The 114,507-nt window shown below is 59.0% G+C and carries 105 protein-coding genes and 4 pseudogenes (2 of these 109 cut by a window edge); 69 read left to right on the forward strand and 40 right to left on the reverse strand.

Annotated features, from left to right (window positions below; genetic code table 11):
• The 6 genes in view from PCPL58_RS14835 to PCPL58_RS14865 are tightly spaced (at most 24 nt apart) and all read left to right on the forward strand, a layout consistent with a single transcriptional unit that may run on beyond the window.
• Window positions 1–394 carry the final stretch of a lysine N(6)-hydroxylase/L-ornithine N(5)-oxygenase family protein gene (locus PCPL58_RS14835; RefSeq protein WP_065349770.1) on the forward strand. The gene continues 926 nt to the left of window position 1, outside the view, so 394 of the gene's 1,320 nt are visible here — the last part of the coding sequence; its start codon lies off the left edge, out of view; the stop codon is at window positions 392–394.
• Between the two features lie 5 nt (window positions 395–399).
• Window positions 400–2,583, forward strand: coding sequence for a 2,3-diaminopropionate biosynthesis protein SbnB (sbnB, locus tag PCPL58_RS29590; protein WP_083188395.1), 2,184 nt, complete (start codon window positions 400–402; stop codon window positions 2,581–2,583).
• Window positions 2,583–4,331, forward strand: coding sequence for an FAD/NAD(P)-binding protein (locus PCPL58_RS14850; RefSeq protein WP_065349771.1), 1,749 nt, complete (start codon window positions 2,583–2,585; stop codon window positions 4,329–4,331). Before sbnB ends, PCPL58_RS14850 begins: the two co-directional genes overlap by 1 nt.
• A gap of 15 nt (window positions 4,332–4,346) precedes the next feature.
• Window positions 4,347–4,991: a LysE family transporter gene (locus PCPL58_RS14855; RefSeq protein ID WP_065349772.1), complete on the forward strand. Its 645-nt coding sequence runs from the start codon at window positions 4,347–4,349 to the stop codon at window positions 4,989–4,991.
• 24 nt (window positions 4,992–5,015) lie between these two features.
• A complete protein-coding gene (locus tag PCPL58_RS14860) occupies window positions 5,016–6,170 on the forward strand; it encodes an iron-containing alcohol dehydrogenase (protein WP_065349773.1) in 1,155 nt (384 codons plus the stop codon).
• Entirely contained in the window at window positions 6,167–7,363 is a 1,197-nt protein-coding gene (locus PCPL58_RS14865; RefSeq protein ID WP_065349774.1) for a serine hydrolase domain-containing protein, read from the forward strand. Before PCPL58_RS14860 ends, PCPL58_RS14865 begins: the two co-directional genes overlap by 4 nt.
• On the opposite strand, the gene ftrA is transcribed toward PCPL58_RS14865, so the two are convergent.
• Entirely contained in the window at window positions 7,323–8,276 is a 954-nt protein-coding gene (ftrA, locus tag PCPL58_RS14870; RefSeq protein ID WP_003370777.1) for a transcriptional regulator FtrA, read from the reverse strand. The two genes, PCPL58_RS14865 and ftrA, sit on opposite strands and share 41 nt — an antisense overlap.
• Before the next feature lie 142 nt (window positions 8,277–8,418).
• Here ftrA and PCPL58_RS14875 point away from each other — a divergent pair, with 142 nt between their 5' ends.
• The 4 genes from PCPL58_RS14875 (at window position 8,419) to treS (ending at window position 12,347) form a co-directional block, all read left to right on the forward strand.
• Window positions 8,419–9,024: a DJ-1/PfpI family protein gene (locus PCPL58_RS14875; RefSeq protein WP_003435425.1), complete on the forward strand. Its 606-nt coding sequence runs from the start codon at window positions 8,419–8,421 to the stop codon at window positions 9,022–9,024.
• Between the two features lie 229 nt (window positions 9,025–9,253).
• Window positions 9,254–9,553 carry a helix-turn-helix domain-containing protein gene (locus PCPL58_RS14880; protein WP_065349775.1) on the forward strand — a complete coding sequence of 100 codons (300 nt, stop codon included), beginning with the start codon at window positions 9,254–9,256 and terminating at the stop codon, window positions 9,551–9,553.
• Complete coding sequence (locus PCPL58_RS14885; RefSeq protein ID WP_231989862.1) at window positions 9,550–10,119, forward strand: substrate-binding domain-containing protein; 570 nt, start codon at window positions 9,550–9,552, stop codon at window positions 10,117–10,119. The genes PCPL58_RS14880 and PCPL58_RS14885 overlap by 4 nt, the downstream gene beginning before the upstream one ends.
• A 164-nt stretch (window positions 10,120–10,283) precedes the next feature.
• Window positions 10,284–12,347 carry a maltose alpha-D-glucosyltransferase gene (gene treS, locus PCPL58_RS14890; RefSeq protein ID WP_065349776.1) on the forward strand — a complete coding sequence of 688 codons (2,064 nt, stop codon included), beginning with the start codon at window positions 10,284–10,286 and terminating at the stop codon, window positions 12,345–12,347.
• Between the two features lie 38 nt (window positions 12,348–12,385).
• Here the strand turns inward: treS and PCPL58_RS14895 are convergent.
• A pseudogene (locus PCPL58_RS14895) lies at window positions 12,386–14,148 on the reverse strand (sigma 54-interacting transcriptional regulator).
• 267 nt (window positions 14,149–14,415) lie between these two features.
• Here PCPL58_RS14895 and PCPL58_RS14900 point away from each other — a divergent pair.
• The 3 genes and pseudogenes from PCPL58_RS14900 to PCPL58_RS14910 all read left to right on the forward strand — a co-directional run bounded on the left by PCPL58_RS14900 (window position 14,416) and on the right by PCPL58_RS14910 (window position 17,783).
• Window positions 14,416–15,897: a benzaldehyde dehydrogenase gene (locus PCPL58_RS14900; RefSeq protein WP_065349777.1), complete on the forward strand. Its 1,482-nt coding sequence runs from the start codon at window positions 14,416–14,418 to the stop codon at window positions 15,895–15,897.
• 86 nt (window positions 15,898–15,983) lie between these two features.
• Window positions 15,984–16,750, forward strand: a pseudogene (locus PCPL58_RS14905) (coniferyl-alcohol dehydrogenase).
• 85 nt (window positions 16,751–16,835) lie between these two features.
• Window positions 16,836–17,783, forward strand: a pseudogene (locus PCPL58_RS14910) (SphA family protein).
• Between the two features lie 512 nt (window positions 17,784–18,295).
• Here PCPL58_RS14910 and mhpT read toward each other — a convergent pair.
• A pseudogene (gene mhpT / locus PCPL58_RS14915) lies at window positions 18,296–19,512 on the reverse strand (3-(3-hydroxy-phenyl)propionate transporter MhpT).
• 327 nt (window positions 19,513–19,839) lie between these two features.
• Between mhpT and PCPL58_RS14920 the strand changes: the two are divergent.
• Window positions 19,840–21,162, forward strand: coding sequence for an OprD family porin (locus PCPL58_RS14920; protein WP_065349778.1), 1,323 nt, complete (start codon window positions 19,840–19,842; stop codon window positions 21,160–21,162).
• 41 nt (window positions 21,163–21,203) lie between these two features.
• Here the strand turns inward: PCPL58_RS14920 and PCPL58_RS14925 are convergent, their stop codons facing one another.
• A complete protein-coding gene (locus tag PCPL58_RS14925) occupies window positions 21,204–21,692 on the reverse strand; it encodes a MarR family winged helix-turn-helix transcriptional regulator (RefSeq protein ID WP_003370802.1) in 489 nt (162 codons plus the stop codon).
• A gap of 211 nt (window positions 21,693–21,903) precedes the next feature.
• On the opposite strand from PCPL58_RS14925, the gene PCPL58_RS14930 reads away from it, so the two are divergent.
• The 5 genes from PCPL58_RS14930 to PCPL58_RS14950 all read left to right on the forward strand — a co-directional run bounded on the left by PCPL58_RS14930 (window position 21,904) and on the right by PCPL58_RS14950 (window position 28,025).
• Complete coding sequence (locus PCPL58_RS14930) at window positions 21,904–22,734, forward strand: p-hydroxycinnamoyl CoA hydratase/lyase (protein ID WP_003401024.1); 831 nt, start codon at window positions 21,904–21,906, stop codon at window positions 22,732–22,734.
• A gap of 65 nt (window positions 22,735–22,799) precedes the next feature.
• Window positions 22,800–24,248, forward strand: a complete 1,449-nt coding sequence (locus PCPL58_RS14935; RefSeq protein WP_065349779.1) for an aldehyde dehydrogenase — start codon at window positions 22,800–22,802, stop codon at window positions 24,246–24,248.
• Between the two features lie 169 nt (window positions 24,249–24,417).
• Entirely contained in the window at window positions 24,418–26,304 is a 1,887-nt protein-coding gene (locus PCPL58_RS14940) for a feruloyl-CoA synthase (RefSeq protein WP_065349780.1), read from the forward strand.
• Window positions 26,301–27,551, forward strand: a complete 1,251-nt coding sequence (locus tag PCPL58_RS14945; RefSeq protein ID WP_065349781.1) for a thiolase family protein — start codon at window positions 26,301–26,303, stop codon at window positions 27,549–27,551. Before PCPL58_RS14940 ends, PCPL58_RS14945 begins: the two co-directional genes overlap by 4 nt.
• A gap of 132 nt (window positions 27,552–27,683) precedes the next feature.
• The gene (locus PCPL58_RS14950; protein WP_003370812.1) at window positions 27,684–28,025 is read left to right on the forward strand and encodes a hypothetical protein; all 342 of its coding nucleotides are present in this window, start codon (window positions 27,684–27,686) and stop codon (window positions 28,023–28,025) included.
• A gap of 19 nt (window positions 28,026–28,044) precedes the next feature.
• Here PCPL58_RS14950 and PCPL58_RS14955 read toward each other — a convergent pair whose 3' ends face one another.
• A complete protein-coding gene (locus PCPL58_RS14955; RefSeq protein WP_065349782.1) occupies window positions 28,045–28,449 on the reverse strand; it encodes a RidA family protein in 405 nt (134 codons plus the stop codon).
• Between the two features lie 156 nt (window positions 28,450–28,605).
• Between PCPL58_RS14955 and PCPL58_RS14960 the strand changes: the two genes are divergently transcribed.
• Window positions 28,606–29,541 carry a LysR family transcriptional regulator gene (locus tag PCPL58_RS14960; RefSeq protein WP_065349783.1) on the forward strand — a complete coding sequence of 312 codons (936 nt, stop codon included), beginning with the start codon at window positions 28,606–28,608 and terminating at the stop codon, window positions 29,539–29,541.
• Window positions 29,542–29,553: 12 nt separating this feature from the next.
• On the opposite strand, the gene PCPL58_RS14965 is transcribed toward PCPL58_RS14960, so the two are convergent.
• On the reverse strand, window positions 29,554–30,471 hold the full coding sequence (locus PCPL58_RS14965; protein ID WP_003346362.1) for a LysR family transcriptional regulator: 918 nt from the start codon (window positions 30,469–30,471) through the stop codon (window positions 29,554–29,556).
• 156 nt (window positions 30,472–30,627) lie between these two features.
• Here PCPL58_RS14965 and PCPL58_RS14970 point away from each other — a divergent pair, with 156 nt between their 5' ends.
• From PCPL58_RS14970 to PCPL58_RS14980, 3 genes are all read left to right on the forward strand, one after another.
• Window positions 30,628–31,383, forward strand: coding sequence for a 5-oxoprolinase subunit PxpA (locus PCPL58_RS14970; protein ID WP_003370817.1), 756 nt, complete (start codon window positions 30,628–30,630; stop codon window positions 31,381–31,383).
• Between the two features lie 86 nt (window positions 31,384–31,469).
• The gene (locus tag PCPL58_RS14975; protein WP_065349784.1) at window positions 31,470–32,342 is read left to right on the forward strand and encodes a 5-oxoprolinase subunit B family protein; all 873 of its coding nucleotides are present in this window, start codon (window positions 31,470–31,472) and stop codon (window positions 32,340–32,342) included.
• Window positions 32,339–33,313, forward strand: coding sequence for a 5-oxoprolinase subunit C family protein (locus PCPL58_RS14980; protein WP_003435392.1), 975 nt, complete (start codon window positions 32,339–32,341; stop codon window positions 33,311–33,313). The genes PCPL58_RS14975 and PCPL58_RS14980 overlap by 4 nt, the downstream gene beginning before the upstream one ends.
• Before the next feature lie 5 nt (window positions 33,314–33,318).
• Here PCPL58_RS14980 and PCPL58_RS14985 read toward each other — a convergent pair whose 3' ends face one another.
• Entirely contained in the window at window positions 33,319–33,900 is a 582-nt protein-coding gene (locus tag PCPL58_RS14985) for a TetR/AcrR family transcriptional regulator (RefSeq protein WP_046719366.1), read from the reverse strand.
• Window positions 33,901–34,178: 278 nt separating this feature from the next.
• On the opposite strand from PCPL58_RS14985, the gene PCPL58_RS14990 reads away from it, so the two are divergent.
• Together PCPL58_RS14990 and PCPL58_RS14995 are read left to right on the forward strand one after the other, a co-directional pair.
• Window positions 34,179–35,363, forward strand: a complete 1,185-nt coding sequence (locus PCPL58_RS14990; RefSeq protein WP_065349785.1) for an L-dopachrome tautomerase-related protein — start codon at window positions 34,179–34,181, stop codon at window positions 35,361–35,363.
• Between the two features lie 26 nt (window positions 35,364–35,389).
• Complete coding sequence (locus PCPL58_RS14995; RefSeq protein WP_003370828.1) at window positions 35,390–35,698, forward strand: putative quinol monooxygenase; 309 nt, start codon at window positions 35,390–35,392, stop codon at window positions 35,696–35,698.
• A gap of 65 nt (window positions 35,699–35,763) precedes the next feature.
• Here the strand turns inward: PCPL58_RS14995 and PCPL58_RS15000 are convergent, their stop codons facing one another.
• From PCPL58_RS15000 to PCPL58_RS15010, 3 genes are all read right to left on the reverse strand, one after another.
• Complete coding sequence (locus PCPL58_RS15000; RefSeq protein WP_065349786.1) at window positions 35,764–37,095, reverse strand: OprD family porin; 1,332 nt, start codon at window positions 37,093–37,095, stop codon at window positions 35,764–35,766.
• A 65-nt stretch (window positions 37,096–37,160) separates the two neighbouring features.
• Window positions 37,161–38,783 (reverse strand): MFS transporter, encoded by a 1,623-nt coding sequence (locus PCPL58_RS15005; protein WP_065351056.1) that lies wholly within the window; start codon window positions 38,781–38,783, stop codon window positions 37,161–37,163.
• Complete coding sequence (locus PCPL58_RS15010; protein WP_065349787.1) at window positions 38,755–39,963, reverse strand: aspartate transaminase; 1,209 nt, start codon at window positions 39,961–39,963, stop codon at window positions 38,755–38,757. Before PCPL58_RS15010 ends, PCPL58_RS15005 begins: the two co-directional genes overlap by 29 nt.
• A 276-nt stretch (window positions 39,964–40,239) precedes the next feature.
• Between PCPL58_RS15010 and nac the strand changes: the two genes are divergently transcribed.
• The 13 genes from nac (at window position 40,240) to PCPL58_RS15075 (ending at window position 51,851) form a co-directional block, all read left to right on the forward strand.
• Window positions 40,240–41,151 carry a nitrogen assimilation transcriptional regulator NAC gene (nac, locus tag PCPL58_RS15015; RefSeq protein WP_065349788.1) on the forward strand — a complete coding sequence of 304 codons (912 nt, stop codon included), beginning with the start codon at window positions 40,240–40,242 and terminating at the stop codon, window positions 41,149–41,151.
• A 115-nt stretch (window positions 41,152–41,266) separates the two neighbouring features.
• On the forward strand, window positions 41,267–41,713 hold the full coding sequence (locus PCPL58_RS15020) for an acetyl-CoA carboxylase biotin carboxyl carrier protein (protein ID WP_065349789.1): 447 nt from the start codon (window positions 41,267–41,269) through the stop codon (window positions 41,711–41,713).
• Between the two features lie 55 nt (window positions 41,714–41,768).
• Window positions 41,769–43,121 (forward strand): acetyl-CoA carboxylase biotin carboxylase subunit, encoded by a 1,353-nt coding sequence (gene accC / locus PCPL58_RS15025; RefSeq protein WP_003370840.1) that lies wholly within the window; start codon window positions 41,769–41,771, stop codon window positions 43,119–43,121.
• Entirely contained in the window at window positions 43,118–43,789 is a 672-nt protein-coding gene (pxpB, locus tag PCPL58_RS15030; RefSeq protein ID WP_060707825.1) for a 5-oxoprolinase subunit PxpB, read from the forward strand. Before accC ends, pxpB begins: the two co-directional genes overlap by 4 nt.
• Entirely contained in the window at window positions 43,786–44,757 is a 972-nt protein-coding gene (locus PCPL58_RS15035; RefSeq protein ID WP_065349790.1) for a 5-oxoprolinase subunit C family protein, read from the forward strand. Before pxpB ends, PCPL58_RS15035 begins: the two co-directional genes overlap by 4 nt.
• Window positions 44,757–45,179, forward strand: coding sequence for a biotin/lipoyl-containing protein (locus PCPL58_RS15040; RefSeq protein WP_065349791.1), 423 nt, complete (start codon window positions 44,757–44,759; stop codon window positions 45,177–45,179). Before PCPL58_RS15035 ends, PCPL58_RS15040 begins: the two co-directional genes overlap by 1 nt.
• Entirely contained in the window at window positions 45,169–45,939 is a 771-nt protein-coding gene (locus PCPL58_RS15045) for a LamB/YcsF family protein (protein ID WP_065349792.1), read from the forward strand. Before PCPL58_RS15040 ends, PCPL58_RS15045 begins: the two co-directional genes overlap by 11 nt.
• A 127-nt stretch (window positions 45,940–46,066) precedes the next feature.
• Complete coding sequence (locus PCPL58_RS15050; RefSeq protein ID WP_003370854.1) at window positions 46,067–46,819, forward strand: SDR family oxidoreductase; 753 nt, start codon at window positions 46,067–46,069, stop codon at window positions 46,817–46,819.
• Between the two features lie 117 nt (window positions 46,820–46,936).
• Window positions 46,937–47,638 carry an amino acid ABC transporter permease gene (locus PCPL58_RS15055; RefSeq protein WP_003370856.1) on the forward strand — a complete coding sequence of 234 codons (702 nt, stop codon included), beginning with the start codon at window positions 46,937–46,939 and terminating at the stop codon, window positions 47,636–47,638.
• Between the two features lie 6 nt (window positions 47,639–47,644).
• Window positions 47,645–48,385, forward strand: coding sequence for an amino acid ABC transporter permease (locus PCPL58_RS15060; protein WP_003435366.1), 741 nt, complete (start codon window positions 47,645–47,647; stop codon window positions 48,383–48,385).
• Window positions 48,386–48,404: 19 nt separating this feature from the next.
• Window positions 48,405–49,133 (forward strand): amino acid ABC transporter ATP-binding protein, encoded by a 729-nt coding sequence (locus PCPL58_RS15065; RefSeq protein WP_172831865.1) that lies wholly within the window; start codon window positions 48,405–48,407, stop codon window positions 49,131–49,133.
• Between the two features lie 52 nt (window positions 49,134–49,185).
• On the forward strand, window positions 49,186–50,019 hold the full coding sequence (locus tag PCPL58_RS15070) for an ABC transporter substrate-binding protein (RefSeq protein ID WP_058396896.1): 834 nt from the start codon (window positions 49,186–49,188) through the stop codon (window positions 50,017–50,019).
• A 167-nt stretch (window positions 50,020–50,186) separates the two neighbouring features.
• Window positions 50,187–51,851, forward strand: coding sequence for a PqiB family protein (locus PCPL58_RS15075; protein ID WP_065351057.1), 1,665 nt, complete (start codon window positions 50,187–50,189; stop codon window positions 51,849–51,851).
• A 16-nt stretch (window positions 51,852–51,867) separates the two neighbouring features.
• Here the strand turns inward: PCPL58_RS15075 and PCPL58_RS15080 are convergent, their stop codons facing one another.
• Together PCPL58_RS15080 and PCPL58_RS15085 are read right to left on the reverse strand one after the other, a co-directional pair.
• Window positions 51,868–53,142 (reverse strand): glucarate dehydratase family protein, encoded by a 1,275-nt coding sequence (locus PCPL58_RS15080; RefSeq protein WP_046719380.1) that lies wholly within the window; start codon window positions 53,140–53,142, stop codon window positions 51,868–51,870.
• Between the two features lie 18 nt (window positions 53,143–53,160).
• The gene (locus tag PCPL58_RS15085; protein ID WP_065349793.1) at window positions 53,161–54,501 is read right to left on the reverse strand and encodes an MFS transporter; all 1,341 of its coding nucleotides are present in this window, start codon (window positions 54,499–54,501) and stop codon (window positions 53,161–53,163) included.
• A gap of 139 nt (window positions 54,502–54,640) precedes the next feature.
• Here PCPL58_RS15085 and PCPL58_RS15090 point away from each other — a divergent pair, with 139 nt between their 5' ends.
• A complete protein-coding gene (locus PCPL58_RS15090; RefSeq protein ID WP_065349794.1) occupies window positions 54,641–55,540 on the forward strand; it encodes a LysR family transcriptional regulator in 900 nt (299 codons plus the stop codon).
• Window positions 55,541–55,678: 138 nt separating this feature from the next.
• On the forward strand, window positions 55,679–56,362 hold the full coding sequence (locus PCPL58_RS15095) for a hypothetical protein (RefSeq protein ID WP_060707820.1): 684 nt from the start codon (window positions 55,679–55,681) through the stop codon (window positions 56,360–56,362).
• Between the two features lie 52 nt (window positions 56,363–56,414).
• On the opposite strand, the gene PCPL58_RS15100 is transcribed toward PCPL58_RS15095, so the two are convergent.
• Window positions 56,415–57,407: a nucleoside hydrolase gene (locus tag PCPL58_RS15100; protein ID WP_065349795.1), complete on the reverse strand. Its 993-nt coding sequence runs from the start codon at window positions 57,405–57,407 to the stop codon at window positions 56,415–56,417.
• Window positions 57,408–57,658: 251 nt separating this feature from the next.
• Here PCPL58_RS15100 and PCPL58_RS15105 point away from each other — a divergent pair, with 251 nt between their 5' ends.
• Complete coding sequence (locus PCPL58_RS15105) at window positions 57,659–59,629, forward strand: putative bifunctional diguanylate cyclase/phosphodiesterase (RefSeq protein WP_003435351.1); 1,971 nt, start codon at window positions 57,659–57,661, stop codon at window positions 59,627–59,629.
• A 75-nt stretch (window positions 59,630–59,704) separates the two neighbouring features.
• Window positions 59,705–60,415 (forward strand): GntR family transcriptional regulator, encoded by a 711-nt coding sequence (locus PCPL58_RS15110; RefSeq protein WP_065349796.1) that lies wholly within the window; start codon window positions 59,705–59,707, stop codon window positions 60,413–60,415.
• Here PCPL58_RS15110 and PCPL58_RS15115 read toward each other — a convergent pair whose 3' ends face one another.
• The 3 genes from PCPL58_RS15115 to PCPL58_RS15125 all read right to left on the reverse strand — a co-directional run bounded on the left by PCPL58_RS15115 (window position 60,416) and on the right by PCPL58_RS15125 (window position 63,537).
• Window positions 60,416–61,366: a PDR/VanB family oxidoreductase gene (locus PCPL58_RS15115; RefSeq protein ID WP_065349797.1), complete on the reverse strand. Its 951-nt coding sequence runs from the start codon at window positions 61,364–61,366 to the stop codon at window positions 60,416–60,418.
• 73 nt (window positions 61,367–61,439) lie between these two features.
• Entirely contained in the window at window positions 61,440–62,504 is a 1,065-nt protein-coding gene (locus PCPL58_RS15120; protein ID WP_003370890.1) for an aromatic ring-hydroxylating oxygenase subunit alpha, read from the reverse strand.
• Between the two features lie 145 nt (window positions 62,505–62,649).
• Window positions 62,650–63,537 (reverse strand): LysR family transcriptional regulator, encoded by an 888-nt coding sequence (locus PCPL58_RS15125; RefSeq protein ID WP_065349798.1) that lies wholly within the window; start codon window positions 63,535–63,537, stop codon window positions 62,650–62,652.
• 130 nt (window positions 63,538–63,667) lie between these two features.
• Between PCPL58_RS15125 and PCPL58_RS15130 the strand changes: the two genes are divergently transcribed.
• Together PCPL58_RS15130 and PCPL58_RS15135 are read left to right on the forward strand one after the other, a co-directional pair.
• Window positions 63,668–64,417, forward strand: coding sequence for a gamma-glutamyl-gamma-aminobutyrate hydrolase family protein (locus PCPL58_RS15130; RefSeq protein WP_065349799.1), 750 nt, complete (start codon window positions 63,668–63,670; stop codon window positions 64,415–64,417).
• A 127-nt stretch (window positions 64,418–64,544) separates the two neighbouring features.
• On the forward strand, window positions 64,545–65,093 hold the full coding sequence (locus tag PCPL58_RS15135) for a cupin domain-containing protein (protein WP_003344936.1): 549 nt from the start codon (window positions 64,545–64,547) through the stop codon (window positions 65,091–65,093).
• 27 nt (window positions 65,094–65,120) lie between these two features.
• Here the strand turns inward: PCPL58_RS15135 and PCPL58_RS15140 are convergent, their stop codons facing one another.
• Entirely contained in the window at window positions 65,121–67,283 is a 2,163-nt protein-coding gene (locus tag PCPL58_RS15140; RefSeq protein WP_232002941.1) for a TonB-dependent receptor family protein, read from the reverse strand.
• 266 nt (window positions 67,284–67,549) lie between these two features.
• Here PCPL58_RS15140 and PCPL58_RS15145 point away from each other — a divergent pair, with 266 nt between their 5' ends.
• The 3 genes from PCPL58_RS15145 (at window position 67,550) to PCPL58_RS15155 (ending at window position 72,327) form a co-directional block, all read left to right on the forward strand.
• Window positions 67,550–69,154 (forward strand): hybrid sensor histidine kinase/response regulator, encoded by a 1,605-nt coding sequence (locus tag PCPL58_RS15145; protein ID WP_044308042.1) that lies wholly within the window; start codon window positions 67,550–67,552, stop codon window positions 69,152–69,154.
• A gap of 431 nt (window positions 69,155–69,585) precedes the next feature.
• A complete protein-coding gene (locus PCPL58_RS15150; RefSeq protein ID WP_003435335.1) occupies window positions 69,586–70,605 on the forward strand; it encodes a hypothetical protein in 1,020 nt (339 codons plus the stop codon).
• A 234-nt stretch (window positions 70,606–70,839) separates the two neighbouring features.
• Window positions 70,840–72,327 carry an ArnT family glycosyltransferase gene (locus PCPL58_RS15155; RefSeq protein WP_065349800.1) on the forward strand — a complete coding sequence of 496 codons (1,488 nt, stop codon included), beginning with the start codon at window positions 70,840–70,842 and terminating at the stop codon, window positions 72,325–72,327.
• A 33-nt stretch (window positions 72,328–72,360) separates the two neighbouring features.
• On the opposite strand, the gene PCPL58_RS15160 is transcribed toward PCPL58_RS15155, so the two are convergent.
• Genes PCPL58_RS15160 through arnB form a run of 8 tightly spaced genes read right to left on the reverse strand, consistent with a single transcriptional unit; the run spans window position 72,361 to window position 81,184 of the window.
• Complete coding sequence (locus PCPL58_RS15160; RefSeq protein ID WP_003435331.1) at window positions 72,361–73,755, reverse strand: UDP-glucose dehydrogenase family protein; 1,395 nt, start codon at window positions 73,753–73,755, stop codon at window positions 72,361–72,363.
• A complete protein-coding gene (gene arnF / locus PCPL58_RS15165) occupies window positions 73,733–74,137 on the reverse strand; it encodes a 4-amino-4-deoxy-L-arabinose-phosphoundecaprenol flippase subunit ArnF (protein ID WP_003370934.1) in 405 nt (134 codons plus the stop codon). The genes PCPL58_RS15160 and arnF overlap by 23 nt, the downstream gene beginning before the upstream one ends.
• A gap of 26 nt (window positions 74,138–74,163) precedes the next feature.
• Entirely contained in the window at window positions 74,164–74,508 is a 345-nt protein-coding gene (arnE, locus tag PCPL58_RS15170; protein ID WP_003370936.1) for a 4-amino-4-deoxy-L-arabinose-phosphoundecaprenol flippase subunit ArnE, read from the reverse strand.
• Window positions 74,505–76,154, reverse strand: coding sequence for a lipid IV(A) 4-amino-4-deoxy-L-arabinosyltransferase (gene arnT / locus PCPL58_RS15175; protein WP_065349801.1), 1,650 nt, complete (start codon window positions 76,152–76,154; stop codon window positions 74,505–74,507). Before arnT ends, arnE begins: the two co-directional genes overlap by 4 nt.
• Window positions 76,154–77,035, reverse strand: a complete 882-nt coding sequence (gene arnD, locus PCPL58_RS15180; RefSeq protein ID WP_065351059.1) for a 4-deoxy-4-formamido-L-arabinose-phosphoundecaprenol deformylase — start codon at window positions 77,033–77,035, stop codon at window positions 76,154–76,156. Before arnD ends, arnT begins: the two co-directional genes overlap by 1 nt.
• A complete protein-coding gene (gene arnA, locus PCPL58_RS15185; protein WP_065349802.1) occupies window positions 77,035–79,029 on the reverse strand; it encodes a bifunctional UDP-4-amino-4-deoxy-L-arabinose formyltransferase/UDP-glucuronic acid oxidase ArnA in 1,995 nt (664 codons plus the stop codon). The genes arnD and arnA overlap by 1 nt, the downstream gene beginning before the upstream one ends.
• Window positions 79,026–80,039, reverse strand: a complete 1,014-nt coding sequence (gene arnC, locus PCPL58_RS15190; RefSeq protein ID WP_065349803.1) for an undecaprenyl-phosphate 4-deoxy-4-formamido-L-arabinose transferase — start codon at window positions 80,037–80,039, stop codon at window positions 79,026–79,028. The genes arnA and arnC overlap by 4 nt, the downstream gene beginning before the upstream one ends.
• Complete coding sequence (gene arnB, locus PCPL58_RS15195; RefSeq protein WP_065349804.1) at window positions 80,036–81,184, reverse strand: UDP-4-amino-4-deoxy-L-arabinose aminotransferase; 1,149 nt, start codon at window positions 81,182–81,184, stop codon at window positions 80,036–80,038. Before arnB ends, arnC begins: the two co-directional genes overlap by 4 nt.
• A gap of 975 nt (window positions 81,185–82,159) precedes the next feature.
• Between arnB and PCPL58_RS15200 the strand changes: the two genes are divergently transcribed.
• Window positions 82,160–82,570, forward strand: coding sequence for a DUF2946 family protein (locus PCPL58_RS15200; protein WP_065349805.1), 411 nt, complete (start codon window positions 82,160–82,162; stop codon window positions 82,568–82,570).
• Between the two features lie 108 nt (window positions 82,571–82,678).
• Window positions 82,679–84,073, forward strand: a complete 1,395-nt coding sequence (locus tag PCPL58_RS15205) for a PepSY-associated TM helix domain-containing protein (RefSeq protein ID WP_065349806.1) — start codon at window positions 82,679–82,681, stop codon at window positions 84,071–84,073.
• A 95-nt stretch (window positions 84,074–84,168) separates the two neighbouring features.
• Here PCPL58_RS15205 and PCPL58_RS15210 read toward each other — a convergent pair whose 3' ends face one another.
• The 10 genes from PCPL58_RS15210 to PCPL58_RS15255 form a co-directional block, all read right to left on the reverse strand.
• Window positions 84,169–85,764, reverse strand: coding sequence for a gamma-glutamyltransferase family protein (locus PCPL58_RS15210; RefSeq protein ID WP_060707811.1), 1,596 nt, complete (start codon window positions 85,762–85,764; stop codon window positions 84,169–84,171).
• 31 nt (window positions 85,765–85,795) lie between these two features.
• Window positions 85,796–86,668 (reverse strand): ABC transporter permease, encoded by an 873-nt coding sequence (locus tag PCPL58_RS15215; RefSeq protein WP_003370958.1) that lies wholly within the window; start codon window positions 86,666–86,668, stop codon window positions 85,796–85,798.
• On the reverse strand, window positions 86,668–87,612 hold the full coding sequence (locus PCPL58_RS15220; RefSeq protein ID WP_044308053.1) for an ABC transporter permease: 945 nt from the start codon (window positions 87,610–87,612) through the stop codon (window positions 86,668–86,670). Before PCPL58_RS15220 ends, PCPL58_RS15215 begins: the two co-directional genes overlap by 1 nt.
• A 28-nt stretch (window positions 87,613–87,640) precedes the next feature.
• Complete coding sequence (locus tag PCPL58_RS15225) at window positions 87,641–89,143, reverse strand: ABC transporter substrate-binding protein (protein ID WP_065349807.1); 1,503 nt, start codon at window positions 89,141–89,143, stop codon at window positions 87,641–87,643.
• Window positions 89,140–90,273 carry an ABC transporter ATP-binding protein gene (locus PCPL58_RS15230; protein WP_065349808.1) on the reverse strand — a complete coding sequence of 378 codons (1,134 nt, stop codon included), beginning with the start codon at window positions 90,271–90,273 and terminating at the stop codon, window positions 89,140–89,142. Before PCPL58_RS15230 ends, PCPL58_RS15225 begins: the two co-directional genes overlap by 4 nt.
• Window positions 90,270–91,286, reverse strand: coding sequence for an ABC transporter ATP-binding protein (locus tag PCPL58_RS15235; protein ID WP_065349809.1), 1,017 nt, complete (start codon window positions 91,284–91,286; stop codon window positions 90,270–90,272). Before PCPL58_RS15235 ends, PCPL58_RS15230 begins: the two co-directional genes overlap by 4 nt.
• The gene (locus PCPL58_RS15240) at window positions 91,283–92,020 is read right to left on the reverse strand and encodes a FadR/GntR family transcriptional regulator (protein WP_065349810.1); all 738 of its coding nucleotides are present in this window, start codon (window positions 92,018–92,020) and stop codon (window positions 91,283–91,285) included. Before PCPL58_RS15240 ends, PCPL58_RS15235 begins: the two co-directional genes overlap by 4 nt.
• Before the next feature lie 331 nt (window positions 92,021–92,351).
• The gene (locus tag PCPL58_RS15245) at window positions 92,352–92,672 is read right to left on the reverse strand and encodes an AtuA-related protein (protein WP_065349811.1); all 321 of its coding nucleotides are present in this window, start codon (window positions 92,670–92,672) and stop codon (window positions 92,352–92,354) included.
• Complete coding sequence (locus PCPL58_RS15250) at window positions 92,669–94,033, reverse strand: acyclic terpene utilization AtuA family protein (protein ID WP_054080927.1); 1,365 nt, start codon at window positions 94,031–94,033, stop codon at window positions 92,669–92,671. Before PCPL58_RS15250 ends, PCPL58_RS15245 begins: the two co-directional genes overlap by 4 nt.
• On the reverse strand, window positions 94,034–95,326 hold the full coding sequence (locus PCPL58_RS15255; RefSeq protein ID WP_003314918.1) for a CitMHS family transporter: 1,293 nt from the start codon (window positions 95,324–95,326) through the stop codon (window positions 94,034–94,036).
• A 131-nt stretch (window positions 95,327–95,457) separates the two neighbouring features.
• Here PCPL58_RS15255 and PCPL58_RS15260 point away from each other — a divergent pair, with 131 nt between their 5' ends.
• The 3 genes from PCPL58_RS15260 (at window position 95,458) to PCPL58_RS15270 (ending at window position 97,519) form a co-directional block, all read left to right on the forward strand.
• Window positions 95,458–96,357, forward strand: a complete 900-nt coding sequence (locus PCPL58_RS15260) for a LysR family transcriptional regulator (RefSeq protein ID WP_065351060.1) — start codon at window positions 95,458–95,460, stop codon at window positions 96,355–96,357.
• Between the two features lie 90 nt (window positions 96,358–96,447).
• Window positions 96,448–96,918 (forward strand): arsenate reductase ArsC, encoded by a 471-nt coding sequence (locus PCPL58_RS15265; protein ID WP_065349812.1) that lies wholly within the window; start codon window positions 96,448–96,450, stop codon window positions 96,916–96,918.
• A 73-nt stretch (window positions 96,919–96,991) separates the two neighbouring features.
• Window positions 96,992–97,519: an NUDIX hydrolase gene (locus tag PCPL58_RS15270; RefSeq protein ID WP_065349813.1), complete on the forward strand. Its 528-nt coding sequence runs from the start codon at window positions 96,992–96,994 to the stop codon at window positions 97,517–97,519.
• A 204-nt stretch (window positions 97,520–97,723) separates the two neighbouring features.
• Here PCPL58_RS15270 and PCPL58_RS15275 read toward each other — a convergent pair whose 3' ends face one another.
• Window positions 97,724–98,560, reverse strand: a complete 837-nt coding sequence (locus PCPL58_RS15275) for a PhzF family phenazine biosynthesis protein (RefSeq protein ID WP_065349814.1) — start codon at window positions 98,558–98,560, stop codon at window positions 97,724–97,726.
• 964 nt (window positions 98,561–99,524) lie between these two features.
• On the opposite strand from PCPL58_RS15275, the gene PCPL58_RS32660 reads away from it, so the two are divergent.
• The 7 genes from PCPL58_RS32660 (at window position 99,525) to PCPL58_RS30920 (ending at window position 105,040) form a co-directional block, all read left to right on the forward strand.
• Entirely contained in the window at window positions 99,525–99,725 is a 201-nt protein-coding gene (locus PCPL58_RS32660) for a phage/plasmid replication domain-containing protein (RefSeq protein ID WP_083188402.1), read from the forward strand.
• Window positions 99,726–99,811: 86 nt separating this feature from the next.
• The gene (locus tag PCPL58_RS30910) at window positions 99,812–100,102 is read left to right on the forward strand and encodes a hypothetical protein (RefSeq protein ID WP_157893905.1); all 291 of its coding nucleotides are present in this window, start codon (window positions 99,812–99,814) and stop codon (window positions 100,100–100,102) included.
• 92 nt (window positions 100,103–100,194) lie between these two features.
• Window positions 100,195–101,694 carry an IS21-like element ISPsy20 family transposase gene (gene istA / locus PCPL58_RS15290; protein ID WP_104685638.1) on the forward strand — a complete coding sequence of 500 codons (1,500 nt, stop codon included), beginning with the start codon at window positions 100,195–100,197 and terminating at the stop codon, window positions 101,692–101,694.
• Window positions 101,687–102,409, forward strand: coding sequence for a P-loop NTPase family protein (gene istB, locus PCPL58_RS15295; RefSeq protein ID WP_462687373.1), 723 nt, complete (start codon window positions 101,687–101,689; stop codon window positions 102,407–102,409). Before istA (PCPL58_RS15290) ends, istB (PCPL58_RS15295) begins: the two co-directional genes overlap by 8 nt.
• Before the next feature lie 68 nt (window positions 102,410–102,477).
• Complete coding sequence (gene istA / locus PCPL58_RS15300; protein ID WP_002551322.1) at window positions 102,478–103,500, forward strand: IS21-like element ISPsy4 family transposase; 1,023 nt, start codon at window positions 102,478–102,480, stop codon at window positions 103,498–103,500.
• Window positions 103,497–104,306, forward strand: coding sequence for an IS21-like element ISPsy4 family helper ATPase IstB (istB, locus tag PCPL58_RS15305; RefSeq protein ID WP_005741073.1), 810 nt, complete (start codon window positions 103,497–103,499; stop codon window positions 104,304–104,306). Before istA (PCPL58_RS15300) ends, istB (PCPL58_RS15305) begins: the two co-directional genes overlap by 4 nt.
• A 233-nt stretch (window positions 104,307–104,539) precedes the next feature.
• A complete protein-coding gene (locus tag PCPL58_RS30920) occupies window positions 104,540–105,040 on the forward strand; it encodes a P-loop NTPase family protein (protein ID WP_157893906.1) in 501 nt (166 codons plus the stop codon).
• Window positions 105,041–105,373: 333 nt separating this feature from the next.
• On the opposite strand, the gene PCPL58_RS15315 is transcribed toward PCPL58_RS30920, so the two are convergent.
• The gene (locus PCPL58_RS15315) at window positions 105,374–105,559 is read right to left on the reverse strand and encodes a hypothetical protein (protein ID WP_003314989.1); all 186 of its coding nucleotides are present in this window, start codon (window positions 105,557–105,559) and stop codon (window positions 105,374–105,376) included.
• Window positions 105,560–105,640: 81 nt separating this feature from the next.
• Window positions 105,641–105,850 carry a hypothetical protein gene (locus tag PCPL58_RS15320; protein ID WP_020313137.1) on the reverse strand — a complete coding sequence of 70 codons (210 nt, stop codon included), beginning with the start codon at window positions 105,848–105,850 and terminating at the stop codon, window positions 105,641–105,643.
• 113 nt (window positions 105,851–105,963) lie between these two features.
• Here PCPL58_RS15320 and PCPL58_RS15325 point away from each other — a divergent pair, with 113 nt between their 5' ends.
• The 7 genes from PCPL58_RS15325 to PCPL58_RS15350 all read left to right on the forward strand — a co-directional run bounded on the left by PCPL58_RS15325 (window position 105,964) and on the right by PCPL58_RS15350 (window position 111,533).
• A complete protein-coding gene (locus PCPL58_RS15325; protein WP_065349818.1) occupies window positions 105,964–107,091 on the forward strand; it encodes a phage/plasmid replication domain-containing protein in 1,128 nt (375 codons plus the stop codon).
• Window positions 107,088–107,324: a hypothetical protein gene (locus PCPL58_RS29605; RefSeq protein WP_083188403.1), complete on the forward strand. Its 237-nt coding sequence runs from the start codon at window positions 107,088–107,090 to the stop codon at window positions 107,322–107,324. The genes PCPL58_RS15325 and PCPL58_RS29605 overlap by 4 nt, the downstream gene beginning before the upstream one ends.
• Before the next feature lie 357 nt (window positions 107,325–107,681).
• A complete protein-coding gene (locus tag PCPL58_RS29610; RefSeq protein ID WP_080164647.1) occupies window positions 107,682–107,975 on the forward strand; it encodes a propanediol utilization protein in 294 nt (97 codons plus the stop codon).
• Between the two features lie 262 nt (window positions 107,976–108,237).
• Complete coding sequence (locus PCPL58_RS15330) at window positions 108,238–108,477, forward strand: major capsid protein (RefSeq protein WP_041924561.1); 240 nt, start codon at window positions 108,238–108,240, stop codon at window positions 108,475–108,477.
• A 114-nt stretch (window positions 108,478–108,591) separates the two neighbouring features.
• The gene (locus PCPL58_RS31740; RefSeq protein WP_157893907.1) at window positions 108,592–109,848 is read left to right on the forward strand and encodes a hypothetical protein; all 1,257 of its coding nucleotides are present in this window, start codon (window positions 108,592–108,594) and stop codon (window positions 109,846–109,848) included.
• Window positions 109,849–109,855: 7 nt separating this feature from the next.
• Window positions 109,856–110,215, forward strand: a complete 360-nt coding sequence (locus PCPL58_RS15345) for a DUF2523 family protein (protein ID WP_065349820.1) — start codon at window positions 109,856–109,858, stop codon at window positions 110,213–110,215.
• Between the two features lies 1 nt (window position 110,216).
• On the forward strand, window positions 110,217–111,533 hold the full coding sequence (locus tag PCPL58_RS15350; RefSeq protein WP_065349821.1) for a zonular occludens toxin domain-containing protein: 1,317 nt from the start codon (window positions 110,217–110,219) through the stop codon (window positions 111,531–111,533).
• A 537-nt stretch (window positions 111,534–112,070) separates the two neighbouring features.
• On the opposite strand, the gene PCPL58_RS15355 is transcribed toward PCPL58_RS15350, so the two are convergent.
• Both PCPL58_RS15355 and PCPL58_RS15360 read right to left on the reverse strand, forming a co-directional pair.
• Window positions 112,071–112,268 carry a hypothetical protein gene (locus tag PCPL58_RS15355; protein ID WP_054069057.1) on the reverse strand — a complete coding sequence of 66 codons (198 nt, stop codon included), beginning with the start codon at window positions 112,266–112,268 and terminating at the stop codon, window positions 112,071–112,073.
• 81 nt (window positions 112,269–112,349) lie between these two features.
• Window positions 112,350–112,559, reverse strand: a complete 210-nt coding sequence (locus PCPL58_RS15360; RefSeq protein WP_020313137.1) for a hypothetical protein — start codon at window positions 112,557–112,559, stop codon at window positions 112,350–112,352.
• Between the two features lie 113 nt (window positions 112,560–112,672).
• Here PCPL58_RS15360 and PCPL58_RS15365 point away from each other — a divergent pair, with 113 nt between their 5' ends.
• The 3 genes from PCPL58_RS15365 to PCPL58_RS29625 form a co-directional block, all read left to right on the forward strand.
• Window positions 112,673–113,800: a phage/plasmid replication domain-containing protein gene (locus tag PCPL58_RS15365; protein WP_065349818.1), complete on the forward strand. Its 1,128-nt coding sequence runs from the start codon at window positions 112,673–112,675 to the stop codon at window positions 113,798–113,800.
• Window positions 113,797–114,033, forward strand: coding sequence for a hypothetical protein (locus tag PCPL58_RS29620; RefSeq protein WP_083188403.1), 237 nt, complete (start codon window positions 113,797–113,799; stop codon window positions 114,031–114,033). Before PCPL58_RS15365 ends, PCPL58_RS29620 begins: the two co-directional genes overlap by 4 nt.
• A gap of 357 nt (window positions 114,034–114,390) precedes the next feature.
• Window positions 114,391–114,507, forward strand: the 5' end (the start) of a protein-coding gene (locus PCPL58_RS29625; protein ID WP_080164647.1) for a propanediol utilization protein. The gene runs 177 nt beyond the window's last position; only the first 117 of its 294 coding nucleotides appear in the window; it begins with the start codon at window positions 114,391–114,393; the stop codon falls past the right edge of the window.

Raw genomic sequence — 114,507 nt, forward strand, 5'->3', positions numbered from 1 at the left:
CTACAGCGTGATCAGCGCCATCGAGCCCGTCGCCGAGGGCTACCGGGTCGAGCTGACCGACACGTTCAGCCAGCGCACTCAGGTGCTGGAGGTCGACGCCGTGGTGCTCGGTACCGGGTATCAGCACTACCTGATACCGCCTTTGTTGAGTGGTTTGCAGCCATGGCTGCAGGCCGATGTCGACGGGGGGCTGCTCATCGATCGGGATTATCGGGTCGCCACTCAAGGCGAGTGTGACGTGAATATCTGGGTCAACGGTCTTTCCGAACGCAGTCACGGAATCAGTGACAGTCAGTCGTTTTCACTGATGGCGTTGCGCGCCGAGCGTATCGCCACGGCCCTTCAGGAGGTTGTAGCACCGGCCGCCGAACCCTTGCTGGCACAGTGGAAGTGAAGCCCATGTACAACTCTCTTTGCGAAATCGTTCACGATCAGACCTTCCTCAAGGTGACTGGCCTGGGGGCCGATTTTTTCCTGAAAATGGAATCACTCAACCCGGCAGGCTCGATCAAGCTCAAGACTGCCGTGGGGTTGATCAATGACCTTCAGGCGCGAGGGCTGCTGGGCCCGGACACGATTCTGATCGAGTCCTCATCGGGCAATCTCGGGGTGGCGCTGGCGATGATCTGCGCTGAACGGGGCATCCCGTTTACCTGCGTGGTCGACCCCAACAGTTCCAGCCACAACATCCGCATGATGCGCAGTTACGGCGCCGAGGTCATCCAGGTCGAAATCCCGGACGCCAACGGCGGCTTTCTCGGGACGCGCATCGAGCTGATTCGTGAAAAAGTGGCCAGCGACCCTCGCTATGTCTGGCTCAATCAATACGAGAATGCGGCCAACCCGCGTGCCCATGCGCGAACCACAGCGCGTTCGATCAGCCAGCATTTCGGCCATGTGGATTATGTGTTCGTCGGTGCCGGGACCACTGGCACGCTGATGGGCTGTGTCCAGCATTTTCAGCGGCATCACCCGACCACCAGAATCATTGCAGTCGACAGCGTCGGTTCGGTGACCTTTGGCACTCCGGCCAGCCGTCGCTTCATACCGGGACTGGGCACCAGCCAGCATCCGCCAATCTTCAAGGCTGATGGTATTTACGCGCTGGAAATGGTCCCGGAATCCCGTACCGTCGCCATGTGCAGAATCCTGGCGCGCAGCAAGGGCCTGCTGGTCGGCGGGTCCACCGCAACGGTGATCGCTGCGGTGCATGCCTGGCGCGAGCGCATCGAGCCCGGTTCAGTGGTCGTGGCGTTGTCGCCGGACTGGGGCGAGCGCTACCTGGATACTCTTTACGATGATCAGTGGGTCGAGCAGCGTTTTGGCCATGAAGTGCTGAGCATGACCTTGGCGGATCTTTCCTCATCAGAGGCTGCAACATCTCCGGGAAGCGTGAAAACGCCTTCGCGAGCAAGCTCGCTCCCACAGAATAGGTGTGTAAAGGTCGTGCGCGCGCACGCAACGCCTTGTGGGACCGAGTTTGCTCGCGAAGACGGCGGTTCAGTCGCAGCGCCTTCGGGTGCAAGCGCGCTTGCGCAGGAGCAGAGTTCAACCTTCTGGCTGGCCGCCGAGCGGATGAAGCGGTCGGCTTTCCATGTGGTCGACGGTGAGGTGGTTGCACGCCTGCTGGCGGCAGACCCGCTGGCCTGTATCGATGACGTTCAGACGGCGTATCTGGCCCATGAGGCTGGCCAGACCATCAATCCCGACAGTTACTTTCTGCGCTTTGCGCAGGCACCGGCCAATCGCATCATTGCCTTGCCCGCCAGCCTGTCGGGCGAGCAGCCGGTCAGTGGCATCAAATGGATTTCCAGCTTTCCGGGCAATATCGACACGGGCCTGCAGCGCGCCTCGGCAGTGCTGATCCTCAACGATCCACTGACCGGCTATGCCTTTGCCTGTCTGGAAGCCTCGCGCATCAGCGCCATGCGCACGGCAGCCTCGGCGGTGCTTGGGGCACGCTGGATGAACCGCCAGCAGCGTCATGTCGGACGAATGTCGTTCATCGGTGCCGGTTTCATTGCCCGCACCATCCTCGACATGTTCGTCAGCGATGGCTGGACGATGGAGGCCGTCAGCGTCTTCGATCAGCACCATGACTCGGCGCTGGCGCTGGTCGGGCATGCTGCCAGTCGCCATGGACTGCACAGCGAGCCGAGCGACCTGGTGACGTGCCTGCAAGCCGATGTGGTGGTGTTCGCCACTACCGCGCCAAGCCCTTATGTACTGGAGCCGGTGTTTCAGGCGGGGCAACTGGTGCTGAACATCTCGTTGCGCGATCTGGGTCCGGAGGTCATTGCCCAGGCCAACAACATCCTCGATGACGTCGAACACTGCCTCAAGGCTCAGACCTCGCCTGACCTTGCCGTGCAGCAGTATCAGCATCGCTCGTTCATTACCGGGACGCTGGCACAGCTGATGAACGGGCAAGTGGAGCTGAGTCCGGACAAGGCTTCGATCTTTTCGCCGTTCGGGCTCGGCGTGCTGGACCTCGCCGTGGGGCAGCGGGTGTATCGCCAGGCGGTGGCCGAGGGCAGCGCTTTGCCGGTGCCGCAGTTCTTCTTTGAATCGGCGCGCTGGTGATGGCCATGCACACGCATACCGTCGCCATTATCGGCATGGGCTCACGCGGGTTGAGCATTCTGGAGCAGTTGATCGGCATGAGTCGCCAAGACGCGCAGCAACCGCTGCGTATCGAGGTGTTCGATCCGCAGCCGCCGGGCAGCGGGCTGCACCTTGCGCAGCAGCCGGATTACATGATGCTCAACACCATGGCTGGTCAATTGTCAGCGTTTTCTTCGGCATTCCCGGCGTGCGAACCGCCAGGCCCGACCTTTTTGCAATGGTGCAGCCGTGAGGATGTACGCCTGGACGCGCGCGGTCATGTCAGCCTGGACGGGCAGGGCAGAGCGGTGGTATTTGGCGACTTCGTGCCGCGTGCATTGCTCGGGCGCTATTTGCAGGACAGTTACCGTTTCCTGCTGCAACGCTGCCCGGCGCATGTGCAGGTGCGTCACCACGCCGAGCAGGTGCTGAGCGGCCAGCCAAGGTCGCAAACGCCGGGTTTCCGGCTGCGCACCGGCAGCCTGGTAATGGACGTCGACGGCGTATTCCTCACCAGCGGACACGCGCCTGAAAACCCCGCGCAGCAGGACGTCGGCGATTGCGTGGTCATCGAAGGCCTGGGACTCACGGCCATGGACACGCTGGCCCATCTGACTGAGGGGCGCGGCGGGCGCTACGTGCGCGATGGTGGCTTTGCCGGCTGGCGTTACCTGCCGTCCGGACGCGAGCCCAGGGTGCTGATGTATTCGCGTAGCGGATTGCCGTTTCATGCCAGGCCGCAATGGCATGCCTGCCGTCACGCACCGTTGCCAAGGCTGTTTTTTACGGCCGATGCCATAGCCCGTTTGCGCGAGCAGAGGGAAGGCGGGCGGCTCGACTTTCGCGCCGATGTGCTGCCCCTGATCAAGGATGAGATGCGTGCCGTGTTTTATCAGGCCAGGGTCCGGATGGAGGCGCCTGGGCGATTGGACTCTATTCAGCGCCTGCTGCGCGAGTCAATCACCAGATCGGCAGTGTTTGCCCGTCTGGCAGAGCAATGGGGTGCATTCGATCCTGAGCACTGGCTGAGCACTCAGCCCTGGTCTGGCGCCGAAGACTCGTATGGACCGTGGCTTGTCGACTGGATCAAACGTGACCTGGCCCTGAGTCGGCTGGGCACCGCGCACAGCCCGATCTGTCAGGCGCTGGAGGTCTGGCGCGATTATCGCGACCTGTTGCGTCTGGTCGCTGATCGCAACGGCCTGACTGAATCCTCGACGCGGGAGTTCTATGGCGTATGGGCGGGGCTGAGCAATCGTCTGGTCGGTGGGCCGCAGAAGGAACGCCATGAGGACCTGCTGGCACTGATCGAAGCCGGGGTCGTGACGCTCTTGCCGCCGATGAGTGACGTGCAGGAGCCGCATAACTGCTTGTCTGCCCGCGTTGCCCACAGCGGCGTGTCGGGCAGTCGTCAGGGGTTGATCAACGATCTGCGCGAGCGCGGGCTGATTCGCGCCGCCCATGCCTGGCCTGCCGATGGCATCGACACCGACGCAGCGGGCCGCGCAATCGGTCGCGACGGTGAGGTGCAGCAGCGGCTATGGGTTCTCGGGCCCGCCGTGGAAGGCTGCACGTTCTACAACCACTACATACCGACACCTGACCCGTGCTGTCGCGCGCTGATCGAGGCGCGCCGGGCGGTCGAGTCCTGCCTGGATACGCTGACAAACACAACTTCAAGTAGCATCACATTTCAGTTGAACAAAGCCATTCAAGCCATTAATTAAAAAGGAATTATTGCCATGTACGAAATCACTTTGCTGACCGCTCTCGCTGGCGCGTTCATCGTGCTGATCATCAGCCCCGGTCCGAATTTTCTGGTGATCACCCAACTCTCGTTCAGCCAGTCGCGGCAGCAGGGTATCTGTACCGGGCTGGGCGTGGCCTCGGGCAGCATTCTCTGGGCCTTGCTGGCCGCCACCGGGTTGGGGCTGGTATTTCAACAGTTGCCATGGCTGCAACCGACCCTGCAATTGCTCGGCGGTGCCTACCTCACCTGGCTCGGCAGCAAAAGCCTGCGCAGTGCCGGCAGCCAGCCCAAACCCAGGGACATCGCTGCGCTGGGCATTGGCAGTCTGAGCCGTGCCTATCGGTTCGGTCTGCTGACCAACCTGACCAATCCCAAGGCACTGGCGTTCTACACCAGCGTGTTCACCACCGTGACCACGCCAGGCATGCCGATGTGGGTGCGTACTGCGGGTGTGTCGATCATCGCGGTACTGGCGATTTCCTGGTTCGTGCTGCTCGCCACGCTGTTTTCGATACCTGCGGTACAGGCGCGCTATCAGCGCATGAAGAAGGCCATCGACATCGTCACCGGCCTGTTCATGATCGCTTTCGGCCTGCGCCTGCTGATCGGTTTGCTGCCTGCTGGCTTCATCCACTGAAAACATCTGTAAAGGAATACCTGAATGCATCGCAACGACTGGCACTACCCGACTTCCATCCGCGCAGGCGCAGGACGCGTCAACGAACTGGCCGACGCCTGCAGGGTGACCGGCATACAACGTCCGCTGCTGATCACCGACAGCTTTCTGGGCAGCACCGACATGATCGCCAGCGCCGTAGGGGACTGCCGTAGTCAGTTGGGCCACTGCGGCCTGTTTGACCGGGTCAAGGGCAACCCGACCGGCACCAACGTCGCCGAGGGGCTGCACGCTTACAGAACCGGTGGCTACGACGGTGTGATTGCGTTTGGCGGCGGCTCGGCGCTGGACGCTGCCAAGGCGGTCGCGCTGATGTCGGGCCAGACCCGCCCGTTATGGGATTTCGAAGACATCAACGACAACCACCTGCGCGCCGATCCGAATGGCATTGCGCCGCTGATTGCGCTGCCGACGACGGCCGGGACCGGCTCTGAAGTCGGGCGTGCGTCAGTGATTACCGATGAACAGGCGCAGGTCAAACGCATCATCCTGCACATTCGCATGATGCCGCGCATCGCGATTCTGGATGCCACGCTGACACTCGACCTGCCCAGGCACCTGACCGCCGCCACCGGCGCCGATGCCTTGACCCACTGCATGGAGTCCTGGTGTTCGCCGGCCTGGCACCCGATGGCCGAAGCGGTTTCGGTCAAGGGCATGCAGATGATCAAGGCGTTTCTACCGCGTGTCGTCGCCGACGGGCAGGACCTTGAGGCGCGGCAGCAGATGCTGGTGGCCTCCAGCCTTGGCGCCGCTGCATTTCAGCGCGGTCTGGGCGGCGTACACGCGATCGCCCAGAGCCTTGGGGCGCTCTACGATCAGCATCACGGCTTGCTCAACGCAATCCTGCTGCCCTATGTGCTGGAGGCCAATCGTTCGGTGCTGCAGACGCAAATGGACGATCTGGCGGTTTACCTGCGGTTGCCGTCGCCCGGCTTCTCCGGGGTGATGGACTGGCTGCTGACGCTGCGCGAGCAGATTGGCATTCCACATACGCTGAGCGAGATCGGCATCGATGATCGCGAAGCCGAGCGCGTCGGGCGGATGGCTTTCGTCGATGGCTGCTCGCACACCAACCCGATTCGCCATTCGGCGCAGGTCTACGCGCAGATTTTCAGCCGCGCTGTGAGGGGCGAGTGAATCATGGCCGCCCTGACGAGGCGGGCATACAGCGTCTTGACCAGGTCTGGCGGGGATTCGTCGAGCCGGGCCGGATCGTCGGCGGGGTGCTGTTGCTGGCTCGCCAGGGCCGTCTGGAATACGCCAGTGCACGCGGTTGGGCGGATCGCGAGCAGCAGATTCCGGTCACCCGCCACACGCGTTTTCGCCTGGCCTCACTGACCAAGCTGTTGACCTCGGTTGCGGTGTTGCGGCTCTGCGAACGGGGTGTGTTGGATCTGCAGGCTTCGGTGACTCATTGGCTGCCAGCCTTTCGACCGCATCTGGCCAATGGCCGCGAACCGTCCATCACGCTGCAGCACCTGCTGTCGCACACATCGGGTTTGAGCTACGGCTTTGAGCAGGCGCCCGAGAATGCCTATCAGCGGGCCGGGGTGTCGGACGGGCTGGACCGGGTCCCGTTCGACCTGCAGGAAAACCTGACGCGTTTGGCGCGTGTGCACTTGCTGTTCGAGCCCGGCAGCGCCTGGGGATATTCGCTGGCCACTGATGTGCTGGGTGCAGTGGTCGAACAGGCCACTGGCCTGAAGTTGTCAGAAGCCATCGATAAATGGGTCACCGTACCGTTGCGCATGCACGCGACCTCATTCAGGCACCTGCCGGAACATCCGCTGGCCAGCGCTTACAAGGACGGGCTCAGCGGCCCGCAGCGTATCGCCGACGAGGATGAGGTGCTGCTCGCCAGCGGCAAGGCGCGGCTGTCCGCAGCTCGCGCCTTTGACACCGGTGCGTATGAGTCGGGCGGTGCGGGAATGCTGGGCACGGCTGATGACTATCTTCGGCTGCTCGAATGCCTGCGTCTCGGCGGCGCGCCGCTATTGAGTGAAGCCAGTACCGCACGCTTGCTGGGCAATGCGATTGGCCAGACGAGCATCGCCAGCCGCGGACCCGGCTGGAGGTTCGGGTTGGGGCCGATGATTCTCACCGACCCAGTGCTCGCCGGGCAGCGGCAGGGCGCAGGGACCTGGTCATGGTGCGGCCTGTATGGCAGCCATTACTGGGTCGATCCGCATGCTGCGCTGAGCATGGTGGTCCTGACCAATACAGCGGTTGGCGGCGCGTGGGGCGAATTTGCCGACGCGATCGTCGATGCGCTTTACCCCGAGCCTGCGGTCAGGCCCGGGCGAATTGTTTGCGGTAGCTGCTCGGGCTGATGCCCACCAGATTGCGGAAGTGCCGGCGAAACGACTCTTCGGAGCCGAAGCCGGCGCGGTCCACCACTTCGTTCAGGCGTAATTTCGACGATTCCAGCAGTTCCTTGGCGTAGGCAATGCGCTCACCGAGCAACCAGTCGTAAGGCGTCAGCCCGGTGCTTTCCATGAAGCTGCGGTGCAAGGTACGGGTACTGAGCGCCGCCCTGGAGGCCATCTCCTTGATGGTATGCGGGCGCTGCAAGTCGCTGCGAATCCAGTCCATCAGGTTGGAAATCGGCCCGTCGCTGGCCGATACCAGTTGCCGGGATGCGTATTGCGATTGTCCGCCTTCGCGATGAGGCGGGATGACCATGCGCTGCGCGACCATGTTGGCGACGCGCGAGCCGTGATCGTTGCGCACCAGGTGCAACATCATGTCCAGCCCGGCGGCCGAGCCTGCTGCGGTGACGATGCTGCCCTGATCCACGTAGAGTTCGTTGGGCTGAATGGTCAGGCCAGGGTACATGGTGGCCAGCAGGTCGGTGTAGCGCCAGTGGGTCGTCACCTTGTGCCCGTCGAGCAGACCCGCCGCCGCCAGGACGAAGGCCCCGGTACAGATCGAGCAGATTCGCGCGCCGCGTGCATGAGCCGCCTGGAGCTGTTCGATGAGCCGTTGCGGAACCGCGGATTCCACCCCGCGCCAGCCCGGCACGATGATGGTGTCGGCGTTTTCCAGCAGCACCTCGCCGGGTGTCGGCACGATAGTGATGCCCCCGGCAGCGGTGATCGGTCCGTCGTCGACCGGGAAGGTCGCGAACTCGTACCAACTGACGCCCAACTCGGGTCTTTTCAGCGCAAAGACTTCCACCGTGCAGCCAAATTCGAAGGTGCACAGCTGGTTATAGATGAGTGCGACAACGAGATGATTTTTCATGGCGCGATGTTACCGGATATTGGCATTTCAGCCAGTAGTTTGGCGTGATGCTACTGAGTAATCTGCTCTGTGTCACCGCTGAAACCCGCTTAACCCTCACTATGATGCAAGTGGTCTGCCATGCAGGCCCTGGAGCCAACTCGTGCCACTCAATATCGGTATCTACGTTTATGACGACGTCGAGGTTCTCGACTTCGCTGGCCCCTATGAAGTGTTCACCACCGCAACCCGCATGCACGCTCGCAACAGCCGTGATGACCGGCAGTTGTTCAACGTATTCACCATCGGCCGCAGCACCGCGCCGGTGCGTGCCCGCGCCGGCCTCAAGGTCGATCCGGATTTCTCGATCAACGACCATCCGGCCGTCGACTGCCTGATCGTTCCGGGTGGCGTCGTGACCGCCGAACTGGAAAAACCCGACGTGATTCACTGGATCAGCGATCAGTCGGAGCCTGGCCGCGTGGTCGCTGCCGTGTGCACCGGCGCCTTCCTGCTGGCCAGGACCGGCAAGCTGGCCGGCAAGCAAGTGACCACGCATTGGGAAGACATCGACGACCTCAAGGAAATGTTCCCGTCGGTGGACGTGCTCAGCACGCTGCGCTGGGTCGATGAGGGCTCGTTCGTGACATCGGCAGGTATTTCTGCCGGTATCGACATGAGCCTGCACTTGGTCGAGCGCCTGCACAGCCGTGAACTGGCCGAACGCACGGCGCTGCAAATGGATTTCGACTGGACCGAGAACGACTGAGTCATCCAGTCGCGCTGCGGATACCCCTGAAGAGGCTATGTGCCCGAAATGTGCATAGCCAGCGCTTCAACGCGATAGCCAGCGTTCGCTTTACCCCCGCTTGAGACATTCATTCGAATGGCCGATAACCCGGCCAGATCGGTGTTTCGGCGGGGGTTTCCTGTATTCCCGAGCCTTTGGCTCAGCGGCAGGGCCGCACCCACCTTTGCAAAACCAGAGTGCAGGACACATGAAAACCCACTTCTTCAAAGTCGTTCAAACCGTTGCACAGCACGGTTCGTTCTCGGAGGCCGCCGCCATTCTGGGCTGCAGCCAGTCGAACATCAGCTATGCCATCAAGGAGGTCGAAGATTTTTTCGAAAAACGCCTGTTCATTCGCAGCCGCACAGGCTGCATGCTCACCCCTGAAGGCAAGGTCATCAGCCAGACCCTGGGAAATATCATGGCCACGCTCGAACAACTAAAAAAAATGGGGTCAGTGGTAGCGTCACCATTCATTATCACTCGCACATCCGCGAGACCGGCCTGAGTGCCTCGCTGGACTTTCTCGCCCATCATTACCCCGATATCCATCTGAACGTGCTGCACCGCAGCGAACAGAATCCGTCGCTGGACGCATTGATAAAGGGCGTGGCCGATATCCTCATCCTGCCGGCTACTGTGCTGGACGAGCATTATCTCGAACACCATTGCTGGTCGGACCATTACGTACTGGTAGCGGCGCGAAGCAAGCAGGGCGCGGCGCAGTGTTTCGCCGAACTTGCGCAGGTGTCGCGCTATGTGGCCTGGCGGCATCCTGGGGTGGAGCGCCTGCACCAGCAACTGGCATCGGCACAGCTACGGCTCAGCCAACGCGGCGAGCTCAGTTGCCTGGACACGCTGCTGGACCTGGTCGCCAAGCGCCATTGCATCTCGATTGTGCCCAGCGCGCTGTTGAGCGGGCGGCTTCGCGAGCTGGAATCTATCCCGCTGCCGCTGACCGTGAGGCGCCAGATCAGCGTCGTGGCGCGGCCTGCTTCATTGTTGTCCAACGCCGCCAATGCCGTGGTTCAGGCACTCAAGAAACCACCGGCCTCGAACACTCGGCCTGATTGACGGAGGTGTCGCAAAACGTTGTCACAGTGCCCTTAACGAGCGTTTGACCGCGACATGAATGCAACGAATCGGGCCGGCAAGGCTCATATCCGTAAGCAATACATTCAGGACGCTCCGCATGCGGGGCGTCTCAGGTCGCCGATTCGAGAGGAAGACTGAACGCTATGACGATACCGGACAAGCAATACGTGGACTGGCTGGTCGAGCAATCGATGCTTAACGCCGCAAGACAGCGCGCCAAGACCTATTCGGGGCAGGGCAGGCTCTGGCAGCGTCCTTTCGCCCTTGCGCGTCCCAGAGACGCCTCCGCTATCGCCTCGGTCTGGTTTACCGCCTACCCGGCCTCCATCGTCACCCGTGAAGGTGGCTCGGTGCTTGAAGCACTGGGTGATGAAACGCTGTGGCATGCACTGTCGGAAATCGGCATTCAGGGCATTCATAACGGCCCGCTCAAGCTCTCCGGCGGACTGAAGGGGCGTGAGCGCACGCCGAGCATCGATGGCAACTTCGACCGCATCAGTTTCGGCATCGACCCGGACCTGGGTACCGAAGCACAACTGTTGAGCCTGTCGCGCATTGCCGCAGCGCACAACGCGGTGATCATTGATGACATCATTCCGTCGCACACCGGCAAGGGCGCAGACTTCCGCCTGGCCGAGATGGCGTACGAGGATTATCCCGGTTTGTTCCACATGGTCGAGATCCGTGAGGAAGACTGGCAGCTGTTGCCTGAAGTGCCAGCCGGCCGCGATGCGGTCAACCTGATGCCCGATGTGGTGGATCAGCTGCGCGACAAGCACTACATCGTCGGCCAGCTGCAACGGGTGATCTTCTTCGAGCCTGGGGTCAAGGAAACCGACTGGAGCGCCACCGACGTGGTACACGGCGTCGACGGCAAGGCCCGCCGCTGGGTCTACCTGCATTACTTCAAGGACGGCCAGCCCTCCTTGAACTGGCTGGACCCCAGCTTTGCCGCGCAGCAGATGATCATCGGTGACGCGCTGCATGCCATCGATGTCATGGGCGCCCGGGTGTTACGTCTGGACGCCAACGGCTTCCTTGGCGTCGAACGTCGCGCCGAAGGCACCGCCTGGTCGGAAAGCCATCCGCTGTCGATCACCGGCAACCAGCTTCTAGCTGGTGCGATCCGCAAGGCGGGCGGCTTCAGCTTCCAGGAGCTGAACCTGACCATGGATGACATTGCCTCCATGGGGCAGGGGGGCGCGGATCTGTCCTACGACTTCATTACCCGGCCGGCCTATCAGCACGCGCTGCTGACCGGCACCACCGAATTCCTGCGTCTGATGCTGCGTCAGGTGCATGCCTATGGCATCGATCCGGCATCGTTGATCCATGCCCTGCAGAACCACGACGAGCTGACCCTGGAACTGGTGCACTTCTGGACGCTGCACGCTCACGACACCTTCCATTACCAGGGCCAGACGTTCCCGGGCAACATCCTGCGCGAGCACATCCGTGAGGAAATGTACGAGAAACTGTCCGGCGAACATGCGCCATACAACCTCAAGTTCGTCACCAACGGCGTCTCTTGCACCACAGCGAGCATCATCACTGCTGCGCTGGGCATTCGTGACCTGAGCACCATTACCGATGCCGACATTCAGCAGATCCAGCACATTCACCTGCTGCTGGTGATGTACAACGCCATGCAGCCGGGCGTATTTGCCCTGTCGGGCTGGGACCTTGTCGGTGCGTTGACGCTGCCGGCCGAGCAGGTCGACCACCTAATGCAGGATGGCGACACGCGCTGGGTTCATCGCGGCGCCTACGATCTGGTCGATCTGGACCCCGAAGCCGAGTTTTCTGCGGGTGACATGCCGCGTCCCAAGACGCTTTACGGCAGCCTGGTCAGTCAGCTTCAGCGACCTGATTCGTTTGCCTCGCAGCTCAAGAAGATTCTTGCTGTGCGCCGTGCCTATGACATCGCCGCAAGTCGTCAGATTCTGATTCCGGATGTCGAGCATCCAGGGCTGCTGGTCATGGTCCATGAACTGCCGGCTGGCAAGGGCACGCAGATCACTGCGCTCAATTTCAGCGCCGAGACGATCGTCGAAACGCTGCAACTGCCCGGTATTGCGCCAGGTCCGGTGGTCGACATCATCAACGAGCGTGTCGAAGGCGATTTGACCGAGCAGGGCGAGTTCACTATCACCCTGGACGCCTACGAAGGGCTGGCCCTGCGTGTGGTCAGCGCCTTGCCACTGTAAGGTGTAACGCGCTGCGCGTTACCGCTGAGTCAGGCTGTTCAGGGCTGACGCTTTTTCAGGCGGTAGGCAAACTGGGCGCGACTCAGGCCCAGTAAGCGCGAGGCGGCCGCCAGGTTGCCTTCGCTCTTGTCCAGCGCCTCCTGGATCAGGCGCTGTTCAAGGTCGTCGATGGAGAACGCCTGATCCGACTGATGAAGGGAGTCCAGCAGGGAGGTAGCAGGTGCCTGCTGTGCGCTCGCAGCCGATGCCTGACGCAGCGCGCCATGGTGATTCAGCGAATAGGCGTCCCGTGGTAACGACTCGTTGCGGAAAATATGCACCAGATCGATGGCCTGGCCTTCATCGCTGGCGATCAGGCCGCGCTCGATCAGATTCTGCAATTCGCGCACGTTCCCGGCAAAGTCATAGCCCAGCAGGGTTTTCAATGCGCGCATGGTCAATCCGGCCGGCGTCCTGCCGTACTCCTGACAGAAGCGCTTGAGAAAGAAGTTGATCAGCAGCGGGATGTCATCGCGGCGCTCGCGCAATGGCGGCAGGGTGATCGGGTAAACGTTGAGGCGATAGAACAGGTCTTCGCGGAAATCGCCATCGGCCACCGCCTTGCGCAGGTCGACGTTGGTCGCCGCCACCACTCGCACGTTGACCTTGATACCGTGCACACCCCCGACGCGCTCGATCTCCCGCTCCTGCAAGGCGCGCAGCAGCTTGCTTTGCCCGGCAAGGCTCAGGGAGGTGATCTCATCCAGGAACAGCGTGCCACCGTTGGCGCGTTCGAAACGCCCGGCTCTGGAGTGCGTGGCCCCGGTATAAGCCCCTCGCTCCACGCCGAACAGCTCGGCCTCGATGAGGTTGTCGGGATGGCTGCGCAATTGAGTGCCACAAACGGGCCTTCGCGGTTGCGGCTGAGCTGGTGCAACTGGCGGGCGAACATCTCCTTGCCGACCCCGGACTCGCCGCTGATCAAGACGGTTGCCGGGGTCATCGCCACCCGTTGCAGCGCCTGCGTGGCCGCATTGAAGGCAGCGCTTGCGCCGACCAGCGGCTGGTTGCTGCCGGTCGGCGGGCTTGCTTCATAGCTCGCCGCAGGCACCGGTGCGCTGTGCACGGGTGCAGGGGGTTTGACTGCTCTCAGGTAGCTCAGGTCGCGTTCGACATCGCCCCATTGTTCCGAGGTCTTGCCGACCACGCGGCAGCTCGCATGCCCCATGCCACGGCATTCCACTTCGCGGAAAACCACCATCTGTCCGAACAGGCCGCTGACAAAACCGATGGCGTAGCCGATTTCGGTCCAGCACACCGGATCCTGGCCGATGCCGTACGCCGCGACATGCTCATCGGCTTCGCAGGAGTGATGCCAGAGAAACTCGCCCTCGTAAAACCCCGACTCGGCGTCGAATTTGAAGTGCACCGGCTCGACCTTGGTCATGCCTTCCAGGGTATGCAAGTGCGTACCGGCACGAAACGCCGACGAAGCGTCAGCCATTGGCCAGCGTTCGCGAATCAATCGGGCGTCACGTGCGCCAGACAGATACCCGGCTCGGGTGAACATCCCGCGCGCCTGCTCTTGGCCCAGACGTTCGATGATTTCGCGGCGCAGGGTGCCGAACGATGAGGTGTGCAGCAGCAACATCCGCTGGTCGTTGAGCCAGATGCGCCCATCGTCAGGCGAGAAGAACAGGCAACTGGTCAACTCCTCTGGGGTTGGCGAGTCACCTGAATGCATCTGACTGCTGTCGCCGCGAGGCGCGAAATGTTCGGTGGGAACGCTGTGATCGGGCAACTCACAGTGGGGATTATCCATTGTTGTACCTCGGCCGGGTGATGGTCGAAATGATCAAATCATGGCTTGATTAATAAACATAACTTCATCAAATGAACAAGCGGGTCCGCGTAGAGTTTCCGCCTGAGGGGGCTCGACGCTTCAGCGTGGTCGTCGAAAACCCTTGTTCTAAAGCGGTTGAGTGATGACATGATGGTCGGATGACAATCCCGGCACAGGCTTTGCTCTGACGTACGTACGGCGCATGCTTCCCGTGACAAATACAACCATAAAAGCCGGAGTCTTAATATGTCAGCGTCTGATGGCACCCCTCTGTTGCAACGCGCGATTGAAGCCGAATGTGTTTTCAATGGCGACTGGATTCCTTCCTCGTCTCCCTCATTGCCCGTCATCGAGCCTGCGACCGGCGAGCTGTTGATGAACACAGCCATGGCCGATGCTGCGGACATCGCGGTTGCCTGCCGTGAGGCCGCGCTGGCTCAACCTGCCTGGGCGGCGCTGGGGCCGCGTGAAAAGGCCGACATATTTCTTCTCGCCGCCGATCACGCGGTTTGTGCGTTCGATGAACTGGCGCTGTATGTCGCCCGCGAGACCGGCGGCAGCTTGCAAAAGGGCCAGCACGAAGTGAACGAGACCATCGTGTTGTTGCGTCAGGCGGCGGGCATGCTGTCGCAGGCTCATGGTCATGGCCTGATGCTGCCCAGTCAGGCCGGTCGTCTGTCCTACGCGCGGCGTGTCGCGCACGGTGTGGTGGGAGTGATTTCGCCATTCAATTTTCCCCTGGTGCTTTCCCTGCGCTCGGTCGCTCCGGCGCTTGCTGCCGGCAATGCCGTGGTGCTCAAGCCCGATCCGCAGACACCCATCAGCGGCGGTTTCCTGATCGCCCGGCTGTTCGAGGAAGCCGGTCTGCCCAAAGGGCTGCTGCACGTGCTGCCGGGTTCTGCCGATGCTGGCGAAGCGCTGTGCCGCGACACCAATGTGCAGATGATCACCTTCACCGGCTCGACCGGGGCCGGACGCAAGGTTGCCGAAGCGGCGGGCCGCAACCTGAAGAAAGTGTCGCTGGAGCTGGGCGGCAAGAATCCGCTGGTGATTCTCGAAGACGCCGACCTTGATCTGGCCGCCAGCAATGCGGCGTTCGGTGCCTGGCTGCACCAGGGGCAGATCTGCATGGCCACCGGGTTGATCCTGGTGCACGAATCCATCGCTGCCGAGCTGACCCGCAAGCTGGCGGACAAGGCGCGGGCGCTGACGGTGGGTAATGCGGCACGCGGTGAGGCTGCTCTGGGGCCGCTGATCAACAAACGGCAGTTGCAGCACGTGCATCAGGTGGTCAGTGACAGCCTGCAGGCCGGTGCGCGACTGGAAACCGGTGGCGAGTATGAAGGCCTGTTCTATCGGCCGACGGTGCTCAGCGGCGTGAAACCCGGTATGCGCGCATTCGAGGAAGAGATTTTTGGCCCGGTGGCGGTTGTGGTCAGCTTTTCCACGGACGAGGAAGCCATCGAACTGGCCAACCGTTCCGAGTATGGCCTGGCAGCTGCGGTGATCTCCCCGGACATCGGCCGCGCGACGGCGATTGGCGACCAGCTCAGGTGCGGCATGTTGCACATCAACGATCAGACGGTGGCCGATGAGTGTGTCAATTCGTTCGGCGGGCGCGGTGCGTCGGGCAACGGCAGCAGCGCTGGCAGCCCCTCGGACTGGGATGAATACAGCCAATGGCAGTGGGTCACGGTGAAGAACCAGGCGCCGGCCTACCCATTCTGAGTCTGACTGACATTCCATGCTTCATTGCAACAGGTGATGTGATTCAACGGCAAGACGTGATCCAACAACAATAAGAGCGCGTGACTATGAACCTGACTAACAAAACACTGATCGTGACTGGTGTGTCATCCGGCATCGGCGCTGAGCTGGCACGTGTGGCACGCTTCCAGGGTGCCCGAGTGATCGGCATCGATCGTCATGAACCGCAATTGACCGTAGACAGTTTTTTCCAGGCGGACCTGGCCGATCCAAAGAATATAGATGCGTTGATCGAGCGCTTGCCCAAGCAGATCGACGGCCTGTGCAACATCGCCGGTGTACCTGGCACAGCGCCCGTTCAGGCGGTCGCCCAGGTCAATTACCTCGGGCTGCGCCACCTGACCCAACGCCTGCTGCCGCGCATTTCACCGGGCGGCAGTATCGTCAACATAGCGTCGATACTCGGCTCGCAGTGGCCGGAAAGGCTGGAGCTGCACAAGGCCCTGGCTGCCACCGAAAGCTACAGCGAAGGGCGGAGTGGCTGGCGGCCAATCCGGTCGCCCATGAAACCTGCTACCAGTATTTCAAGGAAGCGCTGATCGTCTGGAGCTTCAAGCAGTCGCAGGAATGGTTTCGCGATCATTCGGTGCGCGTCAACTGCGTGGCACCGGGGCCAGTGTTTACGCCGATTCTGGGAGATTTTGTCAGCATGGTTGGCCAGGAGCGGGTTACCCGTGATGGCCTGCACATGAAACGTCCTGCGCTGGCCGATGAGGTGGCCGAGGTGATTGCGTTTCTGTGCTCCGACGCCTCGCGCTGGATCAACGGCGTCAACTTGCCCATAGATGGAGGGTTGGCCGCTTCCTACGTGTAATGGCTGCACATGTTGCAACCCCGGCGACGCGTTCGTGGCGTCGGGGGCACTTGAAAACAACAACAATAAGTACAGGAATCACAAGATGCCCAAGTCTGTCTTGCGTGCCGTTGCGACCGTATCATTCATCGCCTTGTCCTCGACTGCATACGCCTATGACTTGCCCGGCCTCAATCTGGGCAACACCAGCTTCTACGACGGATCCCCGGCGCCTGCGGGTCCGGGCTGGTATCTGGAGGAGTATCTGAACTATGCCAAGGCCAATCGTTTCAATGACGTGAATGGCGACAAACTGCAACTTCCCAAACAGGATGTGGATGTATTGGCGGTGACCACGCAGATCATCTACGTCGGTCAGCCAATGGCCAATGGTGCCATGCCGGGTATTACCGCAATCAACACGTCGCTGGCACATGTCGACGTGGATGACGGCCTGGGCAACACCGCCCTGAGTTCGCGTGCCGGTTTCGGTGATTTGGTCATCGGTCCGTTTCTGCAACTGCCGACGATCACCCGTGCCGATGGCAGCCCGCTGCTGACCCAGCGTGTCGAGGCGGACATTGCGATTCCGGTCGGCGCTTATGATCGCAATCGCTCAATCAACCCGGGCAGTAATTTCTGGTCGTTCAACCCGTACTACGCCGCGACTTACTGGTTCTCGCCGAAATGGTCGGCCAGCGGGCGTTTCATGTATTTGTGGAACGGCAAGAATGATGACCCGCAAGCCGGATTCGGCAATGCTTCCGACACGCAGGCAGGGCAGGCTCTGCATGCCAACCTGACTCTGTAATACGCAGTCAACGAGCAACTTTCGCTGGGGCTCAACGGTTACTGGCTCAAGCAGTTCACCGACACTCAGGTGGACGGCCATGATGTCAGTGGTCGGAAGGAAAAGGTCTGGGCTATCGGCCCGGGCCTGCTGTATGCCTTCAACAAGGAGAACGTGCTGACGGTCAATAGCTACTTCGAACAGGGCGCGGAAAACCGCACCGAAGGCAACAAGCTGGTGCTGAATTTTCTGCACAAGCTTTAAGGCATTGGAATGTTTTGACTATCGTTCCTCACGCTCCGCATGGGAATGCAGTTCGTGACGCTCTGCGTCACACAAGGGTTCTGCGATGTCAGGTGGATTGAGGTTCGGCTCAGGTCACCTTTTCGCCCCTCGGCGAGTTGCTGATCCGGGGGTAGCCTGGCAGGACGCCAGGCTAGCCGCACCGGGCCATGGATGGCCCGTTGCGGCGACGCCCGGATCAGTGTCAGGGCGAAGGAACCCGACGAAGTCGGGCCGGAAACAGGAGCGAGGGGCTTTGGTTACTTTGGCCCCATCTCAGCGCCAGGACTCAGCCGTCACTAACGTCGCACTCTGCGTCGACAGTGCCATCGCGATCAAAAAAGCAGCCTGAGATCTAAAACAAATCTCACTTAACCCCCAGAACGATGTGACACGGATTGCTCATTGTTATACATAAATCCGCTTTTGATTCTGGCCGGAGGCCGTGGGAGTGGACCGGGCGACACTTCGCTTGTTCGCGAAGAGGGCCTTGATCAGCTCGACCCTGCAGCCTTGAGCTCGCGCTGCTCGATGGCGACTGACCTGGACAGCACTGTAATCGCCGCCAGTGCGGCAATCACCAGGCCTGGCGAGGTGGCCAGCAGTACGCCGGCGGTTCCAGCGCCAGCGCCCAGCAGTTGTCCGGCCGCCAGTGGGCCGGCAACCGAACCGAGACGGCCGATGGCTACTGCAGCACCCACACCGGTGGCGCGTACCGAGGTCGGGTAGGACGGCGGGGCCAGCGCATACAGCACCAACTGCGCGGCGATGACAAACACCCCGGCCGCAAACCCTGCAATGGCCATCGGTACGATACCGACCGACCCACGCCTGCCAGCGCTGCTAGCAAGCCGGAATAGACGAACAGCACGACCTTGATGCCATTGCAGCGATCAAGCAACAACCCGCCCAACAGCGAGCCCAGTGCGCCGCCGATATTGAACAACATCTGCACCATGCCCGCCTGCGGTTTGCTGAAGCCCTGACCGATCAGCAGTGAAGGCAGCCAGTTGAGCAGCATGTACATCACGGTCAGGGTGAAGAAGTAGCCGAGCCACAACGCCAGCGTGGTGCGAGCCCGGCCTTCGCCGAACAACGCAGTGGCGCTTGAATGCCGAACGCTGTCAGCACTGGTCTGCTGTTTGAAAGCGCTGGACTCGGGCAGCAACAGGATCATCAGCGGAGCCACCAACAGCGGCACCAGACCACCGATGATGAACGTGGTTTGCCAGTGCTCGCTGGTGAACATGGCGACGACCGCCGCCAGGGCACCGCCCAGTGGAACACCTGCGTACATGACGCTGATAGCCAGGCCGCGGTGACGTTCGCTTGCAGCTTCTGCACACAGGGCAATCAGGTTGGGCAACGCCGCCCCCAGACCCAGGCCCGTCATGAAGCGCACCAGCAACAGGCCGGAAAAGCTTTCGACATACGCAGTGCTCAGCGAAAAGACCCCGAACAGCAGCACTGCGCTCACCAGAATCTTCTTGCGGCCGATGCGATCGGCAATCCACCCGCCAAAGAACGCCCCAGGCAGCAGCCCGATGATCCCGGCGCTGAACACCCAGCCCATCATTTTTGGATCAAGGGCGAAGGTCTGGCGCAACCCGGCGGCCGCCGTTCCGGCAGCCTGCAGGTCGAAACCCTCGATGAGCGCAACGATAAAACACAAGACAATGGTCAGCGTCGATCGACGTAATGGACTGTTCATGGCAAGCCTCATTGTTGTTTTTGTTGTGGAGAAAAGCCTGTTCCCGAGCGCCAATCGAGGCGTTGTGACAGGTCGTTATCAAGGTAACAAAAATAACTAAAAAGTGAATCTGACTGGAAGAGTGATAAAAAGAAGTGTTTAGTCTTTCAAAAACATTGAGTTAGCAGCGGAATATCAACAAGCTGATAAAGTAGTTAATAATATTAATGTTCGATTATCGGTCATTTTGGATTGACGCGGCGGTGGAATCTTTCAATTCTCTACTCACGGGCCCGCAGTTAGCGCCGGACCGACTCCAAAAACAACAACAATAAGTGGACACCGAACATGTCAAAGCTCGCTCATGATCCAGCAAGCGCTGTGTCAGCTCCCTTTTTACGTGGAAAACGTTGTGGCCTTGCACTGGGCCTGCTGGGTATCAGTGCCATTCCCGACCCTGCACAGGCGCAGGGCTTTCTGGATGACAGCCATGGCACCCTGACGCTGCGCAACTATTATATGGACCGCGATTACAAGGATGATGGCGCCAAGACTGCGACTCGGGAGTGGGCGCAGGGCTTCATCATGAATGCGGAGTCCGGCTTTACCCAAGGGCCGGTGGGTTTCGGTCTCGATGCGCGAGCGCTGGTCGGGGTGAAACTGGATTCCTCGCCAGACCGCAGCGGCACCGAGCTGTTGCCGGTGTCCGCCAGCGATGGCCGGGCGGCTGACGAGTATTCGCGGCTGGCCCTGACCGGCAAGCTGAAATTTCACGAAACCACGGTCAAGACCGGCGACGTGTCGATTTTCCTGCCGTTCGCTTTCGCCAGCCCCTCGCGACTGTTGCCGCAGACCTTTCGTGGCATCACGCTGACCTCCAAGGACATCGATGACCTGACCCTCAATGCGGGCTACATCGACCGGGTCAACAAACGTGACTCCAGCAACTACCAGCCCATCAGCCTCGCTTCACCGAACCGCCGTTTCAATGGGGCGGCAACCTCGTCGCACATGGCTTACGCCGGAGGCGATTATCAGGTCAACAAGGACCTGAGCCTACGGGCGTACCACGCCGAGGTAGACGATCTCTACACCCAGAACACCCTGGCCCTGTTGCACAAGCTGGCGATTGGCGACGGCGTGCTGACCACCGATCTGCGCAGCTTTTTCAGCCGCGATACCGGCAGTGCAAAGGCCGGCGAAGTAGACAACCAGAACCTTTCCGCGTTGCTTGGCTACAAGTGGGGAGGGCACAGCGTGAGCCTTGGCTACATGCATTCCAGTGGCGACACGGCGACGCCTTATGTCTCGGGCACCGAACCGATGGGGTTGAGCGAGATGACCATGAGCTCGGACTTCCTCAACGCCAAGGAGCGCACCTGGCAAGCCATCTACGACTATGACTTCACGGCCGTCGGGCTGGTCGGGCTGCGCAGTCGTCTGCGTTACGTGCGCGGCGACAACATCGAGCTGGCCGCTTTCAATGCCGATGATCGCAAGGAGCGTGAGTTTCAGATGGAACTGGGCTACGTCGTGCAAAGCGGTCCGCTGAAGAACGTCGGGCTGCTGGCGCGCAAGTCGATCTATCGCAACGACTTCCCGGCGGGTGCAGCCTTTCGTGACGAGAACCAGACACGCTTTATCGTGCAATACAGCTTGCCGCTCTGGTAATCATCGCGCATCGACGGCAGGGAAGCCGTCTATGAGCGCTTTCACGATTGATACACCTTTTTCAGCAACCTGAGCAGGTCCTGACGTTCCTTTTTATCCAGCGCGGCGGTGGATTCCAGGTCGCTGTCCACGGCGATCTGTTTCAGTTCGCGCAGCAGTGTTTCGCCGCTTTTGCTGAGAAAGATGCCGTATGAGCGCTTGTCCGGCTTGCAACGCACCCGGACGGCCAGCGCACGCTCTTCGAGCTTGTTCAGTAATGGAACGACCTGCGGCGGTTCGATCGCCAGCGCCTTGGCCAGGTCTGCCTGCATAAGACCCGGGTTCTGCTCGATGATCGCCAGCGCCGAGAACTGCGCCGGGCGCAGGTCGTGTGCGGAAAGACGTCCGATCAGGTTCTGGAACAGCTTGAGTTGTGCGCGGCGCATGGCATAACCGATCAGATCATCCAGCGCAGAATCCGTTGGCAAACGTGCCTCGGCAGCCTGTACGGGAGCCTGGCAAACGTCGGCGATGTCAGATGGCTTGGCCATTGAAAATGCGGTCCTTATGGTTTGATGGGTCAATCAGCCGGTCAGTTTGCCGAGGTTGGCGAACGATAGCTATGGGGCATACGTGACTGTGACCAGCCTGTTCGGGCGGAGTGCCGAGATTTTGATTAATTTGAATAACAGTTAATTGACATAACTATATTTGCGGTTTAGCTTTGAGTCATCTTCAAGCCAAGAACAAGAGAGCATCGCCATGAGCAAATATGAAGGCCGCTGGTCAACCATCAAGGTCGAGATCGAGCAAGGTATCGCGTGGGTCATCCTCAATCGGCCGGAAAAACGCAACGCCATGAGCCCGACCCTGAACCGCGAAATGATCGATGTGCTGGAAACCCTGGAGCAGGATCCCGATGCGGGCGTTCTGGTGCTGACCGGTGCCGGCGAGGCGTGGACCGCTGGCATGGACCTCAAGGAGTATTTCCGCGAGGTGGATGCCGGGCCGGAAATTCTTCAGGAAAAAATCCGTCGCGAAGCCTCCCAGTGGCAGTGGAAGATGTTGCGCATGTACGCCAAGCCAACCATCGCGATGGTCAACGGCTGGTGCTTCGGCGGTGGTTTCAGCCCGCTGGTGGCCTGTGATCTGGCGATCTGCGCCGATGAAGCGACCTTCGGCCTGTCGGAAATCAACTGGGGCATTCCGCCCGGCAACCTGGTGAGCAAGGCCATGGCCGACACTGTGGGCCACCGCCAGTCGCTGTACTACATCATGACCGGCAAAACCTTCAACGGTCAGAAAGCCGCTGAAATGGGCCTCGTCAATGAAAGCGTACCGCTGGCACAACTGCGTCAGGTGACCATCGATCTGGCCAATAATCTGCTGGAAAAGAATCCGGTGGTACTGCGCGCCGCCAAGCACGGCTTCAAACGCTGCCGCGAACTGACCTGGGAGCAGAACGAAGACTATCTGTACGCCAAGCTGGACCAGTCACGTCTGCTGGACAAGGAAGGCGGGCGCGAGCAGGGCATGAAGCAGTTCCTCGATGACAAGAGCATCAAGCCTGGTCTGGAAGCGTACAAGCGCTAGTCTGATATCCAGACGTTTCGAGCCAAGTCTGTAGTTCCTGATAAAGACAATAAAGAGGAATCACCATGCTGGACGTGCCCCTGCTGATCGGCGGACAGTCGTGCCCCGCGCGTGACGGACGTACATTTGAACGCTGCAACCCGGTGACTGGCGAGGTGGTTTCGCGGGTAGCGGCGGCGACTCTGGAAGATGCCGATGCGGCAGTCGCAGCCGCTCAGGCTGCGTTCCCCGCATGGGCGGCGATGGTGCCCGGCGAGCGTCGGGCGAGTCTGCTCGAGGCTGCTACGCAGTTGCAGGCCCGCAGCGGCGAATTCATCGCTGCTGCCGGCGAAACCGGAGCAATGGCCAACTGGTACGGCTTCAACGTACAGCTGGCCGCCAACATGCTGCGCGAAGCGGCATCCATGACGACGCAGATCACCGGCGATGTCATTCCTTCCAATGTTCCCGGCAATTTTGCCATGGCGCTGCGCCAGCCCTGCGGTGTGGTCCTCGGTATCGCGCCGTGGAATGCGCCGGTGATTCTCGCCACACGGGCCATCGCCATGCCACTCGCCTGCGGCAACACCGTGGTGCTCAAGGCCTCGGAGCTCAGTCCCGCCGTGCATCGGCTGATCGGCCAGGTGCTGCAGGATGCCGGGTTGGGTGACGGCGTGGTGAACGTGATCAGTAACGCGCCGGCCGATGCGCCGGCGATTGTCGAGCGCCTGATTGCCAACCCGGCAGTGCGGCGGGTCAATTTCACCGGTTCCACTCATGTAGGCCGCATCGTCGGTGAGCTGTCGGCGCGGTATCTGAAACCGGCACTGTTGGAATTGGGTGGCAAGGCACCGTTTCTGGTGCTTGACGACGCGGATCTAGACGCGGCAGTAGAGGCCGCCGCCTTTGGCGCCTACTTCAATCAGGGCCAGATCTGCATGTCCACCGAACGGCTGATCGTCGACCACAAGGTCGCCGATGCCTTCGTTGCCAAGCTGACGGCCAAGATCAAAACGTTGCGCGCCGGTAATCCGGATGACAGCGAATCAGTTCTCGGGTCGCTGGTCGACGTGGGTGCCGGGACGCGCATCAAGGGCCTGATTGACGACGCTGTGGCGCTTGGCGCAACGCTGGTGGCGGGCGGGCAACTGCAGGGCAGCATTCTGCAACCGACGCTGCTCGACGGCGTGACAGATGCCATGCGCCTGTACCGCGAAGAGTCCTTCGGCCCGGTGGCCGTGGTGCTGCGCGGCGACGGTGACGAGGCGCTGTTGCGGCTGGCCAACGATTCGGATTTCGGTCTCTCGGCGGCGATTTTCAGTCGTGACACCAGCCGCGCCCTGGCGCTTGCGCAACGGGTGGAGTCCGGGATCTGCCATATCAACGGACCCACCGTGCACGACGAGGCGCAAATGCCCTTCGGTGGGGTGAAGTCCAGCGGCTATGGCAGTTTCGGCGGCAAGGCTTCGATCGAGCACTTTACCCAGTTGCGCTGGGTGACGCTGCAAAACGGGCCCAGGCACTATCCGATCTGAGCCATCCGATTCGAACGCTTCCAGGCTGGCGGCAGCGGTCTTTTGTACAAGACTGTGTCGCCGGTAAGTCAGGCATAACAATAACAAGGCTGCAGCCTGGTGCTGCAACGCTCGGCCCGGACCGCTGCATGGCGTTTGGTGCCTGCGTACCTTGATGGAGAGAACGCACGTGAGTTCCGATATCAGATCATCAACGCTGCAGAGTGAAGATAATCCACCGCGCTACCGTCAGGTCTCCATCGGCCACCCGCCCATCGAGGTGCGGGAAGAGCAGGGCGTTCTGCACATGCGAGCCCTGGAACCTCTGGCGCGGTTACCCGACCGGCTGCTCGACCGACTGGTGCACTGGGCGCGGTTGCGTCCACAACAGACCTTCATTGCCGCGCGCGACAGCCGGGGCGGCTGGCGCAAGGTCAGTTATGCCGAGATGCTGACTGACGTGCGCGCTATCGCACAGAGCCTGCTGGCGTACGGCCTTTCCGCCGATCGGCCGCTGGCGTTGCTGTCAGGTAACGACATCGAGCACTTGCAGCTTGCTCTGGGGGCCATGTACGCCGGCATTCCGTACTGCCCGGTATCACCGGCGTATTCGGTCATGTCTCAGGATTTCGCCAAGTTACGCCACGTCTGCGACGTATTGCAGCCAGGATTGGTATTTGTCAGCGATGCCGCGCCGTTTCAGCGTGCCATCGATGCGATCATTCCTGCGGAAACGCCCGTCATCACTGTACGCGGACAGCTCAATGGCAGGCCTCAGCTGAGCTTCTCCAGCCTGCTCGAAGAGCCGGGTGGCAGCGAGGCCGAGGCCGCGTTCCTGGCCAGCGGCCCCAACACCATCGCCAAGTTTCTGTTTACTTCGGGCTCGACCAAACTGCCCAAGGCGGTGGTGACTACCCAGCGCATGCTGTGTGCCAATCAACAGATGCTGTTGCAGACGTTCCCGGTGTTCGGCGAAGAGCCGCCCGTGCTGGTCGACTGGCTGCCCTGGAACCACACCTTCGGCGGCAGTCACAACATCGGTATTGTGCTGTACAACGGTGGCACGTTCTATCTGGACAACGGCAAGCCAACCGCGCAAGGCTTCGCCGAGACGCTGCGCAACCTCAAGGAAATTTCGCCTACCGCTTACCTGACTGTGCCCAAGGGCTGGGAAGAGCTGGTCAACGCACTGCAGCAGGATGCCGAGCTGCGCGAGCGATTCTTCTCGCGCATCAAGCTGTTCTTCTTCGCCGCTGCCGGCCTGTCGCAAAGCATCTGGGATCGTCTTGACCGGGTGGCCGAGCAGCATTGCGGCGAGCGGATTCGCATGATGGCCGGACTGGGTATGACCGAGGCCGCGCCGTCCTGCACGTTCACCACCGGGCCCTTGTCGATGGCTGGATATATCGGCCTGCCCGCACCGGGATGCGAAGTGTGCCTGGTGCCGGTGGATGGCAAGCTCGAAGGACGTTTTCGTGGCCCGCACATCATGCCGGGCTATTGGCGCTCGCCGCAGCAGACGGCCGAAGTGTTCGACGAGAACGGCTTCTATTGCTCCGGCGATGCGATCAAGCTTGCCGATCCTGCGGCCCCGGAGCTGGGCCTAATGTTCGACGGGCGACTGGCCGAGGATTTCAAGCTGTCGTCGGGCGTGTTCGTCAGTGTCGGCCCGATGCGCAACCGCGCGGTGCTGGAAGGCTCGCCGTACGTGCAGGATGTGGTCATCACCGCGCCTGACCGCGAATGCCTTGGGGCGCTGGTGTTTCCCAGGGTGCACGAGTGCCGGCAACTGGCCGGGCTGGATGCACAGGCCAGCGATGCGCAGGTCCTGGCCAGTGCGCCGGTGCGTGAGTGGTTCGCCGGCTGGCTGGCGCGCCTGAACCAGGGCGCGAACGGCAACGCCAGCCGGCTGGAGTGGATCGTGCTGCTTGATGAGCCCGCGTCTATCGATCGCGGCGAAATCACCGACAAGGGGTCGATCAACCAGCGCGCCGTCCTGCAGTGGCGCGCAGACAAGGTCGAAGCGCTGTACCGTGATCAGGACCCCGACAAGCTCAGTGCCGAGCCCAAGGCATGAGTGGCGTCGGGCAGTATTCGGCATTCAGCGACGTGGCCATCGTCGATGCCGTGCGCACACCCTGGGTGGATCTGGGCGGTGCTCTGGCGCCTGTTTCGCCCATCGATCTGGGTATCAAGGTCGGCCGCGAGGTCCTGGCGCGGGCCGTCATTCAGGCGGATCAGGTCGACAGCGTACTGGCCGGCTCGATGGCGCAGGCCAGTTTCGATGCGTACCTGCTGCCCCGGCACATCGGCCTGTACAGCGGCGTCGCGCAGAGCGTTCCGGCGTTGGGTGTGCAACGCATCTGCGCGACCGGTTTCGAACTGTTGCGCCAGGCCGCCTTGCACGTGGGCGAAGGTGGGCAGATGGCGCTGTGCGTCGCCGCCGAGTCCATGTCGCGCAACCCGATCGCGGCCTATACCCACCGCAATGGCTTCTCGCTCGGTGCCGCCGTGCAGTTCAAGGATTTTCTCTGGGAAGCGCTGTATGACCCGGCACCGGCGATGGACATGATCTCCACCGCAGACAACCTCGCCAAGCGTCATGGGTTGAGTCGTGAGGCGGTAGACAGCTATGCCTTGCTCAGCCATGAGCGGGCGCTGCAATCGCAGATTTCCGGCAAATGGACCGAGGAAATTGTCCCGGTCAGCCGCGAGCGCTTTGCGCTGGAAGGCTATCAGCCGCGTGGCATCGAGTTGCCGCGTGGGGTTGAAGTGGTCACGCAGGACAGCCATCCGCGTGCGACCCATCTGGCAGCGCTATCGCGTTTGCGCGCCATTCACGCGAACGGTGTGCAGACCGCAGGCAATAGCTGTGCGGTGGTCGATGGCGCGGCGGCGGCCCTGGTGGGGCGTGCTTCACAGTCAACGAGACCGGTGTTGGCGCATCTGCTGGCCAGCGCGGTGACGGGTGTCGCGCCAGAGTTCATGGGTATCGGCCCCGCACCTGCGATCCGCTTGTTGTTACAGCGCAGCGGGCTGGCGCTGAGCGATATCGGTCGGCTGGAAATCAATGAAGCGCAGGCCGCTCAGGTCCTGGCAGTGGCACAAACGCTGGAGCTGGACCACGAGCGGCTCAACTGCCTGGGTGGATCACTGGGCCTGGGTCACCCATTGGCTGCCACCGGGCTGCGTCTGGTCATGACTCTGGCCCGGCAACTGCGCGACGCAGGCCTGCGTTACGGTATCGCGGCAGCCTGCGTCGGCGGCGGGCAAGGCATGGCGCTGCTGATCGAGAATCCCCACTGTGCGTCCAGCCGTGTCTAGCCAGGCAAATACCCGCAAATGCGACATTTTCCTGCTTTAAACGCTACGCCTTACGCAGGTCATCCTTTAGCGCTTGACCGAATCGTGGCGAACGGTGAATCTCGCACCTCTCGACCCCACGGAACCCCGTCTATGCGTGCCCTCGCTGAGCTTTCTTTCGATTTCGTCTGGCATTTGATGTTCACGGATGACAAGCAGCTCGACCAGGATCTGGCGGTGCGCTCGCTGGAAAATCTTTCCGATTGTTTTTCGTCGATGTCCGACGAAGAGAAAAGGGCGTTCATCGCGGTGGCCCACGAACGCAAGGCGCGCCTTTTCGCAGTGCCCGATGCCGACGGCTACTCGCCGATACGTCTGGCCACCGAAGAGCAGGCGCAGTTTCTCGATCATGTCGTTTCCGGGCAGTTCTTCCAGCAGTTCGAAGAGCCCCTGGCGGCGGATGCAAGCGACCGTGTGGTGCCGATTCGCCGCTGAGCGGACCCACGCTGCCCGGTTATTGCTCGACGGCTTCCGGCAGCCTGGCGATGACCTTGATTTCAAAATCGAAGCCATACAGCCAGGTCACGCCGACGCCTGTCAGGGTCGGGTGCGGCGCTTCGCCCCAAAACTCGGGAATTAGCTTCCATATCCGCTCGAACCTTGTCTGGGGATCGACAATGAACACCGTCACGTCGACCACATTGTCGAACGTGCAACCGGCCGCCAGCAGGATGGCATTCAGGTTGGTGAACGCCAGGCGCACCTGTTTTTCCAGATCAGGTTCGGGTGAGCCGTCTTCGCGACTGCCGACTTGTCCGGACACGAACAGAAAACCATTGGAGCGTATGGCGGGCGAATAGCGATTGCGCTCGTAAAGCGCCTGGCGGCCAGCCGGGAAAACGACGTCACGTTGGGTCATGGGGATCTCCATCAGAACTTGAGTACGAAGGCTGAAGTCAGCGTTGAAGCCACAGTAGGGACTTGCGTCAGCGCGATAAACGAGCAACCGTACTCAGCACTGTTTGGGAAACCCAAACAATCGACAGGCTGATGGGACAAGACAGGCGGGGCGAGGATGGACCGTTTCGACGCAATGCAAGCGTTTGCTCGCGTGGTGGAAACCGGCAGTTTCACCAAGGCTGCCAGCACGCTGCACATGAGCAAGACCAGCGTGACGCAACTGGTACAACAACTGGAGGCACGCTTGCGGGTCAAGCTGCTCAACCGCACCACGCGGCGGGTCAACGTGACTGCCGACGGTGCGGTATTTTACGAGCGCGTGGTCAGGCTGCTGGCCGATATGGATGACGCCGAGACCAGCCTGTCCAGTGCAACATCGCTGCCCAGAGGGCGTTTGCGCGTGGACGTACCCAGCCCGCTGGCCAGCATGCTGCTGATGCCCGCCTTGCCAGGGTTTCATGCGCGTTATCCGGACATTCAGATCGATATGGGCGTCAGCGACCGTATGGTCGACCTGATCGGCGAGAACGTCGACTGCGTGGTGCGGGGAGGTGAAATAGCCGATCAGTCGCTGATGGCGAGGCGGGTGGGCGACCTGCAACTGGGCGTTTACGCTGCGCCGGACTATCTGCAGCGCATGGGCACGCCTGTTCATCCGCAAGAGCTTGAAGACTCGGCCCATCGCATCGTCGGCTATCTGTGGGCGCGCACCGGCAAGGCGCTGCCCTACGCCATGCACCGCGCCGGGGAAAAGGTCCATGTGCAGGGGCGCTATACGCTGGCGGTGGATGATGGCAATGCCTACGTTGCCGCAGGGCTGGCCGGAATGGGCATTCTCTGGCTGCCGGACTACATGGCCAGGTTATATCGGGAGCGCGGAGCCCTTGTCCCGCTGTTCGAAGACTGGCAGCTGGACAGCATGCCGATGTACGTGGCTTTCCCGCCGAACCGTCACATCAGCATCAAGGTCCGCGTGTTTATCGACTGGATCACCGAGCTGATGGCCGAGCATGCGCCCGTCACTCGGCCACCGACACGCCCTGCGCAATAGCGTGCCGCGGGTTCAACGCCGTGCCGACAGTTGCTGCGGGGCCAGAAATGCGTCATGAAAATAGTTGCGGAAGGCCTGCATGGCCGGGCTCAATTCACGTTCGCGGTGCCAGGCCAGGCCGACGCTCATGGGCGTTACTGTGTCGGTGACGGTGATCGTTTCGATACGCTTGCCTTCCAGCGACCAGGGGCGATGCACCAGATCGGAAAGGATCGCCACGCCGCTGCCGTTGGCGACCATGCTGCGTACTGCTTCCACCGAGCTGGTGCGGATTCTGACGTTGGGCTGCTGCCCGGCCAGTTCCCAGTAGCGCATGGCGCTTTGTTCGGCTTCGTCGACGGTCAACAGGATATAGGGCTCCTGCGCGACGTCGGCGAGGCTGACAGAGGCGCGTTGACACAGCGGGTGATGGCTGGACAGCCACAGGCGGCGCTCGGAGTTGAACAACGTTTCCGAGATGATATCCGGGTGAGTGATGTTGGCCGTCAGCACCACCGCCATGTCGAAGCGACCTTGTAGCAGGCCTTGTTCGATGGCTTGTCTTTCCTGCTCATGCACCTCGATGGCGACGTCCGGGTGCCAGTGTTCCAGGCGCTGCAAATGATGCGGCAGGAAGTAGCCGATGACCGTGTAGCTGGCGGCCAGACGCAATACGCCGCTGGCGCGGATATCGGGCAGCGGACTATTCAGCGCATCATCGACGCTGCGCAGAATGACGTAAGCCCTGTTAAGAAAATGACGGCCTGCTTCAGTCAGGCTCATGCCTTGCGCCGAGCGCTGAAACAGCAGGGTGCCGAGCATGCTCTCCAGCTCCTTGATCGCCGTGGTGACCGCCGACTGGGAAATGTTCAGGTGAATGGCCGCCTGCGAGATTTGCCCGATCTCGGCAGTTGCCACGAAATAACGGACCTGGCGCAAGGTCAGGGACATAAGCACTCCAGACAGACGTTCGATGTAGCGGGGTATCTGTTTTTCAGAAGATTGCGTATCTGTTAATAGATCTACCCAAGGGGTGCGGGTGAATTTAACGTGCTTTGCATGAAGCCGGATAGCCCCTTGTCCGGACAGCCCACAGGAGCAACAGCCATGCAGGTGGATTTCAACTCGGACATGGGTGAAAGCTTTGGCGCGTGGACCATTGGTGACGGCGTCGATACTGAATTGATGACCTTTATCAGCTCGGCCAATATTGCGACCGGTTTTCACGCGGGCGACCCTGGCACCATGCGCCGCACGATCGAGCAGGCGAAACGTCTGGGCGTTGCCATCGGCGCACACCCGGGGTTCCGTGATCTGGTCGGCTTTGGCCGCCGGCATATCAACTCGACGCCCCAGGAACTGGTCGACGACATGCTCTACCAACTGGGCGCCCTGCGCGAGCTGGCGCGGGTTCAGGGTGTGGCCTTGCAGCATTTCAAACCCCACGGAGCCTTGTACATGCACTTGGCCAGGGACGAAGCCGCAGCCCGCCTGCTGGTGGAAAACCTGCAGCGCCTGGAGCCCGATTTGCTGCTTTACTGCATGCCCGGTTCGGTGATCTGCAAGATCGCCGAGGAGCTGGGCCAGCCGGTGATCCGCGAGTTCTACGCCGATCGCGATTACGACCTCAGCGGCTCCATCGTTTTCACCCGTCACGTACGGGCCCTGGACCCGACCGAAGTCGCAGCCCGCGTGGTGCGCGCTTGCCTGCAAGGTCTGGTGCGTACTGTCGAAGGTGAGGACCTGAGCATCGAATTCGATTCGATCTGTCTGCACAGCGATACGCCCGGCGCGCTGGACCTTGCAGAAGCGACACGCCTGGCGCTGGACGCTGCAGGCGTCAAGGTGCGTGCACCGCGTTGAGTCAACGGCATCGTGCGCGTAGACGCACGAGCTGTGTTACTGATTTTTGCCTGCCGTTCTACAACGATTTCAAGAAAGGAACAGACATGGCTGATCCGATTCGCTACAGCTTTGGCGCTGATGAACATCTGTTCGCCGAAGTCAGTGACAGTATGTCGCTGGAAGCATTTTTCACGGGGCTTGCGGTGACCCGTGCGGTCGAGCGTCTGGCGCTCGATGGTGTGCTGGACGTGTGTCTGGCCAACGCGTCATTCCAGATTCGTTTTGACCCGGACCGTATCGCACCGCATGCCTTGCTCGAGGCGGTAAGGTCGGCCGAGGCCGGTGCAGTCGCCGAACGTACCCTGCAGACCCGGATCATCGAGATCCCGGTGCTGTACAACGATCCGTGGACCCACGAAACCCTGATGCGCTTTCGTGACCGCCATCAGGACCCCGGTTCCACCGACCTGGAATACGCAGCACGCATCAATAATCTGGCGGATGTCGATGCCTTCATCGCGGCGCACAGCGGCGCGCCGTGGTTCGTTTCGATGGTCGGTTTTGTCGCCGGTCTGCCGTTCATGTTCCAGATGGTGGAACGCGAACGCCAGCTGCAAGTGCCCAAATACCTGCGTCCGCGCACTGATACCCCCAAGCTCACACTCGGTCACGGCGGCTGCTTCGGCTGTATCTATTCGGTACGCGGGGCGGGCGGTTATCAGATGTTTGGCGTCACTCCGGCGCCGATCTATGACCCGCAGCAGGGGTTGGCCTATCTGAAAGAGCACATGGTGTTTTTCCGGCCTGGCGACATCGTCCAGTTCAAACCGCTTGACCGGCAAGCCTATGACGAGGCTGTCGCAGAGGTGGAAGCCGGACGCTTCGATCTGCGCATCCGCCCGGTCGAGTTTTCACTGGATGCCTTTCTCGCCGATCAGGTGGGCTATCCCAAGTCGTTGCAGGAGGTGCTGGCATGATCAAGGTGCTCAAACCCGGTCTGGCCACCTCGGTTCAGGACCTCGGCCGCGAGGGCTATTACCACCTGGGCATACCGCCCTCCGGTGCGCTCGACCAGTACGCCCTCAGCGCCGCCAATCAGCTGGTCGGCAATCCGCCCGGCGCGGCGGGGCTTGAATGCACACTGCTGGGGCCGGAACTGGAGTTCCAGTGCGACACGTTGGCCGCGGTCTGCGGCGCGCACATGGCGGCGCGCCTCGACGGCGTGGAAATGCACCACGACACCGCCTTTGCGGTGAAGGCCGGGCAAGTGCTGCGCTTCGACTTCCCGAAGGACGGCGCGCGTACCTATCTGGCCGTCGCGGGCGGTATTGATGTGCCACTGGTACTGGGCAGCCGTTCGACTTACACGCTGGGTGCGCTTGGCGGTTTTCAGGGGCGCCGACTGGCCGCTGATGACCTGCTGCCGATAGGCACGCCCAGCGGCAAGGGACGTGCCGGGGCCAGCCTGCCGATGGCCTTGCGCCAGTCTCTGGGCGGGGAAGTGTATCTGCGGGTCGTGCCGGGCCTGTATTACGAGCGTCTGACCGAATTTGCCGCCACCAGTTTTTTCTCCGAGCCCTGGAGCGTAGGGTCGGAAGCCGACCGCATCGGTTATCGCTTCAAGGGGGGCAGGGCGCTGACCTTCCAGCCCAGGGAGCAGCCCTTCGGCGCCGGTTCCGATCCGTCCAATATCGTCGACAGCTGCTACCCGATCGGTTCAATTCAGGTGCCTGCCGGGCTGGAGCCGATTGTCTTGCACCGTGATGCCGTATCGGGCGGGGGCTACGCGATGATCGGCACGGTGATCAGCGCGGACCTGGATCTGATCGGTCAGATGCAACCCAATCAGACCGCCCGATTCGTGGCTGTAACGCTGGAGGAAGCGCTGGTGGCGCGCAAGTCATACAAGAAGAAGCTGGCGTGCCTGAGCAAACTGTTTCCTTCCTGAGACGGTCAGTCGGTTTGCCCGGACTCCAGGTGTGCCCGCATCTTCGCGCGGCACACCTCGAGTATTTCGTCCGCCAGCGGCGAGTCATCCGGGCAGCTGCGTGATAGCAGCAGCGCCCCCAGCGCATGGGCAAAGCGGTCGATGGTGTTTGCCCGCGCCTGTTTCCATTCTTCGCCGCCGGGTGCTGCCTGGTCGGGAGCAAGCGCTGCCAGCAGGCTCTCGATGCCGTCGGCGAAGGTTGCTTTGACCGGGTCCGACTGGCGCGCTGCATCGCCGCTCAGCGCGGCCATGGGGCAGCCCGTGCCAAGGTTGTCACGGTGCTCTCGGGACAGGTAATAATCGATGAACTGCGCTGGATCGATGCCGGTCGATTGCGCCACGGTCTGCGAGATGGCGCACGCCGCCGACTCGGCCATCAGGTCGGACTTTGAACCGAAATGCTTATAGAACCCGCCGTGGGTAAAGCCTGCCGCAGCCATCAGGTCGGCGACCCCGACACCGTCATAGCCATGCTCGCGAAACTGCACGGAGGCCGTCTCGACGATATGTGCCCGGTTGGCCTGGGCCTGGGCCTTGGTGACTCTCATAGGGGTCGCCTCTTTGCCTGTCTGATTGTGGCTTTCTGGGCCAGGAAGAGCGTGAATATAGCATTGATGCTGACCGTCATCAAAACCGCTGATCGTCAGGATGCTGACTGCAGGGAATGGCTGGCAAGCAACATGGATCTTCGCCTTCGCGTTGAAAGTGTTAGCGTGTTACCCGCGTTTTTCTTTGTAACAAGAAAGCTCAGACTAATCGCCAACCTGTTTATGGCACAAAAAGCCCCCAATGCTGATGGGCCGCTGGCCCTTCAGGAGAGAGCACCATGCATCGAACGAAAATTTCCGCCGCAATTGCCATCATTTCCGCAGCCACACTCGCCACTTCGCTGGCCTACGGCGCGACCGCCATTCCATTGCCTGCCAGTGCGCCTGCCGACAAACCGATCGGCAAGCTCGAACAGGTGCATGCCTTTTACGATGCGATGCCCACCGGTGTGACAGTCACTGAAACCGGGCGAATTTTCGTCAACTTCCCTCGTTGGGGTGACAAGGTGCCGTTTACGGTGGGTGAGATTCGTGACGGCAAAGTGGTTGCCTACCCTGATCTGGCGGTCAACAAGGAGAACCCCAAAGACCCTGGTGATGGGCTGATCAGCGTGCAGAGTGTGGTCGCCGACGGCAAGGGCCGTGTCTGGCTTCTGGACACGGCCGCACCGGGTTTTGCGTCTCCGCGTCCAGGCGGCGCCAAACTGGTTGCGGTGGACCTGGCCACCAACCGAATCGTCAAGCGCCTGGTGTTTCCGGATAACGTCATCTTGCCCGGCACTTATGTCAACGACATGCGCTTTGACTTGCGCAAGGGATCGGAGGGCACGGTCTATGTAACGGATTCATCCTTGAGCGGGCCGGGTGCGATCATTGTCATGGATATTGCCAGCGGTCACGCCGTGCGGCGCCTGAACGGGGCGCAGTCAACATCTGTCGATCCGGCTTTCGTACCCGTCGTCGAGGGCGTGGCCGTGCTGGGCGATGGCCCGAACGGAACGCGCAAACCGGTCGGCGTCGCTTCGGATGGCATTGCGTTGTCGGCAGACGGCAAGACACTGTATTTCTCGCCGTTGTCCAGCCGTCATCTGTATGCCGTGGCCACCGATCTGTTGAATGACAGCAAGGTCAGTGAGCAGCAGTTGGCAGCGGCGGTGCAGGACCTCGGTGAAAAAGGCGCTTCGGATGGCCTGGAGGCTGATGCCAAAGGCGCCGTATACGCAGGCGACTACGAGCATAATTCGATTCGCAAGCGCCTGCCGGACGGCACCTGGCAAACAGTGGCACACGATCCGCGCATGCTCTGGCCTGACACCTTGTCGATCGGCCCGGATGGCTATCTGTACTTCATCGTCAACCAGTTGCACCGCCAGGCCAACTTCAACGCCGGCCACGACAAGCGCGAAAAACCCTACATCCTGCTGCGTTTGAAAATAGACGCTGCGCCCGCACCGACCCATTGATCGAATTGAATACCGGAGCATCGATAATGAACACATCTGCAAAGCCAATGGCCTTGATGGCTGTCCTGAAAGCCAGTGCTGGCAAAGAGGCGGCCCTGAAACACGCATTATCGGCACTGGTGGAACCGACCCGGGCGGAGCCGGGCAATATCGAGTACACGCTGTTCGAGGCGCGTGATGAGCGCGGCACGTTCTACATGCGTGAATGCTTCAAGGATCAGGCAGCACTGGACGCCCATGTCGCCACGTCGCACTACCAGCAGTTCGCGGCGGTCAGCGGCGAGTTGCTGGCAGAGCCGCCGCGGTTGATATTTCTTGATCAGGTATCGAGCTGAGTGTCCAAAAGGGCCCAGTCAGTCCGGGCCCTTTCGCGGTTACTCAGCACACCGTATTGAGCACCTTAGAAAATATTGATCGGGTAACTGACGATCACCCTATGCTCATCGGAATCGCGCTGGCTGGCGAATTCGGTGCGCAGTTGCGCGTGGCGCAGCGCGATGCTGAGGTTCTTTGCCGGACCGGATTGCACCACATAACTTAGAGTGACGTTGCGTTCCCATTCCTTCTTGTCGCCGTCGGATGTCTGGATGTTCGAACCGCTTTCATACATGGCCAGGAAGTTCAGCCCGGGAACGCCGAGCTTGGCGAAGTCATAGCCGTAACGGACCTGCCAGGTGCGTTCTCCGGCGCGCTGGAACTTGCCGATCATGGATTCGGTCATGAAGTAAGCGGTTGATCCATCGCCCTGATTCAACCATACCGCGTCGCTGTCGCCGGTCACCGCCTGGTAACCCGCAGCAAAGGTGTGGCCATTGATCAGGTAGGTGAACTGGGCGCTGGACAGGCGGCTGTCGACTTCACCCTTGGTGACGCCGTTGCCGTAATAGCCAACTGTGTAGTACGCCGCGTCGTGACCGTTGGCGCCGTCCGAGCGGTTGTCGAAATGGCGCAGGTCGGTGCGCAGGATGCCCGGACCCAGCTGCATGTCGTATTTCAGGCCCAGGAAGTTCTGCTTGTAGAAGTTTTCCAGGTTGCCGTAGTAGTACTGCAAGGTCAGGTCTTTTGTCGGTTTGTAATCGACGCCTGCATAGTAGAACTTGTTGACGAACTCGCCGGTCAGCGGGTTGTTTGCACCCGGAATCGACATGGCCATCTGATTGGTCGAACCACGGCCCATGACATGTTCCAGCTGGCCTGCGGTGAAGGTGAAGTCCTTCAGGTCGCCAGACTGAATCTGCCCGCCACGAAAAGTCTGTTGCAACATGCGGTCAGTGGACATCACCACCGGCAGCATGGGCACCAGCGTGCCGTATTTCAGTTCGGTCTTGGAGACGCGTGCCTTGAGCGTCGCGCCCAGGCTGCTGAACTCATCGACCGCGCGGCCATCGCTGTCCGTGGGGAAGATATTGCCGTTGAACGCCGTGCTTTGCGGGTTGTAGTGACGGCCTTTGCCCGAGTCCAGACGGATGCCCAACTGGCCGAGTGCGTCGACACCGAAGCCCACTGTGCCCGGCGTGTAGCCCGACTGGTAGTTGAGCATGAAGCCCTGGCCCCACTCCTGGGTGTAGTTCGGGTCGGCGGCGCCGCTGCGGTTGTCTGCGTTACTGAAGAAGTTACGCGCAAGAATACTGGCCTTGCTGTCCTCCAGAAAACCTTCGGCGTAGCTCTGCTGAGCGATCAGCAGTCCACAAAAGCCCGCAACGAAAGGGGCGGCGCGATTGATACGCTCCATCGGATTCATCCTCATACTGTAATTAAGTGTTTTTGAGAGGCAGAGTCAGGCGGCAGTCAGGTTTCTTATTGTTTTTCAGGAACAGGTGTTGCAGATGAATCCGTTGCAGACGTTGCTGCATGGGATACCTGATGAAGGGTGACGCGAGGCAGGCAGTGCAGAACCAGCAACGCGAGCACGCCCAGCCCGGCGCATGTCAGCAGCCCCGTGCCCACCGCCTGGGCGAGGGCGGTGCGCGCTATCAGCAGCGCCGCATCGACATTGGCAGGCGTGTGCTGCAGCAGAACCTGAGGGTCGGCCAGGCGCGGTAAGGCCGACGCCTGACCTGCTGCGTTCAGCGCACTTTGCAGATTGGCGACATACAGCACCTTGACCAGCACGCCCATGGCCGCTGTGCCCAGCAAACCGCCGACCAGTCGCAAGGACTGCGTCAGCGCCGTGGCAATGCCGAGAAATTGCCGCTCGGCGAGCGTCTGGGTGAACACGGTGAGGTTGAGCAGAATGAAGCCCAGCCCCAGCCCCGCCAGCAGAATCAGCCCCAATAAGGTCGTGAAGCCGGCGTGCAGTCCGACCAGTGCCAAGGCGATGCAGGCAACCGACAGGGCAATGAATCCGCCAATAGGTAACCAGTTGGGGTTTGTCAGACGCGTGACGATACGACTGTTGACGATTGCGCCCAGGGTGATGCTCAGCGCCAGTGGGGTAAGCAGTAACCCTGCGTCTTTTGGCGAGTAGCCGTAGCTGCCCTGCAACAGCAGCGGCAGGTAGAACAGAAGGGTGAACATGATGGCGCCGGCCAACAGCGACATGATGAACAGCAGGCGGATGCTGCGGTTGGCGAACAGCCCGGCGGGCAGCAAGGCAAAGGCACAGCGGCGCTCGTGGAACCACAGGCCGAGCATGGCGGCGAGGGTCACGGCGCCACATGTCAGGCTGACGGACAGAGAACGCTGGCCCAGCCATTCGACGAACAGTTGCAGGCTGCCCAGCGTCAGGACGATCAATAAAGCCCCGAGCCAGTCGAGCCTGATCGCACCGTCAGAATGGGGTCGATAGCCTTGCGGGCGATACCACGGCAAAAAGCGCCAGGCAAAAAACAAGGCAATCACGCCCAGGGGCAGGTTCAACCAAAACACTGAACGCCAGCCAAACTCGCCGGACAGATAACCGCCCAACCCCGGGCCGATGGCATTGACCACGCTGAACATGGCGCTCAGCAACACCTGCCAGCGCAACCGCTGGCGGGTGTCGGGAAACAGCTCGGGCACACAGGCAAAGGCAGTACCGATCAACATACCGCCGCCCACACCTTGCAAGGTTCGCCCGATCACCAGTACCAACATGCTGTCTGCCAGTGCGCAGAGCAGCGAGGCCAGCGTGAAGATGACTGTTGCGGCCAGCACGAACGGTTTGCGCCCGTAAAAATCGCCCAGCCGGCCAAAGATCGGGATGGTCACGATAGAGGCCAGCAGGTAGCCGGTGGCGACCCAGGCGTACAACTCGAAACCGTTGAGCTCGGCGACGATGCTTGGCAGTGCGTTGACGATGACGGTCTGATCCAGCGCGGAAAGGCCCAGTACCAGTGATATGCCGAGCATGGCCAACAAGGCCTGTTTGAAGGTCAGGGCCGGATGGCTCGGCGTCGTCATGTCGAGGTGCTCAGCGCAACGCAGCGACAGCAGTCGCAATGCGCGCGCAGCCGTCTTCAAGGGTTTCCAGGGCAGTCGCCGTAGACATCCGGAAAAACGGTGCCAGGCCATAGGCGGTGCCTGCGACAACGGCAACGCCCTGACTTTCCAGCAGGTACAGAACCACGTCCGTATCGGCTTCCAGTACCGAACCTGACGGTGTGGTTTTGCCGATCAGCGCGCCGCAATTGACGTACAGGTAGAACGCGCCTTCGGGCTTGATGCAGCTCAGGCCGTCAATCGCGTTGATCAGCTCCAGGCAACGATCGCGGCGCTGTCTGTAGACCTTGACGCTGTCGCCGACAAAAGACTGGTCGCCGGTCAGGGCGGCCACCGCAGCGGCCTGGCTCACCGAGCAGGCGTTGCTGGTGGACTGTGATTGCAGGGTCGCCATCGCGTTGATGATATCGCCGGGGCCTGCTGCGTAGCCGATGCGCCAGCCGGTCATGGCGTAGGTTTTTGACACGCCGTTGATGATCAGCACGCGTTCGCGCAGCGCTGGCTCGACAGTGAGCAGGTGGCTGAGCGGAGCGTCGTCGTAGCGAATGTGCTCGTAAATGTCGTCGGTCATGACCAGCACGTCCGGGTAGTCGAGCAGTACGTCGGCCAGCGCGCGCCATTCGGATGCGCTGTAGGTAGCACCGGTCGGGTTGCTCGGCGAATTGAGCAGCAGCCAGCGGGTGCGCGTCGTGATCGCGTTGCGCAGCTGCGCGGCAGTCAGCTTGAACTGGTTTTCCTCCGGGCAGGCCAGGGTCACTGGACGACCGTCGCAGGCCAGGACCATGTCCGGGTAAGACACCCAGTAAGGCGCGGGGATCAGCACTTCATCGTCGACACTCAATGTCGCCGCGAATGCATTGAAAATCGCGGCCTTGGCACCGCTGGTCACCACGATCTGGCCGGGCGCGTAAGCAAGGCCGTTTTCACGCTGCAGTTTGGCGGCGATTGCCTCGCGCAGCGCCGTGGTGCCAGCGTTGAGCGTGTAGCGTGTTTCACCGTTCTCGATGGCGGCACAGGCGGCCTGACGAATGTGTGCCGGTGTGTCGAAGTCCGGCTCGCCAACCACCAGATTGATGATCGATTTGCCTGCGCGCCGCAGTTCATTGGCCCGATCGGCAGCAGCGCTGCTTGGCGACGGTTTGATGCGGAGCACGCGGGCAGCGATGCGAGATGCGGTCACGTTGGCATTCCTCGTTGATGGCCTTGACGGGGAATACGTTACGAGCCAGAGCAGCGAGCGCCATAAGACCATTTCGTTCTGGGTTGATAGGCAGCGCTTATGACCGCAGATGAACCGGCGTCGCACCAAAAGCGGGCGTGCAATGGTTGCAGGGGGATCAGCGCCTGACGAGCCCGTTCAGCGGGAGCTGACATAGCAATTGCTTATGCCTGGTTTTTCCAGAGCTGGCCTGGGTCTTGCTGAAGCCCGTGTGTCGTGACTCTGGAGTGCAGCACCTTGAACCTTCGCCGTTTGAAATATTTCGTGAAAATTGTCGATATCGGCAGCCTGACTCAGGCCGCCGATGTGCTGCACATCGCACAACCTGCGCTGAGTCAGCAGTTGGTGACGCTGGAGGCCGAGTTGCAGCAACAGTTGTTGATCCGCACCAAGCGCGGCGTCACCCCGACCGAGGCGGGCAAGGTGCTGTACGGGCATGCTCAGGTGATCCTGCGCCAGTGCGAGCAGGCACAGAGTGACGTCAACGCCAGTGGTCTGGCGTTATCGGGGCCGGTGTCGGTAGGGCTGGCACCCGGCACTGCCGCTTCGACCCTGTCGCTGCCATTGCTCAAACGCGTACGCGAGCGTCATCCGGGCATTCTGCTGTACCTCAATGAGAACTTTGGCACCACCCTCAGTGAGTTGATCATGAACGGGCGTATGGACATGGCCGTTCTTTATGGCGGACGCGAGGTACATGGCTTGAGTTTTGTGCCCTTGATACGCGAGCAGCTGTACCTGGTGAGTGCCGAAGAGGCGCTTCAGGGGCGCGAGGAAATTCCGCTCAGGGAACTGGCCGATATCGACCTGCTGTTGCCGCGCACCTACAACACTGTCCGTCGTCTGGTGGACGAGGCATTTGTGCGTATCGAGCACAGTGCCCGGGTGGTGGCAGAAGTCGAATCTTCGACGACGCTGGCCGCGGCAGTCGCCGATCGATTCGGCTCGACCATTCTTCCCGAATCTGCAGCGCGGGTGCTGGCAGACACGCATGCGGTCAACCTGAGCCGCATTGTCGAACCCGAGATCGAAGCCCCTCTCGCGCTGCGCCTGTCCGGGCACTTGCCGCTGTCGGTGCCGGCCCAGGCGGTCAAGGCGATCCTTCTGGAACTGGTCGCCGAAATGCGCGGCAACCGCCGCGCGCAGTGATCTCGACGTCATAAGGGGCGCTTATCACCCCACAGTCAAACCGTCTTGGCGGTCAAAAACCTGCCTCGTTACATTGCCCTCAGCCACATTTCATTTGCCAGGCAAGGGCTCTTGCATGAATCCGGAACGTATCAAAGCACTTATCGACCTGATGGCCGAATCGGACCTGAGCGAACTCAGCCTGTGTGAAGGCGACGCGCAGCTGCGTTTGCTGCGCGAGCCCGCTCAGGTCGCCAACCGCGTCAATCCGGCTGTTGCGACAGTGCAGACGACGCCCGCAGCGCGCACTGTTGCTCCGACTCAGACAAGTACGACGACCGCCGTACAACAGACAAAGGCGTGCGCCTCGCTGTACGGGGTGTTGCACCTGACCCCGGCACCCGACCAGCCGCCTTTTGTCGAGATCGGTACGTCCGTCGAGGTGGGGCAGACCCTGGCCGTGGTCGAGGCCATGAAGATGTTTCATCCGGTGAAGGCTGAGGCGGCAGGGGTGGTGACTGCCATTCTGGTTGCCAATGGCGAAGAGGTTCAGGCCGGTCAGGCGCTGTTCAGCATTGCGTGATGGTCTTGAGCTGCCTTGCAGGCCGTCTTGCGGGTTCACCGATCAGGGGTTTTTGATGTTCGATAAAGTATTGATCGCCAATCGCGGCGAAATCGCCCTGCGCATCCAGCGCGCCTGCAAGGGCCTGGGCCTGCGCACGGTAGCGGTGTATTCCGAAGCGGATCGCGATGCCGGTTACGTACAGCAGGCTGACGAAGCGCTGTGCATCGGTCCCGCCGCAGCGGCGCAGAGCTATCTGAATCAGGCGGCCGTGCTCTATGCCGCGCAACTGACCGGTGCTCAGGCGATCCATCCCGGTTATGGCTTTCTGTCTGAAAATGCCATGTTCGCCGAACGTATCGAGCAGGCTGGCCTGACCTTCATCGGCCCCAGTGCTGCGTGCATTCGGGTCATGGGCGACAAGGTCGCTGCCAAGCGGGCGATGCGCGAAGCCGGCGTGCCGTGCGTACCCGGTCCGGATACCAGCATGCCGGCCGACCCGCAGAGCATTCTGCAGATCGCTCGCGACATCGGTTACCCGGTCATCGTCAAGGCCGCAGGCGGCGGCGGAGGGCGCGGCATGCGTGTGGTTCAGGAAGAGTCTCGTCTGCTCGATGCGATTGCGCTGACCCGCGAAGAAGCCCGACACGCGTTCGGCAATCCCGAGTTGTATATCGAGAAGTTTCTGGGCCAGCCGCGCCATGTCGAGATTCAGGTGTTGTGCGATGCCTATGGCAATGCTGTCTGGCTCGGCTCACGGGATTGCTCGATGCAGCGCCGCCACCAGAAGGTGCTTGAAGAGGCGCCTGCACCCGGCATCGACGCAGCATTGATGGCCAGGGTGGGCGAGCGTTGCGCACAGGCTTGCCGCCAGATCGGCTATCAGGGCGTCGGCACGTTCGAGTTCCTCTTCGAAAAGGACGAGTTCTATTTCATCGAGATGAACACCCGCCTGCAGGTCGAGCACCCGGTAACGGAAATGACCTCCGGCATCGACATTGTCCAGCAGCAGATCCGCATGGCGATGGGCGAGCGCCTGAGCTTCAGTCAGGCCGACGTAACGGTGTCGGGCCATTCGCTGGAGTGCCGGATCAACGCCGAGGACCCGCGCAGCTTCATGCCAACGCCGGGCCAGGTCACCCGCTGGCAGATCCCCGGTGGTTTCGGCGTGCGGGTCGATTCGCATGTCAGCCACGGCTACCGCGTTCCGCCTTATTACGATTCGATGGTGGCCAAGGTCATCACTCATGGTGCCAGTCGCGATGAGGCGTTGGCACGCATGCGTCTGGCACTCAGCGAAATGCACGTCGAGGGCATCTCTACCAACATCGCGCTGCATCGCGACATTCTGCAGGACCCGGTGTTCTGCAAGGGTGGCATGGACATTCATCACCTGGAGCGCTGGTTGCAGACAAGGAGCCACCCATGAGTCTCGTGCAGGCGCCGAATGCGCCAAGAATCACCTTGCTGGGAACCACCGCGTTGCTGTTTGAAGCACCCGGCGAGCTCGACCTGGCACCGCAGCAACGCATATGGGCACTGGCCCGTCTGAGCAAGGACTGGCCGCAGGTACGCGAGGCGGTGCCGGGGATGAACAACCTGATGCTGACCTTCGCGGCGCCACCGCGGGACCTGGCCGGTCTTAAAACCCGTTTGCTGGAGACCTGGGAGCAGTGCCAGCCGCTGCCGTTGCAGGGCCGGATCATTGAATTGCCGGTGGTATACGGCGGTGACGGCGGCCCGCACATGGCTGATGTCATCGCCCATACCGGGCTGGATATCGAAACCATCGCCAATCTGCACTGTGAGCCGCTGTACCCGGTGTACGCCCTGGGCAGCCATCCGGGTTATTGCTACCTGGGCGGCATGGATCAGCGCTTGGCAACGCCGCGGCGCAAGGTGCCGGTACTCGATATCGGGGCCGGGTCGGTCTCCATCGGTGGCGTTCAGACGGGTATTTCCGCCTCGGCCGGCCCCAGTGGCTGGAACACAATAGGACGCACGGAAATGGTGTTTTTCGATGCGGGTCAGCAGCCTCCGGCGCTGTTGCAACCCGGCGATCAACTGCGCTTGCGTATCGAGAGGATCATCCGATGATCGAAGTTATCAGCGCTACCGCACTGGCGACCGTTCAGGATCTGGGGCGGCACGGCAGCCTCGGCTACGGCGTCGGCACGTCTGGCGCGATGGACACGCTGTCACTGCGGCTCGGCAACCTGTTGCTGGGCAACGATGAAGACGCCGCGGGGATTGAAATTCCGCTGTTCCCGTTCGAAGTGCGCTTTGTCGATGACTGCACCTTCGCGATCACCGGCGCCGCCTGCGCTGCGTCGCTCGATGGTGAGCGGCTGCCAGGCAATTGGGTCGCTCAGGCACGCAAGAATCAGGTGTTGCGGCTCAATTACCCGACGATGGGCAGCCGCGTGTATCTGTGTCTGGCCGGCGGCGTCGACGTGCCGTTGGTGCTGGGCTCGCGCAGCACGCAATTGCGCGGCGCTTTTGGTGGCTGGCAGGGCCGTGCGTTGCAGCAGGGTGATGTGATTCCTGCGGGCGCTGCCAACGAACTGCGTGCCAGTGATTTCGGGGTGCAATCGTCGGTGGCGGCCTTGCCGTTGTTGCTTGACGGGCTGCCGGCCATCCGCGTGCTGCCGGCTGCCGAATTCGACTGTTTCAGTGCCGAGGCGCAAGCAACGTTTTTTGCCGGTGAGTGGAAAATCACCACGCAGAGCAACCGTTATGGCTACCGCATGGAGGGCACGCCCTTGCTTGCGCGCGAGACGCTGGAAATCCGCTCTCATGGCATCGTGCCTGGCGTGATTCAGGTGCCCCACGGCGGACAGCCGATCGTGCAGATGCGTGATGCCCAGCCCAGTGGCGGTTATCCCAAGTTTGCCACAGTCATCGAGGCCGATCTGTGGCGTCTTGGCCAGGCGCCGATCGGCAGCAAGGTCCGTTTTGTGCAGTGCAGCTACGACGAAGCGGTCGACGCGCTGGACACCAATCACGCTTTCATCGAAGACGCCCGGCGCGTGCTCGCGCTGCGCAGCCTGCAAGGACATCGCTGATGAACATCAAAGAGATTCGCCAGCTGGCAGCGTGTATTCGGGACGCCGGCATTACTGTGCTGGAGTTGAGGCGGCCGGGGTTCGAGCTGTTGATCCGCCGCGGCGAGCCTTTACAGGCCTGCGCTGTGCCCTCTGCGCCACAGGTCGCCGTTGAACCGTCGGCGCTGACTGCCCATGTGGTGAGTGCCGACAACCCCGGCGTGTTTGTATCGAGTCATCCCGATGAACGCAGCAGCTACGTAAAACCCGGCGATGCAGTGGCTGCGGGACAGTTGCTGGGGCTGTTGCGTATCGGCCTGCTGTATCTGCCGGTGCGCAGCGACCAGGCAGGGCGCGTACTGCGCTTTCTGGCCGCCGAAAACGAGCGCGTCGGTTATGGCCAGCCGCTGATTGAACTGGAGGAACTTGATCATGCGCATTGATCTGAATGCTGATCTGGGTGAGGGCTTCGGGCCCTGGACCATGGGCGAAGACGAGGTCTTGATGCCATTGATCTCCTCGGCCAACGTGGCGTGCGGCTTTCATGCCGGGGATCCGCTGATCATGGACAGCACAGTGCGCCGCGCCAAGGCGCTGGGCATTGATCTCGGTGCGCATGTCGGCTTTCCGGATCTGCAGGGGGTCGGCCGCCGCAGAATGAACATCGAGCTCAAGGAGTTGTGCGCAATTGTGGTGTATCAACTCGGCGCTCTGGCGGGCCTTGCAGCCGCTGCCGGTTACCGCGTCACGCACATGAGTTTTCACGGGGCGCTGGGCAATATGGCTGCGGCCGATGCCGAACTGGCCGGGCCTTTGGTAAGGGCTGTTGCAGGTTTTGACCCGCAGCTGATCATCAGCTCATCCAGCAGCGCGGCCATCGAGCAGGCCGCCGAGGCGTGCAACCTGAGGGTGGCAACGACCTTTCTGGCTGATCGCACCTATGACGAAAACTGCCTGCTGGTGCCGCGAGGTACGCCCGGTGCGGTGATCAAAGACCCGGAGCAGGTCAGGGCCAGGGTTGCGCAACTGTTGCAGGACGGCTCGGTAACGACCCTGAGCGGCAAGCGTGTGGCGGTCAACGCCCAGTCGATTCTGTTGCATGGCGACACGCCGGGGGCGGTGGAACTTGCGCGCAGCATTCGCCGGAGCATCGAAGAGCAGGGCGGTGTCATCACCCCGGTTTCACAGCTGCTCGGGTCATAAGCGCAGCTTATTGCCACACAACCATTGTGTCTTGGTCGCTGCCCATGACGCTCGTTAAAGTCCAGTACAAGGCGATCAGCATTAACAGCCAAGCGGCTGATCGACGCTTATTCAAGGAAACCCTGACATGCCTTTTTCCGATTATAAAACTGCGCTGGTCACCGGCGCTTCTTCCGGCATTGGCGAGGCCGTCGTCGAGCGGCTGTGTGCCGAAGGTTTGCAGGTCCATGCGCTGGCGCGCAGTGCAGACAAGCTGGCGGCACTGGCGCAGCGCACCGGTTGTATCGCGCACGCTATCGACGTGACTGATCTGGCTGGCCTGACGGCCTTGTTTCAGGCCCATCATTTCGATGTCGTGGTCAACAATGCCGGCGTCGACCGGCCCGGCTCGCTGCTCAAAGCGGACGCTGAAGGGATCGATCTGCTGGTCGATGTGAACCTGCGCGCAGTATTGCAGATTGCCAGGCTCTCGTTGCCGGGGATGGTCGAGCGTGATTGCGGGCACATCATCAACATCAGTTCGATCGCTGCTGCCTACAACTTCGGTGGCAACTCGACGTACCACGCGACCAAGGCTGCGGTAAGCATGCTGTCCCGTCAGTTGCGCATCGATGCCTTCGGCAAGCGCGTGCGGGTCACCGAAATCTGCCCGGGGCGCGTGGCGACGGATATCTTCGCTCACGTGCATGGCGACTCCGAGGAAGTGCGCAAGCGTTTCATCGAGGGCTATGAGCTGCCGGTGGCCAAGGACATTGCCGATGCGATCGCCTATGTGATTGCCGCGCCCATCGCGGTCAACATCGGGCATATGGAAATCACCCCGACGCTGCAGGTGCCCGGCGGTCTGTCGACTGCGCGTCCGCAGGACTACGAAGGCTGAGGCTGAGTCTGCAAGGGCTGTCCCCATCACGAGAGCGGCATCAGCCGCCATGTCATACCCGCGCCAGACCCGCTGGCGCCTTGCTTCTGCCCTGGCTGAATGTCTATGGGAACAACCATGACGAGTAAATTCGATCTTTCAGCGATCCTGCAGGGCGAGTACGCCGAGCTGATCGTCAAGGGCATAGAAACGACCCTGCAACTGGCATTCGTTGCCTGGTGTCTGGCCATGGCGGTAGCCCTGCTGCTGGTGTCGATTCGCCTGACCGGCAACAAGTACGCCGAGCGCCTGGTGGCGGGTTATGTGTCCTATCACCGCAATGTGCCGACGCTGGTGCAACTGATGCTCTGGTATTTCGGCATTCCCACGCTGCTGTCCGAAAACACACAGATCTGGCTGGCCAACTACAGCACCGAGTACCTGTTTTCGGTCATCGCCCTGGGCCTTTGCCAGGCGGCGTATTTCAGTGAAGACATTCGCAGCGGGTTACGCGCGATTCCGGCCGGGCAAGTCGAGGCGTCGCGCGCGCTGGGCCTGGGTTATGTGCGCTCGATGCGTTACGTGATCCTGCCGCAAGGGGTTCGCAACTGCCTGCCGTCGCTGATCAATCACACGGTCCTGCTGTTCAAGAACACCAGTCTGGTCATGGCCATCGGCGTGGTGGAGCTGACTTATGCCACCCGCGAAGTCGAGAACTACACCTTCCGCACCTTCGAAGCGTATCTGGTCGCAACCGTGGTCTACCTGGCCATTTCATTGATGCTGATGGGCCTGGGTGCTGTACTGGCCCGGCAATTCAGCAAAGCCATGGCGAGGTAGGCGGCGATGTTCGATGTCTTCACGATTGTTCGCGATAACTGGACCTTGCTGCTGGTCGGTCAATACCCCCACGGTCCGATGGGCGGCCTGATTTCGACGCTGATGCTGGCGGCGCTGGCCCTGTTGCTGGCCTTTCCTCTGGGGCTGCTGTTGTCGCTGGCGCGGGTTTCGCCGTGGCGCTGGCTGCGCTACCCGGCGACGGTCTGGGTCTACGTGATGCGCGGCATTCCGCTGCTGATGGTGATTTTCTGGACCTACTTTCTGGTCCCCTTGCTGATCGGCCATAACATCACCGGTTTCACCACCATGCTCTGCACGCTGGTGGTCTATCAGAGCGCCTACCTGTGCGAAATCATCCGCGGCGCTATTCAGGCGCTGCCGACCGGTCAATACGAAGCCTCCCGCGCACTGGGCATGGGCTACCTGCGCACCACGGTCTGGGTGATCCTGCCGCAGGCGCTGTACAACGCCTTGCCGAGTCTGATCAGCCAGTTCATTTCGATCATCAAGGAAACGTCGCTGGGCTACGTGATCAACGTCCAGGAAGTGACCTTTGCCGCCAATCAGATCAATAACCAACTGCTGACCAAGCCGTTTCAGGTGTTCTTCATCCTGGCGATCACTTACTACGTGCTGTGCTACGGCCTGACCCGTCTCGCCGCCGTGGTGGAGCAGCGGATTGCCCGCAAACGTGAAGGCGATGTATCGCCTGTGCCCGTTCCCCGGCCTTTGACTACCGATAATTGAGGGTTGCCCAATGCATCCGATGATCATGTTTTCCAGGATCAATAAATGGTATGGCGAGTACCAGGCCCTGACCGATATCACCGCCGAGGTGCAGCGCGGCGAAGTGGTCGTGCTGTGCGGGCCCTCAGGCTCGGGCAAGTCGACACTGATCCGCACCGTCAATCGTCTTGAGGACGTGCAAGAAGGCCAGATCCTGTTTGACGGCCGTGACGTGAACGGCACCGACGCCAACGTCAATCGGCTGCGCAGCCGCGTGGGTTTCGTGTTCCAGAGCTTCAATCTGTTTCCGCACTTGTCGGTGCTCGACAACATCATCCTGACCCCGACCAAGGTCCGTGGCTTGAAGAGCAGTGAAGCGCGCGCCCGCGCCATGGAGTTGCTGGATCGGGTGGGGCTGGCACACAAGGCCGGTGCCTACCCCGCACAGTTGTCCGGTGGCCAGCAGCAGCGTGTGGCGATTGCTCGCGCGCTGGCGATGGAGCCGCCCGTCATGCTGTTTGACGAGCCCACCAGCGCTCTTGACCCGGAAATGGTCGGCGAGGTGCTCGGCGTCATGAAAGGCCTGGCCAAAGAGGGCATGACCATGATGTGCGTCACCCACGAGATGAATTTTGCCCGGGAAGTGGCCGACACCATCTGGTTCATGGATGCGGGGCAGATCCTCGAAAAATCCAGCCCTGAGGTGTTCTTTCAGCAACCGACCCATCCGCGTGCCCAGCGCTTCATTGCCGACCTGCGCAGCCATTGAGCGCAGGCACTGATTTCAGCGAATCACTCAATTCATTTTCAGGAGTCTCACCATGCGTATCAAGTCTGTACTGGCTGCACTGGCGTTGTCGCCGCTGGCTGTTTCGGTGGTCCATGCTGATCAGCTCAGCGATGTGATGAGCAAGAAAAGCCTGAGCTGTGGCGTGTATGCCGACGTTCCGCCGTTCTCGGCACCGGACCCTCAAACCCGCGAACTGGTGGGCATGGACGTCGATCTTTGCAAAGCCCTGGCCAAACACATGGGCGTGGAGCTGGAACTCAAGCCACTGTCGGTCGAAGCACGTATCCCGGAAGTCAAAATGGGCCGCGTGGATGTGATTTTCGCCAATCTGGCTTACACCAAGAGCCGTGCCGACCAGATCCAGTTCAGCGACCCTTACTACATCGCCAAGGAAACACTGGTAGTCCGTGCCGCGAATGCCGATCAACCGAAATCGTTCTTCAAGGGCAAACGCATCAGTTCGACCAAAGGCTCTACCTCCGAGCAGTCGATCCGTCTGGCTGACGCGACGCCAGTGACCTTCCAGGACACCGGCTCTGCCTACATGGCACTGCAACAGAACAAGGTGGTGGGTCTGGTGACCAACACCATGACCGCAATCAAGCTGGTAGGGCAGGCCAAGGCCGGCGGCGTGGAATTGGCCATTGCCAAGGAACCGATGGCGCTTGAGCCCATCGGTGCCGGCATGCGCCAGGGCGAACCGGCCTTTCTGGCGAAGGTCAACGAATCGCTGCGCGCAATGGAAGCCGCAGGTGAGATCGACGCGATCTGGGCGCACTGGATCGGCCCGAATACCGAATACAAGATGGTTCGCGAAGACAAGGTACAAAGCCTCAGCGAATTGAAATTCGACCCGCTGCCTTGAGCAAGGGCATGAAGCCGACCAAACGGTCGGCTTCATGCCGCACGGCACCATCGCATCTTGATCAGATCTTGATATTTCCTTGATGGTTTATTAATAGCCGAGGTTCAGAGTCCGACCGACAGTATCAATCGTCGGCATGACCCCGCGTGGGCGTCTCAGAGGACAAAATGTCTGATCGCTCAGGTTCGGTTTCTCCATCGGCAGTCGCTGCTTTCATCACCCGAAAGAGACGTTTCGGCGTATCCCCTGTATGGCTGGTTCCGCTGCTCGCTGCCTTGATAGGCCTGTCGCTGCTGATCAGCAGCACACTGTCGAAAGGCCCGAGAATCTTCGTCACCTTCCAGAGCGCCGAGGGGCTTGAACCTCACAAGACGAGGGTCAAGGTCAGGAATGTGGTGATCGGCGAGGTATCGGCCGTGGCCTTGAACACGGACCGTACAGGCGTTGTGGCGACGGTGGACCTCGATGCCAGCGCCCGTGCTTTCACTGCCGAGGACTCCCTGTTCTGGGTGGTGCGCCCGCGTATAGGCGTCACCGGTGTATCGGGCTTGAATACCGTGCTTTCCGAGCCATTTATCGCGGCGGACAGCGGTACGTCCGGGCATACGAAAAAACACTTTGTCGGTCAGGAAGCTCCGCCACCCATTACCTACGGCGCAAAAGGCACGCGTTTTACCCTGCACGCCGCAGACATGGGCTCACTGGAGGTCGGGTCTCCTTTGTACTACCGACGCATTCAGGTCGGACAGATAGCGGCCTGCCATTTATCCGCAGACGGCAAGGGCGTGGATGCGGAAATTTTCATCAATGCGCCCAATGACAGTTTCGTGACCACCGACACGCGTTTCTGGAATGCCAGCGGCATTGGCATGACGGTGGATGCCGATGGTCTGAAAATAAAGACTGAATCGGTCTCGACGCTACTGGCGGGAGGGGTGGCCTTCGTCGAGCCGGATTACCGCACGAATGCGCCCCGGGCCGCGGAGCATGCACGCTTCATGCTGTTTGACGATCAGCAGAAGGCGCTGTCGCCGCCCGACGGCGAACCGGGTTACATCCGTATGATATTCAGCCAGTCGCTGCGGGGGCTGGAGGTCAATTCGCCGGTCGAGTTCATGGGCATAACGCTGGGGCGAGTCGTCTCGGTAGACCTGGACTACGACGCCGCCAGCAAGTCGTTCACCAGCATCGTAGGGGCGCAGATATACCCCGACCGCCTGGGTATGGCCAATGAAAAAATCGTGAAGACGTTAGGCGTTACCGATGATGCACGTACGGCACAGTTGATAGCCGACTTCGTCAAACGAGGCCTGCGTGCGCAGCCTCGCAGCGAGAGTCTGCTGACCGGACAACTGTATATTTCCCTGGGTTTTATCGCCAACGCTGCGCCGGTGCCGTTCGATATCAGTGCGCAGCCGTTGATAATCCCGACCGTGCCGGGGGAGCTTGAAAAGATGCAGGAGCAGGTACAGCAGATCATCGACAAGTTCAGCAACGTGCCGGTGCAGGAGATCGCCGGCAACTTCAATGGCAGCCTTGGCGAGGCGCAAAAGACGTTCAGGCTTTTCAACGCGCAGGTGATGCCTGAACTCCACGGCGTTCTGCTGCAATCCCGAAGCACACTGGACATTGCCGGTGCAGCACTCGCCGAGGACTCGCCTGTGCATCAACAGATCGACCGGACAATCGACGACGTTCAGCGCATGGCCCGCTCGGTAAGGGTCCTGACCGATTACCTGAGCCGCAACCCCGAAGCCTTGATCCGTGGCCGCACCCGGCAGGATCGACCGGGTGTCTACCAGAGGACCGCGCCTGCTCAGCAGGCCGATTAAGCCGAGCCGGACGGCTTCAGTACCTCGGTTTGACCGCCTTCCAGTCCGGCTTGTACTTTTGCATCTGCTTCACGTCATCGCGCTGCCGAATGCCACAGCTGTGATACTGGTCGTTGAGCTTGCCGAGCTGGTCATGGTCCAGTTCCAGCCCCAGGCCGGGCGCGCGGGTGATGCTGACGCAGCCGTCGACAATCGGCAGTTTGCCGCCCTTGATGACTTCCTCGTCCGGCTCCTGCCACGGGTAGTGCGTGTCGCAGGCGTAGTCCAGATTAGGCACCGACGCTGCGACGTGGGCCATGGCCATAAGGCTGATACCCAGATGCGAGTTGGAGTGCATCGACACGCCGAGGCCAAAGGTGTCACACATCTTCGCCAGTGCCTGAGTGTCGCGCAGGCCGCCCCAGTAATGGTGGTCAGCGAGTACGATTTGCACGCTGTCGAGGGCCACGCTGCGGCGGAACTCGTCGAAATCGGTTACCACCATGTTGGTTGCCAGCGGCAGACCGGTGCGTTTATGCAGCTCGGACATGCCGTCGAGGCCCGGCGTCGGGTCTTCGTAATATTGCAGATCATCGCCCAGCAGTTCTGCCATGCGAATCGAGGTCTCCAGTGACCAGTTGCCGTTGGGGTCGATGCGCAGCGGATAACCGGGGAAAGCCTTTTTCAGCGCCTTGATGCACGACACCTCGTGTTCCGGCGGCAGTGCTCCGGCCTTGAGCTTGATGCTTTTGAAACCGTAGGCTTCGATCATGCGCCGGGCCTGAGCAACGATCTGCTCTTCGCTGAGCGCTTCACCCCAGCTGTCGGGCGCGTAAGGCGCATCGGCATGCTGCGCGTATTTGAAAAACAGGTAGGCGCTGAAGGGTATCTGGTCACGAATGGCACCGCCGAGCAGGTCCACCAATGGCAGGTTCATGGAACGCGCCTGCAGGTCCAGAAACGCCACTTCGAACGCAGAATAAGCATTGCTGACCGCCTTGCTCGCGTGTGAGCCCGGCGCCAGTTCGGCACCGGCCAGGCTGGCAGGCTTATGCGCTGCCACGGTCGCCTGAACGATGCTGCGCAGCTGATTGAGGTTGAACGGGTCGAGCCCGATCAACTGGTTCTGCACGTGTTGCTGAATCGCCAGTGCCGGGGCATCCCCGTAGCTTTCACCGAGACCGATGTAGCCGTTGTCGCTTTCTACCTCAATGATCGAGCGCAGGGCAAAGGGTTCGTGAATACCACTGGCGTTGAGCAGTGGCGGGTCGCGAAAGGCGATAGGGGTCACGGTCACACGTATGATTTTCAAAGGGCGGTCTCCCGGAGGTCAGGGTTTGAGGCTGGAAGGGGTGCCAGTAACGGCAGGGCTGAGCGCTGCAGGCCGCTCAGCCCTTGACGGGCGGCCGCGATCACCTCGTGGCGTGGTGCGGGCGAAGAAGATCACCACGGCAGCCAGCAGCGATGTCGCTGCCAGTCCATACAGACCGCCTTGAATCGAACCGGTGGTCTGTTCCAGAAAGCCGAACGTGGTGGGCGCAACGAAACCGCCCAGGTTGCCGATTGAGTTGATCAGCGCAATGACCGCAGCGGCAATGCGTGCATCCAGATAGCCCTGAGGGATTGGCCAGAACAGCGCAGACGCGGCCTTGAAACCGATGGCCGCGAAGCAGATGGCGACAAAGGCGAACACTGGACCGCCGACGGTGGACATGAACATGCCGGCGGCGATGACCAGGGCGACTGCCACCCAGGCCTGCTGGTGCTTGAAGCGTGCAGCCAGTGCTGCAAAACCGTACATGGCCACGATGGAGATGATCCACGGGATCGAATTGAACAGCCCGACCTCGAAATCGCTGAAGCTGCCCATCTTGCGGATCATGCTCGGCAGCCAGAAGGTGGCGCCGTAGATGGTCAGCGCCACGGAAAAGTAGATGAAGCAGAACAGCAGGATCTGCCGGTCCGCCAGCAGGCGCAATACCGAGGGTCTGACGGTTTGTGCTGCTTCGCGCAGCCGTTGCTCTTCGGCAATGGCGGTGCTGAGCGCGGTTTTTTCTTCGTCACTGAGCCAGCGGGCTTCGTGAGGATGTGATTGCAGCCAGAACCAGACGAAACCGCAGAGCACGATCGACGCGAAGCCTTCGATCAGGAACATCCATTGCCAGCCATGCAGGTTCAGGCCCTCGATGCCGAGCAGGGCGCCGGACACCGGTCCGGAGATGACCGACGCTATCGCCGAGCCGCTGAGAAACAGCGCCATGGCTTTGCCGCGGTCGCTGGAAGGCAGCCACTGGGTGAAGTAATAGATGATGCCGGGGAAGAAACCGGCTTCGGCGGCGCCGAGAATGAAGCGCAGCACGTAGAAGCTGGTTTCACCTTGAACGAATGCCATGGCCATTGCAGCCGCGCCCCAGGTAAACATGATGCGGGTCAGCCAGGCGCGGGCGCCGTAGCGCTGCAAGAGCATGTTGGAGGGGACTTCGAACAGTGCGTAACCGACAAAGAACAATCCGGCGCCCAGCCCATAAGCCGCTGCGCCGATACCCAGATCGGTTTCCAGATGGCTGCGTACAAAACCGATGTTGACCCGGTCGATGTAATTGACGATGAACATCACCACGAACAGCGGCAGCACGTGGCGTTTTACCTTGGCGGCCGCACGGGCAAGCACCGTGGCGTCCGTAGTACCAGGGACGGTATTCAAGAGGCGACTCCCATTCATTGTTATTTTGGGGATGAGTCGATCATGAGGGCGTGTATTATTCCCGTCCAATCCAGTTAGTGACTTGATTGATACCGGGAGTGGATCAATGTTCGAGCTTTCTCAACTGCGTTGCTTCACCACGGTGGCAACAGAGCTGAATTTTCGCCGTGCCGCCGAACGGCTGAACATGACGCAGCCGCCGTTGAGTCGGCAGATTCAGATACTGGAGCATAATCTGGGCGTCGAGCTGTTCACCCGCAGCACCCGCAGTGTGGCCCTGACTGCCGCGGGCAGGGCTTTTTTCATCGAGGCGCAGACCTTGCTGGAGCGCGCGCAGCAGGCGGCCATTTCCGCGCGACGCTTTGCCGAAGGTGACATCGGCTCGGTGACCATCAGTTTCGTCGGCAGCGCCGTGTACGAGTTTCTGCCCAGGGTGATCGCCGAAGCGCGCCTCAAGCAGCCGCAGGTGAAGATTTCCCTGACTGAAATGAACACCTATCAGCAGCACGAAGCACTCAGGGCGCGGCGCATTGACCTCGGTATCGTGCGAGCGCCACTGTTTCAGCCGGGGTACGAGAGCGAATGCCTGGTATGCGAGCCTTTTGTGCTGGCCGTGCCGAGCAATCATCGATTGGCGCATGCGGACTCGGTCGCGGTGGCCGATCTGGATGGCGCACCGTTCCTGATGTATTCGCATTCGGCGTACCCACCGTTCAACGAACTGCTGACCGGTATGTTTCGCTCCGCACGAGTTGCACCGGAGTATGTCCAATGGCTTGGATCGTCACTGACTATTCTGGCGCTGGTCAACGCTGGCATGGGGCTGGCACTGGTACCGCGTTGTGCGACCAGTGTGGTGTTCAAGGACGTCGTGTTTCGTGACATTGACCTGGGCGAAGGCGTGCAGAGCGAGTTGCACCTGGTCTGGCGCACCGACAATGACAACCCGGCGTGCCGGATGCTGCTCGAAGCCATTCGTGCGGCCGTCAGGGCGGATGAAAATTGAAGCGAAAAACCTTGTAACGTAGTGGTATCAACTATCATTCATTCAGTCGATAGTCATCATCAAGCAAGGCAAGTTCTGTTTTTCCGGCAAAGGAGGAGGATGGCGCCATAGCCACCTGCTCCAAAGGGAGACGACGCGATGAGAATGTTCAATCTGTTGACGTTTGCTGCCGTGTTCAGCACCAGCATTATGTTCACTGCCCCCGTCAATGCTGCCGTCTCTCCGGTCTCCGAACAGTCCTGCCATTTCATGCCCGTCGCCGACAGCGCTGCCAGCCTGCAACACACTCAGTCGGTGGGCGTGCTGTACAGCGAAAATACCCTCAGCAACCTTCAGTATTTGAACAACTACCATTCGGTGGCACTCAGGAGCGGCAGCAATGGCGCACTCGATGCGCGTATCCGCAACGCATTCATCAACAGCTCGGACCCTGCGCTGGCGACCGACTGGCTGGTGGGCTCATTGAAGAAAGAGTTCGCCTCGGTAACCGTTTACAACAACCTCGATGCGCTGATGCAGGCCCGCCCGGACGTAGTGGTCATGCTCGACACTTACAACCGCCTGGTGAGCAAGCGCAACAGTCAGGTCGAAGCGCGTTTCATGGCGCGCTTCTATGACAACAACCTGCAATACATCGGCAAGGCCGAAGGTGAAGTGGTTCGGGAAATGACCTCGGTCTGGGTGCAAGGCAAGGCCGCTCCGGAGATCGCTGCACAAATCGATCAGCAGCGTGATTTGCAGGTGAATGCCTTGAAACAGTTCGACGCCTCGCTCAAGGCTCTGGTCATGCAGGCCGACCGGGCTCAGGTAGCGGCGAACTGATGGAGTGACTGCGCCAGGCTGAGAAGGCGCGGCGCAGCATTTCACACTGGCCTCAGCTATTGATGACCTGGGCAAAGTTGTTGCTGAACGCGACCTGCGAGACACCCAGCACTGATGCAATCATTCGTGAGCCGCTGCCTTGCAGCTGTATCTGACCACAATGGTTGTCCTGCGGCGTCAACTCGGTGTTGACCGACAGAAACTGCTCATCGATTTTTGTCGCTGCAATACCACCTGCCATCAGCATGGTCGCCAGCGGATCGAAGATCGGCACGGGAAGCCCTTCGGCGTGTGTTCCGGATTTGTGTTCGAGCACTTGTTTGACCAGCGTGGCGACAGGGTCGGTGGCGGTGATCAATTGCCAGTAGCTGGCGTCGAGGATGATCTGGTTGCAGACCTCCAGCGGCACCAGCATCAACGGCAGGCTTGACTGGAAAACAGTGTTGGCGGCGACAGGGTCGACGAACACATTCCATTCTGCATAGTGGTTGCTGCTGTAGGCCTCTCCCTGATCCCATGCCTTTTTCGCTTTGTTCAATGCCGCGACGTTGCCGTCGACGTAAACCGCGCCGGCCATGGCGACGATCTGCTTGAGCATTTTGAAGTCGGCTGACTGGCTGCTCAACGAAAGCATCTTCGCGATGTTGGTAAAGCCCCCCAGCGACAGCACTGTGATGGGGTCCTGGCTGTTTTTTACCGTCTGATACATGAACTCCCAGGCGGGCAGGCTCGACAGTTCCGGCAGCGTGGCAGGGTTCAGTGTCCCGAGCAGGCCCATGATGTCGTTCATGTCGTTTTTGAAGGGTTGCGGAAAGCGGTTGTCGTACTCAAGTGGCTGATCGGTACCCTTTGCCACGACGGTGCCGAGTCGATTGCCGATCCCCAGCAAATGCTGCGCGATGATCACGCCCCAGCCGAGGTCTGTTTCGCCGCATCCGGTCACTGTAATGCCGAGGATGTCGATGTCCTGTCGTTTCATCAGGTAGGCGATCGACAGTACGTCATCCCAGCCCATGTCCGTATCGATAATGACTTTCCTGTTCACGGTAATGCTCCTTGCCTGTAGGGGACGATTGAAAAGAAGGTGTGCAAGCGCCGCTGACTTATGCGAAGGCACGCGGAAAAAAGGTTGCCAACAGGTTATTTCAATTAAACCGATGCACGGCTCGGTTTTACCGTAAAGAATTAATCACATCCGCCGAGAGCCTGACAAGTGAGCCGACAATTAGCTGTCCGGTTCGCATGATGAGCAGCAAGCCACGTGTGCTTTGACTGTGGTAACAGAGAAGCCTTGCGATGCTGAAAAAACTACCGGGTGCCTTGCGTGCCCTGATGTCTGTGCCTGCTGATAACCCCAGGTTGTTGCAGGCCCAATACGTTGCGTTGTCCCGGCAACTGCCTTTGATGTACTTTGTGCTGCTGGTCAATACCTGGGCGTTGGCGTTCACCCACTGGCGAACCGCTCCGGTGTGGCTGACGCTGCTGGTCCCGGCGCTGCTTACGGTTATCTGTGCCGTCCGTGCACGCAAATGGTTGCGCACGGTAAACCGGCCGCCACCCGCTCCGGCGATCATTCTGGCCACGCTGCGTGGCACACATGGCCTGGCAGGCGTGATAGCGGCCGGGTTTGCCGCCTGGTCGCTGTCGCTTTACCCCTACGGCGATGCCTACTCCCAGGCGCATGTCGCGTTTTTCATGGGTATTACGGTGATCGTCTGCATCTTCTGCATGATGCACTTGCGGCCTGCAGCGCTGACCACCGCCCTGGTCGTCAACACCGCCTTCGTCATTTTCTTCGCCTCGACGTACAACGTTACCTTTATCGCCACAGCGGTGAATATCGTGCTGGTGTCGATCGGCATGCTGATCATTCTTCATTACCAGTACCGCGATTTCACCAGCCTGGTGAATGTGCAGGTAAAGACCGAGCAACTGAGTAACGAGAATCTGCTGCTGGCCAATCAGGACAGCCTGACGGGCCTGCCCAATCGTCGCCAGTTCTTCCAGACTCTGGATGCCGCGATGACCGAGGCAATGGCGCAGCGCAGCGGCCTGGCAGTGGGGGTATTGGACCTGGACGGGTTCAAGCCGGTCAATGACCTCTATGGTCACCGCATCGGCGACCGTTTGCTGATGCTGGTGGCTGAACGCCTGACCAGCGCCTCGAGTGACAAGGTGCATGTGTCGCGACTGGGCGGTGACGAGTTCGCGCTGGTGATCAAGGGTGACATGGACAGTGACGCGTTGCTGGCGTTTGGCAAACACCTGTGTGACCTCATGCACGAAAGCTTCGAACTGTCGGACATGCCGATCCAGATTGGCGCGACACTGGGCCTGGCGACGTACCCGGCCACGGCGGATAATGCGACCCAGCTGTTCGAGTTTGCCGATTACGCGCTGTATCAGGGCAAGAACCATAACCCCGGAACCACCTGCCTGTTCTCCGCCAGCCACCGTGAGCAATTGCATGCCGACGGCGTTACCGAACAGGCCTTGCGGCGCGCCAATCTGGAAACCGAGTTCCACGTATCGTTTCAGCCGATCATTGAGAGCTGCACGCGCGAAACGGTGGCTTTCGAGGCACTGGCGCGCTGGAACAGTCCGGAGCTGGGGTCTGTTTCGCCGGCGCATTTCATTCCGATCGCCGAGCGCATCGGCATGATCAACAAGCTCACCGTGCCCTTGTTGACCCAGGCGCTTGGTATGGCCCTGTCGTGGCCCGCGCCTATCAGGCTGTCGTTCAATCTGTCCGCGCACGACTGTGCGACCTGGGAAAGTGTCAGCAGAATTGTCGAGATCATCGAACACAGCGGCTTCGATGCGTCGCGGCTCGATCTGGAAATTACCGAAACGGCGGTCATGCAGGATATTGCTCAGGTGCAGCAGGCCATTACCCAGTTCCGCAAGCTGGGTTGCGGTATCTCGCTGGATGACTTCGGCACCGGATTCTCAAGCCTCAGTCAGTTGCACGCGCTGGCGCTGACCAAGCTGAAGATCGACCGCAGTTTTGTCACCGGCGTGCACCACAACCCGGCCAGTTACAAGATCGTCAAATCGCTGGTTGCCTTGAGTCTGGACATGTCTCTGGGCTGCGTGATCGAAGGCGTCGAAACACAGGATGAGCTGAATGCACTGACCACCCTGGGTTGTACGATGGTGCAGGGCTACTTCTACAGCCCGCCGATCAGTTTTGCAGAAACGCTGGCCTGGATTGAAATACCCGATGAAGAGCGCACCTTCGGTTACGCCGCATCGTGCCCCCTCTGATCGATTGCATGTGGGCGATTCTCTCGGGCGTGCGTGGGGTAAGATGCGTTTTTTGATCCCCACGGAAGCCTTTTGATGAGCAAACCCGGGCAGACCGTCCTTGTTGCGTTGCGCAAGATGATTGCATCAGGCGAGCTGGCTGCCGGCGAGCGTCTGATGGAGGTGCCGACTGCCGAGCTGTTCGGCGTTTCGCGCATGCCGGTGCGCATGGCGTTCCGGACGCTGGAGCAGGAGGGGCTGCTGGTGCCCTTTGGCGGGCGTGGTTTTCAGGTGCGCTCGATCAGCCCGATGGAAATCGCCGGCGCGGTGGATGTCCGAGGTGTCCTTGAGGGGCTTGCCGCGCGGCAGATGGCCGAGCGCGGCCTGACCCAGGAGGCGCGTGACGAGCTGGAGGCCTGTCTGGTACAGGGTGACGCGCTGTTCGAAAAGGGCCATGTCACTGAAGATGACCTTGAGGTCTATCACGACATGAACATGCGCCTGCATCGCGTGATCGTCGAGGGTAGCGGCAATCGCGCCATTGCCGATGCACTGTCACGCAACGACCATCTGCCTTTTGCCTCGGTAACCGCGCTGGCCGTGGATCGCGACAACCTGATTCGCGAATACCGGCGGTTCAATTTCGCCCATATGCAGCATCACGCCGTCGTGGATGCGCTGGTGAATGGGCAGGGCGCTCGCGCCGAGGCCATCATGCGCGAGCATGCCAATGCCACCTTGCGCTATGCAGAAATCTTCGGCACCGGGCAGAAAGAGCGCATGAAGGTCATTCAGCGCCCGGACTGATCAGATGTCGAGCACCAGCACGGGCGTCTTGGAACGTGAGCAGCAGGGCGTGAACTGATCGTTGAGCGCCTGCTCGTCTTCGGTCAGAAACAGATCGCGATGATCCGGAATGCCTTTCAACACCCGCGTCAGGCAGGTGCCACAGACACCTTGTTCACACGACAGCGGAATATCGATACCGTGGCTTTCGAGCACCTGAGCGACCGTTTTATTGGCCGGAATGGCAATGACCTGGCCGGTACTGGCGATCTCGATTGAAAAACTGCCATCGTTGCTGGTGTCGACCGGCTCTGCGGAGAAGTACTCGCGGTGCAGGGTGTCCTCGGGCCAGCCAGCGGCCCGCGCGCTGTCGAGGATGTATTGCATGAAACCGCCCGGCCCGCACACGTACAGGTGGGTATCGGGCTGTGGGCGGGCGAGTACTTTGCCAGCCTCCAGCGCAGTGTCCGGCTGTTCATCGAAGTGCAGCGTGATGCGCTCGGCAAATGCCGAATGCTTCAGGCGCTCGATAAAGGCGCCGCGCTCGGCGGAACGCACGCAGTAATGCAGCTCGAAATCGGCAGCCTCCAGCGCAAGTTGTTCAGCCATGCAGAGAATGGGTGTGATGCCAATACCGCCGGCGAACAGCAGCGTGCGCCGGCTGTTTTCAGCCAGCGGGAACAGGTTGCGCGGTTCACTGATGCGCAACTGTGCGCCAGTCTGAATCTGTTGATGCAGGCTACGCGAGCCACCACGCGAAGCCGGGTCGTTGAGGACGCCGATCAGGTAGCGGTGACGCTCGTTCGGGGCATTGCACAGCGAGTACTGACGAATCAGCCCGTCAGGCAGGTGTACGTCAATGTGCGCGCCTGCGGTGAACGGCGGCAACAGCGCTCCGTCTGCCCGCACCAGTTCAAAGCTGCAGATGTCCAGCGCTTCATCGTTGCGTGATAACACCGTCACGTCGATCATGTCAGGTCCTCGGGTGACCGCGGCACGGGTCACTTCTGATTGTTTTCTTGGTGTTTCGACGGGCAATGGCCGGTCATTTCGTCGCCATCACGGGAATCTGCTCGCCGCGACCGGCCTGCTCGGCAGCGATCAGGCGCTCCAGGATCTTGCGTGACTGCACGCCACCGGCGTCGATATTGAGCTTGAGCAGGCTGCGATGCGGGTGCGTGAGCAGGTTCTGTTGCTGGCGTTCAAGCATTTCCAGGTCTTCGGTGAAGATCTTGCCCTGGCCTTCACGGATGCTGGCGGTCAGCTCTGCATCAGCGGGATTGAAGTTGCGCGCCATGCCCCAGAAGTACCAGATGGAGGTGTCGGTCTCGGGGGTGATGAAGTCGACGACGATGCTCGACGCCTTGAACTCTTTGGGCGCGTGATAGCCGCCTTTGCCTGCATGGGCTACGCCAACTTCGATCAGCACATGGCTGGGCGGCGTGAAGCGGCAGATCTGCCAGCGATCGACCGGCACGTCATCGGCCAGGTTGTTGCCACGCAGTGCCATCTGCCAGAACGGCGGCGGCATGATGTTTTCCATGTGCCGGGCGGTAACCACTTCCTCGCCTTCGACCGTTGTGACGGGCGCTGCCTCGTCGATTTCCTTCTGGCCGATGCTTGACGCATGCACATAGGTTTCGTGGGTGAGGTCCATCAGGTTGTCGATCATCAGGCGGTAATCGCACTGGATATGAAACAGCCCGCCGCCGTAGGCCCAGTCGTCGCTGACTGCCCATTCCAGATGGTGGATGAGTGCCGGGTCGGCCTTTTCCCGGTCACCGGGCCAGACCCAGATGAAGCCGTAGCGCTCGACCGCTGCGAAGGTCTTGTTGCAAGGGAAGCCGCGAACACGCTGGCCGGGCATTGAAACAGTCTTGCCGTCGCCGCCCATGACCAGTCCGTGGTAACCACACACCAGTTGGCCGTTCTCAACATAACCCAGCGAGAGCGGGGCGCCGCGATGCGGGCAGAAGTCTTCGACGGCAATGACCTGCTGGTCCTGGTCGCGATAGAACACCATCTTTTCGTTGCAGATCTGCCGTCCCAGAGGCTTGTCGGCGACTTCATCCGCTGTACAGGCGACGTACCACGCATTTTTCGGGTGCATGATGGTTCTCCACGGTTCGATTATTGATCTTATGGATCCACAGAATGAATCATGTTGTTTCCTCGCGATTATTAATGCCACAGGATCGAGATTAATCCAATGATTAATTTAGTTAACTATTATTTAATGGATCCACAGAGATTGATCAGCCGGGGCTGGATACCAGCAGCGCCGCTCGCAGGCGCGGCGCGAGTGCTTCCAGCAGGGTCTGCACAGAACGCAGGGCGCGGCAGTCGGGGCGGGTCAGCAGCCACAGGTCAGTGCGGCGGCCTTCCAGAGGACCGCTCAGGCGTTCGACCGCACCCAGGCCCTCGACCGTGAAACCGGTCAGCGCCGCCACGCCCAGGCCGGCAGCGACCAACTGCGAGACAGCCGACATGTTGCTGCAGCGGTAGCTCGGTAATACCCCTGGAAACGCCTGTTTGCGCCAGATCACCGAGGTGTGGTCGGGCATCGAGTCGTCCGGGCTGATCCAGGGGATCGAGGCAGGGTTTTGCGTCAGGGCCTCGCGGTATTCGGGGCGACCGCAGACAAAGTAGTCGGCACTGCCCAGGCAGCGCCCGATCAGGTGCTCGGGAGGCGTATTGGTCAGGCGCAGGGCGATGTCGGCATCGCGACGGCTGAGGTTGGCAAAGGCGTTGGAGGTGGCCAGCTCCAGCGTAAGGGCAGGGTACTGCGGCATGAAGTCCGCCAGCGCGGGCAACAGCAGGCTGTGCAGTACCGCATCGGTACAGGTCAGACGTACCGTGCCGCTGACGACTTGCTCGCCCTGCTGCAAAGCGATGCGCGCAGCGGCAAGCGCCTGTTCGGCACGCTCGGCCTGTTCGGCCATGGCCTGAGCGGTATCGGTCGGTACGTACCCGCGCCGGTTCTTTTCAAACAGCGCGGCACCAAGGGCGGCTTCCAGACGACGGATCGAGCGAAACACGGTCGATACATCAACCTGCAATAGGTCGGCGGCACGGGCGAGGGTGCGGCCGCGAATCAGGGCGAGCACCAATGAAAGGTCGGCGTGGGTGATTTCATATTGCATTGGTGCATTGTTCCTTTGCCTGAATGCGTATGTTTGTTGCGCGGATGACTATCCTAGACTGGTTTCATTCCCGCTGGATAGCGTCCGGTAATCGGCGCTGACCACTCAGATTTCACTCAGGATTCAACCTATGTCGCGACCTCCCTTGATTGGTGTCACCGCCTGCCGTCAGCAGTTGGGCAAGTACTCTTCTCACACCGCAGGCGACAAGTACGTCGAGGCCGCAGCCTTCGCGGGCATGCCGGTAATCCTGCCTGCGCTCGAGGTGCCCACCGAGCCTGCGCAGCTGCTTGCGTCACTGGATGGCCTGTTGTTTACCGGCTCGCCGTCCAACGTCGAGCCGCGTCACTACAATGGGCCGGCGAGCGTGGGGGGCACCGCCCATGACGTCTTCCGGGATCGCACAACTTTGCCATTGCTCAGGGCTGCCATCGCTAAGGGGGTGCCGGTGTTGTGCATTTGCCGCGGCTTTCAGGAGCTGAATGTCGCGCTGGGCGGCAGCCTGCATCAGCGGGTCCAGGAGCTGCCCGGCTATCTGGATCATCGCGAGCCGCAAAGCGAGGTGCTGGCGGTGCAGTACGCGCCAAAGCATGCCGTGCAGGTACAGCCTGGCGGTTTGCTCGACTCGCTGGGGCTGGCACCGGGGTTCGAGGTCAACAGCCTTCACAGTCAGGGTATCGATCGCATGGCGTCGGACCTGCGCGCGGAAGCATTGGCCCCCGACGGTCTGGTCGAAGCGGTGTCCATGCCTGGTGCGCCAGGCTTTGTGCTGGGTGTGCAGTGGCACCCGGAATGGGCGTTCATGGACAACCCCGTGTCGCTCAGCCTGTTCAAGGCCTTTCGCGAGGCCTGCCAGAGGTATGCGCGCAGCAGTCGCTAGAGCGATGAGCTGCTGAGTGTTGTGGGCAAACGTGATTTAATATCCGGCTTGATGGCTTCGGGTGATGGACGATCCATTGCACCGGGGCGCTGCCTCATTCACCGGATATCTTTCACATAAGGCCACTATGGATACGGGAGCACGACTCAAACTGGTGCGTGAAAGCTACAAGCTGTCACAGCGTGAGCTCGCCAGACGCAGTGGTGTGACCAATGCCACGATTTCCCTCATCGAACAAAATCGTGTCAGTCCTTCCATCAGCTCGCTGAAAAAGCTGCTTGAAGGGATTCCCATGACGCTGGCGGATTTCTTCACGTTCGATCAGCCTCCGGGTCAGGATCAGTACGTGTTTCGAGCCGGTGATCAACCCGATCTTGGGCGCAACGGTGCCCGCCTGCTGCTGGTCGGCGCGACGTTGCCAAGCCGGCAGATGCGCTTTCTGCGTGAGCAGTACGCGCCGGGCGCCGACTCGGGCGATGAACCCATCGTCCACAGCGAAGGTGAGGAGTGCGGTCTGGTGACGCGCGGCACCGTGGAGCTGACCATCGATGGGCAGGTCAACATTCTCGGTCCGGGTGACGGCTATTACTTCCCGACCACCTTGCCGCATCGCTTCCGCAACATCGGCCAGGACGAAGCGGAGATCATCAGCGCCAACACCCCGGCCAACTTCTAGGTGCCGATAGCCAACGATGCCTTGCGCCTAACGAAGGCTCCAGGAAATACCGGCATAAATCCCCATCCCGTCGGCGGGTGTCGAGCGTGCGATGTCTTTGCCGTTGCCGTCATAGCCGGGTGTCACGGTGCTGGCGTAACGCTGGTTAGTCAGATTGCGCAGGTCCAGCCAGGTCTGCCAGTCTTCGCCGGGTGACGCGTAGCCCAGTGTGGCGCCCAGTAAGGTGTACTGATCGGCGTAAAACGAGTTGGCGTAATCGACCGCGATCCTCGACGCGTGCTCAGTGTTGAGTGCTACGTAAACGCCGACAGGATGGCTGTAGCGCAGCTCGGCCTGATAGTAATGCCGGGGGATACCCGGCAGCGCGTTGTCGCCGAAGCGGTCGTCGTTACGGTAGTGAAAGTCGCTGAACGTGTAGGCCTGGCGTAAATCGACCTTGCCCGCAGCGCCTCCCCGCCACAGCGGGCTGTCCAGGCTGAGTTCGATACCGGTATGGATGGTCGGGCTGGCGTTGGACTCGGCAATGACTTGCGAGCCTGTCGCGCTGGCTGCCTGGGTTTCGACACTGAGCAGTTCATGTCTGACCTGCGAGTAATACCACCCTGCGGTCCAGCCGCCTGCTGCGCTATTACCCTTGCCGCCGAGCTCCAGCGTAGTCGCGGTCTGATTTTCAAGTTTGACGCCAATACTCTGCAGGCCGGTCGCCGCACCGCTGCCTGCTGGGAAAAAACGGTTGGAACCCCAGATCATTGACCAGGCGTGCGGCGGCTCGACCGAGCGACTCAGATTGCCGTAAAGCTGCAATTGCGGCGTGAAGTCGTAGCGCAGGCCCAGCCGGGTGGCATAGTCCCAGGCATGAGTGCTGACGGCCTGTTGGGTTGCGGGGTAGGTGACCTCTGTTTCGCGACGGGTATAGAGGGCGGCAACGCCCGTTGTCAGCCACAGGTCCGGTACCAGTTCCAGATCATTGCTCAGGTGCAGCACGCTGTCCGAGCCCAGGTAGCTGTAATCCCGGGTTCTGGTCCCTGGCACATAGCCTGCGGTGTTGCCGGCAGGCACGCGGACGAATTCCGATGCGCCGTTGTCAGGCAGCCCCTTGGTGGTTCGCAGTCCCAGCGTGGTCGTGCTCTGATGGCCAGACACGGTGTCCTGGCGTATGTAATTGAGCGTGCCGCTGATATCGGTGTAAGCGACTTTCAGGCGATTGGTGCCCTCGCGCAGGTCCATGGGGTAATCGTGATAGACCAGACCCGTTTCGAGGCGTGAGCTTTCATCCAGATAAACAGTGGTCTTGTTGCCGAGCCAGGTGCTGCCGGGTTGCAGGCGTTTTGAGTCGCGCGTACGGTTGAGCGCATTGGCCGTCTGTGGATCATGGCGGATCTGCTCGCGGGTCAGTCTGCCCGGCGAGTCGTTGTCGGTTTCCCGGTAACGAAAGAAGAAGCGGGTTTCCAGATTCGGGCTGAACCGGTAACCGACGTTAGCTGCGATACCCTGGCTACCGCCGGCACTCTGGTCCTGGAAGCCGTTGTAGCTTGAGTCGGTCACGCTGACGTAATAGTCCAGATCGCCCAACACCTGTCCCGAGCTGATCTGCCGTTTCGAGTAACCGTGGCTTCCTGCTTCGTAGCGCAACTGCAGCCTGGGCTCGTCATAACCGGTGTGGGTGACATAGTTGACCGCGCCACCCAGCGCCAGCGAGCCCAGTTCAAAGCCATTGGCACCGCGTCGTACTTCTACGTGGCTAAGCCATAACGGCTCCTTGAGTTCGTAGGGCGTACCGCCGGGGCCGGTCAGCGGCAAGCCGTCGAGCATTTCGAACAGCCCGGAGGCATGCGCGCCAGGCGCCCGGTTCAGGCCCGAACCACGAATCGAGATTTTTGCCCCCTCACTGTTGGCGGCCTTGGCGTAGATGCCGGGCTGGTACTTGAACACGTCTTCATTGTTGGCGACCCGTCCTTGCTCGACGGTGTTCATATCGACAATGTTAGTACCGCCCGGAACTTCCCGTAACGCGTCGCGCGCGATTTGCGCCGGGCTGTCGATACGTGAGCCGTCCACTTCGATGTTGGACAGGCTGACAACATCAGCCTCGGCGACACAGGTAAAAGCAAGAGCCGTACTGAAACCGAACAGTTGCAGGGTCAGGTTCAAGGGGGAAAGCAGAAACGGTGGGTGGTACTGCAAGTGCATACGCCTTGTGGTTCACGGCCAGCGTCAACTGCCAGCCCTGCGTGCTCTGGAAAAGGGACAGGTGTTCGATGCCTGATGTGTGACTGGCGTCACTAAACCGGTGAGTGAACAGTCGATGCCGGGCGATATTTTCAGGCTGTTCAATGTACTAACTGAATATAATTTGCTTTTTGTCTGCTCAGCGAGAACCCTTTCAGGCTTCGCCAGTCCTAGCCATTAGAGAGAGCATTCGCACTAGCCCAATAAACAGTCGTGGAGTTTCTGGAGTGTCGGAAAATAAAGCCCGAGTCGACAATGCGGCGACGGGAGATATCAAGCATCAGGGAAAAGATATCTTTTTCGCAGCGGTAGAAACGACACGGATGCCGATGATCGTGACGGACCCCAATCGCCCCGACAACCCCATCATTTTTGCCAACCGTGCATTTCTGGAAATGACCGGTTATGCGTCAGAAGAAATCATCGGTAGCAACTGCCGGTTTCTTCAAGGGCCGGACACTGATCGGGCGGTGGTGAAATCCATTCGCGATGCAATCGACGAACGCGTCGATATCTCCACTGAGATTCTCAACTACCGTAAGGACGGTTCAACGTTCTGGAATGCCCTGTTTATTTCTCCGGTGTATAACGACGCGGGTGACCTGATCTATTTCTTTGCGTCGCAGCTGGACATCAGCCGCCGTCGAGATGCCGAAGAGGCATTGCGTCAGGCACAGAAGATGGAGGCCTTGGGGCAGCTTACCGGTGGCATCGCGCACGACTTCAATAACCTGCTGCAAGTGATGGGCGGTTATATCGACTTGATCGGCAGTGCGGCAGAGAAACCCTCCATTGACGTGCAGCGTGTCCAGCGCAGTGTTCATCACGCCAAGTCTGCTGTTGAACGCGCCAGCACATTGACCAAGCAATTGCTGGCATTTGCCCGCAAACAGAAGCTGCAGGGGCGAGTCCTCAATCTCAATGGCCTGGTCTCCACGACAGAGCCGTTGATCGAGCGTACTTTTGGACCGGAAGTGGTGATCGAAACCGATCTGGATCCGGCACTGAAAAACTGCCGCATTGATCCCACCCAGGCAGAAGTTGCCTTGCTGAACATTTTCATCAACGCCCGGGACGCGCTGATTGGCAGGCCCAACCCCAAGATATTCATCGAAACCCGCAATCTGGTCGTCGATGAGCTGGCCAATATGTCCTATGACGGTCTGTTGCCGGGGCGTTATGTTTCTATTGCGGTGACGGACAATGGCATCGGCATGCCCGCGAGTATCCGTGATCGGGTAATGGACCCGTTTTTTACCACCAAGGAAGAAGGCAAGGGTTCCGGGCTTGGTCTTTCGATGGTCTACGGCTTTGCCAAACAGTCGGGCGGCGCGGCGCGTATTTATACCGAAGAAGGTGTCGGTACTACGCTGCGCTTGTATTTCCCGGTAGACGAGGCGGTACTGAGTAAAAACGATCCGCCGAAAGCTTCGGAAAGGCGCATTGGCAGCTCCGAGCGGATTCTGATCGTGGAAGACCGTCCTGACGTGGCCGAACTGGCGAAGATGGTGCTGGATGATTACGGCTATGTGTCGGAAATCGTCCTCAACGCCCGTGAGGCACTGAAGCGCTTCGAGGCCGGCAGCACGTATGACCTGTTGTTCACCGACCTGATCATGCCGGGCGGCATGAACGGGGTAATGCTCGCGCGGGAAGTCAGGCGCAGGTACCCCAAGGTCAAGGTGCTGCTGACCACCGGCTACGCTGAGAGCTCGATCGAGCGAACCGACATTGGCGGCTCAGAGTTTGAGGTGGTGTCCAAGCCCTGTATGCCGCAGGACCTCGCCAGGAAGGTCAGGCAGGTTCTTGACGGGCCTAACGGTATCGCCTGACGGCACTGGCAATGCACCTGCGAAGGCCTGACTGTTCTCAGTCGGGCCTTCATGCTTTTTGGCGCACAGTGCACGGCGCTGTCTTTATTACGATACCTGCGCGCATTCCTGCAGAGTTGCGTATATCCAGTGAGTATCGACAGTTAAAAGTTGGCAACAGGTTAATTCTCGTCTGTTATTAGCAGGCGTCAGACAACTTCAACAATTAGAGCAAACAGCCTAATGAAACGGTACGTGTGTAAAGCGCTTGGAGCATCGGGCGACGGTTACGTTCCGTTGCTGTGCGTCATTAACAATACTGTTCTATTGTGCTGTGTACAGCCTGAAAAAAAGTCTATAAAAGTTTTAAACTTCTTGAACGTCGCCTGGGTCATTGATGGGTACGTCACACATTTGTGCGTTCACTGCCAATGACTCAAAGGACTATGACTATGATTCGCGACGACCGTATCGCCCCAGGTGCCCCTGTGTACCACGAAACTCATGCAGCGGCTCCGCTGCTTAAACGAATCTCCTGGAGTGCGATTCTGGCCGGTGTTGTTCTGGCCATGGTTGTGTCGCTGTTGCTGAACCTGCTGGGTACGGCAATCGGAAGTGCCAGTATCGATCCCATGCAGGAAGCCAATCCACTGTCCGGTATGGGTACGGGCGCAGGCATCTGGGTCGTTGTAAGCTCGGTGATCTCGCTGTTCGTCGGCGGCTGGGCCGCGGGACGTCTCGCGCAGCGCGAAGGCGCGTTTCATGGCCTGCTGGTGTGGGCGACTGTATCGCTTATCACTGTTTATCTGGTCTCCAGCGCAGTGACCGGCGTCGTACGCGGTGGCCTCAATCTGGCAGGCAGCGGCATGTCGGCCCTGGGCAGCGGTATCGCACAGGTGGCTCCGGCCGTTGGCAGCAAGATTCAGGATCAATTGCGCGCTCAGGGCATTGATTTCAATCTGGACGATATCCAGGGCGAAATCGAAACGGCCATGCGTCAGACCGGCAAGCCCGAGCTGAACCCGGACAACGTCAAGCAGGAAGCTCAAGCGACTCAGCAGGATGCGCAGAATACTGCCAAGCAGAGCGCACAGAATCCTCAGCAAGCTGACGAGCAATTGAGCGGTCTGATGGATCGCATCAAAGCCAAAGGCGACCAGGCTTGGGATGCGGCTGATCGTCAGGCGCTGGTCAATCTGATCAAGGCGCGTGGCAACAAGACTGATGCCGAAGCCAATCAGATCGTCGATCAGGCTCAGGCCAGCTATCGTCAGGCTTATGCCAAGTATCAGGAACTGAAAGCTCAGGCAGAACAGAAAGCCCGTGAAGCAGCTGAAGTGACTGCCAAGCGCGTTTCGCAAGGTGCCTGGATTCTGCTTATCACTCTGGTGATCTCGGGTCTGGTAGCTGCGGGCGCCGGTGTACTGGGTCGTCGTACTCAGCCGCCAGCCAAGGTAGTTGCTGCGGTCTGATTCACTTAAAAAGCGTGAACTGATGTATCGAATGGGGGGCGATTATCGCTCCCCATTTTTTTGTTTTCATATAGCTGCGATGAAGTCTGAACAGAGCCTGAACTGTTCACGATCAAGGCAGGGATTTCACCCTGAAGGTTTCATGGGTTAACAAATTCTCAACAATAAGTCTCTTATACTTTATCGCTCGGTTTGTATGTTTCTCCCTTCCACGGTTTTGCGGTAATTCCCTTGATGACTTCTCGCGTACTGTCTCCATTGCTTTTGTTAGTGGGCGCGTTGCTGTTTTTTCTCGCACTGGGCAATCACCAATTACAAAACTCGACAGAACCCCGCGTGGCGGGTATTGCCATGGAAATGCACCTGAGTGGTAACTGGGTGACGCCGAAGCTTAATGATCAACCGTTCCTGGAAAAGCCGCCGATGAGTGTGTGGCTGGACGCTGCGTCCATCGGGGTGTTCGGTGCGACTCCCTGGGCGGTCAGGCTCGCATCTGCCTGTGCGGGTCTGTTTAGCGTGTTGCTGCTTTACAGCATGCTGCGTCGTTTCGGGCGCCCTGTTTTTGTGGCCTGGGTGGCTGCGTTCATGCTCGCGACCCAGGCCAGCTTCTGGAGCAATTCGCGGCAGGTGGGCGAGGACGCGCTGCTGACGCTGGGCGTGAGCATGGCGTTGCTGGGCTTTTTCCACGCCAGTCAGCGTCTGCGCAACGACGAATCCTGCGCAGGAGCCTGGTTGCTGTTCGTAATGGGCATTGCGCTGGCAACCCTGAGCAAGGGCGTGCTGGGCCTCGCGATGCCGGGTGTGGTCATCTTCGTCTGGCTTGTTTGCGAGTCGTTGCAGAGCAAACGCATTGTGCTCGCCCACTGGCTACGCCCGGCGATGTTCACCGTCCTGGCCCTGGTGCCGCTGTTGGTATGGCTGTGCTTTCTATACGGGCAGGGCGGTACGCAGTCGCTGAAGGATGTGCTCTGGACTAACAGTGTCGGACGCTTTAGTGGTTCGTTCGAAGAAGCGGGGCATTACGAGCCGTTCCATTACTACCTGACGAAGCTGCCCGAGGCCTTTTTGCCATGGAACGTGCTCGTCTACCTGGGGCTGTGGCATTTCCGCAAACAGTTGCTGGCCAATCGTTACCTGCTGTTTTTCAGTCTGTGGTTGATCGCGCAGTTCCTGCTGTTGTCGATGGCCTCGAGTAAACGCATGGTTTATCTGATGTCACTGGCCCCGGCGGCGGCCGTAATCGCGGCGGAATACGCTTTTGTGTTGGGCGAGCGGCTCAAGGCACGCTCGCAAGGCTCTGCGTCAGCTGCGTTCGTGGTACGCAACAGACGGGCGATGACGGTGGCCGGAGCCGTATTGATTGTGACGGGGTATCTCGGCGCAGCCCTCTGGCTGGCACCGCGAGCAGACCGGCAGTTGTCGTTCCTGCCGCTGACCGACAAGGTTCATGCCCTACAGGTCAAGGGACGCCATGTGGACTTATTCCAGCCCAGCGAACGGCTGGCGGGGGCCAGCGTGTTCTATAGTCAGAGCCTGCTGAAAACACTCGCTAGCAACGCTGAATTGACTGGTTTTCTTACCAGCGCTGACGGCAATGTCGCTGTGATGGAAAGCATGCAGCCACCCGAACCGCCTCTGCGGATTGTTGACAGCGTAAAGGTCGGGGATCGTATCTACTATTTCGTCAGTCAGGCACCGCTGAGAGTGGCTGTCAGTTACTGACAGCCACTCTGCACGGCGAGCGTCGCAGGTTTGTTATACGGCCTGACTGCTCGCCACTTGATCATGCGGTATCCACTGCTTCTGCGGGATCGGCAGATCGCACGACTCACCGCGACCGATGGGGAAGTAGTGAAAGCCGCGTTTTGCCAGTCGTTCGGTGTCATAAAGATTGCGTCCGTCGAAGATGACCGGGGCGTTCAGGCGCTGCTGGATCAACTCGAAATCCGGAGCTTTGAACTGCTGCCATTCGGTGCAGACGATCAATGCATCAGCCTCGTTGAGCGCTGATTCTGGCGTCCCCATGAGAATCAGATCCTTGCGATGACCATAGAGGCGCTGGGTTTCCTGCATGGCTTCGGGGTCGAACGCGCGCACGCTGGCCCCCGCGTCCCACAGCGCTTCCATGAGCACGCGGCTGGGGGCATCGCGCATGTCGTCGGTGTTGGGCTTGAATGCCAGGCCCCACAGGGCAAAGGTCTTGCCGCGCAGGTCGCCCTGATAGAACGCGTTGACCCGCTCGAACAGTTTGTTCTTCTGTCGTTCGTTGATGGCCTCGACCACCGACAGCAGGTCGTTGGAGCAATGCGCCTCTCTGGCGCTGTGTATCAACGCACGGATGTCCTTGCCGAAGCATGAGCCGCCATAGCCGCAACCGGGGTAGATGAAGTCGTAACCAATACGTGAGTCGGCACCGATGCCCAGCCGCACGGACTCGACGTCTGCGCCCAGATGTTCTGCCAGCTCGGCGATCTGGTTGATAAAGCTGATTTTGGTCGCCAGCATGCAGTTGGCGGCGTACTTGGTCAGTTCGGCGCTGCGCAGGTCCATGAACATGATCCGCTCATGATTGCGGTTGAACGGCGCATACAGCTCGCGCATGACGTTGCGCACCGCTTCATTTTCGCAGCCGATGACGATACGGTCCGGGCGCCGGCAATCGTTGACCGCCGAGCCCTCCTTGAGAAATTCCGGGTTGGAGACGATATCGAACTGCAACAGCCGGCCCGCCTGACGCAGCGCCTTGTCGATGTGGCTGCGCAAGGCGTCGCCACTGCCGACCGGTACGGTGGATTTCTCGACGATGATCAGTGGTTCGCGTCGATGCCGGGCGATAGCTTCGCCCACCGCGAAAAAGCCGCTCAGGTCAGCTGAACCATCGTCTCGAGAGGGCGTGCCGACCGCGATGAACAGGACCTCGGCATGCTCCACCGCCAGTTGCCCGTCGGTAGTGAAGTTCAGACGCTGCTGATCCAGATTTTCACGCACCAGGTTGGCCAGGCCAGGCTCGTAGATATGCACCTGGCCCAGGCGCAACTGATCGATCTTGGCCTGATCAATGTCCATGCAGACCACATCGTGGCCGACTTCGGCGAGCACTGTCGCTTGTACCAGGCCGACATATCCGCTACCGAAAACGCTGATTTTCATGGGAAAGATCCTGAGGTGATGGGTCGCACATGCGCCGGAGGTTGATGGTCAAGACACCTGCCACGATCAGGGTGACACCCACAGTTTTCGATACCGTGAACGTCTCGTGGAAAAACGGCAGCGCTGCGGCGAGCATATAAACCAGCGCGTAGCTGATACTGAGCAGCGAATAGGCACGGCTCAGGGGCAAGCCCCGCAGGGCCAGTAGCCAGAAAAGCATGGAGAGCGCATAAGCGGTGATCGAGGCGCAAACGACCACCAGTGCACGGAGATCGAGCTGCGTCGGATTGTGCAGTTCGAGCCATTGAGCGGGCGAGGGCAGGCGGCTCATGCTCCAACGCATGCCCAGTTGCGCTGCGCTGACCAGCGCCACACTGGCCATGGCGCACAGGGTTGCCCGGCAGCGCGTCACGCCTGACGCCCCAGCTGAAATACCCCGACAAGAATCAGCGCAATACCCAGCCAGTGCTGTGCGTCAACCGGCTCATCGAACAGATAGCGACCTGCCAGCGTGATCAGCACGAAATTAAGACCCAGCATCGGATAGGCGATGCCAACGTCCAGGCGTTGCAACACCAGCAGCCATATAAGCAGGCCCGCTCCAAGGCAGGCCACCGCCAGCCACAGCCATATCGAACGCAGCGCTGTAAACGCGCCGGGAAATGCGCCACGCCAGTCTTGTACTGCGTACTTCTGAGCGATCTGGCCCAGACAGGTCAGCAGGCATGCACACGCCAGCATCAGCCAGGTCACGATACCGATTTCTCGTAAATGAGGATGGCCAGGTTGCCTTCGTCATAGCGCTGACCATCCTTGGGAAGACTTTCGAGCTCTTTCAGCTCCTCATCGCTCTTGCCGCGCATGATGACGCCGACCCGGCCTTGGCTGCGGGCGTTCTTCATCCAGGCATCGATGTCCTGCAGGCGGACTTCGCGACCCTGCACATCGGGATAGGCCAGCCCGTATTCCAGCTCGCCCCAGGTGTTGAACAGCGCAACATCAGGCCGTTTCAGGCGCCACGCCAGTGCCGAGGCCGCGCCCAGATCGTTGCTCAGCAGATGCGTGCAGTCCGCCAGTTCGACCTGGTGCCTGACCACGAACGGGTCGGGAGTCTTGTTATTGATCACATCGTTTGGCAGTGCAGCGGGTAGCAATGCGATCAGCAGCCAACTGCCCAGCGCCGGCATGGTCCAGAACGTCAGTGGACGCAAGCCTTGCAGCGCGTTGGCAAATGTCCATCCGAGAAGCACGATGACCGCCAGTGACAGATGCATCGGTTCGTTTTCGTAGACAGGCTGCTTGAGTTGCAGGTAGATCAACGCCACAAGCCCGACAAAGCTGACGGTCGCGTTGACTAATCCATTCGCGCGCAACGCAGTGCTGTGACCTTTATCAAGGCGGTCGACCAGAGCATTGGCCATCAGCAGTGCCAACGGCAGCAGGCACGGCAGTATGTAGGTCGGCAGTTTGCCTTTGCTCAGGCTCAAAAACGCCAGCGGCAGCAGCAGCCACAGCAGCAAAAAGGCAATGTCAGGGCGGCTTTTTTGTTGCCATGCCTGCTTCAGTGTTACCGGCAGCAGCAGTGCCCACGGCACACAGGCCGCCACGAGCAGGGGCACATAGAACCACCAGGGCTGGGCATGCTGCGCATTGTCCCCGGCAAAGCGGCGAATATGCTCGTGCCAGAAGAAGTAACGCCAGTAGTCGGGCGCTTGCTGGTGGATCGCCAGCGCCCATGGCAGGCAGACGGTGACGGCAATCAGTACCGCGAGCGGGCCGAATCTGAGCAGCTCGGCCAGGCGCCGCTGGCACAGCATGTAAGGCAGGGTGATGATGACGGGCAGTGCCCAAGCGAGAAAGCCCTTGGTCATGAACCCCATCCCGCAGGCCACGCCGACTACCGCCCATGCCGCCAGACGCGCTCGACCGACGCTGTGCACGGCGTACCAGAATGCCAGCAGTGTCACGTTGGTCCAGAAGGTGAATTGCGGATCGAGATTGGCGTAACCGGCCTGGCCCGCGACAAAGCCGAAGCTCATGAACAGCAAGGCGCTGGCGAACTGCTTGCGCGAGTCGTTCCAGATCTTGCCGGCCAGCAAATAGGCCAACAGCACGCTCAAGCCGCTGGCCAGTGCCGACACAATGCGCACGCCGAACAGGTTTTCGCCAAAAACCTGCTGCCCCAGTGCAATCAGCCAGTAACCGGCAACCGGTTTTTCGAAGTAACGCAATCCCATGAAGTGCGGTACGACCCAGTTGCCACTGTGGAGCATTTCCTGGCTGATCTGCGCATAGCGGGTTTCATCGGGAATCCACAGGCCGTGAAAGCCCAGGGGCAGCAGATAAGCCAGCACGAACGCCAATAACAGCAGCGCAAGATGACGGTGCCTGACGTGCATCACTGCTGCACCCCCAGCCAGCCATCGCGGCCGGGCAGGTGACCGCGAACGATATGCCCGGAAGGCAGCCGTTCAATGGCACCTGGCAGCAGATCGCCCAACGGTGCGAAGTGGATGCCCTGGGTATTGGCGCGCTTTAACAGCTGCCTGAAACCGTCGGCCATGATGATTCCTTCCACTTCGGCGTGGAGGGTGTAGACATTGAGTCTGCGTGCGGCAAAACGGTCGAGAATGTAGTCGTTGAACGCATCCGGCTGCAGGTGCGGACCGACGACTTCATCGAAGGTCGGCAAGTCCACCGGAACCTGAGCGGTACCGACACTTCCATCCGCCAGCAACGGGCGAAACAGACTGACGCCACGGCAATCACTGTTGTAACGAAAGCCAAACGCTTCTTTGGCCTGCACGACGCGCTGGTCGGCGCGCCAGCCTGCTGCCGCTGAGCACACCACCGGCTGGCCGAGGATGTCGCTCAGGCAATCGACCCCACGGTGTATCTGGGCGGTCAATTGTCGGTCGCTCCAGTGTCCGGCATTCGCTTGCCAGCCATGGTGATCCCACGCATGCAGGCCTATTTCGTGGCCTGCATCCAGCGCGCGGCGCATCAGTGGGCCAAGGTCCCGGCCAATCGGTTTGCCCGGCCATGCGGTACCGGCCAGCAGAATATCCCAGCCATACAGGCTAGCCGCCCTGGAACGCAGCATCTTCCAGAAGAACGTGGGCCTTACCAGGCGCCACAGGTGGCGTCCCATGTTGTCGGGGCCGACACTGAAAAAGAAGGTCGCCTTGACCTGCGCTTCGTCGAGTATGTCCAGCAGCCTTGGCACGCCCTCATGGGTGCCTCGGTAAGTGTCGACATCGATTCTCAGGCCTGCCTGCATCAGCACTGGTCCGCTTTTTCAGCCATGGCTTCGCGCAGGAAGAAATCCAGGGTTTTGCCGATGGTTTCGCTCAGCTCGATACCCGGTGTCCAGCCAATCAGCTTTTTAGCGTTGTCGATGCTCGGCGTGCGGTGGCTGACGTCCTGATAGCCCTTGCCATAGAAGGACTGGCTTTCGACTTCGCGGAAGCCCGCGAAAGGCGGAAAATGGCCGCGCAACGGATGGGCTTCGAACTGGCGAAGCAACTCTTCACCCAACTGACGGATGCTGGCTTCGTTATCGGGGTTGCCGATGTTGATGATTTGTCCGTTACAGCGCTCATCGCGGTTTTCGATGATCCGCGCCAGCGCCTCGATGCCGTCGACGACATCCGTGAAGCAGCGCTTCTGGGCGCCGCCGTCCACCAGGCGAATGGGCGTGCCTTCTACCAGGTGCAGGATCAACTGAGTGATGGCCCGCGAGCTGCCGATGCGCGCCGAATCCAGGCGGTCCAGACGCGGTCCCATCCAGTTGAACGGACGAAACAGGGTGAATTGCAGGCCTTTCTGGCCATAGGCCCAGATCACCCGGTCCAGTAGCTGCTTGGACACCGAGTAGATCCAGCGCTGCTTGTTGATCGGGCCAACGATCAGGTTGGAGGTGTCTTCGTTGAAGTTTGCGTCCTGGCACATGCCATAGACTTCGGAGGTGGACGGAAAAATCACGCGCTTGTTGTACTTCACGCAGTAGCGGACGATCTTCAGGTTCTCTTCGAAATCCAGCTCGAAAACCCGCAGTGGATTGCGCGTGTATTCGATCGGCGTGGCGATGGCTACCAATGGCAGCACAACGTCGCATTTCTTGATGTGGTATTCGATCCACTCGGTGTGGATGCTGATGTCACCTTCGATGAAATGAAAGTTCGGCTTGGCGCGCAGGCGCTCGATGGCGTCCGAGCCGATATCCATGCCGTAGATTTCGTAACGGTCATCCTGCAGCAGACGCTCGGACAGGTGATTGCCGATGAAACCGTTGACGCCGAGGATCAGCACACGGGTACGACGGATCGACCGGCGCTGTGCCTTATCGAGCAGTTGCGAGCCTGCTACAAGCCCGAATTCGCGCGCCAGTTGTGCACCACTGAGGTACAAGCCGCTGTCGCCGCGCTGCCCTGCGGTGATGACCAGCGAACCCTCGCCACAGGCAATACGCAACGGGTCGTGGCTGATGACCGTGCCGGGTGCTTCGCCGTTATTGCCTGCCTCGGCATTGGCGGCCCAGACAATCAACTTGTTCTCGCCTACCGGGCAGAATGCGCCAGGGTAGGGCTGCGTGACTGCCCGTATCAGGTTGTAGAGCTGGGTGGCTGGCAGCGACCAGTCGATCAAACCGTCAGCCGGGGTACGCCGACCGAAATACGTTGCACGGGATTCATCCTGAGGCGTAGCTGGCAGTTGCCCTTCTGCCGCCAGCAGGGGCAGTGTTTCGCAAAGCAGGTCAGCGGCGGCATCACGCAATTTGCCATGCAGCGTCAAGGCGGTATCGGTGGCACTGATCGACACCCGCTGCTGGGCGACTATCGGCCCGGCATCCGCGCGTTTGACCATCTGATGCAGGGTCACGCCGGTTTCACTTTCGCCGTTGACCAGCACCCAGTTGGCCGGCGCGCGGCCGCGATAACGTGGGAGCAGCGAGCCGTGCAGGTTCAGTGCAGCCTTTTTCGCGCAGGCCAGCAGCGAATCGCCAAGAAGCTGGCGATAGTAAAAGGAAAAAATGAAGTCCGGGGCCAGTTTGCCGATGCGCTCCACCCACAGCGGGTGATTCGGGTCCTCGGGGGCATGCACCGTAATGCCGTGCCGGGCGCACATCTGGGCCACAGAACCAAAAAAGGTTTTTTCCCTGGGGTCGTCGGCATGGGTGAACACTGCGGCAATCTCATAGCCTGCATCCAGCAACGCTTGCAGGCCGACACAGCCAATATCGTGATACGCGAAAACGACAGCTTTAATGCTCATGGCGCGACCTTGTTCATATAGGGAGTTACAGGGGAATCAACGCTGTCGGTGGCCACTCGGGACGAGCTGCGCACGACTTTCTCGATGAAGAAGCGCGGACGCGCACGCACGTCGCTGTACATCCGGCCCAGGTACTCACCCAGCAGTCCCATACCGATGAACTGCCCTCCGGTGAACACGAACAACACGGCAAACAGGACGAACATGCCGTCCCCGGCCCATGACGCGCCGAAGATCAGGCGCAGAACGATCAGCAGCGCCGCGAACGAGACACCGAGCAACGCCATGCTGAAACCGATGATGCTGAGCAGGCGCAGGGGCGTGGTGGTCATGCAGGTGATCAGGTCGAACATGAGGTTGATCAGGCGCATCGGGCTGTATTTGGAGTCGCCGTGCTCGCGTTCGGCGTGGTCGACCAGCACCTCGGTGGTGTGTCGCGCGAAGCTGTTCGCCAGAATAGGAATGAACGTGCTGCGCTCCCGGCAGGCGAGCATGGCATCGACAATCGTGCGTCGGTATGCGCGCAGCATGCAGCCGTAATCGTTCATGGCCACGCCGGTGGAGCGCTGCACGGCCAGGTTGATGAGTTTCGATGGCCAGCGTCGCCAGGCGGAGTCCTGACGATTGCTGCGCACCGTGCCGACTACGTCGTACCCTTGTTCAGCGAGCTTCACCAGGCGAGGGATTTCCTCGGGAGGATTCTGCAGATCGGCATCGAGGGTGATGACCACGTCGCCCTGGCACTGCTCGAATCCAGCCATAATGGCGGCGTGCTGACCGTAGTTTCGATTCAGGATCACCGCGACGAACGGGCTGTCGGCGCGTCCGGCAGCCCGCTGGAGGATGTCTGTCGAGTTGTCGCGGCTGCCATCGTCGACCAGCACGATTTCGAATCGGTGGTTGAGCTGTTCGCAGGCCGCTTCAGTACGGCGCAACAACTCTGGCAGGCTTTGTTGTTCGTTGTAGACCGGGATGACGATCGACACGAACTTGATGGGATACGGTTTCAATGGCTGGATTCCACGGTCGATTCAATGGCACCGACCACCCGCTCGACATCATCGAGGGTCATGTCGGGGAACAGGGGGATGGAGCACAGCCTTGATGAATTCCATTCAGTGTCCGGCAGACGGACGTTCGGGAAACGCTTGCGGTAATAGCTGTGCAGGTGAGTCGCGATGAAGTGGATGCCGGTGCCGATGTTCCGCGCTTGCAAGGCCTTCATGAAGGCGTCGCGATTCAGCCCGCAGCGCTCGGGGTCGATGCGCAGAATGAACAGGTGCCAGGCATGTTGCTGGGCATGCCGGGGCAGGGCGAGAGGCAGAGCGGGGCTGTTGGCCAGTCGATCGAGGTAATGGCTGGCGAGTGTCTGGCGCTGTGCATTGATGGCGTCAAGGCGCTGCAACTGCACCCGCGCAATGCTCGCATTGATGTCGGCCAGGTTGTATTTGAAGCCAGGCTCCATGACCTCGGCCTGAGGCTTGCGTCCCAGGGTCAGGCGGTCGTAGGCATCGACACCCAGACCATGGAATTTAAGCTGACGCACCCGATCAGCCAGCCTTGCATTGTCGGTGACCAGCATCGCGCCTTCGGCACAGGTCATGTTCTTGATTGCGTGAAAAGAGAAGATCGCAGTGCCTTGCTGGCCGACCGGACGTCCCTGGTAACCGGTGCCAACGGCATGTGCAGCATCCTCGATCACGGTGATGCCGTACCGTTCGGCGAGCGCATACAGCGGATCGAGATCGAATGCGGCGCCTGCGTAATGCACCGGCACGATCGCTTTGGTCCGGGGGGTGATGGCTTGCTCTATCAGCGCGGCGCTGGTCATCAGGGTGTCACGGTCAACATCGACAAACACCGGAGTGGCCCCCAGCAGGCAGATCATGTTGGCTGTCGACACCCAGGTTTGCGATGGTGTAATCACTTCATCGCCAGGCCCTACACCCAGCGCCAGCAGCGCAATGTGCATCGCTCCGGTGGCCGAAGACAGTGCAACTGCATGTTGCGCGCCGACCCGCTCGGCGAACTCTTCCTCCAGCTTCTGACATTCCGGGCCGGTGGTGATCCATCCGGAACGCAGCACGCGCGTTACCGCAGCAATTTCTTCATCGCCAATGGACGGCCGTGAAAAGGCAAGAAAAGTTTGACTCATCTAAAGAGACTCTCCGATTGACGCAGCAGGGCCGAACATAAAAAAGTCACACGACGAGTGCGCAAATACAGGGTGCGTGAGTGCCGTGAACTTAGGCGTTCAACTGTAAAAATAATGTCCAGATGCCGTTGCTTTTTTGTATCGCCTGGCAGGCTTTCGAAGCATAGAGTAGGGTGAAACTCAAACGGCCGACAATGTCGTTATGCGTCCATGTAGAATTATTAATCTGGCGTTCAGGTTTCATCGAGCTCGTCATGAACAGACAGCTTTAGTTCAGCTTGCTCATGATAATCATGGAAAGTTAAAGCGGATGAAGTGTGTTGCAGTTGCAGGATTTTTTAATGAAGGTTTCATGACCGCGAAATGGGTTTCGCGTTTTTTAACAGGGTCGAACCTGAATCGAACAGGTTGCTATTGGCCCGGTTTCATTGGGGGGAGGCAGCTTTTTTCTCGGTTTTTTGAAAAGCAGACTGCGCGTCCGGATAAACCCGGGTCAAGAGGAATTCGCTCGGGTGTAGAAAACAGTGTCGCCATCAAGTGATATATATAACCAAGCGATAGAGTCGGGCAGTGTGGTATGGAAAAGTACGTGTATAAGGGCCAGGTTGGTACGGGTCATCATCGAGGTGTGATTGGGGGCGTTATAAGTTCGAGACGGTTCAGTGCACGCGTGCTGGTTGTTGCAAGGTGTTCAAGGTTTACTTCATGTTCTCTTATGTCCATTGGCACGATCCTGTAGGTGGCGGGTACAGGCGAAGTATTTAACGACGGATTTAAAAACGACTGTCTGCTCGACTGCAATTGCCAGGTTCATTCGATGCAGCGAAGCAAGAAACCACGCGGTGCGCCCTGGCGTCCACCAGCACATGGCGGGCTCGTATAACTCGCTTCACCGCGATTATCGCTCCTGCGAAGGCTGCCGATCTGTACACCCCATTCTGTCTAGTTCCGGCTGGAGATGTTAAATTAGCCGCCATGAACTTCTTCCGAACCCATTGCTCGCCCATTGCCTGGATACTGTACGCAGTTGTCCTGTTCAATGGTCTTGCGTGCAGCATCGGTCACGGCCAGATGATGGCCGCCTTTGCAGACACTGCAGTGGCGTCGGTCTCCCATGCAGACCATGGGATGTCGGATATGCACGGTGGGCATCACACGATGCACATGTCCATGGACGGCTCGTCCAAAAAGACGGACATGTCAGGCAGCATGAAGGCGCAGTCGGGAGACTGTTCGTTTGCCGGCACGCTGACGCTGGCGATGATTTTCTTCGTGGCGCTGGGCTGGCTGACCCGTATCCGCCGTTCTCGTTTCGTGTTGCCCGACCTCTGGCTCGGCAACCTGCCAAGGTACTCCCTCCCGGGACTCAATCCACAGGCCCCGTAGCGCCCATCGTGGACGTGTGAGTATCGCTCGCACGAACAACCGATATTGCCCTTATAGCCTGCCGGAAGGTCATTCCGGCGGGGCGCGTTTATACGTTGGTGAGTCCTTATGTCTGCATCCTGTTCAAGCCCGGAGCTACGGCCTTCCGGGGCGTTTGTCGCCTTTCTGAAAAGGCTCCATTTTTACATCGGCGTATTCGTCGGTCCGTTCATGCTGGTCGCGGCCTTGAGTGGCATCGTCTATGCGCTTACCCCGCAGATCGAAGATTCGCTCTATGCACGTGCGCTGCACACAGACAGCCGCGGTCCTGCCATGAGCTTGCAGGCGCAGATCCAGCGCGCGCAGGCATCGGCAGGTCCAGGCCTGAGCGTTGCCGCAGTGCGCCCGGCACCCCGGGAAGGGGATACCACTCGGGTCATGTTCAGCGAGCCGGGCTTTGGCCCATCAGAGCATCGAGCGCTGTTCGTGGACCCGGTGAGTGGCGAAATTCGCGGCGACATGAAGGTCTACGGTACCAGTGGCGTACTACCCCTACGCACCTGGATCGATCAGTTTCATCGGGGCCTTCTGCTGGGCGATGTCGGCAGGATCTACAGCGAGCTGGCCGCCTCATGGCTGTGGGTGGCTGCGCTCGGCGGTCTGGTGCTGTGGACGGTTCGCCGTCGTCGGCAGAGTCGTGAACGCGGCAACGTGCGCCGCTGGCATGCAACCACCGGCGTATGGCTGTTGCTGGGGCTGCTGTTCTTCTCGGCCACCGGTTTGACGTGGTCACAGTACGCTGGCGATAACATTGGCGTACTGCGTGCCTACTATGGCTGGTCAACGCCAAGTGTGGCCACCGCACTGGGCAAATCGGCGGCGATGCCAATGTCTATGCCCATGGACGAGCACGCCGAGCACCATATGCACATGGCGCCGACGACACAGGCATCCGTGCTGGACCCTGCCTTGTTTGACAGCGTTCTGGCCAGCGCGCGTGCCGAGCATATCGATGCAGCCAAAGTTGAGATCAGGCCATCCGCGAGCAGCGACAAGGCGTGGGTGGTCAGCGAGATAGATCGCAGTTGGCCGACGCAAGTGGATGCCGTGTCGATCAACCCGCAAACACTGGAAGTGGTCGATCACGTCAGGTTTGCAGACTATTCGCTGCCCGCCAAGCTGACCCGCTGGGGCATTGATGCGCACATGGGCGTGTTGTTCGGTCTGGCCAATCAATTGGTGCTGGTGGTGTTCGCCAGTGGCCTGGCGGCCATGGTCGTCATGGGTTATGTGATGTGGTGGCGACGTCGTCCAACGCTTTCTCAACCACGCAATCAGCAGGCAACGCTCTTGAGTCTCTGGCGCTCATTGAATCCGGGCGCGCAATGGGCGTTGATCCTGGTCGCAGTGTTGACTGGCTTTGCCCTGCCCGTATTGGGCGTGAGTCTGCTGGGCTTTATCGTCCTGGACGCGCTACTGGGCTACCGGCGAGCCGCAAGACCCTTGGTCGACGGCAAGGTGTAACCCTTAGTTGCGCGGATTACCAAGCGCATCGAGCAACTGTTTCCCGACCAGGGCCGTCTGCTCGATGGCTTGTCAGTAGCGGATATCGCGGTCGCTCAATACGCTGCGACCGTTCCGTCCTTCCTCGGATCGGTCCCGCCCACGTATCCATGCGCGGTGCGCTGGATAATCTGCGCACCGCCGAAGGCAAACACGCCGCTCGGCTCTTCGACATCGATGTCGTGACCCTTGGCGCGCAGTGCTTTCACCACCTCGGGGTCAAACGCACGCTCCACGGCGACTTTCAGGCCGGATTCGATCCTCCAGCGCGGTGCGTCGGCAGCGGCTTGCGGGTTCTGTTTGTAGCGCAGGATGCGCATCATCATCTGCAAGTGACCCTGCGCCTGCATCGGGCCGCCCATCAAACCGAAGGACATCAGCGGCGTGCCGTCGGCATTCATGACAAAACCGGGGATGATGGTGTGGAACGGGCGTTTGCGCGGCGCGACGTAATTGACGTGCTGCGGGTCCAGCGAGAAGCCCGCGCCGCGGTTCTGCATGCTGATGCCCGTACCGGGTACCACCACACCCGAACCGAAGCCCATGTAGTTGGACTGGATGAACGAGATCATCATGCCGCTTTCATCCGCTGCCGACAGGTACACCGTGCCACCCGGTTTTGGCGAGCCGTGCCCGGGATTGGCGGCCTGATCGGTGATCAGCCCTGCGCGTTCCGTCAGGTAAGCCTGGCCCAGCAAATCGGCTGAGGGCACGCGCATGTGCTCGCTGTCGGCGACATGTTCGTCGAGGTCGGCCAAGGCCAGTTTCATTGCTTCCAGCACCGGATGAACCGTCTCGAGGCTGTCCACCGGGTGTTTACCGACGCCCAGTGCTTCGAGCATGGTCAGGCCGGCAAGGGTGGCAATGCCCTGGCCATTGGGCGGCAGTTCATGCACCACAGCGCCTGCGTATGGCACTGACAGGGTGTCGATCCAGTCCACAGTGTGCGTCGCCAGGTCGTCGAGACTCATCACGCTGCCATTGGCGTTGGCATGGGCGATGATTGTTTGCGCCAGTTCGCCGCGATAGAACGCTTCGCCTTTGGTCTGCGCGATCAGTTCCAGCGTGCGGGCATGGTCCTTGAGCCGGATTTTCTCTCCGGCCATGGGGGCCTTGCCATCCGGCATGAAACACTCGGCAAAGCCCGGTTGGTCCTTGAGCAGATGCGCGCCGCGTTTCCACAGCTCGGCGATAATCGGTGTGACCTGATAACCATCGCGAGCGTAGCCGATCGCCGGTTCGGCCAGGGTCGCGAAGGGCAGTTTGCCGTAGCGTGCCGAAAGCTCCACCCAGGCCGACACTGCACCCGGCACGCTGACCGCAGGCCAGCCGCGTTGCGGCATCTGGCTCTGGCCTTCGAAGTATTCCGGTGTCCAGGCCTGTGGCGCGCGGCCGGAAGCGTTCAAGCCTTGCAGCTTGCTGCCGTCCCAGACGATGGCAAAGGCATCGCTGCCGATGCCGCAGCCGGTGGGCTCTACCACAGTCAGCACCATGGCCGCGGCGATGGCGGCGTCGACCGCATTGCCGCCACGGCGCAGCATGTCCAGCCCGGCCTGAGCGGCCAATGGTTGAGAGCAGGCGACCATATTGTTGCCCATCACCGGCGAGCGGGCCGACGCGTACGGTTGGTTGTAATCCAGATCATCGAACATAAGCGTTTCTCTTTGGCAGAAGACGAAAGGTTTAGCCCTTGGGGTCCAGCGCATCGCGCAGGCCGTCACCCAGCAGGTTGAAACACAGGACTGTGATGTAGATCGCCACACCTGGCGCAATCGACATCCACGGAGCCTGCTCCATGAAATTTTTCGCAGTATTGAGCATCGAGCCCCAGGACGGCGACGGCGGTTGCTGGCCCAGGCCGAGAAACGACAGGCTGGCTTCGGCCAGAATCGCCGAGGCGATGGTCAATGTGGCCTGTACCACCAGCGGCGACATCACGTTGGGCAGTACGTAACGCAGGATGATCCAGCGATCCGGCAGACCGATGGCGCGGGCACCTTCGAGGTAATCCTCGTGTTTGATCGACAGCACCTGGCCGCGGGTCAGGCGGGCAAAGATCGGCATCGCGGACAGGCCGATGGCGATCATCGCGTTGGTCAGGCTGGGGCCGAGAAAGGCGCCCAAAGCGATGGCCAGCACCAGGAACGGACAGGACAACAGCGCTTCCATGACCTGCGAGATGATCATGTCCAGCTTGCCACCGAAGTACCCGGCCAGCAGGCCCAGCGGCACGCCGATGACCATGGCGATGGCCACCGAAACACCACCGGCCAGCAGCGAACTGCGTGCGCCATACAGCAAACGCGAGAATAAATCGCGCCCCAGTTCGTCGGTGCCCATCCAGTAGATCAATGAAGGTGCCTTGCGTACCGCGAGGAAGTTGGCTTTGAGCGGGTCATGAGGCGCAATCCAGGGCGCCAGAACGGCGGCCAGGACAAACAGCAACAACACTGCCGCGCCAATCACTGCGCCTTTGTTGGCCAGGAATTTTTTCAGAAAAGGCGAGCGACTGCGGGGCAGGATCGCGCTGTGCGACAGGCTGGCGATAGCGGTCATCAGGCAGTCCTCAGGCGTGGGTTGATCAGGCGATAAAGCACGTCGGCCAGCAAGTTCAACATCAGGAAGCCAATCGCGACACATAACACCACGCCTTGCACCACGGCGTAGTCACGGTTGAATACGGCGTCGACAATCATCTTGCCGAACCCCGGAATGCTGAATACCTGCTCGGTCAACACCGCACCGCCGAGCAACTCGCCGAACAGCAATGTCGTGAGGGTGATGATCGGCATTAATGCGTTGCGCAACGCATGCTTGAGAATCACCGTGCGCGGGAACAATCCCTTGGCCCGTGCGGTGCGGACGTAGTCAGCACGCAGGACTTCCAGCATGGCGCTGCGGGTGTGGCGCATGAGAATCCCGGAAAGCCCGGCACCCAGTACGAACGCTGGCAGGATCAGGGTCTTCAGGTTTTGCCCGAAGTCCTCACCCATCGGCACAAAGCCGGAGGCGGGTAGCCACTGCAGTTTCACTGCAAAGATCATGATAAGCAGAATGCCCAGCCAGAAGTGCGGGATGGAAATCCCCGACAGCGCCACCACGTTGGCCCCGTAATCCACCGCAGTGCCTTTGCGCACCGCCGAAATGATCCCGGTGGGAATGCCGATCAACAGCGCAATCAGCAGGGCCAGCACGGCCAGTTCGATAGTCACCGGCAGTTTCGACGCCAGCAGCGTGGTCACCGGTTGCTCGGTGCGCAGCGATGTTCCCAGGTCGCCGGTCAGCACGTTGCCGACCCAGTTGAGGTATTGCAACGGGATCGGGTCATCGAGCCGATATTTGTCGCGCAGGTATTCCATGACCGCTGGATCGCGTTCTTCCCCGGCCATGGCCAGCACCGGGTCACCCGGCAGCAGCTTCTGCAGGGTGAAGACGAACAGCGATACCAGAATCAGCGTCGGTATCGAGCTGAGCAGGCGTCGCAGGATGAACATCAGCATACCGGAACCTCGCAGGTGCGCCCGTCAGTCATGGCTTGAACGCGACATTGTTCAGACGAATCAGACCGTCCGGGTTAGGGACGAAACCGGTCACGTTGTTACGCATGGCAATGATTCGCGGGTCGAAATACAGGTAGGCGGTCGGTACTTCATCGGCCAACAAACGCAGCGCTTCGTTGTACAGCGCCTGGCGTTGTGCAACGTCGTTCACGGTGCGCGCCTTGTTAAGCAGTTCGTCGAGCCTGGCGTTACAGTATTTACCGTCGTTCTGGCCGCCTTTGCAGGTCACGAACTGATGGATATCGCCGTCCGGATCGGGGCGGCCTGACCAGGCGCTCATGCCGATCTGGAAGTTGCCGCTCGCCTGTTCGCTGAGCATCGTCGCGTATTCAGTGGCAATCAGGTTGACCTTGAAGCCTGCTTCTTCAGCCATGGCCTGAATGATCTGCCCGACCTGCTGTGCGATGGGGTTGTTGGCCACTTTCAGGTCCACCGCCAATGGTAGCTTCACACCGGCCTGAGCCAGCAGCGCCTTGCTTTTCTCGATATCGCGAGCCGGGATCGGCAGGTCCTTGTCGTAATACGGGCTGTTTTTCGGGAACGGCTGAGCGCTTGGCGCGTACAGACCCTCGAACACCACCTGGTTGATAGCATCGCGGTCGATGGACAGCTCAAAGGCTTTGCGTACGCGCTTGTCCTTACCCATCGGCGAGTTGGCTTTTTCACCGTTGCCGATGTTGAACATCAGTTGCATGTAGCCCAGGCCGGGTGTGTTGTAGATCGCCAGTTTGCTGTCACCCTTGACCGTTTTCACATCGGTTGGTGCAACACGCTCGATGATGTCCAGGTCGCCGGAGCGCAGGTTGGCCAGGCGCACCGAGGTATCCGGAATCGGCAGGAACACCACTTTGTCGAAGTGATAAGCCTGTTTATTCCAGTAGTTGTCAAAACGCTCCAGCACGATTCGATCCTGCTGCACGCGCTGCACGAATTTGTAAGGGCCGGAGCAGACCGGGTTGGAGGCGAATTCGCCTTGCGCGGCTTTCGGCGCGAGCATCATTCCGGCGCGGTCAGACAGCTGTGAAACCAGCGTGGCATCGGCCTGCTTGAGCTTGATGGCAACGGTTTTTGCGTCTATCACCTCGACGCTGTCCACCGAGGCCAGCTCGCTTTTGCGCAGCGAGTCGGGGAGGGTGCGGGCGCGGTCGAGGTTGAACTTCACCGAGGCGGCATCAAAAGGTTCGCCATCGTGGTACGTCACGCCTTCGCGCAACGTCATGGTCAGGGTTTTACCGTCTTCGCTCCAGTTCCAGGCGGTGGCCAGTTGCGGCGAGTAGGTCAGGTCCGGGTTGACGTCCACCAGTTTGTCGCACAGCGCGGTGTAGACCAGGCGGCCGGAGTAGGTGCGCGAACGATGCGGATCAAGCACATCGGGATCGTCCTGAATGCCGATGCGCAACGTCGATTCGGCAAAGGCAGCGTTGGCGGCCAGCAATAACAATGTTCCTGTCACGACGCGTGCGATTTTCATGGCTGGCTCTCCACTGCAAGGGATTGATGGTGCTTGAACAGATTCAGGCGCTGGGTGTAGGCAGCGCTGGGTGTCGGAAGGATCAGCGTGGCGCTGCCTGCGTTGGCGATTTCACGCCAGAAGTGGCAGGCGACCTGGCGTTCGGCCTCGACTGTTTCCATGACCGGCGCAGCGTCCTTGCACAGCGCACGGGCGTGCGGGCAACGGGTATGAAAGCGGCAACCCGAAGGCGGGCGGCTGGGGCTGAGCATATCGCCGCCGAGGAGCGGACGCGGCTGGCGCAGGTCAGGGTGGCTGACCGGCACAGCGGCCATCAGCGCCTGGGTATAAGGGTGCAAAGCGTTTTCGAACAGCGCGTCGACCGGCGCTAGTTCGACGATTTCACCCAGGTACATCACCGCCACGCGGTCACTCATATGGCGAATCACGGCCAGGCCATGGGCAACAATCACCAGGGTCAGGCCGAATTGATGCTTGAGGTCTTCGAGCAGGTTGACCACTTGCGCCTGCACTGAAACGTCCAGCGCCGAGACCGGCTCGTCACCGAGGATCAAGCGCGGCTCGGAAGCCAGGGCGCGGGCAATGCCGATGCGCTGGCGCTGACCACCGGAGAATTCATGGGGATGCCGACCGCCGTGTTCCGGAGCCAGACCTACCGTGCGCAACAACTCGGCGACTTTAGCCTGACGGTCGCTGCGGCTGGCCTGGCTGTGCAGCCAGATCGGTTCGCCAACGATGGATTCCACGGTCATGCGTGGATTCAGCGAGGCGAACGGGTCCTGAAAGATGATCTGTAAGTCACGGCGTACCTGACGCAGTTTTTCCGGCGTCAGGTTGGCCAGGTTGCGGCCCTCGTAAATCACGTCGCCCGCAGTCGGTTGCAGCAGGTTGAGCAGCAAGCGGCCAAGGGTGGATTTACCCGAGCCGGACTCGCCTACCAATGCCAGCGTCTCGCCCTTGCGGACTGACAGGTTGACCTCATTGACAGCCTGTACCGGCGGCTTCTTCGGCTGCAAAAGGCCGCTTTGCACGGTAAAGTGCTTGCTCAGGCCGATGCCTTCCAGAATGGGTTTCTGCGCGTTGCTATCGGGGCTGACGCGCCCGGCGATGTCTGGTCTGGAAAGGTTCACGCACTGACTCCCACATGCTGTTCCAAAGGCGCACGGATGCACGCGGCGAAGTGTCCGGGAGACAACTCAAGCAGTGGCGGGCGTTCGTCTCGGCATTGCTGGGTCACGAACGGGCAGCGCCCGGCGAAGCGGCAACCGCCCGGCATTTCTGCCGGCGTCGGCACCCGGCCGTTAATGGTCGCCAAACGACCTTCACGAGGGCCGATCGAGGGCATCGAGCCCATCAGGCCGATGGTGTACGGATGCTGCGGATCGTCGAACAGGGTTTTCACCGGGCCGCTTTCCACGACACGCCCGGCGTACATGACCATGACGTCATCGGCGACTTCGGCGACTACACCCAGATCGTGGGTGATCAGAATCATCGCTGTGCCGGTCTCGGTCTGCAGGTTGGCGATCAGCGAGAGGATTTGTGCTTGCATGGTCACGTCCAGCGCAGTCGTCGGTTCATCCGCGATGATCAGCGCCGGGTCATTGGCCAGCGCCATGGCAATCATGGCCCGTTGCCGCATGCCACCCGAGAGTTCATGTGGGTAGGCGTCCAGCCGCTGGCGAGCGTCCGGCACGCGGACCTTTTCCAGCATGTCCAGAGCCCGCTGGCGGGCAGCCTTGTCTGAAAGGCCCTGATGACGCATCACGCTTTCAGCGATCTGCTCACCGATGGTGAAGACCGGATTGAGGGAGGTCATCGGCTCCTGGAAGATCATCGCCATGCGGTTGCCGCGCACGTCCAGCAGGCGCTCTTCGGACATGCCCAGCAAGGCTTCATCGATCAGTAGCGAGTCGCTGGCGTCTACCTTGGCCGTCGTCGGCAACAGGCCCATCAGGCCCATTGAGGTCACGCTCTTGCCGCAGCCGGACTCGCCGACGATGGCCAGGGTCTTGCCGCGCTTGACGGAAAACGACACGCCGTCGACAACATTGGCGGGCGCACCGGCAAAGCGGACGGTCAGGTCGCTGATGCTGAGCACCGTGCCGTCGCCGTTTTCTGTGAGGTGGGCAGTGGCGCTCATAGGCTGGCCTCCAGGTCTTGGTTGATGACGGTGTTCAGGGCCTGTTGCAGCGCACGTAAATGGCCGCGCATGGCGGTGGCGGCTTTGATCGGATCGCGGCTTTCAATGGCGCTGACAATGTCGTCGTGATCGTGGCTGTAAGTGTCGAGGCGGTCGGCATTGCGCGCCCGGTGACGCAAGTCTCGCCAGGCAGGGTCCAGACGGATCGCATCGAGCATTTCGAAGATGTCCAGCATCAGCCGGTTACCCGCGGCTTCGGCAATGGCACGGTGCAGGGCGCTGTCCCACAGCTCGATGCCTTCGGCATCGGTCTGCTCGGCGACCTGCTGGCGAGTGGTGCGCTCGGCAAGGCGGCGCAGAATCGCCATCTGTTCACCATTGGCCCGTACCGCTGCCAGTGAAGCAAGTGCTGGCTCCAGGTGCAGGCGCGCTTCCATGACCTCGGTGAAATTGGTCCGGCCGGAAAGCCGTGCGAAGCTCATGGCGGCACTGGGTGGCGTCGGTCCGACAAATGTCCCCTTACCTTGCCGACGCCAGACCTGGCCTTCGGCTTCCAGCACCGACAGGGCGAGACGAACTGCGCGTCGGCTGACCCCGAAATCGGCCGCCAGATCCCGCTCGGTAGGCAATGCCCGCTGGGGGAAGGCCGCATGCTGGGCAACGATCTGGCGCAACGAGTCCAGCGCCAGTTTCGAAGAGTTGTCGATGGGGATGTCAGGGTCGAACCTTTGCATCGTGGTACTCGCGCCAGGCCGAAAAAAGATGCCCTGAGCTGCCCGCAGGCAGGGGTTCCAGGCATAAGGGCTGGTGCAAGAGCGATGCCAATGAAAATTGGTTCGGTCAATTTTGCCGGGCAAGATGGCCAGCCACTGTCGCGGATCAAGCCTGGCGGGCCAATGTTCAAAGGTCCGCCGGGTTGGTCCGCGGCATGGCAAGGGGATTGGTTCGCCGTTGAGTGAACCAATTTTTCAGCGGGTACGGATTTGCTGCATCAATGCGTGCAGGGTGCGCCAAAGTGCACCGCTAGGTGCGCGACCGATGTGCCGCCTCGCGCTAAGCCGCTCGTCATTCCAGGGCCAGATCGAGCAGTGCGGCCCCCAGAGCCTTGCCGTGGGCATCGAGCGCCAGTGACCGCGTGACCCCGCCACGCAGGATGCCGGGCAGGACGAAGTTGAGCGCACCAACACGTGGCAGTTCGTAGCGCCGTACGGGTGGTCCATTTGCATCCAGCAGTTCGGCAAAGTGTTCAGTGACCCGTTCCACCGTCAGCAGCTCAGCCAGACGTGGATAATCGTCGATGCGAAAGGCAACGATGGAGATATTGGAGGCGTCACCCTTGTCACCGGTACGTGTATGAGCGATGTCCCGCAATTTGGTGGTGTTCATGCCAGATCCTCCAGATGCACGTGCAGGTTGACCTGGTCTCTCGGCACAAACAACGACGCCACCGCGACTACCTGGCGGACTGACTTGCTCGCACCGCCGCCGCCGTACGGGCCGTTGGTGTAGAGGGTTTCCACCTCATTGCCGACGCGTATTGCATCGTTTTTGTCCACGCAACGCGCGGCCACCCGGAGGCGTACTTCCCAGGGCTCGCCCTCGGCGCGCGCTCCCAGGTGACTTCCATGCAAGGCGTTAACGCCGATCAGTTCGGCTCGAATGTCCTCACATACCACGCCTGTCAGGGCCAGGCGTTTGAGTACGATGTCCTTCGCCAATTGTCCGCGAGCCAGCGCGCCGGGGCCGCCGTAGGACATTTGTCCTTCGCCGATCCAGCCATCCAGAAAACCTACTGACACCTTCAGCGTCGCGGGACGTGCGTGTCCGTCCGCCCCCTGAACGCGCACTTCGTCTCTGGCGACGGATTCGAAGGCAGCATCGGTGAAATCCGCGCTGACATCCGGCGTCAGATAGGCGGCAGGGTCATGCACTTCGTACAACATTTGCTCGGTGCAGGTGGCGGTATCAATGCGGCCACCGGAGCCTGCCACTTTGCTAATGACGGCGTTGCCTGCCGCATCTATCTCGGCCAGCGGGAAGCCCAGACGGTCGAGGTCTGGGACGTCTTTAACACCAGGATCCGCGAAATAGCCGCCGCTGACCTGGCCGGCACATTCGAGCAAATGCCCGACCAGGGTTCCGCGACCCAGTAATGCCCATGCGTCCTCGGCCCAGCCGAACTCGAACATTTGCGGTGCGAGAAACAGTGAGGGATCAGCGACCCTTCCGGTAACGATCACGTCAGCATCGGCGCGCAAGGCCTGGATGATTCCTTCCGCGCCCAGATAGGCATTGGCCGAGATGAGTCTGTCGCCGAGGGATCGCAGAGACCTGCCGTTGTCGAGGGTTTGATCGGGCTGTTGCAGCAGGGCTGTGAGCACGTCATCGCCTGTCAGGGCTGCGACTTTCAAGCCGCTCAAGCCCAGCTCTGCCGCTATCCGGCGTATTTCACTAGCGGCGCCAAGCGGATTTGCAGCGCCCATGTTGGTGATGATTCGCAAGCGGCGGCGCGTACCGTCAACGCCGTTGCCCACAAAAGGCAAGACCCGGCGCATGCGCTCGCTCAGCAATGGATCGTAGCCTGCTGATGGGTCTGCCAGACGCGACTGCTGTGCCAGCGCAATGGTACGTTCTGCGAGGCATTCAAATACCAGGTAATCCAGTTGCCCATGCTCGGCCAGCTCGATCGCCGGCTCGATGCGGTCGCCGGAATAACCGGCTCCTGAACCAATCCGTATTGTTTTCATTCAGAAAACTCCTATGACCATAGCGGTCAGGGTCATGATGACCGAGGCCGCAAACAGGAAAGGGATAGTGAAACGCTGGTGGTCAGCCAGTTCGATCTTGCACAGGCCGACCAGCAGAAAGGTCGCTGGCGTCAACGGGCTGACCGGGAAGCCGGTGGTATGCACGCCAAGCAGCGACGCCTGCGCGACCTGCATCGGGTCAACGCCGAGCGCTTTGCCGACCTCGGCGACCACGGGCATGATGCCGAAGTAGAAGGAGTCCGGATCGAAGAGCAGGCTCAAGGGCATGGATAGAAAGCCTACGACGACCGGGATCAGCTTGCCGTGCCCGGCCGGGATCTGGCCTACGGCCACTTCTGCCATGGCCTTCAGCATCCCGGTGCCCTGCATGATGCCTGTGAATACCCCGGCAGCAAGCAGAATACTGGCCATGGTCAGGGCCGTTTTGGCGTGTGCGTCGATGCGTGCCCGTTGTGCGTCCACGGCAGGATAGTTGATGCACAAGGCAATCACGGTGCCGAGCATGAACATCACCACCGGATCGACAACCCCCGCGATCATTACGCCCATCACCACCAGCGTCAGCAGCAGGTTGACCCAGAACAACCGAGGCTTGCGCAGTTCACGCTCGGCATCACTGAGCACGCGTTGGTGGGGTTTTACATCGAGATTGTCAGGACCCAGGCCCAGGCGTCGCTCTTCACGCCGTCCCAGGAAGAACGCGCAGGTGAAGACGAAGATCAGTCCGACGATCTGCACCGGAATGAGCGGCTGAAACAGATCCGAAACCGGCACGTGAAGGGCTGCGGAGGAGCGCAACACCGGACCCGTCCAGGGCAGGAAGTTGACACCCGCAGCCATCGCCGTGACGCAGGCCAGTATGCGTTTATCCATGCCCAGCCGCGTATACAACGGCAGCATTGCCGGAATGGTCACGAGAAAGGTCACCGCGCCGGAGCCGTCCAGATGCACCAACAGCGCCAGCAGTGCGGTGCCCATGACGATGCGGGTCGGCCGTGTACCGACCCGTTTGAGGATGCGATCAATGATCGGATCGAGCATGCCGGCATCCGTCATGATGCCGAAGAAGAGGATGGCGAATACAAACATCCCGACTACGGGCGCAACGTTCTTGATGCCTGTGATGATGAAACCACTGGTTTGCAGACCAAAACCAGCGAGGAGGGCGGCGATGATCGGGAGGGCGATCAATGCAACCAGGGGAGATATGCGTTTGCTCATAATACTGACGAGCATGGCAAGGATGGTTATCACACCGAGTGTGGCGAGCATGGGCAGATCCTCTTTGGCATCCCTGTGCGCGGCAGCGACGAGACACCCTCTTGTTGTTTTGCAAGAGTAATAACAACGACGCTATGCTCTGTGAATTGAAATATTCAGTGGGTCTTGTTCGGAAAAACAAAATGAAGAATTCGATCCAGCACATCCGCGCCTTTCTGTCAGTCGCTCAGACCGGCAGTTTTTCCAAGGCCGCAGCTGCTCTCAACTTGTCGCCGTCTGCACTGACCGTACAAATCCAGCAACTGGAAGATTGGCTTGGCGTTGCCTTGCTGGAACGAAGCCCGCGTCATGTCTGCTTGACCGGCGCCGGGCAAAATGCGCTTTTACCCATGGAAAAACTGCTGTTGGATCTGGACAACATCGTTACTGCTGCGCGGGATATTGCAGCCTCACGACGCGGCTTGATCACCATCGCCGCCTTGCCATCGCTGTGTTCAGGTGTACTGCCTGTCGTGTTGAAGACGTTCCGCGAGCGGTTTCCCGGTGTCGAGGTCAGACTGCGAGATGTCGTCGCGCAACGCATCGACACGCTTGTCATGGAGCGCGAAGTGGATTTCGGATTAGGCGTACAGGCTCGGCCCACTCATGGGCTGGAGTTCAACGCGATATTGGAAGACCGGTTGTGCCTGTTCGCCCCAAAAGACCATCCACTGGCAAAGCGTCCGACAGTGAGACTGGACGAGATAGCTGTTTTTCCGATCGTTCTTACCGGCAGGGAAAGCAGCGTTCGCGATTTGGTCGAGCGAGTGTTTGCTGACGAGCAACTGCCTTTATCTGCGGGTCTGGAAGCCAATTACATGTCTACCGTGCTGGCGTTGGTCAGGCAGGGGCAGGGCGTTGCGCTTCTTCCGGAGTCAGCGGACGATGGGCGGGGAGACCTGAGCAAGGTGCCAGTTGACCATACGGGTGTTGTTCGGCAAATCGGGCTCATTACCCGTACGGAGCACACAATGGCCCCAGCTGTTGTCGAATTTGTTCGGTTGCTGGAGGATCTGCGCACGCTCGGCGATCCCAGCCATTGATTTCCTGTTATACGAATGGAATAGGATGGGATAGAAGAAAGACGGGTGTCTCGGCATTGCGTCCCGGTTTCTGACTCAAGGTATGCAACGATGAAAGTATTGTTCATGTGCACCCACAACAGCTGCCGCAGCATTCTGTCTGAGGCGCTTTTCAACAATCTGGCGCATCCAGGTGTGGAGGCAGTAAGCTCGGGCAGTTTTCCCAGTGGCCAGGTAAATCAACGGGCTTTGCGAACCCTGGAAGCAGCAGGTATTTCCACCGCAGGCCTGAGCAGCAAGGCTTCGGACGCTTTTGAAGGCTCGCCTCCAGATATCGTGATCACCGTCTGTGACAGGGCTGCAGGTGAAACCTGCCCGATCTTCTTCGGGCCTGCCCTGAAGGCGCATTGGGGGCTGGCTGATCCTTCCGAAGTCTCCGGGTCGGAAGCGCAGATCACCGCAGCGTTTGAAAGCACACTCGCCAAAATTCGCGAGCGTGTGACAGCGTTTCTTGCGTTGCCACTGGAGGCCATCAGCACCGACCAGCTCAAGGCCGAACTTGATCGTATAGGTTCGCTTTGAAGAGCGATAAAGGTTGCTACGACCAGGCTGACAACTGCTTCGAATTCTCCAGCTCACTTGAAATGAAGATCCCATGCAGCTCATTACCGAAATCATTCATCCCGAACTGAAGTCCACACAGGGCAGAATATTCAGACGCCATGCGGCACGCGGCATCGTATTGAGGGATGAGAAAATACTTTTACTGTTCACTGAACGCTATAACGACTTCAGCTTTCCTGGAGGCGGCCTTGATGCAGACGAGGACGTTGTTACAGGGTTGAAGCGTGAATTTGAAGAAGAGACGGGCGCTCGCGAAATTCAGGTGCTCCAGCATTATGGTTACATCGAAGAATACCGGCCCTATTGGAAGCCCCAGTATGATCTGATGCACATGACCTCACATTTTTATCTGTGCGAAGTCGCGCACCAATTAGAGCCCGTTAGAATGGAAAGCCATGAAATAGCCAATGGCATGCGGCCCGTCTGGATCAGCGTAACTGAAGCCATCGCTCATAATGAGACTGTTATGCAGCGTCAGGAGTCTTCGATGGGGCAGTCCATACAACGCGAGACCTTAATGCTGAGAAAAGTCGCCTCGGAGTTGGTCGTCAACCGGTGAGTATTTTATGTCTGGGTCAAGTGCAGGAGGGGCGCCTGTGGGGGGTGATTGATAACTCAACTAAATGACTGTTTAGTTGAGTTATTAATCTCAGGGACTTTAAGGTTGGGCGAGGGCGGTTGTTCTGCAGGCGAATATGAGTCTCACGCTCCTTGGTAGATCGTCATCAAAAGCTCGCTGACTCAACCTGATTTTAATCATCTGCTAAAAAGAGACTTGGCCGGTAATGCATTTTTGAACTTCACCACCAACCCAGATGCCTTCACCGATCTGTTCTACCTGAATTCGTCCGCGACGTCCCAACGCCGTACCTTGGCTGACGGTATATCGTTTTGGCATTAGCCCGGTGGGTATTAGCCATTGGGCAAGGCTGGCATTAAGGCTACCAGTAACAGGGTCTTCTGCAGACCTGTTACTAATGAAGGCTCGAACTTCGATATCAGCTTCTGCATCTCGCCCGACCCAAGGCGCAAAGGCCCCTACGTTTAACCCATTCAGTGCTGCATAGTCTGGATGTATTGCCAACAATTCTTCACGCGTGCGCAGCATTACCACAACCCAACCCGGGCCGTTGTCTGCCCATTGGCTCGCAATAATACGGTCAGGTGCAACACCCAATCCATCGATGATGCTGTGCAAAACATCGTCTTCAACCGCGCCTCCACGTAGCAACGGTGGTGCCGCGAAAGACAAACGAGGGCCGTCGCGGCGGATGTGAACTAAACCTGCATCACACTCCTGAACGACTTCTTTACTTTGCGAAAAACCATGATCCCCCAACCACACGTAACAGCTGCCTAAAGTAGGGTGGCCAGCGAAAGAAAGTTCACGGATTGGAGTAAAGATACGTACACGATAATCCGCATCAGGATGGGTAGGACGCATGAGAAATGTCGTCTCGCTAAGGTTTGTCCAACGTGCGAACGCGGCCATTTGTTCGGTGGTCAGATCATCAGCGTCGCTTACGACTGCCAGGGCATTGCCTTCCAGGGGCTTACTGGCGAATACATCAACCTGGTGAAAACTCAGTGTATTGGGCATAAAGCGCTCGTCGGTCGGGTTCCGTGGGAAAGGTAACCCTAAATACATCGCAGGATAGTGTCCACATAGCCGCACGAACGACCCGGCGAAGAGCCAGTTCTTGAGTCCAGGAGCCCGTGATTGGATCTGGTTCTCGACCCATTGTTGTTAATGGGTACAACCGAGTCATCGCGACAGCGCTGCGTAGCCATCACGGATAAAGCAACTCGATACAGCGCCGGGCTCGCTCAGTGTTTTTAGCTTCGTGATAGATCAATGTGCGTGGCGGTTTCACTCAGGATTGATTCGAGGCTGAGATCGCGTAACATCTTGTTACGCATAATGTGAGGACGTTATGGTACTTGCGGCCAACGGCCAGAATCGCGCACCGGGATCATTGCGAAGCCCCGGTGTTCGATTTACCCATAACGTCAATTATGCGTGGCCACCTCCGGCCTAGAACGCGTGCAAAGCCCTCTCAGATACCGCAAAACCCACCTCGCGCCTGATTACCATGCTTTACCGCAACGGACCCATAACGCACAGCACAGACGGTTGTCGGGTCCCGTAGGCAATTTCCTTGCAGCACCTCGGGGCTTCAGGGGCTAGCCCCTGTTCGTAGCGAAGGCGGAGAGCTTCTACGGTTTGCTTGTCATCACTGAGAATTTCTTGTAGCACCCGGCAGTGCCTGGCTTGCCCAGGCTATACCGTGCAGTCATCAGTTCGATTCCTGCCTTCTGGCAGTCCTCCTGCGACTTGTAAGCGCCGTGTAGCTCGTTCCCTGTGCCCAACGCGATTATCAGCATCCATTCAATCATGCTCGCTCCTGCGATTTTCAGTCAGCCCGGTGGGGGTGCTGTTACACCCCCACTTTACCGAAGATTACTTCGGACGAACCCTCTAAAACCGCAGAGCTCTTCGATATTTCTTGCTTTGTTTTTCTCTACGTAATACCGTGTAGGTCTTCGGTGATTGAGCCATTCAAATGACTTGTCGTGAGCTAATAGAAACTCTTCTTTCTCGTCAGATAGTTAGCAGTCAACTTTCTGCATATTCCACTGCCATTTACTATCAGCTCTGGCGTGAGGGCTGTGTCTTTGACTCTTCTGATAGGAGTGTTCAAACGCATAGAGCGCGTTTAAGGAAATTAGGTTTTGATATCGTTAAACCGCATGTAGCTGAATAATCTAATTCAGCTGCCGATTAATGCAGGGTAGGGGAGTTCGTACCTCCCCATCCTGCTGACCATTACCGATCTATGGAGGATCACCAATGGCTGTCACAAATTCTACTCAAGCTAGCTTTTCACCGCGTGAAAGCTCTATTCCGCTTACCTTTGTTTCAGTGCCCGAACGTGAAAAAATATCATGTTCAATTTCCGGCATTCCAGCCGTTGACCCTCTTGGTTTGGTTGGGTTTCACGTTTCTGTTCATGAATCCGTCGAATCTGACACTGTTTCTTATGGCTGTGTTGTCCTTGGCTATCTCTCTGGATGCGTTCCTATGGGTGTTGAGTCCAAGCTTTTGCTGAGGCAGGACGTGTTGCCGCTGACCGAAAACTGACCCAGTAGAGGCTGTTCTGCCGACTGAAAACTGACCCAGGTGTTCAACTGCTTCTGCTCACTTTTTGAGCAGGAGAACACAGGGTGATCAGCATGGAAATGTTGGGAAAAATCCGGCGGATGTACTTCCGCGACAAGCTCTCGCTGCATCAGATAGCCAAGCGTACCGGGCTGTCGAGAAACACCATCCGAAAATGGGTCAGAGCGCCCGAAGCCAATCAACCGGCGTACCAACGGTGCGCATCCTTCAATAAGCTCAACCCTTTTCACGAGACCTTAGAGCAGGCGCTCAAGGCTGATTCGTTCCGGCCAAAACACAACCGTAGGAGCGCCAAGGCACTTTTTGAGCAGATCAAGGCCGAGGGTTATGACGGCGGTTACAGCCAGCTCACGGCGTTTGTCCGCTCTTGGCGGTGCGAGCAAGGCAAGTCTGTACGCGCTTTTGTACCGCTGACTTTTGCCCTCGGTGAGGCCTTTCAGTTTGACTGGAGCGAAGAAGGCCTGCTGATCGGTGGCCTGTTTCGACGTATCCAGGTCTCCCATATGAAGCTGTGCGCAAGTCGCGCGTTCTGGTTGGTTGCGTACCCCAGTCAAGGCCACGAGATGCTGTTTGATGCCCATACACGTTCGTTTGGAGCGTTGGGTGGCGTGCCACGTCGCGGCATCTACGACAACATGAAAACGGCTGTCGACAAGGTTAACAAAGGCAAAGGCCGCACGGTCAATGCCCGGTTTTCCGTGATGTGCGCGCACTATCTGTTCGATCCGGACTTCTGCAACGTGGCCTCTGGCTGGGAGAAAGGCATCGTCGAAAAGAACGTGCAAGACAGCCGGAGGCGAATCTGGCTCGATGCTCAAAATTGCATGTTCCATACCTTCGAGGAGCTGAACGTCTGGCTCGGCCAACGCTGTCGTACGCTCTGGGCTGAACTTGTACATCCGCAGTACAACGGTTTGACGGTGGCAGAAGCCCTGGAGCTGGAGCAGGCTGAAATGATGCCGATGCCGACGGCCTTTGATGGCTACGTGGAACGCACCGTCCGTGTCTCTAGCACCTGCCTGATCAGCGTGGCGCGCAATCGTTATTCGGTGCCTTGCGAGCGTGTGGATCAATGGGTCAGCAGCCGTTTGTACCCTTCGCGAATCGTGGTCATTGCCGACGAAACGGTGATCGCCAGTCACGAGCGCCTCTTTGATCGAGATCAGATCGGTTTTGACTGGCAGCACTACATCCCACTCATCGAACGCAAGCCTGGTGCACTGCGCAATGGCGCTCCATTTGCTGATCTGCCAAAACCGTTACAGCTTCTTAAACGCGGACTGAGGCGTCACACCAACGGTGATCGAATCATGATGCAGGTACTGGCTGCTGTGCCCATCGCCGGTCTCGAACCAGTGCTGGTGGCGGTGGAGCTGGTACTTGAATCGGGAAGTCTGAGCGCCGATCACATCCTCAATGTCGTTGCCCGCCTGACCTCCACCGCACCACCTCCCTGTGTAGAAACCAGCCTGCAACTCAAAGTGGCGCCGGTTGCCAATACAGCACGCTACGACCGGCTCCGTACGACCGATGAGGAGAATCGCAATGCGTGACCTAATGACTGAACTCAAAGAACTGCGCCTGCACGGCATGGCCAGTGCTTGGGAAGAACTGGTCTCTCAAGGAACAGCGTCGACGGCTTCATCGAAATGGCTGCTGGAACATCTGCTTCAGCAGGAACATGCGGATCGCGCGGTGCGCTCGGTGAATCATCAGATGAACATGGCAAAACTCCCCATGCACCGTGACTTAGCTGGCTTTGACTTCAGCGCTTCCAGCGCTGATGCCCGGCTGGTCAGCGATCTATCCAGCTTGGCGTTCACTGAAACCGCGCAGAATGTCGTGTTCATCGGCGGCCCTGGCACCGGGAAAACACACCTGGCCAGTGCCTTGGCTGTATCCGGAATCACGGCCTACAACAAACGCGTGCGCTTCTTTTCCACGGTGGATCTGGTGAATCTGCTGGAGCGTGAGAAGTACGATGGCAAGGCAGGGCGAATCGCCCAGGCACTGCTGCGCACAGACCTGGTGATACTGGATGAACTCGGATATTTGCCCTTCAGCCAAAGCGGTGGCGCCCTGTTATTTCACCTGCTGTCCAAACTGTACGAACACACCAGCGTGGTCATCACCACCAACCTGAGCTTCTCGGAATGGTCGAGTGTGTTTGGCGACGCCAAGATGACCACCGCGTTGCTGGATCGGCTGACACACCACTGCCACATCGTCGAAACGGGCAACGAGTCCTACCTGTCACCGCCACTGTAAAAATGACCCCCTAACGCCAACCTAGAATTGACCCCCCTGGGTAAAACTGGCGGCTTTGAGCTGCCAATATGTTGACCCAGGAGCAGTCTGTGGAAATTAAAGTGTTGGCCCGTCAGGGCCATGGCATCAAATTCATCGCCCGTGAGCTGGGTATTTCGCGTAACACCGTGCGCAAGTACCTGCGAAAGGCCCGGTCGCTACCCAGTGACAAGGTGAGACCCGCACGTCCGTGCAAAATCGACCCCTTCAAGGACTACCTGCACGAGCGTATTGAGGCGGCGCGCCCACACTGGATTCCGGCGACCGTCCTGCTGCGTGAGATCACGGCATTGGGGTACAGCGGCGGCGTCAGTCGTCTGAAGGCTTATATTCGCCCCTTCAAACGTAAGGCAGAAGAGCCGGTGGTACGTTTCGAGACACTGCCCGGCAAGCAGATACAGGTGGACTTCACCACCATTCGACGAGGCCGTCAGCCGCTTAAGGCGTTCGTGGCGACACTTGGTTTTAGTCGAGCAAGCTTTGTCCGTTTCTCCGAGCGAGAGGACAGCGAAGCCTGGCTGACAGGGCTTCGGGAGGCGTTCGCTTACTTTGGCGGCGTGCCCGAGCAGGCATTGTTTGATAACGCCGGAACCATCATCACCGAGCGAGATGCTTTTGGGGAGGGCCAGCACCGTTGGCATCCCCGATTGGCTGCGCTGGCCGATGAGTTTGGTTTTATTCCCAAGGTCTGCCGCCCTTACCGTGCCCAGACCAAGGGCAAGGTTGAGCGCTTCAACGGGTATCTGAAGGGCAGTTTCATTACCCCGTTGGCCGCTACGCTCAAGAGTGCGGGTCTGACGCTGGATGTGGTGACGGCCAACGCACATATCGGCCAATGGCTCGACGAAGTCGCTCATCAGCGGATTCACGGCACGACGGGTGTTCAACCGGCGGTACGTCTGGCCCAAGAGCAGCAGGTACTATTACCACTGCCAACACAGAGCCTGCGCCCGCAACCCGCCCAAGGCCTACGCCTGGGACGGGTCCTGCCGTACGAGAGCTTGCAGCATCCGCTGTCGGTTTATGAGCAACTGCTGGAGGTGAGAGCATGAACCTTCAACATGCTCGCCTGACAGAACTATGCAAGGGGCTAAAGCTTGAGCGCGTCGGGGTGGACTGGCCGCACCTGGCCCAACAAGCAGCAAGCGGCGAAGACAGCTTTGCCGACTTCCTCGAAAAGCTGCTGGCTGCCGAGACCGATGCCCGAAGTGAACGCTCTCGACAGGCCCTGCTGAAAACTGCCGCGCTGCCCGCTGTGAAAACGCTGGAGCAATACGACTTCGCGTTTGCCACCGGCGTCCCCCGGGCACAGCTCCAGGAGCTGGCAGCACTGAGTTTTGTTGGACGTGCCGAGAACATCGTGTTCCTGGGGCCTAGTGGTGTAGGCAAGAGCCACCTGGCTATCGCCCTGGCCTACCGGGCAGTGATGGCCGGTATCAAAACCCGCTTCGTCACGGCGGCTGACTTGATGCTGCAACTGACCGCTGCGCACCGCCAGGAACGGCTCAAGGAATACTTCAGTCGTGTGGTGATGGCCCCTGGGTTGTTGGTCATCGATGAAATCGGCTACCTGCCGTTTGGTCGTGATGAAGCCAACCTGTTCTTCAATGTTGTCGCCAAGCGCTACGAGCAAGGCAGCCTGATCCTCACGAGTAACTTGCCGTTTACCCAGTGGGCCGGAACCTTTGCGGATGATCAAACACTGACAGCGGCCATGCTGGACAGGCTGTTACATCATGCCCATATCGTGCAGATGACAGGTGAAAGCTATCGACTCAAGGACAAGCGCAAAGCAGGAACCAAATCTTCTCGGGCCGAACCGGCTCGAAAATATGAACCCGAGGGGGGTCAAAACTAAGTTGGCGATTTAGCACGGAAGGGGGTCACTTTTTAGTTGGCGTTGACACCTACCGCCTACAACACAGCACATTGGCTGCCCAGACAAAGATCAAAACACGCGAACGAAAGCGAAAGGACGGAAATGATATCGAGGACGATGAGCCATTTTGATCCGCACCATAAATGCCCTGCTGCATGCGGTGGGGCTTGATGCGTCTTCAATCGGAACACTGCTGCTAAGCTTATCCACAATTGCTGGGGCAAAAATCAGCAATCCGTCCTGGGTCAATTTTCAATCGGCAGGGTGGGTCAGTTTTCAATCAGCGCCAACAACCTCCTAGCGTAAGTAATGATCCTTTTGCCGGTTTTGATATCGTCATCAAGGGCAGTATCGGCGGTCTTGATCGTGAAACTATTTTCATCTTCCAGCTCGTCAAGGATGATCGTTCTTTTATTCAGACGTCAGTCGACTTTCAGCAGACCGGATACGGCATCATTCACCGAGGCCCGTGCGTAGCCGAATTGACCTTTCCCGGTAGCCATCGAACTGTTCTTTGCTCTGGAGCAGCCAGTGGTGGCGGAGAGCGGCTCGGTTCAGAGCGAGCCGCCGCCACTGGCGGCGGTTCTTCTTCTCCTTCCAATCGTTCATCTTCGGGATCTGGGAACGTGGCAGCAGCACGTGGCGTTCCGTTCACTGTTGTCGCTGACACCAGCCGCGGACCGCGCACGTTGCCTGTAACGAGTGCAAATTGAGGTACGCATAATGTGTGGACGTTATGGTACTTGCGGCCAACGGCCAGAATCGTGCACCGGGATCATTGCGAAGCCCCGGTGTTCGATTTACCCATAACGTCAATTATGCGTGGCCACCTCCGGCCTAGAACGCGTGTAAAGCCCTCTCAGACACCGCAAAACCCACCTCGCGCCTGATTACCATGCTTTACCGCAACGGACCTATAGCGCACAGCACAGACGCTTGTCGGGTCCCGTAGGCAATTTCCTTGCAGCACCTCGGGGCTTCAGGGGCTAGCCCCTGTTCGTAGCGAATGCGGAGAGCTTTTATCGACCTGCCAGGCTCTTCCGATATCATCCTTTCAGCAGTTTCAGTACCGGGCTGTTCTTTTCAAAGCAGCTCCCGCTGTACTGCGTTTTTCCGTGCTGTTTATCGAAAAACTCTTCCAGTGCTTTCCTGCACTCAGCCTCCGTGCTGTACGGCCTCATGATGCTTGCTGTGCTTGATCCTGCGATCGCTATCGCCAGTACCCAGTTCATTACGCCTCCTGCGATTTTCAGCCAGCCGGGTGGGGGTGCTGTTACACCCCCACTTTACCGTGGTATCCCACGGTTTACTGGTCACTCAGAATCGATAATCACATCCCCTGATTCTGAAAGCCTTGCGTAAGGTACTGATTTTTCGAGGATTTTGTGCACCAGTTCGCTGTCGCGTAATGGCTGCTTTCCTTGCTTTATCAGTATCTTATTGAATTCTATAGCTTTTTGCCGAATAGCTTCCTGCTCGGCAGTCGTCAGTCTTACGTTCGTGGCCATGCCATCACCGTTCATCAAATTCCCTCCAATAATACATGTGTGCACGTTGACACGTATTGACGTGTGCAGTTCCACATGTGTACATTCCTCTCCCATGTTACTTGTGTGCATGTGTAAGGACGCTCCGCATGATGATCGACTGGCTCACCGTTTCCCAGGAGCACGACCACGACCTACCTGTGGTCTGTGACGTTTTCACGTTGACCATCGATTCCAATACCAACGAGGTCTTGAGTACTCGCCAGCCTCGTTTTAAACATGAAGCCAGCCATTCCACGTCCGTTACTATCCATGTTCAGGGTCGAAAAGTTCGTGTCGAAGGCAATCCCAGCAGAGTAGGTCGACTTGATAACCTTTTTGGCTACACCTCAGTTGAACAGTGCATATCTGTCTACAACGCGCTATTGCGTGAATACGGGCTTCCTGCTTTCACACGTTGCACACGCCTTGAATTGCGCCAAGGCGTATCAGGCGCTAAATCGAGTGATCTTGTTGCCGATGGGGCCAAGATTGAACGAATCGACCTGACAACTAACATTGCTCTAGGCGAGGGCAATGTTCTTGCCTATCTTCGCGGTGTATCTAGCCAGCGTATTGGACACTCAATAGGTTTTCTATATCCAAATGGCCGAACTGTTTCTTGGACCCCAAAGGGCAATGGGCAGGGCGGTCGTCTTCAATATCGTAAGGGTTACGATAAAGCATTTGAAATGGATCAGAATCTTTTACCTAAGATTAAGCGTCTTTATGGTGAAGACTCTGAGCAATTTAAGTATGTACTTGATCTTCGCAATTACTGTTTCCATAACGGTGTCGTCCGTATGGAACAAGAATTAAAGAGTGAATTCCTCCAGCGAGATGCCCTGTGCTACTGGGGTATGTTTAACGAGAGCCGATTTGGCGAACTCCACCGTGAGTTTCTTAAAATAGACGAAAGGTTAAAGGTGACAGCTATGGATATAGTTAGCATCAGTGAGCAATTGGTTGCTGAGAAAGTCGTTGATTCTACTCGTTCAGCCAATACCACAGCTATGTATGCAATCCAATGGATGCATGGTCAGGTCTTTGACTTTAATAAAAAGCAGGTACAGACCCATGCTGCTCGCCTTAATCGTATTGGTATAAACATTCGTAATGCGTGCGACACTTCTCGTTTTGCACCTGTTTTTGTTCGCCAGTGCCGTGAGGTTTGCAAGGCCGAACTTGCTGTACCTCTCTGGTACCGCCGCGCTAATCACTTGAAGTTGGCCGCATGAAGACTGTAAGCCTTCAAGGCATTCAGCTTTCACCTGGGCAACGTCGCATGCTTGAACAGCAGCGTCACGTTCGTGATTTTATGAACCCTGTTCTCACTCAGCAGGTTAATGAAACTCTTTCTGTAATTGAACTCAGGAAAGAGCAGGGCACTAAACCTGAAAAGATTTGGTTTCATGATCGCGAGTCAAGTTGGCAAGGGACTATTTCTGTAGCTGAATGGATGGGTTATTAATGCGCCTTTTTCTGTCGTTCAACGTTCCACTTTATTTTTTATTTTTAATACCTTTTATTTTCATCTGTATTTATCTCATGGTGCGTAAATAATGGACAAGTCTCAATATCAGATTCTCCGTTATTCAGTCGAGGCTGAAATTGCTAATTTTAACTCTGGCAACATTGATGATTCTGCTTTCGCTAGCTCGCTTATGCGTCTGTTTCTACAGGCTGCATCAACTGAGCAGGTTAAGTCTCAAATAGCTAAGCGTCAGTTTCTCACGTTTCGCCGTGCACCAAATCTTATTCCGCCCAGCTGGGCATATCGCAATCCGAGCCTAAGTACTCGGCTGCCTACACTGTAAGGGGCTTTACCATGTCCATGACATTGCTTATCGAAGTAACAGGCATTCAGCGTTCTGGCGTTGCTGCCAAGTCTCAAAAACCTTATACCATGTTTCAGGCATTCGTTCATTTGCCAAATATTCCTTATCCTCAGAAGACTGACTTCTATGCCTCCACTCCGGCCGAAGTTCCTCAACCCGGTACTTATGAGTGCGATGTCATTGCCGATGTTCGTGATGGCCGTCTTGAGTTCACCTGTGATCCTCGCCAAGGTCGTCGTAAGAATATTCCGCCTCTTTCTGCTGCAATGAATAAGGCGGGTTAATAAGTGCCGATCCAGTCTGTTTTAGTATGCAGTCGCTTTTCCACTTCGTCAGAGGGTGTGACTTCGTGCGACTCTCAGACTTGGTCGGAAACTTATGTTGTATCACCTGAACAGCAGGCTCAGTTAGAACTGCTTATTACCGGTGGGTTTGACACCGAGATATATCTCCAGTTTTTTTGGGGAACAATCGGTTTGTTCGTAGTAGGTTTTGCAGCTGGAATCATCATTTCCCAAGTGCGGAAAATCCGCAGGAGTTAACACAATGAAACAAGCAATCCAGAAGTTCCGTTCCGTCCCTTCGTTCCGCCGTTCTGTTGTCGGCATCACTGGTGCTGTTGTAGCACTCGCTGGCACTGCAGCGTTCGCTGACGCTGTTACTGATGCTCAGGCAGCTCTCGCTGTTGCTCAGACTGGCGGTGAGAGCGTTGGTGGCTCTGTTGTCGCCGTTGTATGCGCCCTGGCTGTCGTCGGTGTCATCATTGCCCTTGTCCGCAAGGTCTAACCAGCCTTGATCTGGTCTGCGCTGGTCGGTGTTCTCATGGCCAGCGCACTGGTTTCAGGTATCCGGTGCGCTGAATATCTCTAACTTCAGCCCCCGGTAATTCGGGGGTTTTTCATGTCAAAATACTTTACGGCCACTCCATCTGGCTTCTTTGTTTTTGTTCTTCTTTCTTTGTTTTCACTTTTTTCATCATCTGCTTTTTCTGCTTATAGATGGGGCAATACTAACGATCAGTATGATTCTCCCTCACAGGCTTGCGTTGGTTTTGCCCATTTAGCCTACGGTGCTACTCAGACTGTTACCGTCGTTAGTATTAATATCACCGCTCCTCCTAACGTTACTGCTACTTGTTCTGCTACATTTCTTAATAATGATGGCAGTCAGACTCGTCCATATGAATTTGGTTTTTCTAGATATGGTAACTCCTGTGATTCTGGTGAATACAATGCCACTACTGGTTCCTGTGATTCACCTGTTCAAAAGTGTGTTGATGCCAAAGGTGCTGTTTCAAAGTCTTACTCATGGACTCAATCAGGTGATACTCCACATGCTCCCGACATTGGAGGTTGCGGCACTTCAATAACTGGTTTTGCTATTTGTCGTTCTTCTGTTACTGGTGCAGGATTTACTTGTACTGCTGACGTAATTATTACAGGTGAACTTTATGAAGCTCCGGCTCCTGATCCATCCCCCGATACCGGCAGTGGTTCTGGCGGTGATACTGGCACTACTCCTACGCCTGGCACTGGATCTGGATCAGGTTCGGGCACTGGCACGGGTACTGGTTCCGGCTCTGATACCGGCTCAGGCGGTGGTTCAGGTACTGGTAACGGTTCTGGGTCTGGTTCGGGTTCCGGCTCCGGTACGGGCTCAGGCTCAGGCTCTGGTAGCGGCTCTGGCTCAGGTTCAGGTAGTGGTTCTGGTTCTGGCACTGGTTCTGGCTCTGGTAGTGGTACCGGTTCTGGATCTGGTACAGGCAGTGGTTCTGGTACTGGTAGCGGCTCTGGCACTGGCAGTGGTGGTAATGGAACTTGTACGTCCGACTGTGGTGAAGGTGATGGTCCCTCGACAACCAAGCTCAAAGCCCCCGAGCAAGGTTCTTTAGATGGTGAGGATGAAAAATGGCAGAAAAAAATAGACGACTCTAAAGATGAGATTAAGGACGGTTTAGATAAGCTTAAAAGTGTTTTTTCACCTATTGGTGATCTTTCGCTTGGTGGCGGTGGAAGTCTTTACTGTCCACCTGCTGTTACCGTTCTCGGCAAAAGTATAAGTTTCTGTCTTGATAAATATTCGGGCTCTCTTGACTGGATTGCTCAGGCAGTCCTCTTTATGTGCGCTGTTATCGCCCTATTTATTGTCTTTGCATAGGTGATTTATGGATCTTTCTTGGTTAGCTGCATGGCTTGATAGTGTCAATACTTTCTTCCAGTACATCTGGGATTTCATGGCCAGTGGTATTTATCAATTCTTCAAGGATGCTCTCGTTATCATAACGAAAGCGCTTATCTACTCTTACTTGCAATTCAAAGTCATCATGCTAGACATTGCATACACGGTCGTTAAAGAGATATCAGAAGAGAGCGGGGTGGTTGCGCTTGTGAAGTCCGCTTGGGGAAGTATCCCCGGCGACATCCAGTCAACCCTTGCATTCTTCAAGATACCTCAAGGCTTAACTATGATCTTCTCTGCTATCCCAGCCCGCTGGGCAATGAAGTTTATCCCTGGAGCCAATTAACATGGCCATCAAAATTCATCACGGTCCCAATGGATCATATAAAACGTCCGGTGCTGTCTGGGATGACGCTGTTCCCGCTGCCAAAGCTGGACGATTGATCGTCACAAATATACGGGGTATGTCTAGTGAAAAGTTCCACAGCTTGTTTCCTGATCTTCCTGATACTTTTGATCTTCTATACATCGATCACGAGTCCCAAGAAGGCATGGAACGAATTAGAACTTGGTTCCATTGGGTGCCTCGAAACGCCTTTATGATCTTTGATGAGGCTCAAACCCTGTTTCCTCAAAAGTGGACAGATAAATGGGTTGAGCGTTACGACTATCCTGAAGGTATGGATGCAGCCAAGGCTGCTGATCGTCCCATGAACTTTCTTGATGCTTGGACACGCCACCGTCACTGGAACTGGGACATCATCCTTACTACGCCGAATATTAAGTATGTTCACACCGATATTCGTCAGACTTCTGAGGCCGCTTATCAGCACTCTAACCTGATGCTGCTTGGTAAATGGCTCAAATTCCTTGTTGCCAAAGACTACAAGGAGGCCATGCATTCAGCTCAAGAGAATAGGGCACCTACCGATGGATCAAACATCGTTGCACTCAGAAAAATTGACAAACGAGTCTTCCAGCTCTACGACTCAACAGCAACCGGCCAACATCGCGACACCATGGCGGGCAAAAACGCGCTCGCATCGCCTCGCGTTGTTATTCTCGTCGGAGTACTGGTTGCTATTTTCGGCACTATTTACTGGCGTAACGGGGCTAATGCTTTCAGCAATCCGTTATCTGTGGGATCTCCTAAGCCCGTTGCGCCGGTTTCTCAAGCTCCTGTTCCTCAAGGTCCTGCTAAAGCTCCTAACTTGGCTCCTGATATTTTACCTAATAAGCAAGTTGTGCCACTTCCTAGCGTAACCTCTGATCCTTTTGGAAGTTATGAGATAGTCATTAAGGGAAGTATCACCAGCGAGACTCGCGGCACTATATTCGTTTTTGAGCTATCCAAAGGTGACCGTTCTTTTACTCAAACCACACGCGATATGCTCGCTGCCGGTTACGCCATCTTTCCGCATGGCGGCTGCGTGGCTGAACTGCATTACCATGGCGAGCAACGTACCGTTGCCTGTCTTGGCTCATCGTCCAGCGGCGGTGGCGAGAAGTGGCTCGGTGCAGAGCGACGAGCCGCCGCCGCTGGACCCAATCCTTCATCTTCTCATCCGTCGACATCAACCCCAGGTGTACAAACGCCAGCCTCGAAAGGCGCCAGTTTCACCGTGGTTGCTGACAGCAGTCGCACGCCACGAACCATCAATTGACAGCCAGCCTGTTATAACTCGACTAAACGGTAATTTAGTTGAGTTATGCTTTTTAGTGATTAAAAGGACTGTACCTCGATCCCGAGGTGAATTCCAGAGGTACGCATAATGTGAGGACGTTATGGTACTTGCGGCCAACGGCCAGAATCGATCGTCGGGACCATTGCGCAGCCCCCGGCGATCGATTTACCCATAACGTCAATTATGCGTGGCACCACCTCTCCTGATCGCGTGTGACGCTCTCAGGCCCTCCGCAAGATCACTTCGCGCCATGATCACCCAGCTTTACCGCAACGGACCCAAATCGCACAGCACAGTCGGTTGTCTGGTCCCGGAGGCAATTCCCTTGCAGCACCTCGGGGCTTCAGGGGCGAGCCCCTGTTCGTAGCGAATGCGGAGAGCTTCTATCGATCTGCCAGGCTAACTTCGTTCTCCTGGGATTGATTCAGCATAGGACCCCGTAGGGCCCGTAGGGGCAGGGCGGACAGTTCTATCGTCCGGGCTGAGTTCGGCGCAGGGCGTGGCGCTCTTGCTGTATCAGCCTTTGAATAATTTCAGGAATTTCCTGTCGTTTTCGTCGTTTTCGTCAAAGCAGCTGCCGTTGTACTCCATTTTTCCGTGTGGCCTACTGAAAAACTCTTCCAGTGCTTTTCTGCACTCTGCCTCGGTGCTGTACGGCCTCATGACGCTTGCTGTGCTTGATCCTGTCATCGCTATTGCCAATATCCAGTGCATCACGCCTCCTGCGATTTTGAGCCAGCCGGGTGGGGGTGCTGTTACACCCCCACTTTACCGTGGTATCCCACGGTTTACTGGTCACTCAGAATCGATAATCACATCCCCTGATTCTGAAAGCCTTGCGTAAGGTACTGATTTTTCGAGGATTTTGTGCACCAGTTCGCTGTCGCGTAATGGCTGCTTTCCTTGCTTTATCAGTATCTTATTGAATTCTATAGCTTTTTGCCGAATAGCTTCCTGCTCGGCAGTCGTCAGTCTTACGTTCGTGGCCATGCCATCACCGTTCATCAAATTCCCTCCAATAATACATGTGTGCACGTTGACACGTATTGACGTGTGCAGTTCCACATGTGTACATTCCTCTCCCATGTTACTTGTGTGCATGTGTAAGGACGCTCCGCATGATGATCGACTGGCTCACCGTTTCCCAGGAGCACGACCACGACCTACCTGTGGTCTGTGACGTTTTCACGTTGACCATCGATTCCAATACCAACGAGGTCTTGAGTACTCGCCAGCCTCGTTTTAAACATGAAGCCAGCCATTCCACGTCCGTTACTATCCATGTTCAGGGTCGAAAAGTTCGTGTCGAAGGCAATCCCAGCAGAGTAGGTCGACTTGATAACCTTTTTGGCTACACCTCAGTTGAACAGTGCATATCTGTCTACAACGCGCTATTGCGTGAATACGGGCTTCCTGCTTTCACACGTTGCACACGCCTTGAATTGCGCCAAGGCGTATCAGGCGCTAAATCGAGTGATCTTGTTGCCGATGGGGCCAAGATTGAACGAATCGACCTGACAACTAACATTGCTCTAGGCGAGGGCAATGTTCTTGCCTATCTTCGCGGTGTATCTAGCCAGCGTATTGGACACTCAATAGGTTTTCTATATCCAAATGGCCGAACTGTTTCTTGGACCCCAAAGGGCAATGGGCAGGGCGGTCGTCTTCAATATCGTAAGGGTTACGATAAAGCATTTGAAATGGATCAGAATCTTTTACCTAAGATTAAGCGTCTTTATGGTGAAGACTCTGAGCAATTTAAGTATGTACTTGATCTTCGCAATTACTGTTTCCATAACGGTGTCGTCCGTATGGAACAAGAATTAAAGAGTGAATTCCTCCAGCGAGATGCCCTGTGCTACTGGGGTATGTTTAACGAGAGCCGATTTGGCGAACTCCACCGTGAGTTTCTTAAAATAGACGAAAGGTTAAAGGTGACAGCTATGGATATAGTTAGCATCAGTGAGCAATTGGTTGCTGAGAAAGTCGTTGATTCTACTCGTTCAGCCAATACCACAGCTATGTATGCAATCCAATGGATGCATGGTCAGGTCTTTGACTTTAATAAAAAGCAGGTACAGACCCATGCTGCTCGCCTTAATCGTATTGGTATAAACATTCGTAATGCGTGCGACACTTCTCGTTTTGCACCTGTTTTTGTTCGCCAGTGCCGTGAGGTTTGCAAGGCCGAACTTGCTGTACCTCTCTGGTACCGCCGCGCTAATCACTTGAAGTTGGCCGCATGAAGACTGTAAGCCTTCAAGGCATTCAGCTTTCACCTGGGCAACGTCGCATGCTTGAACAGCAGCGTCACGTTCGTGATTTTATGAACCCTGTTCTCACTCAGCAGGTTAATGAAACTCTTTCTGTAATTGAACTCAGGAAAGAGCAGGGCACTAAACCTGAAAAGATTTGGTTTCATGATCGCGAGTCAAGTTGGCAAGGGACTATTTCTGTAGCTGAATGGATGGGTTATTAATGCGCCTTTTTCTGTCGTTCAACGTTCCACTTTATTTTTTATTTTTAATACCTTTTATTTTCATCTGTATTTATCTCATGGTGCGTAAATAATGGACAAGTCTCAATATCAGATTCTCCGTTATTCAGTCGAGGCTGAAATTGCTAATTTTAACTCTGGCAACATTGATGATTCTGCTTTCGCTAGCTCGCTTATGCGTCTGTTTCTACAGGCTGCATCAACTGAGCAGGTTAAGTCTCAAATAGCTAAGCGTCAGTTTCTCACGTTTCGCCGTGCACCAAATCTTATTCCGCCCAGCTGGGCATATCGCAATCCGAGCCTAAGTACTCGGCTGCCTACACTGTAAGGGGCTTTACCATGTCCATGACATTGCTTATCGAAGTAACAGGCATTCAGCGTTCTGGCGTTGCTGCCAAGTCTCAAAAACCTTATACCATGTTTCAGGCATTCGTTCATTTGCCAAATATTCCTTAT

This window comes from Pseudomonas cerasi, from assembly GCF_900074915.1.
In the GTDB taxonomy this organism is placed as follows: Bacteria; Pseudomonadota; Gammaproteobacteria; order Pseudomonadales; family Pseudomonadaceae; genus Aquipseudomonas; species Aquipseudomonas cerasi.

Coding starts and splice junctions, on each gene's coding strand:
- PCPL58_RS15065 (WP_172831865.1), top strand. CDS start 48,405: ATGATCATGTTTTCCAGGATCAATAAATGGTATGGCGAGTACCAGGCC.
- PCPL58_RS14860 (WP_065349773.1), top strand. CDS start 5,016: ATGCATCGCAACGACTGGCACTACCCGACTTCCATCCGCGCAGGCGCA.
- PCPL58_RS15350 (WP_065349821.1), top strand. CDS start 110,217: ATGGCCATCAAAATTCATCACGGTCCCAATGGATCATATAAAACGTCC.
- PCPL58_RS15160 (WP_003435331.1), bottom strand. CDS start 73,755: ATGAAAATCAGCGTTTTCGGTAGCGGATATGTCGGCCTGGTACAAGCG.
- PCPL58_RS15255 (WP_003314918.1), bottom strand. CDS start 95,326: ATGCTCGCCACACTCGGTGTGATAACCATCCTTGCCATGCTCGTCAGT.
- PCPL58_RS15245 (WP_065349811.1), bottom strand. CDS start 92,672: ATGAACACCACCAAATTGCGGGACATCGCTCATACACGTACCGGTGAC.
- PCPL58_RS15150 (WP_003435335.1), top strand. CDS start 69,586: ATGATTCGCGACGACCGTATCGCCCCAGGTGCCCCTGTGTACCACGAA.
- istB (WP_462687373.1), top strand. CDS start 101,687: ATGCGTGACCTAATGACTGAACTCAAAGAACTGCGCCTGCACGGCATG.
- PCPL58_RS14970 (WP_003370817.1), top strand. CDS start 30,628: ATGCAGGTGGATTTCAACTCGGACATGGGTGAAAGCTTTGGCGCGTGG.
- PCPL58_RS14980 (WP_003435392.1), top strand. CDS start 32,339: ATGATCAAGGTGCTCAAACCCGGTCTGGCCACCTCGGTTCAGGACCTC.
- PCPL58_RS14995 (WP_003370828.1), top strand. CDS start 35,390: ATGAACACATCTGCAAAGCCAATGGCCTTGATGGCTGTCCTGAAAGCC.
- PCPL58_RS14930 (WP_003401024.1), top strand. CDS start 21,904: ATGAGCAAATATGAAGGCCGCTGGTCAACCATCAAGGTCGAGATCGAG.
- PCPL58_RS15155 (WP_065349800.1), top strand. CDS start 70,840: ATGACTTCTCGCGTACTGTCTCCATTGCTTTTGTTAGTGGGCGCGTTG.
- arnD (WP_065351059.1), bottom strand. CDS start 77,035: ATGCAGGCAGGCCTGAGAATCGATGTCGACACTTACCGAGGCACCCAT.
- pxpB (WP_060707825.1), top strand. CDS start 43,118: ATGAGTCTCGTGCAGGCGCCGAATGCGCCAAGAATCACCTTGCTGGGA.
- PCPL58_RS15040 (WP_065349791.1), top strand. CDS start 44,757: ATGAACATCAAAGAGATTCGCCAGCTGGCAGCGTGTATTCGGGACGCC.
- PCPL58_RS15225 (WP_065349807.1), bottom strand. CDS start 89,143: ATGAAAATCGCACGCGTCGTGACAGGAACATTGTTATTGCTGGCCGCC.
- PCPL58_RS14950 (WP_003370812.1), top strand. CDS start 27,684: ATGCGTGCCCTCGCTGAGCTTTCTTTCGATTTCGTCTGGCATTTGATG.
- PCPL58_RS14850 (WP_065349771.1), top strand. CDS start 2,583: ATGGCCATGCACACGCATACCGTCGCCATTATCGGCATGGGCTCACGC.
- PCPL58_RS32660 (WP_083188402.1), top strand. CDS start 99,525: ATGACTTGTCGTGAGCTAATAGAAACTCTTCTTTCTCGTCAGATAGTT.
- PCPL58_RS15320 (WP_020313137.1), bottom strand. CDS start 105,850: ATGAACGGTGATGGCATGGCCACGAACGTAAGACTGACGACTGCCGAG.
- PCPL58_RS15115 (WP_065349797.1), bottom strand. CDS start 61,366: ATGATCGACGTGACGGTGTTATCACGCAACGATGAAGCGCTGGACATC.
- PCPL58_RS15125 (WP_065349798.1), bottom strand. CDS start 63,537: ATGCAATATGAAATCACCCACGCCGACCTTTCATTGGTGCTCGCCCTG.
- PCPL58_RS15325 (WP_065349818.1), top strand. CDS start 105,964: ATGATGATCGACTGGCTCACCGTTTCCCAGGAGCACGACCACGACCTA.
- PCPL58_RS14975 (WP_065349784.1), top strand. CDS start 31,470: ATGGCTGATCCGATTCGCTACAGCTTTGGCGCTGATGAACATCTGTTC.
- PCPL58_RS15365 (WP_065349818.1), top strand. CDS start 112,673: ATGATGATCGACTGGCTCACCGTTTCCCAGGAGCACGACCACGACCTA.
- PCPL58_RS14935 (WP_065349779.1), top strand. CDS start 22,800: ATGCTGGACGTGCCCCTGCTGATCGGCGGACAGTCGTGCCCCGCGCGT.
- istA (WP_002551322.1), top strand. CDS start 102,478: ATGTTGACCCAGGAGCAGTCTGTGGAAATTAAAGTGTTGGCCCGTCAG.
- PCPL58_RS15205 (WP_065349806.1), top strand. CDS start 82,679: ATGTCTGCATCCTGTTCAAGCCCGGAGCTACGGCCTTCCGGGGCGTTT.
- treS (WP_065349776.1), top strand. CDS start 10,284: ATGACGATACCGGACAAGCAATACGTGGACTGGCTGGTCGAGCAATCG.
- PCPL58_RS15210 (WP_060707811.1), bottom strand. CDS start 85,764: ATGTTCGATGATCTGGATTACAACCAACCGTACGCGTCGGCCCGCTCG.
- PCPL58_RS15315 (WP_003314989.1), bottom strand. CDS start 105,559: ATGAACTGGGTACTGGCGATAGCGATCGCAGGATCAAGCACAGCAAGC.
- PCPL58_RS15330 (WP_041924561.1), top strand. CDS start 108,238: ATGAAACAAGCAATCCAGAAGTTCCGTTCCGTCCCTTCGTTCCGCCGT.
- accC (WP_003370840.1), top strand. CDS start 41,769: ATGTTCGATAAAGTATTGATCGCCAATCGCGGCGAAATCGCCCTGCGC.
- PCPL58_RS14945 (WP_065349781.1), top strand. CDS start 26,301: ATGAGTGGCGTCGGGCAGTATTCGGCATTCAGCGACGTGGCCATCGTC.
- PCPL58_RS15220 (WP_044308053.1), bottom strand. CDS start 87,612: ATGCTGATGTTCATCCTGCGACGCCTGCTCAGCTCGATACCGACGCTG.
- PCPL58_RS14900 (WP_065349777.1), top strand. CDS start 14,416: ATGTCAGCGTCTGATGGCACCCCTCTGTTGCAACGCGCGATTGAAGCC.
- PCPL58_RS15045 (WP_065349792.1), top strand. CDS start 45,169: ATGCGCATTGATCTGAATGCTGATCTGGGTGAGGGCTTCGGGCCCTGG.
- PCPL58_RS29610 (WP_080164647.1), top strand. CDS start 107,682: ATGTCCATGACATTGCTTATCGAAGTAACAGGCATTCAGCGTTCTGGC.
- PCPL58_RS15215 (WP_003370958.1), bottom strand. CDS start 86,668: ATGACCGCTATCGCCAGCCTGTCGCACAGCGCGATCCTGCCCCGCAGT.
- PCPL58_RS15020 (WP_065349789.1), top strand. CDS start 41,267: ATGAATCCGGAACGTATCAAAGCACTTATCGACCTGATGGCCGAATCG.
- PCPL58_RS15075 (WP_065351057.1), top strand. CDS start 50,187: ATGTCTGATCGCTCAGGTTCGGTTTCTCCATCGGCAGTCGCTGCTTTC.
- ftrA (WP_003370777.1), bottom strand. CDS start 8,276: ATGAAAAATCATCTCGTTGTCGCACTCATCTATAACCAGCTGTGCACC.
- arnA (WP_065349802.1), bottom strand. CDS start 79,029: ATGAGCATTAAAGCTGTCGTTTTCGCGTATCACGATATTGGCTGTGTC.
- arnF (WP_003370934.1), bottom strand. CDS start 74,137: ATGGCCAGTGTGGCGCTGGTCAGCGCAGCGCAACTGGGCATGCGTTGG.
- istA (WP_104685638.1), top strand. CDS start 100,195: ATGGAAATGTTGGGAAAAATCCGGCGGATGTACTTCCGCGACAAGCTC.
- PCPL58_RS15055 (WP_003370856.1), top strand. CDS start 46,937: ATGACGAGTAAATTCGATCTTTCAGCGATCCTGCAGGGCGAGTACGCC.
- PCPL58_RS15275 (WP_065349814.1), bottom strand. CDS start 98,560: ATGCCCAATACACTGAGTTTTCACCAGGTTGATGTATTCGCCAGTAAG.
- PCPL58_RS14880 (WP_065349775.1), top strand. CDS start 9,254: ATGAAAACCCACTTCTTCAAAGTCGTTCAAACCGTTGCACAGCACGGT.
- PCPL58_RS14965 (WP_003346362.1), bottom strand. CDS start 30,471: ATGTCCCTGACCTTGCGCCAGGTCCGTTATTTCGTGGCAACTGCCGAG.
- PCPL58_RS15270 (WP_065349813.1), top strand. CDS start 96,992: ATGCAGCTCATTACCGAAATCATTCATCCCGAACTGAAGTCCACACAG.
- PCPL58_RS15130 (WP_065349799.1), top strand. CDS start 63,668: ATGTCGCGACCTCCCTTGATTGGTGTCACCGCCTGCCGTCAGCAGTTG.
- PCPL58_RS15120 (WP_003370890.1), bottom strand. CDS start 62,504: ATGCACCCGAAAAATGCGTGGTACGTCGCCTGTACAGCGGATGAAGTC.
- PCPL58_RS29605 (WP_083188403.1), top strand. CDS start 107,088: ATGAAGACTGTAAGCCTTCAAGGCATTCAGCTTTCACCTGGGCAACGT.
- PCPL58_RS15265 (WP_065349812.1), top strand. CDS start 96,448: ATGAAAGTATTGTTCATGTGCACCCACAACAGCTGCCGCAGCATTCTG.
- PCPL58_RS15200 (WP_065349805.1), top strand. CDS start 82,160: ATGAACTTCTTCCGAACCCATTGCTCGCCCATTGCCTGGATACTGTAC.
- PCPL58_RS14985 (WP_046719366.1), bottom strand. CDS start 33,900: ATGAGAGTCACCAAGGCCCAGGCCCAGGCCAACCGGGCACATATCGTC.
- PCPL58_RS14955 (WP_065349782.1), bottom strand. CDS start 28,449: ATGACCCAACGTGACGTCGTTTTCCCGGCTGGCCGCCAGGCGCTTTAC.
- PCPL58_RS15260 (WP_065351060.1), top strand. CDS start 95,458: ATGAAGAATTCGATCCAGCACATCCGCGCCTTTCTGTCAGTCGCTCAG.
- PCPL58_RS15110 (WP_065349796.1), top strand. CDS start 59,705: ATGAGCAAACCCGGGCAGACCGTCCTTGTTGCGTTGCGCAAGATGATT.
- PCPL58_RS15095 (WP_060707820.1), top strand. CDS start 55,679: ATGAGAATGTTCAATCTGTTGACGTTTGCTGCCGTGTTCAGCACCAGC.
- sbnB (WP_083188395.1), top strand. CDS start 400: ATGTACAACTCTCTTTGCGAAATCGTTCACGATCAGACCTTCCTCAAG.
- PCPL58_RS15070 (WP_058396896.1), top strand. CDS start 49,186: ATGCGTATCAAGTCTGTACTGGCTGCACTGGCGTTGTCGCCGCTGGCT.
- istB (WP_005741073.1), top strand. CDS start 103,497: ATGAACCTTCAACATGCTCGCCTGACAGAACTATGCAAGGGGCTAAAG.
- PCPL58_RS14925 (WP_003370802.1), bottom strand. CDS start 21,692: ATGGCCAAGCCATCTGACATCGCCGACGTTTGCCAGGCTCCCGTACAG.
- PCPL58_RS15035 (WP_065349790.1), top strand. CDS start 43,786: ATGATCGAAGTTATCAGCGCTACCGCACTGGCGACCGTTCAGGATCTG.
- PCPL58_RS15135 (WP_003344936.1), top strand. CDS start 64,545: ATGGATACGGGAGCACGACTCAAACTGGTGCGTGAAAGCTACAAGCTG.
- PCPL58_RS29620 (WP_083188403.1), top strand. CDS start 113,797: ATGAAGACTGTAAGCCTTCAAGGCATTCAGCTTTCACCTGGGCAACGT.
- PCPL58_RS14990 (WP_065349785.1), top strand. CDS start 34,179: ATGCATCGAACGAAAATTTCCGCCGCAATTGCCATCATTTCCGCAGCC.
- PCPL58_RS15105 (WP_003435351.1), top strand. CDS start 57,659: ATGCTGAAAAAACTACCGGGTGCCTTGCGTGCCCTGATGTCTGTGCCT.
- PCPL58_RS14960 (WP_065349783.1), top strand. CDS start 28,606: ATGGACCGTTTCGACGCAATGCAAGCGTTTGCTCGCGTGGTGGAAACC.
- PCPL58_RS14920 (WP_065349778.1), top strand. CDS start 19,840: ATGTCAAAGCTCGCTCATGATCCAGCAAGCGCTGTGTCAGCTCCCTTT.
- PCPL58_RS15090 (WP_065349794.1), top strand. CDS start 54,641: ATGTTCGAGCTTTCTCAACTGCGTTGCTTCACCACGGTGGCAACAGAG.
- PCPL58_RS15345 (WP_065349820.1), top strand. CDS start 109,856: ATGGATCTTTCTTGGTTAGCTGCATGGCTTGATAGTGTCAATACTTTC.
- PCPL58_RS31740 (WP_157893907.1), top strand. CDS start 108,592: ATGTCAAAATACTTTACGGCCACTCCATCTGGCTTCTTTGTTTTTGTT.
- PCPL58_RS14855 (WP_065349772.1), top strand. CDS start 4,347: ATGTACGAAATCACTTTGCTGACCGCTCTCGCTGGCGCGTTCATCGTG.
- PCPL58_RS30910 (WP_157893905.1), top strand. CDS start 99,812: ATGGCTGTCACAAATTCTACTCAAGCTAGCTTTTCACCGCGTGAAAGC.
- PCPL58_RS15140 (WP_232002941.1), bottom strand. CDS start 67,283: ATGCACTTGCAGTACCACCCACCGTTTCTGCTTTCCCCCTTGAACCTG.
- PCPL58_RS15360 (WP_020313137.1), bottom strand. CDS start 112,559: ATGAACGGTGATGGCATGGCCACGAACGTAAGACTGACGACTGCCGAG.
- PCPL58_RS15355 (WP_054069057.1), bottom strand. CDS start 112,268: ATGCACTGGATATTGGCAATAGCGATGACAGGATCAAGCACAGCAAGC.
- arnB (WP_065349804.1), bottom strand. CDS start 81,184: ATGAGTCAAACTTTTCTTGCCTTTTCACGGCCGTCCATTGGCGATGAA.
- PCPL58_RS15235 (WP_065349809.1), bottom strand. CDS start 91,286: ATGAGCGCCACTGCCCACCTCACAGAAAACGGCGACGGCACGGTGCTC.
- arnT (WP_065349801.1), bottom strand. CDS start 76,154: ATGCACGTCAGGCACCGTCATCTTGCGCTGCTGTTATTGGCGTTCGTG.
- PCPL58_RS15000 (WP_065349786.1), bottom strand. CDS start 37,095: ATGGAGCGTATCAATCGCGCCGCCCCTTTCGTTGCGGGCTTTTGTGGA.
- PCPL58_RS15050 (WP_003370854.1), top strand. CDS start 46,067: ATGCCTTTTTCCGATTATAAAACTGCGCTGGTCACCGGCGCTTCTTCC.
- PCPL58_RS15060 (WP_003435366.1), top strand. CDS start 47,645: ATGTTCGATGTCTTCACGATTGTTCGCGATAACTGGACCTTGCTGCTG.
- PCPL58_RS15240 (WP_065349810.1), bottom strand. CDS start 92,020: ATGCAAAGGTTCGACCCTGACATCCCCATCGACAACTCTTCGAAACTG.
- PCPL58_RS15250 (WP_054080927.1), bottom strand. CDS start 94,033: ATGAAAACAATACGGATTGGTTCAGGAGCCGGTTATTCCGGCGACCGC.